The organism is Citrobacter sp. ANG330, assembly GCF_047467925.1.
In the GTDB taxonomy this organism is placed as follows: domain Bacteria; phylum Pseudomonadota; class Gammaproteobacteria; order Enterobacterales; family Enterobacteriaceae; genus Citrobacter_A; species Citrobacter_A amalonaticus_G.
Genome location: NZ_JASJUI010000015.1, coordinates 1 through 87,673, shown reverse-complemented (window position 1 = coordinate 87,673; position 87,673 = coordinate 1). Strand labels below are relative to the sequence as shown.

At 54.3% G+C, this 87,673-nt stretch carries 80 protein-coding genes and 5 tRNA genes; 62 read left to right on the top strand and 23 right to left on the bottom strand.

Annotated elements, in window-relative coordinates; genetic code table 11:
- Nucleotides 1-7 precede the first annotated feature (7 nt).
- Nucleotides 8-83 (top strand) — tRNA-Trp (locus tag QNN88_RS22050).
- Nucleotides 84-187: 104 nt separating this feature from the next.
- On the opposite strand, the gene hdfR is transcribed toward QNN88_RS22050, so the two are convergent.
- Entirely contained in the window at nucleotides 188-1,021 is an 834-nt protein-coding gene (hdfR, locus tag QNN88_RS22045) for an HTH-type transcriptional regulator HdfR (protein WP_414242053.1), read from the bottom strand.
- Between the two features lie 119 nt (nucleotides 1,022-1,140).
- Between hdfR and maoP the strand changes: the two genes are divergently transcribed.
- Nucleotides 1,141-1,479, top strand: coding sequence for a macrodomain Ori organization protein MaoP (maoP, locus tag QNN88_RS22040; RefSeq protein WP_012131115.1), 339 nt, complete (start codon nucleotides 1,141-1,143; stop codon nucleotides 1,477-1,479).
- 23 nt (nucleotides 1,480-1,502) lie between these two features.
- On the opposite strand, the gene QNN88_RS22035 is transcribed toward maoP, so the two are convergent.
- Nucleotides 1,503-3,023: a YifB family Mg chelatase-like AAA ATPase gene (locus QNN88_RS22035; protein WP_414242052.1), complete on the bottom strand. Its 1,521-nt coding sequence runs from the start codon at nucleotides 3,021-3,023 to the stop codon at nucleotides 1,503-1,505.
- Nucleotides 3,024-3,374: 351 nt separating this feature from the next.
- Between QNN88_RS22035 and ilvL the strand changes: the two genes are divergently transcribed.
- The 7 genes from ilvL (at nucleotide 3,375) to ilvA (ending at nucleotide 9,926) form a co-directional block, all read left to right on the top strand.
- On the top strand, nucleotides 3,375-3,473 hold the full coding sequence (gene ilvL / locus QNN88_RS22030; RefSeq protein ID WP_001311244.1) for an ilv operon leader peptide: 99 nt from the start codon (nucleotides 3,375-3,377) through the stop codon (nucleotides 3,471-3,473).
- An 86-nt stretch (nucleotides 3,474-3,559) separates the two neighbouring features.
- Nucleotides 3,560-3,610: a peptide IlvX gene (ilvX, locus tag QNN88_RS22025; protein ID WP_193762813.1), complete on the top strand. Its 51-nt coding sequence runs from the start codon at nucleotides 3,560-3,562 to the stop codon at nucleotides 3,608-3,610.
- A 2-nt stretch (nucleotides 3,611-3,612) separates the two neighbouring features.
- The gene (gene ilvG / locus QNN88_RS22020) at nucleotides 3,613-5,259 is read left to right on the top strand and encodes an acetolactate synthase 2 catalytic subunit (RefSeq protein WP_414242051.1); all 1,647 of its coding nucleotides are present in this window, start codon (nucleotides 3,613-3,615) and stop codon (nucleotides 5,257-5,259) included.
- On the top strand, nucleotides 5,256-5,519 hold the full coding sequence (ilvM, locus tag QNN88_RS22015; RefSeq protein ID WP_042326055.1) for an acetolactate synthase 2 small subunit: 264 nt from the start codon (nucleotides 5,256-5,258) through the stop codon (nucleotides 5,517-5,519). The genes ilvG and ilvM overlap by 4 nt, the downstream gene beginning before the upstream one ends.
- An 18-nt stretch (nucleotides 5,520-5,537) precedes the next feature.
- Nucleotides 5,538-6,467, top strand: a complete 930-nt coding sequence (ilvE, locus tag QNN88_RS22010) for a branched-chain-amino-acid transaminase (RefSeq protein ID WP_414242050.1) — start codon at nucleotides 5,538-5,540, stop codon at nucleotides 6,465-6,467.
- 61 nt (nucleotides 6,468-6,528) lie between these two features.
- Nucleotides 6,529-8,379 carry a dihydroxy-acid dehydratase gene (ilvD, locus tag QNN88_RS22005; protein WP_414242049.1) on the top strand — a complete coding sequence of 617 codons (1,851 nt, stop codon included), beginning with the start codon at nucleotides 6,529-6,531 and terminating at the stop codon, nucleotides 8,377-8,379.
- Between the two features lie 2 nt (nucleotides 8,380-8,381).
- Nucleotides 8,382-9,926 carry a threonine ammonia-lyase, biosynthetic gene (gene ilvA, locus QNN88_RS22000; protein WP_414242055.1) on the top strand — a complete coding sequence of 515 codons (1,545 nt, stop codon included), beginning with the start codon at nucleotides 8,382-8,384 and terminating at the stop codon, nucleotides 9,924-9,926.
- A 63-nt stretch (nucleotides 9,927-9,989) separates the two neighbouring features.
- Here ilvA and fabV read toward each other — a convergent pair whose 3' ends face one another.
- Together fabV and ilvY are read right to left on the bottom strand one after the other, a co-directional pair.
- Entirely contained in the window at nucleotides 9,990-11,183 is a 1,194-nt protein-coding gene (gene fabV / locus QNN88_RS21995) for an enoyl-ACP reductase FabV (RefSeq protein ID WP_414242048.1), read from the bottom strand.
- A gap of 132 nt (nucleotides 11,184-11,315) precedes the next feature.
- A complete protein-coding gene (gene ilvY, locus QNN88_RS21990) occupies nucleotides 11,316-12,218 on the bottom strand; it encodes an HTH-type transcriptional activator IlvY (protein ID WP_054177003.1) in 903 nt (300 codons plus the stop codon).
- Between the two features lie 152 nt (nucleotides 12,219-12,370).
- Between ilvY and ilvC the strand changes: the two genes are divergently transcribed.
- Nucleotides 12,371-13,846 (top strand): ketol-acid reductoisomerase, encoded by a 1,476-nt coding sequence (gene ilvC / locus QNN88_RS21985; RefSeq protein WP_044267332.1) that lies wholly within the window; start codon nucleotides 12,371-12,373, stop codon nucleotides 13,844-13,846.
- Between the two features lie 89 nt (nucleotides 13,847-13,935).
- Here the strand turns inward: ilvC and ppiC are convergent, their stop codons facing one another.
- The 4 genes from ppiC to QNN88_RS21965 all read right to left on the bottom strand — a co-directional run bounded on the left by ppiC (nucleotide 13,936) and on the right by QNN88_RS21965 (nucleotide 17,999).
- The gene (ppiC, locus tag QNN88_RS21980) at nucleotides 13,936-14,217 is read right to left on the bottom strand and encodes a peptidylprolyl isomerase PpiC (RefSeq protein ID WP_001140251.1); all 282 of its coding nucleotides are present in this window, start codon (nucleotides 14,215-14,217) and stop codon (nucleotides 13,936-13,938) included.
- Between the two features lie 101 nt (nucleotides 14,218-14,318).
- Entirely contained in the window at nucleotides 14,319-15,464 is a 1,146-nt protein-coding gene (locus QNN88_RS21975; RefSeq protein ID WP_414242047.1) for a glycerate kinase, read from the bottom strand.
- A 7-nt stretch (nucleotides 15,465-15,471) separates the two neighbouring features.
- Nucleotides 15,472-16,740, bottom strand: coding sequence for a GntP family permease (locus tag QNN88_RS21970; protein WP_042998783.1), 1,269 nt, complete (start codon nucleotides 16,738-16,740; stop codon nucleotides 15,472-15,474).
- A 119-nt stretch (nucleotides 16,741-16,859) separates the two neighbouring features.
- Nucleotides 16,860-17,999, bottom strand: a complete 1,140-nt coding sequence (locus QNN88_RS21965; RefSeq protein ID WP_414242046.1) for a sugar diacid recognition domain-containing protein — start codon at nucleotides 17,997-17,999, stop codon at nucleotides 16,860-16,862.
- A gap of 380 nt (nucleotides 18,000-18,379) precedes the next feature.
- Here QNN88_RS21965 and rep point away from each other — a divergent pair, with 380 nt between their 5' ends.
- The gene (rep, locus tag QNN88_RS21960) at nucleotides 18,380-20,404 is read left to right on the top strand and encodes a DNA helicase Rep (RefSeq protein WP_125370391.1); all 2,025 of its coding nucleotides are present in this window, start codon (nucleotides 18,380-18,382) and stop codon (nucleotides 20,402-20,404) included.
- A gap of 46 nt (nucleotides 20,405-20,450) precedes the next feature.
- Here rep and gppA read toward each other — a convergent pair whose 3' ends face one another.
- Both gppA and rhlB read right to left on the bottom strand, forming a co-directional pair.
- Nucleotides 20,451-21,932: a guanosine-5'-triphosphate,3'-diphosphate diphosphatase gene (gppA, locus tag QNN88_RS21955; protein WP_414242045.1), complete on the bottom strand. Its 1,482-nt coding sequence runs from the start codon at nucleotides 21,930-21,932 to the stop codon at nucleotides 20,451-20,453.
- Nucleotides 21,933-22,066: 134 nt separating this feature from the next.
- Entirely contained in the window at nucleotides 22,067-23,335 is a 1,269-nt protein-coding gene (gene rhlB, locus QNN88_RS21950) for an ATP-dependent RNA helicase RhlB (protein ID WP_042998787.1), read from the bottom strand.
- A gap of 118 nt (nucleotides 23,336-23,453) precedes the next feature.
- Between rhlB and trxA the strand changes: the two genes are divergently transcribed.
- The 20 genes from trxA (at nucleotide 23,454) to QNN88_RS21850 (ending at nucleotide 40,531) form a co-directional block, all read left to right on the top strand.
- Entirely contained in the window at nucleotides 23,454-23,783 is a 330-nt protein-coding gene (gene trxA, locus QNN88_RS21945; RefSeq protein ID WP_001280776.1) for a thioredoxin TrxA, read from the top strand.
- 133 nt (nucleotides 23,784-23,916) lie between these two features.
- Nucleotides 23,917-24,036 (top strand): rho operon leader peptide, encoded by a 120-nt coding sequence (locus tag QNN88_RS21940; protein ID WP_071887707.1) that lies wholly within the window; start codon nucleotides 23,917-23,919, stop codon nucleotides 24,034-24,036.
- An 87-nt stretch (nucleotides 24,037-24,123) separates the two neighbouring features.
- A complete protein-coding gene (rho, locus tag QNN88_RS21935; protein WP_002437993.1) occupies nucleotides 24,124-25,383 on the top strand; it encodes a transcription termination factor Rho in 1,260 nt (419 codons plus the stop codon).
- A 238-nt stretch (nucleotides 25,384-25,621) separates the two neighbouring features.
- Nucleotides 25,622-26,725, top strand: coding sequence for a UDP-N-acetylglucosamine--undecaprenyl-phosphate N-acetylglucosaminephosphotransferase (wecA, locus tag QNN88_RS21930; RefSeq protein ID WP_414242044.1), 1,104 nt, complete (start codon nucleotides 25,622-25,624; stop codon nucleotides 26,723-26,725).
- Nucleotides 26,726-26,736: 11 nt separating this feature from the next.
- Complete coding sequence (gene wzzE, locus QNN88_RS21925) at nucleotides 26,737-27,783, top strand: ECA polysaccharide chain length modulation protein (protein ID WP_414242043.1); 1,047 nt, start codon at nucleotides 26,737-26,739, stop codon at nucleotides 27,781-27,783.
- Nucleotides 27,784-27,838: 55 nt separating this feature from the next.
- A complete protein-coding gene (gene wecB / locus QNN88_RS21920) occupies nucleotides 27,839-28,969 on the top strand; it encodes a non-hydrolyzing UDP-N-acetylglucosamine 2-epimerase (protein WP_414242042.1) in 1,131 nt (376 codons plus the stop codon).
- Nucleotides 28,966-30,228, top strand: a complete 1,263-nt coding sequence (wecC, locus tag QNN88_RS21915) for a UDP-N-acetyl-D-mannosamine dehydrogenase (RefSeq protein WP_414242041.1) — start codon at nucleotides 28,966-28,968, stop codon at nucleotides 30,226-30,228. Before wecB ends, wecC begins: the two co-directional genes overlap by 4 nt.
- A complete protein-coding gene (gene rffG, locus QNN88_RS21910) occupies nucleotides 30,228-31,295 on the top strand; it encodes a dTDP-glucose 4,6-dehydratase (RefSeq protein ID WP_414242040.1) in 1,068 nt (355 codons plus the stop codon). Before wecC ends, rffG begins: the two co-directional genes overlap by 1 nt.
- A gap of 19 nt (nucleotides 31,296-31,314) precedes the next feature.
- The gene (rfbA, locus tag QNN88_RS21905; protein WP_414242039.1) at nucleotides 31,315-32,196 is read left to right on the top strand and encodes a glucose-1-phosphate thymidylyltransferase RfbA; all 882 of its coding nucleotides are present in this window, start codon (nucleotides 31,315-31,317) and stop codon (nucleotides 32,194-32,196) included.
- A complete protein-coding gene (gene rffC / locus QNN88_RS21900) occupies nucleotides 32,174-32,851 on the top strand; it encodes a dTDP-4-amino-4,6-dideoxy-D-galactose acyltransferase (RefSeq protein WP_414242038.1) in 678 nt (225 codons plus the stop codon). The genes rfbA and rffC overlap by 23 nt, the downstream gene beginning before the upstream one ends.
- A 4-nt stretch (nucleotides 32,852-32,855) precedes the next feature.
- Complete coding sequence (gene rffA / locus QNN88_RS21895) at nucleotides 32,856-33,986, top strand: dTDP-4-amino-4,6-dideoxygalactose transaminase (RefSeq protein WP_414242037.1); 1,131 nt, start codon at nucleotides 32,856-32,858, stop codon at nucleotides 33,984-33,986.
- Between the two features lies 1 nt (nucleotide 33,987).
- A complete protein-coding gene (wzxE, locus tag QNN88_RS21890) occupies nucleotides 33,988-35,238 on the top strand; it encodes a lipid III flippase WzxE (RefSeq protein ID WP_414242036.1) in 1,251 nt (416 codons plus the stop codon).
- Complete coding sequence (locus QNN88_RS21885; RefSeq protein ID WP_414242035.1) at nucleotides 35,235-36,314, top strand: TDP-N-acetylfucosamine:lipid II N-acetylfucosaminyltransferase; 1,080 nt, start codon at nucleotides 35,235-35,237, stop codon at nucleotides 36,312-36,314. Before wzxE ends, QNN88_RS21885 begins: the two co-directional genes overlap by 4 nt.
- Nucleotides 36,311-37,663, top strand: a complete 1,353-nt coding sequence (gene wzyE, locus QNN88_RS21880; RefSeq protein WP_414242034.1) for an ECA oligosaccharide polymerase — start codon at nucleotides 36,311-36,313, stop codon at nucleotides 37,661-37,663. The genes QNN88_RS21885 and wzyE overlap by 4 nt, the downstream gene beginning before the upstream one ends.
- 2 nt (nucleotides 37,664-37,665) lie before the next feature.
- Nucleotides 37,666-38,406 (top strand): lipopolysaccharide N-acetylmannosaminouronosyltransferase, encoded by a 741-nt coding sequence (gene wecG / locus QNN88_RS21875; protein WP_414242033.1) that lies wholly within the window; start codon nucleotides 37,666-37,668, stop codon nucleotides 38,404-38,406.
- A 204-nt stretch (nucleotides 38,407-38,610) separates the two neighbouring features.
- Nucleotides 38,611-39,996 carry a bifunctional threonine/serine APC transporter ThrP gene (gene thrP, locus QNN88_RS21870; RefSeq protein ID WP_414242032.1) on the top strand — a complete coding sequence of 462 codons (1,386 nt, stop codon included), beginning with the start codon at nucleotides 38,611-38,613 and terminating at the stop codon, nucleotides 39,994-39,996.
- Nucleotides 39,997-40,098: 102 nt separating this feature from the next.
- Nucleotides 40,099-40,175: transfer RNA gene (locus tag QNN88_RS21865), tRNA-Arg, on the top strand.
- A gap of 56 nt (nucleotides 40,176-40,231) precedes the next feature.
- A tRNA-His gene (locus tag QNN88_RS21860) sits at nucleotides 40,232-40,307 on the top strand.
- Between the two features lie 19 nt (nucleotides 40,308-40,326).
- Nucleotides 40,327-40,413, top strand: a tRNA-Leu gene (locus tag QNN88_RS21855).
- Nucleotides 40,414-40,454: 41 nt separating this feature from the next.
- Nucleotides 40,455-40,531: transfer RNA gene (locus tag QNN88_RS21850), tRNA-Pro, on the top strand.
- Between the two features lie 685 nt (nucleotides 40,532-41,216).
- Here the strand turns inward: QNN88_RS21850 and hemY are convergent.
- From hemY to hemC, 4 genes are read right to left on the bottom strand one after another with little or no spacing between them, the layout of a single operon-like run.
- Nucleotides 41,217-42,413, bottom strand: a complete 1,197-nt coding sequence (gene hemY, locus QNN88_RS21845) for a protoheme IX biogenesis protein HemY (protein ID WP_414242054.1) — start codon at nucleotides 42,411-42,413, stop codon at nucleotides 41,217-41,219.
- Between the two features lie 2 nt (nucleotides 42,414-42,415).
- Complete coding sequence (gene hemX / locus QNN88_RS21840; protein WP_414242031.1) at nucleotides 42,416-43,606, bottom strand: uroporphyrinogen-III C-methyltransferase; 1,191 nt, start codon at nucleotides 43,604-43,606, stop codon at nucleotides 42,416-42,418.
- 12 nt (nucleotides 43,607-43,618) lie between these two features.
- Nucleotides 43,619-44,368 (bottom strand): uroporphyrinogen-III synthase, encoded by a 750-nt coding sequence (gene hemD, locus QNN88_RS21835; RefSeq protein ID WP_414242030.1) that lies wholly within the window; start codon nucleotides 44,366-44,368, stop codon nucleotides 43,619-43,621.
- Nucleotides 44,365-45,306: a hydroxymethylbilane synthase gene (gene hemC / locus QNN88_RS21830; protein WP_414242029.1), complete on the bottom strand. Its 942-nt coding sequence runs from the start codon at nucleotides 45,304-45,306 to the stop codon at nucleotides 44,365-44,367. The genes hemD and hemC overlap by 4 nt, the downstream gene beginning before the upstream one ends.
- A 387-nt stretch (nucleotides 45,307-45,693) precedes the next feature.
- Here hemC and cyaA point away from each other — a divergent pair, with 387 nt between their 5' ends.
- Nucleotides 45,694-48,240, top strand: a complete 2,547-nt coding sequence (gene cyaA, locus QNN88_RS21825; protein WP_414242028.1) for a class I adenylate cyclase — start codon at nucleotides 45,694-45,696, stop codon at nucleotides 48,238-48,240.
- Nucleotides 48,241-48,271: 31 nt separating this feature from the next.
- Here cyaA and cyaY read toward each other — a convergent pair whose 3' ends face one another.
- Complete coding sequence (gene cyaY, locus QNN88_RS21820) at nucleotides 48,272-48,592, bottom strand: iron donor protein CyaY (RefSeq protein ID WP_414242027.1); 321 nt, start codon at nucleotides 48,590-48,592, stop codon at nucleotides 48,272-48,274.
- Nucleotides 48,593-48,730: 138 nt separating this feature from the next.
- Here cyaY and lptM point away from each other — a divergent pair, with 138 nt between their 5' ends.
- The 8 genes from lptM to corA all read left to right on the top strand — a co-directional run bounded on the left by lptM (nucleotide 48,731) and on the right by corA (nucleotide 55,667).
- The gene (gene lptM, locus QNN88_RS21815; protein WP_414242026.1) at nucleotides 48,731-48,934 is read left to right on the top strand and encodes an LPS translocon maturation chaperone LptM; all 204 of its coding nucleotides are present in this window, start codon (nucleotides 48,731-48,733) and stop codon (nucleotides 48,932-48,934) included.
- 36 nt (nucleotides 48,935-48,970) lie between these two features.
- A complete protein-coding gene (gene dapF, locus QNN88_RS21810; RefSeq protein WP_414242025.1) occupies nucleotides 48,971-49,795 on the top strand; it encodes a diaminopimelate epimerase in 825 nt (274 codons plus the stop codon).
- A complete protein-coding gene (locus tag QNN88_RS21805) occupies nucleotides 49,792-50,499 on the top strand; it encodes a DUF484 domain-containing protein (protein WP_061075765.1) in 708 nt (235 codons plus the stop codon). The genes dapF and QNN88_RS21805 overlap by 4 nt, the downstream gene beginning before the upstream one ends.
- The gene (gene xerC, locus QNN88_RS21800) at nucleotides 50,496-51,392 is read left to right on the top strand and encodes a tyrosine recombinase XerC (RefSeq protein ID WP_414242024.1); all 897 of its coding nucleotides are present in this window, start codon (nucleotides 50,496-50,498) and stop codon (nucleotides 51,390-51,392) included. Before QNN88_RS21805 ends, xerC begins: the two co-directional genes overlap by 4 nt.
- Nucleotides 51,392-52,108 (top strand): 5-amino-6-(5-phospho-D-ribitylamino)uracil phosphatase YigB, encoded by a 717-nt coding sequence (gene yigB, locus QNN88_RS21795; protein ID WP_414242023.1) that lies wholly within the window; start codon nucleotides 51,392-51,394, stop codon nucleotides 52,106-52,108. Before xerC ends, yigB begins: the two co-directional genes overlap by 1 nt.
- Nucleotides 52,109-52,194: 86 nt before the next feature.
- Complete coding sequence (gene uvrD, locus QNN88_RS21790; RefSeq protein ID WP_414242022.1) at nucleotides 52,195-54,357, top strand: DNA helicase II; 2,163 nt, start codon at nucleotides 52,195-52,197, stop codon at nucleotides 54,355-54,357.
- Between the two features lie 148 nt (nucleotides 54,358-54,505).
- Complete coding sequence (gene ysgD / locus QNN88_RS21785) at nucleotides 54,506-54,562, top strand: YsgD/CorL family protein (protein ID WP_212723238.1); 57 nt, start codon at nucleotides 54,506-54,508, stop codon at nucleotides 54,560-54,562.
- A gap of 154 nt (nucleotides 54,563-54,716) precedes the next feature.
- Entirely contained in the window at nucleotides 54,717-55,667 is a 951-nt protein-coding gene (gene corA, locus QNN88_RS21780; RefSeq protein WP_042326126.1) for a magnesium/cobalt transporter CorA, read from the top strand.
- A 90-nt stretch (nucleotides 55,668-55,757) separates the two neighbouring features.
- Here the strand turns inward: corA and rarD are convergent, their stop codons facing one another.
- Entirely contained in the window at nucleotides 55,758-56,651 is an 894-nt protein-coding gene (gene rarD, locus QNN88_RS21775) for an EamA family transporter RarD (protein ID WP_414242021.1), read from the bottom strand.
- Nucleotides 56,652-56,694: 43 nt separating this feature from the next.
- Complete coding sequence (gene yigI / locus QNN88_RS21770) at nucleotides 56,695-57,162, bottom strand: acyl-CoA thioesterase YigI (protein ID WP_195297365.1); 468 nt, start codon at nucleotides 57,160-57,162, stop codon at nucleotides 56,695-56,697.
- 164 nt (nucleotides 57,163-57,326) lie between these two features.
- Here yigI and pldA point away from each other — a divergent pair, with 164 nt between their 5' ends.
- From pldA to rhtC, 3 genes are all read left to right on the top strand, one after another.
- Nucleotides 57,327-58,196 carry a phospholipase A gene (pldA, locus tag QNN88_RS21765; protein ID WP_414242020.1) on the top strand — a complete coding sequence of 290 codons (870 nt, stop codon included), beginning with the start codon at nucleotides 57,327-57,329 and terminating at the stop codon, nucleotides 58,194-58,196.
- A gap of 84 nt (nucleotides 58,197-58,280) precedes the next feature.
- Nucleotides 58,281-60,110 carry an ATP-dependent DNA helicase RecQ gene (gene recQ / locus QNN88_RS21760; RefSeq protein WP_414242019.1) on the top strand — a complete coding sequence of 610 codons (1,830 nt, stop codon included), beginning with the start codon at nucleotides 58,281-58,283 and terminating at the stop codon, nucleotides 60,108-60,110.
- 66 nt (nucleotides 60,111-60,176) lie between these two features.
- Nucleotides 60,177-60,797, top strand: coding sequence for a threonine export protein RhtC (rhtC, locus tag QNN88_RS21755; protein ID WP_414242018.1), 621 nt, complete (start codon nucleotides 60,177-60,179; stop codon nucleotides 60,795-60,797).
- Between the two features lie 42 nt (nucleotides 60,798-60,839).
- Here rhtC and rhtB read toward each other — a convergent pair whose 3' ends face one another.
- Nucleotides 60,840-61,460 (bottom strand): homoserine/homoserine lactone efflux protein, encoded by a 621-nt coding sequence (gene rhtB / locus QNN88_RS21750; protein ID WP_414242017.1) that lies wholly within the window; start codon nucleotides 61,458-61,460, stop codon nucleotides 60,840-60,842.
- Nucleotides 61,461-61,697: 237 nt separating this feature from the next.
- Here rhtB and pldB point away from each other — a divergent pair, with 237 nt between their 5' ends.
- The 3 genes from pldB (at nucleotide 61,698) to bioP (ending at nucleotide 64,509) form a co-directional block, all read left to right on the top strand.
- A complete protein-coding gene (gene pldB / locus QNN88_RS21745) occupies nucleotides 61,698-62,720 on the top strand; it encodes a lysophospholipase L2 (RefSeq protein WP_414242016.1) in 1,023 nt (340 codons plus the stop codon).
- A gap of 8 nt (nucleotides 62,721-62,728) precedes the next feature.
- A complete protein-coding gene (yigL, locus tag QNN88_RS21740) occupies nucleotides 62,729-63,529 on the top strand; it encodes a sugar/pyridoxal phosphate phosphatase YigL (RefSeq protein WP_414242015.1) in 801 nt (266 codons plus the stop codon).
- 80 nt (nucleotides 63,530-63,609) lie between these two features.
- Nucleotides 63,610-64,509 (top strand): biotin transporter, encoded by a 900-nt coding sequence (gene bioP / locus QNN88_RS21735; RefSeq protein ID WP_414242014.1) that lies wholly within the window; start codon nucleotides 63,610-63,612, stop codon nucleotides 64,507-64,509.
- Here the strand turns inward: bioP and metR are convergent.
- Nucleotides 64,397-65,350: an HTH-type transcriptional regulator MetR gene (gene metR / locus QNN88_RS21730; RefSeq protein ID WP_414242013.1), complete on the bottom strand. Its 954-nt coding sequence runs from the start codon at nucleotides 65,348-65,350 to the stop codon at nucleotides 64,397-64,399. The genes bioP and metR overlap by 113 nt on opposite strands.
- Nucleotides 65,351-65,585: 235 nt before the next feature.
- Here metR and metE point away from each other — a divergent pair, with 235 nt between their 5' ends.
- A complete protein-coding gene (gene metE, locus QNN88_RS21725; protein WP_414242012.1) occupies nucleotides 65,586-67,847 on the top strand; it encodes a 5-methyltetrahydropteroyltriglutamate--homocysteine S-methyltransferase in 2,262 nt (753 codons plus the stop codon).
- A 47-nt stretch (nucleotides 67,848-67,894) separates the two neighbouring features.
- Here the strand turns inward: metE and QNN88_RS21720 are convergent, their stop codons facing one another.
- The gene (locus tag QNN88_RS21720; RefSeq protein WP_414242011.1) at nucleotides 67,895-68,707 is read right to left on the bottom strand and encodes a dienelactone hydrolase family protein; all 813 of its coding nucleotides are present in this window, start codon (nucleotides 68,705-68,707) and stop codon (nucleotides 67,895-67,897) included.
- Nucleotides 68,708-68,967: 260 nt separating this feature from the next.
- Here QNN88_RS21720 and udp point away from each other — a divergent pair, with 260 nt between their 5' ends.
- The 9 genes from udp to tatD all read left to right on the top strand — a co-directional run bounded on the left by udp (nucleotide 68,968) and on the right by tatD (nucleotide 76,918).
- Nucleotides 68,968-69,729 carry a uridine phosphorylase gene (gene udp / locus QNN88_RS21715; protein ID WP_042998824.1) on the top strand — a complete coding sequence of 254 codons (762 nt, stop codon included), beginning with the start codon at nucleotides 68,968-68,970 and terminating at the stop codon, nucleotides 69,727-69,729.
- A gap of 152 nt (nucleotides 69,730-69,881) precedes the next feature.
- Complete coding sequence (rmuC, locus tag QNN88_RS21710; RefSeq protein ID WP_414242010.1) at nucleotides 69,882-71,309, top strand: DNA recombination protein RmuC; 1,428 nt, start codon at nucleotides 69,882-69,884, stop codon at nucleotides 71,307-71,309.
- A 94-nt stretch (nucleotides 71,310-71,403) separates the two neighbouring features.
- Complete coding sequence (ubiE, locus tag QNN88_RS21705) at nucleotides 71,404-72,159, top strand: bifunctional demethylmenaquinone methyltransferase/2-methoxy-6-polyprenyl-1,4-benzoquinol methylase UbiE (protein WP_414242009.1); 756 nt, start codon at nucleotides 71,404-71,406, stop codon at nucleotides 72,157-72,159.
- 13 nt (nucleotides 72,160-72,172) lie between these two features.
- On the top strand, nucleotides 72,173-72,778 hold the full coding sequence (gene ubiJ, locus QNN88_RS21700; protein ID WP_414242008.1) for a ubiquinone biosynthesis protein UbiJ: 606 nt from the start codon (nucleotides 72,173-72,175) through the stop codon (nucleotides 72,776-72,778).
- The gene (ubiB, locus tag QNN88_RS21695) at nucleotides 72,775-74,415 is read left to right on the top strand and encodes a ubiquinone biosynthesis regulatory protein kinase UbiB (RefSeq protein WP_414242007.1); all 1,641 of its coding nucleotides are present in this window, start codon (nucleotides 72,775-72,777) and stop codon (nucleotides 74,413-74,415) included. Before ubiJ ends, ubiB begins: the two co-directional genes overlap by 4 nt.
- 81 nt (nucleotides 74,416-74,496) lie before the next feature.
- Nucleotides 74,497-74,766: a Sec-independent protein translocase subunit TatA gene (tatA, locus tag QNN88_RS21690; RefSeq protein ID WP_414242006.1), complete on the top strand. Its 270-nt coding sequence runs from the start codon at nucleotides 74,497-74,499 to the stop codon at nucleotides 74,764-74,766.
- A 3-nt stretch (nucleotides 74,767-74,769) separates the two neighbouring features.
- A complete protein-coding gene (gene tatB / locus QNN88_RS21685) occupies nucleotides 74,770-75,300 on the top strand; it encodes a Sec-independent protein translocase protein TatB (RefSeq protein WP_414242005.1) in 531 nt (176 codons plus the stop codon).
- Between the two features lie 2 nt (nucleotides 75,301-75,302).
- On the top strand, nucleotides 75,303-76,094 hold the full coding sequence (gene tatC, locus QNN88_RS21680) for a Sec-independent protein translocase subunit TatC (protein WP_414242004.1): 792 nt from the start codon (nucleotides 75,303-75,305) through the stop codon (nucleotides 76,092-76,094).
- A gap of 41 nt (nucleotides 76,095-76,135) precedes the next feature.
- A complete protein-coding gene (gene tatD, locus QNN88_RS21675) occupies nucleotides 76,136-76,918 on the top strand; it encodes a 3'-5' ssDNA/RNA exonuclease TatD (RefSeq protein ID WP_414242003.1) in 783 nt (260 codons plus the stop codon).
- Nucleotides 76,919-76,925: 7 nt separating this feature from the next.
- Here tatD and rfaH read toward each other — a convergent pair whose 3' ends face one another.
- On the bottom strand, nucleotides 76,926-77,414 hold the full coding sequence (rfaH, locus tag QNN88_RS21670; RefSeq protein ID WP_414242002.1) for a transcription/translation regulatory transformer protein RfaH: 489 nt from the start codon (nucleotides 77,412-77,414) through the stop codon (nucleotides 76,926-76,928).
- Between the two features lie 168 nt (nucleotides 77,415-77,582).
- Here rfaH and ubiD point away from each other — a divergent pair, with 168 nt between their 5' ends.
- Both ubiD and fre read left to right on the top strand, forming a co-directional pair.
- A complete protein-coding gene (ubiD, locus tag QNN88_RS21665) occupies nucleotides 77,583-79,076 on the top strand; it encodes a 4-hydroxy-3-polyprenylbenzoate decarboxylase (protein ID WP_414242001.1) in 1,494 nt (497 codons plus the stop codon).
- Nucleotides 79,077-79,114: 38 nt separating this feature from the next.
- On the top strand, nucleotides 79,115-79,819 hold the full coding sequence (gene fre, locus QNN88_RS21660) for an NAD(P)H-flavin reductase (protein ID WP_414242000.1): 705 nt from the start codon (nucleotides 79,115-79,117) through the stop codon (nucleotides 79,817-79,819).
- A 167-nt stretch (nucleotides 79,820-79,986) separates the two neighbouring features.
- On the opposite strand, the gene fadA is transcribed toward fre, so the two are convergent.
- On the bottom strand, nucleotides 79,987-81,150 hold the full coding sequence (gene fadA, locus QNN88_RS21655) for an acetyl-CoA C-acyltransferase FadA (protein WP_414241999.1): 1,164 nt from the start codon (nucleotides 81,148-81,150) through the stop codon (nucleotides 79,987-79,989).
- Between the two features lie 9 nt (nucleotides 81,151-81,159).
- Nucleotides 81,160-83,349: a fatty acid oxidation complex subunit alpha FadB gene (gene fadB / locus QNN88_RS21650; protein ID WP_414241998.1), complete on the bottom strand. Its 2,190-nt coding sequence runs from the start codon at nucleotides 83,347-83,349 to the stop codon at nucleotides 81,160-81,162.
- A gap of 188 nt (nucleotides 83,350-83,537) precedes the next feature.
- On the opposite strand from fadB, the gene pepQ reads away from it, so the two are divergent.
- From pepQ to hemG, 4 genes are read left to right on the top strand one after another with little or no spacing between them, the layout of a single operon-like run.
- Complete coding sequence (gene pepQ / locus QNN88_RS21645) at nucleotides 83,538-84,869, top strand: Xaa-Pro dipeptidase (RefSeq protein WP_414241997.1); 1,332 nt, start codon at nucleotides 83,538-83,540, stop codon at nucleotides 84,867-84,869.
- On the top strand, nucleotides 84,869-85,483 hold the full coding sequence (locus QNN88_RS21640; protein ID WP_414241996.1) for an IMPACT family protein: 615 nt from the start codon (nucleotides 84,869-84,871) through the stop codon (nucleotides 85,481-85,483). The genes pepQ and QNN88_RS21640 overlap by 1 nt, the downstream gene beginning before the upstream one ends.
- 38 nt (nucleotides 85,484-85,521) lie before the next feature.
- Entirely contained in the window at nucleotides 85,522-86,973 is a 1,452-nt protein-coding gene (trkH, locus tag QNN88_RS21635) for a Trk system potassium transporter TrkH (RefSeq protein ID WP_042326189.1), read from the top strand.
- An 11-nt stretch (nucleotides 86,974-86,984) separates the two neighbouring features.
- Nucleotides 86,985-87,530 carry a menaquinone-dependent protoporphyrinogen IX dehydrogenase gene (hemG, locus tag QNN88_RS21630; protein WP_414241995.1) on the top strand — a complete coding sequence of 182 codons (546 nt, stop codon included), beginning with the start codon at nucleotides 86,985-86,987 and terminating at the stop codon, nucleotides 87,528-87,530.
- The last annotated feature ends 143 nt before the right edge of the window (nucleotides 87,531-87,673 follow it).

Sequence of the window (87,673 nt, the reverse complement as noted above, 5' to 3'; positions counted from 1 at the left end):
CCTAATTAGGGGCGTAGTTCAATTGGTAGAGCACCGGTCTCCAAAACCGGGTGTTGGGAGTTCGAGTCTCTCCGCCCCTGCCAGAAAATAATCCTTAGCATCTGCTAAGGATTTTTTTTGTCTGTAAAACATACCTCCAGATACCGATCTCTTCCTTTTCTGGCATCCTTGCCAATCTCATTTTTGCTTACTCTTCCAGTACATCTATCTTTAGAAGATCTTTAATCAGCGCATGTTTATCACTATTTTGCAGCCAAATTGCATATAACGGTCGCGAAAGCGTAGCGCTGTCAGCCACGGTATGTAATCCGCCTTTTTCTTTAGCCCAGGCTGTAGGTAACCAGGTACACCCCTTTAGCGCATGAAGCTGCTGTCTGGCCAGCTCTGCGGAACTGGTGGTCAGTATAGGAACCTCATCAGTGGCAATTAAGCCAACTTCATTCTGTTGAAAATCTGGACCCCATTCCAGGCGCAAGTAATTAAGCGAGTCCTTCATGGTTGATGGGCTGACGCAATATAAAGCCAGAGTGAAATAGCCCAGTAACTGACTGCTGAATTCGTCCATTTTTGGGGCTTCTGTGGTGATCAGCAGATCCAGCTGCCGTTCATGCAATTGTTTTACCAGTGACTGGCGCTGCGCAATACGGGCTTCGAATTGCAGACCGTTCTGAGGCTCTTGTGACTGATACAAACGTCCCAACCAGCCGTTGAGCATGCACTCCCACAGAGAGGCGCTGGCACCGATTGAAAACTCATTATGTCTTGAGGTATGAGCGACCTCCTTACGGGCTGCCTGCCAGGTATTCATCAGCGTCTCTGCGTAGGGCAGAAGCTTCTCGCCAGCCGCCGTTAAGCGGATATTATTTCTGTGACGGGTAAAAAGATTCACACCCAGTTGGTTTTCCAGCTGTCTGATGCGAAAGCTGACCGCCGACTGAGTCAGGTAGAGCGCTTCCGCAGCCCGGCCAAAGTGGCGCGTTCGGCTAACTTCCAGGAAAGTTTTTAACAATTCCGTATCCACAGTGCTCTCCGCAAAATTATTTGTCGTTATGATTTAAATGTTTTGTTTTACACTCTGTCAAGCGTAACTAATACTCCGCGCCATAAATAGCCCGGCCAAAAGAATTAGGAGCGTGCAGGATGGCGGAAAGCTTTACGACGACTAATCGATATTTCGACAACAAATATTATCCACGCGGATTCTCTCGTCATGGTGATTTCACCATCAAAGAGGCGCAACTGCTTGAACGTCATGGTTATGCCTTTAACGAGCTGGATCTGGGCAAACGCGAACCCGTTACCGAAGAAGAGAGGCTCTTTGTCGCGGTATGCCGTGGCGAACGTGAGCCAGTGACCGAAGCGGAACGCGTCTGGTCTAAGTATATGACGCGTATCAAGCGTCCTAAACGTTTCCACACCCTGTCCGGCGGTAAACCGCAGATGGAAGGTGCTGAAGACTACACTGAGTCTGACGACTAATAAAAAGGGCGTAAGCCCTTTTTTTACGTCAGTTGGTTCTGCAGATGGACGAGCAGTCGATCAATAGCCCGATAACTGACAGCTTCCTGCAGGTGTCGTCGCGAGATGTGTTCCGCTTGCTCAAGATCGGCAATAGTCCTTGCTACTTTTAACAGCCTTTGCCATGCCCGTATAGACAACCCCAGATGGATAAGAGTCTCTTCAAGCCACTGAGCATCCTCATTTAACAACTGGCAATGCTTACGAATTTCCTTGTTTTGTAATAGTGCGTTTAGCTTGCCCTGTCGTTTGTGCTGTAGTTCCTGCGCGGCAAAAACCCTTTGTTTTACCGTCATGCTACTCTCCCCGCGGACGTTGGTTTGACTAAGTATGCCCGGTGGCGGAAGAGGGATCTCAAGCGACAGATCAAAGCGGTCCAGAAAGGGCCCTGATAGCCGGCTGAGATACCGCAACGTCTGTTCAGGCGTACTCCGGTTGTGGTTGCCCTGGTAGTGCCCTGTTGGGCTGGGATTCATCGCCGCAACTAACTGGAAGCGAGCAGGATAGGTGATTTTCGCTCGCGTGCGTGAAAGGTGGATTTGACCCGATTCTATTGGCTCGCGTAAGGCATCTAGCGTGCGGCGCTCAAACTCGGGTAACTCATCAAGAAATAATATGCCATTGTGTGCAAGCGAGATCTCTCCTGGTGCGGGAATGGAACCGCCCCCGACCATTGCTGTCAGCGATGCGCTGTGGTGTGGTGCGCGAAAGGGGCGTTGTTTCCATCGTTTTTGCACGTTGGTTGAGTTGACCAGACTGAGAATAGCCGCGCTCTCCAGAGCCTCTTCATTGCTCAATGCCGGTAACAGGCCGTTAAGGCGACTGGCAAGCATGGTTTTACCTGTACCTGGCGGACCAATCAAGAGCAGATTATGCCCACCCGCAGCGGTGATTTCGATGCCGCGTTTTCCTTGTTCCTGACCGATGATATCGCTAAGATCGTCAGCGGATGCGTTGATAGCCCAGTTCCCGACCTTCGGACGTTTAAGATCTTGCTTGCCTTCCAGAAACGCACAGACAGCTTGCAGGTGATCGGCAACCAGACATCCCTCGCTGTCGATCAGGCCTACCTCTTCTTCATTCTCCAGAGAAACGATAATCCCTCTTCCTGCCCGAATGGCTTCGGTTGCGCTGGAAATAGCGCCCGGAACGCTGCGTAACGCGCCTGTAAGCGCCAGTTCACCCACTAACTCATATTGACCGAGTTTATGAGTGTTAAGCTGCTCAGAGGCGACCAGAAGCGCCACAGCAATAGGTAAATCATATCGCCCCCCCTCTTTGGGCAGATCGGCAGGGGCGAGATTGATGGTGATTTTCTTCGCTGGAAATTCATACCCGCTATTGATGATCGCGCTGCGTACCCGGTCGCGCGCCTCTTTGACGGTCGTTTCCGGCAAACCTACCAGCGTTAAACCGGGTAAACCATTGCTGATATGGACTTCGATGGTAATCGCTGGTGCATTCACCCCCAGCGCTGCGCGTGTATGGACAATTGACAGTGACATAGCCCCTCCAGATGCCCCTATTATGTCTGAGTTGTTTTCTGCAAGATCATTACAAAATAATGTTTATTCGCAGAAGATTCCGCACTTTTAATGCAACGGGTTTACGTATTCTTTTTTCTGGAAGGGCGCTCGCAATCAGTTTTCCTCTCCTGCGGCATTATGAAAAAGGGGTTTACTTCCGCCCCGAAAGTGAAATTTTTTCAATACGTTTTTTTTGTATGAAAAACAATGATTTTTAGCTAATCCGTTAGCTGAGTCAGAAAAAGGAAAATAAAAAAATCTTGTGCTATTGGCGAAATCTATGGTAACTCTTTAGGCATTCCTTCGAACAAGATGCCAGAAAAGACAAAAATGACAGCCCTTCTACGAGTGATTAGCCTGGTCGTGATTAGCGTGGTGGTGATTATTATCCCACCGTGCGGGGCTGCACTTGGACGAGGAAAGGCTTAAAAATCAAGCCTTAACGAACTAAGACCCCCGCACCGAAAGGTCCGGGGGTTTTTTTTGACCTTAAAAACACAACAGAGGAGCAGAAAATGAATAACAGCATAAAATTCTGTTTCTTCAGATTTATGACGGGGAACTAACTATGAATGGAGCACAGTGGGTGGTACATGCGTTGCGTGCACAGGGGGTCGACACCGTATTCGGCTATCCCGGCGGCGCAATTATGCCGGTCTACGATGCGTTGTACGACGGTGGCGTGGAACACCTGCTGTGCCGACACGAACAGGGGGCCGCGATCGCAGCCATTGGTTATGCCCGTTCCACCGGTAAAACGGGAGTGTGTATCGCCACGTCTGGTCCGGGGGCAACCAACCTGATCACCGGACTTGCAGATGCGCTGTTAGATTCGGTCCCTGTTGTCGCGATCACCGGGCAGGTTGCTGCGCCACTCATCGGCACTGATGCGTTTCAGGAGGTGGACGTACTGGGACTGTCGCTGGCCTGTACTAAGCACAGTTTTCTGGTGCAATCGCTGGAAGAGCTGCCACGCATCATGGCCGAAGCGTTTGAAGTTGCTAACACTGGCCGTCCTGGTCCGGTGCTGGTCGATATTCCGAAAGATATCCAGTTAGCCAGCGGGGCGCTGGAACCCTATTTTACAACCGTTGAAAACGCCGAGCCGTTCCCGCAGGCAGGTGTTGAACAGGCCCGAAAAATGCTGGCTCAGGCGCAGAAACCCATGCTGTATGTGGGTGGTGGTGTAGGCATGGCGCAGGCGGTTCCGGCGCTGCGTGAGTTTATTGCGGTAACACAAATGCCGGTTACCTGCACGCTGAAAGGACTGGGTGCTGTCGAGGCGGATTATCCCTACTATCTGGGTATGCTTGGTATGCATGGTACCAAAGCCGCGAATTTTGCCGTGCAAGAGTGTGATTTGTTGATTGCAGTCGGTGCACGTTTTGATGACCGGGTGACCGGCAAGCTGGATACCTTCGCGCCGCATGCCAGTGTTATCCACATGGATATCGACCCGGCCGAACTGAACAAACTTCGCCGGGCGCATGTCACCTTGCAGGGCGATTTGAATGCGCTACTGCCTGCGCTGCAACAGCCGGTCGACATCGATGAATGGCGTCAGCGTAATGCGGAACTGCGTACTGACCATACCTGGCGTTACGATCATCCCGGAGAGGCCATCTACGCGCCGCTGCTGCTGAAACAGTTGTCGGAGCGTAAACCCGCCGACTGTGTGGTGACGACGGATGTCGGTCAGCATCAGATGTGGTCTGCACAACATATGACGTACAGTCGCCCGGAGAATTTCATCACCTCCAGTGGTTTAGGCACGATGGGCTTTGGTTTACCGGCTGCTGTTGGGGCGCAGGTTGCGCGACCGGACGACACCGTTATCTGTATCTCCGGTGACGGCTCCTTCATGATGAATGTTCAGGAGCTGGGCACCGTAAAACGTAAGCAGTTACCGTTGAAGATAGTCTTACTGGATAACCAACGGTTAGGTATGGTACGACAATGGCAGCAGCTGTTTTTCCAGGAACGATATAGCGAAACCACCTTAACCGATAACCCCGATTTCCTCACGTTAGCCAGCGCCTTCGGCATCCCTGGCCAACACATCACCCGAAAAGACCAGGTTGAAGCGGCACTCGATACCCTGCTGAACAGCGACGGGCCATACCTGCTTCATGTCTCAATCGACGAACTTGAGAATGTCTGGCCACTGGTGCCGCCTGGCGCCAGCAACTCTGAAATGCTGGAGAAATTATCATGATGCAACATCAGGTCGCCGTAGAGGCTCGCTTTAATCCGGAAACGTTAGAACGCGTACTGCGCGTGGTACGCCACCGTGGTTTTCAGGTCTGCGCCATGAATATGGAAGCCGCCCGTGACGCGCAAAATATAAATATCGAATTGACCGTTGCCAGCCCACGGTCGGTCGACTTACTGTTTAGTCAGTTATCAAAGCTGGTAGACGTTGCCCATGTAGCCATCTGCCAGAGCACAACCACATCACAACAAATCCGCGCGTAAGCGCGACAGGAAGAAGAAATGACGACGAAAAAAGCGGATTACATTTGGTTCAATGGCGAGATGGTACGTTGGGAAGACGCGAAAGTTCACGTGATGTCCCACGCACTGCATTACGGTACGTCTGTTTTTGAAGGTATCCGTTGCTATGACTCGCACAAAGGCCCGGTGGTGTTCCGTCATCGCGAACATATGCAGCGTCTGCATGATTCAGCCAAAATTTATCGTTTTCCGGTCTCTCAAAGCGTAGATGAGCTGATGGAGGCCTGCCGTGAAGTGATTCGTAAAAACAATCTGACCAGCGCCTACATTCGTCCGCTGGTGTTTGTTGGCGATGTTGGCATGGGCGTAAACCCGCCAGCCGGTTATACCACCGATGTGATCATTGCTGCGTTCCCGTGGGGGGCATATCTGGGCGCTGAAGCGCTGGAGCAAGGGATTGATGCAATGGTGTCTTCCTGGAATCGTGTCGCACCAAACACCATCCCGACCGCCGCAAAAGCGGGCGGTAACTATCTCTCCTCACTGCTGGTGGGTAGCGAAGCGCGTCGTCACGGTTATCAGGAAGGTATCGCGCTGGACGTGAATGGTTATATCTCTGAAGGCGCCGGTGAAAACCTGTTTGAAGTGAAAGACGGAGTGCTGTTTACCCCGCCGTTTACCTCTTCCGCGCTACCGGGCATCACCCGCGATGCCATTATCAAGCTGGCGAAAGATCTGGGTATCGAAGTGCGCGAGCAGGTACTGTCCCGTGAATCTCTGTATCTGGCGGATGAAGTATTCATGTCCGGTACCGCGGCGGAAATCACCCCGGTTCGCAGTGTTGACGGCATTCAGGTGGGCGAAGGCCGCTGTGGCCCGGTCACCAAACGCATCCAGCAAGCGTTCTTCGGCCTGTTTACCGGCGAAACCGAGGACAAACGGGGCTGGTTGGATCAGGTAAATTCATAATTAAAGATAAATGGGACGGCACGCACCGTCCCGTTTTACAGACACCAGGAGTAAATAACGCATGCCTAAGTATCGTTCCGCCACCACTACACATGGCCGCAATATGGCGGGAGCCCGGGCGTTGTGGCGCGCCACCGGGATGACCGACGCCGATTTTGGCAAACCGATTATCGCCGTCGTGAACTCATTCACCCAGTTTGTGCCAGGGCACGTTCACCTGCGCGATCTCGGTAAACTGGTTGCTGAGCAGATTGAAGCGTCTGGCGGCGTGGCGAAAGAGTTCAATACCATTGCAGTGGATGATGGTATCGCCATGGGCCACGGAGGCATGCTTTATTCACTGCCATCGCGTGAGCTGATCGCCGACTCGGTGGAATACATGGTGAATGCCCATTGCGCCGATGCGATGGTGTGTATCTCCAACTGTGACAAAATCACCCCAGGGATGCTGATGGCTTCTCTGCGTCTGAATATACCGGTGATCTTTGTTTCCGGCGGTCCGATGGAAGCCGGGAAAACCAAACTTTCCGATAAAATCATCAAACTTGATCTGGTCGATGCCATGATCCAGGGTGCGGACCCGAAAGTTTCTGACGATCAGAGTAATCAGGTTGAACGTTCTGCCTGCCCGACCTGCGGCTCCTGTTCCGGAATGTTTACCGCGAACTCAATGAACTGCCTGACCGAAGCGCTGGGTCTGTCGCAACCGGGTAACGGTTCTCTGCTGGCCACCCACGCCGATCGTAAGCAACTGTTCCTCAATGCCGGTAAACGCATTGTTGAGCTGACTAAACGTTACTACGAGCAGGATGACGCCTCCGCGCTGCCGCGTAACATTGCCAGCAAGGCGGCGTTTGAAAACGCCATGACGCTGGATATCGCGATGGGCGGTTCCACGAATACCGTACTGCATTTGCTGGCGGCGGCGCAGGAAGCGGAGATCGACTTCACGATGAGCGATATCGACAAGCTCTCCCGCAAAGTGCCGCAACTGTGCAAAGTGGCGCCAAGTACCCAGAAATACCATATGGAAGACGTTCACCGGGCGGGTGGCGTGCTGGGCATTCTGGGCGAACTGGATCGCGCGGGTCTGTTGAACCGTGACGTGAAAAACGTGCTGGGACTGACGCTGCCGCAAACCCTGGAGCAATATGACATCACGGTGACACAAGATGATGCCGTAAAACAGATGTTCCGTGCGGGTCCGGCGGGGGTTCGCACCACGCAGGCGTTCTCGCAGGATTGCCGCTGGGACTCACTGGATGACGATCGCGCCGAAGGTTGCATTCGCTCGCTGGAACACGCCTACAGCAAAGACGGCGGTCTGGCCGTGCTGTACGGTAACTTCGCGGAAAATGGCTGCATCGTGAAAACCGCCGGTGTGGACGACAGCATCCTGAAATTCACCGGTCCGGCCAAAGTGTATGAAAGCCAGGATGAAGCGGTAGACGCGATCCTCGGCGGCAAAGTGGTGGAAGGTGACGTGGTGGTGATCCGCTACGAAGGGCCGAAAGGCGGACCGGGGATGCAGGAGATGCTCTATCCAACCACCTTCCTCAAATCGATGGGCCTTGGTAAAGCTTGCGCGCTGGTGACAGATGGTCGTTTCTCTGGCGGCACTTCCGGCCTCTCCATTGGCCACGTCTCGCCGGAAGCGGCCAGCGGCGGCAATATCGCGATCATTGAAGACGGCGACATGATTGCTATTGATATTCCAAACCGTGGCATTCAACTGCAGTTGAGCGATGCGGAAATTGCAGCGCGTCGTGAAGCACAGGAAGCTCGCGGCGACAAAGCCTGGACACCGAAAGATCGCCAGCGTCAGGTGTCGTTTGCGCTGCGTGCTTATGCCAGCCTGGCGACCAGCGCCGATAAAGGCGCGGTGCGCGATAAATCGAAACTGGGAGGCTGATGATGGCCGAATCACAACCTCTGTCAGCAGCCCCGGAAGGGGCTGAATATCTGCGTGCGGTACTCCGGGCGCCGGTATATGAAGCGGCGCAGGTGACGCCGCTGCAAAAAATGGAAAAGCTCTCATCGCGCCTTGATAACGTGATCCTCGTGAAGCGAGAAGACAGGCAGCCGGTACACAGCTTCAAACTTCGTGGCGCTTACGCGATGATGGCAGGGCTGACCGAGGCGCAAAAAGCTCACGGGGTGATTACCGCTTCTGCAGGCAACCATGCTCAGGGTGTAGCGTTCTCCTCCGCTCGTCTGGGCGTGAAGGCGCTGATCGTAATGCCCGTGGCAACGGCGGATATCAAAGTTGACGCTGTTCGGGGCTTTGGCGGCGAAGTGCTGCTGCATGGCGCGAACTTTGATGAAGCGAAAGCGAAAGCGATTGAACTGTCGCAGCAGCAGGGTTTTACCTGGGTTCCGCCGTTCGATCACCCGATGGTGATTGCCGGTCAGGGAACGCTGGCGCTGGAATTACTGCAGCAGGATGCCCATCTCGATCGTGTATTTGTACCGGTCGGCGGTGGTGGTCTGGCGGCGGGCGTGGCGGTACTGATCAAACAACTGATGCCGCAAATCAAGGTCATTGCGGTGGAGGCGGAAGACTCCGCCTGTCTGAAAGCGGCTCTGGACGCGGGTCATCCGGTCGATCTCCCGCGCGTTGGGCTGTTCGCCGAAGGTGTGGCGGTTAAACGCATTGGCGATGAAACCTTCCGTCTGTGTCAGGAATATCTCGATGACATCATCACCGTGGATAGCGATGCGATATGTGCGGCGATGAAAGACCTGTTTGAAGATGTTCGCGCAGTGGCGGAGCCTTCCGGTGCGCTGGCGCTGGCGGGAATGAAAAAGTACGTTGCTCAGCACAACATCCGCGGCGAACGTCTGGCACATATCCTTTCCGGCGCTAACGTCAATTTCCACGGCCTGCGCTACGTTTCCGAGCGTTGCGAGCTGGGGGAACAGCGCGAAGCGCTGCTGGCGGTCACCATTCCGGAAGAGAAAGGCAGCTTCCTGAAATTTTGCCAGTTGCTGGGCGGTCGCTCGGTCACTGAGTTTAACTATCGTTTTGCCGATGATAAGAACGCCTGTATTTTCGTCGGTGTCCGGCTGAGCAGGGGGATGGAAGAACGTTCCGAAATCCTGAATTTGCTGCGTGACGGTGGTTACAGCGTGGTCGATCTCTCCGACGATGAAATGGCGAAACTGCACGTCCGCTATATGGTTGGCGGGCGTCCGTCGAAGCCGCTGCAGGAGCGTCTGTTCAGCTTCGAGTTTCCGGAATCGCCGGGCGCGCTGCTTAAGTTTTTGCATACGCTTGGGACGCACTGGAATATCTCGTTGTTTCACTACCGCAGTCATGGGACCGACTACGGGCGCGTGCTGGCGGCGTTTGAACTGGGCGATCATGAACCCGATTTCGAAACGCGTTTGCAGGAACTGGGCTATGAGTGTCACGATGAAACGAATAACCCGGCGTTCCGCTTCTTCCTCGCGGGTTAAACTCTGCCATTAAAAAAGGGTTCATGCTTACACATGAACCCTTTTTGCAACTGTATCAGCAGATTACAGCGTGATCACATCAAATTCGACTTCGGGGTTTACATCTGCCTCGTAATCGACTTCGTCGAGGCCAAAACCGAACAGATTGAGAAACTCAAGCTTGTAGCCTGCATAATCGGTTTCTTGCGCCAGGTTTTCGGTGGTGATCAGTGGCCACAGATCCCGGCATGCCTGCTGAATATCTTCACGCAGTTCCCAGTCATCCATACGGATACGCTGGTGGTCATCAAGCGCAGCCTTGTCACCGTACAAGCTGGTGGTCATCAGGCGGTTAATCTGCTCAATGCATCCTTCGTGAATCCCTTGTTCTTTCATCAGCTTGAAGACCATAGAGATATACAGCGGCATCACTGGAATGGCTGAAGAAGCCTGTGTGACTACCGATTTCAGGACCGCAACGTTGGCTGTGCCATTGATCGGAGACAGTTGATTACGCAGCGCGCCTGCCGCACGGTCAAGGTCTTCTTTCGCTTTACCCAGCGCGCCATGCCAATAGATTGGCCACGTCAGGTCGGTACCGATGTAAGAGTAAGCAACGGTTTTCACGCCGTCGGCCAGCACATTGGCCTGGCGCAGAGCATCTATCCACAGCTCCCAGTCCTCTCCGCCCATTACGGTCACGGTGTTCTGAACTTCTTCTTCCGTTGCGGGTTCAATGCTGGCCGTTGTGATCTGATCTTTGTTGGTATCAATCGCTTTTGAGGTGTAAACCTCGCCAATAGGTTTCAGCGCTGAACGGACAACTTCACCCGTTTTCGGCATTTTACGAACCGGGGAAGCGAGCGAATAAACGACTAAATCAATCTGGCCCAGATCTTCTTTGATGAGCCTGATGACTTCATCACGACATTCGTCGGAGAACGCATCACCGTTAATGCTTTTGGAATACAGACCTTCACGCTTTGCTGCTTCATCGAAAGCCGCGGCGTTATACCAGCCTGCTGAACCTGGTTTCGTTTCTGTACCCGGTTTTTCGAAAAATACGCCGATAGTGGCGGCTCCGCTGCCAAACGCTGCGGAGATTCTCGATGCCAGTCCATAACCGGTTGAAGCACCGATGACCAGCACGCGGGAAGGACCGTTTTCGATTTTCCCGTTTTGTTTAACGTACTCGATCTGCTTTTCCACATTGACTTTACAGCCAGTCGGATGGGTCGTTGTACAGATGAATCCACGGATTTTTGGCTTGATTATCATAATGATGGCTAATTTAGGTTGTGTTTCGCTGTCATAGGGGCAATGACACCGTCTGTGTATTATGGCTTGCCATTATACAGAAAAGATTCCGCAAAACTGAATCTACCTCTGCTTTTAGGCCTGACGCTAATATTACTCGGCAATTTTGCGCTCCAGTACAATTTTCCAGAACGCATCAATAAGCGGCTCATGCAGCCGCTTTTTCGGCGCGCAGACGCCCAGTTCGAACGGGGTTTTCTCGTCGCTACGCTCTAAAATCATCACGCGATTGCGCACCGGTTCGGGGCTGTTTTCCAGCACCACTTCGGGCAGCAGCGCTACGCCACAGCCGAGCGCAACCATCGACACCATCGCTTCATGACCGCCCACGGTAGCATAAATCTGCGGATTACTGATTTTATGGCGACGAAACCACAGCTCAATACGGCGGCGCACCGGGCCCTGATCGGCCATGATAAACGGCACTGTGGACCAGTCGGGTTTCTCTACCGAGACCTGATTGCGTACCGGGCAGGGCAGTGCCGGAGCAATCAACACTACCGCCAGATTTTCCAGCATCGAGAAAGCGACTGCTCCCGGCAGCGTTTCTGGCTTACCGGCAATCGCCAGATCCGCTTCGCCGGTCACCACCTTTTCCATGGCATCGGCGGCGTCGCCGGTGGTGAGTTTAATTTCAACTGAGGGATGCTCCGCGCGAAAACGATCGAGGATTGGCGGCAGATGACTGTAAGCCGCCGTGACCGAGCAAAAGATATGCAGTTCGCCGGACAGCGACGGGCCTTGCTGATCGAGGGTGTGGCGCAGTTGCTGATACTGTAACAGCGTCTGCTGGGCAAACGTTCGCAGCTCTTCACCCGCTTCGGTCAGGGTAACCGTGCGGTTATCGCGGACAAACAACGGCTGGCCGAGGTCTTCTTCCAGGCGCTGGATCTGCCGTGACAGCGTGGAAGGGCTGACGTGCATCGCTCGTGCGCTACGACCAAAGTGACGGCTTTCCGCCAGATGCAGGAACATTTTCAGATCGCGTATATCCACGAATTCTCCTTCCCTTTTTCATGTTGCAGATATTGCAACGTGGCGTTGTGAATATATCAATTTCCGCAATAAATTTCCTGTTGTAATGTGGGTGCATTCTCGCTGAAACGCGAACCGAACAAGAAGACACACAACATCACGAGGTATCACCCATGGCTAACTACTTTAATACACTGAACCTGCGCCAGCAGCTGGCACAACTGGGTAAATGTCGCTTTATGGGCCGCGATGAGTTCGCTGATGGCGCGAGCTACCTTCAGGGTAAAAAAGTGGTTATCGTCGGCTGTGGCGCTCAGGGTCTGAACCAGGGTTTGAACATGCGTGATTCCGGTCTGGATATCTCCTACGCATTGCGTAAAGAGGCGATTGCTGAGAAGCGCGCATCCTGGCGTAAAGCGACTGAAAACGGCTTCAAAGTCGGCACGTATGAAGAGCTGATCCCGCAGGCGGATTTGGTGGTTAACCTGACACCAGACAAACAGCACTCTGACGTGGTGCGTTCTGTACAACCGCTGATGAAAGACGGCGCGGCGCTGGGTTACTCTCACGGCTTCAACATCGTTGAAGTGGGCGAGCAGATCCGTAAAGACATCACCGTGGTGATGGTGGCGCCGAAGTGTCCGGGTACTGAAGTGCGTGAAGAATACAAACGTGGCTTCGGCGTGCCGACGCTGATCGCGGTTCACCCGGAAAACGATCCGAAAGGCGAAGGTATGGCGATTGCCAAAGCCTGGGCCGCGGCCACCGGTGGTCACCGTGCGGGCGTGCTGGAATCCTCTTTCGTTGCGGAAGTGAAATCTGACCTGATGGGCGAGCAGACCATTCTGTGCGGTATGCTGCAGGCGGGCTCTCTGCTGTGCTTCGATAAGCTGGTGGAAGAAGGGACTGACCCGGCATATGCCGAGAAACTGATTCAGTTCGGCTGGGAAACTATCACTGAAGCGCTGAAGCAGGGCGGTATCACGCTGATGATGGACCGTCTGTCCAACCCTGCGAAACTGCGCGCTTACGCGCTGTCCGAACAGCTGAAAGAAATTATGGCGCCGCTGTTCCAGAAACATATGGACGACATCATCTCCGGAGAGTTCTCTTCCGGCATGATGGCTGACTGGGCGAATGATGATAAGAAACTGCTGACCTGGCGTGAAGAGACCGGTAAAACTGCGTTCGAAACCGCGCCGCAGTATGAAGGTAAAATCGGCGAGCAGGAGTACTTCGATAAAGGCGTACTGATGATCGCGATGGTGAAAGCGGGCGTTGAGCTGGCGTTCGAAACGATGGTAGATTCCGGCATCATCGAAGAGTCCGCGTACTACGAATCACTGCACGAGCTGCCGCTGATCGCCAACACCATCGCCCGTAAGCGTCTGTACGAAATGAACGTGGTTATCTCTGATACCGCAGAATACGGTAACTACCTGTTCTCTTACGCCTGCGTACCGCTGCTGAAAGAGTTCATGACTACGCTGCAGACCGGCGACCTGGGTAAAGCGATTGCTGAAGGCGCAGTGGATAACGCTCAGTTGCGTGATGTCAACGACGCGATTCGCAGCCATGCTATTGAGAAAGTCGGCCAGAAACTGCGCGGCTATATGACGGATATGAAGCGCATTGCGGTAGCGGGTTAAGTAGATTGTCGGGTGGCGCTAGCGCTTACCCGACCTACAAAAGAACAACATCGTAGGCCCGGTAAGCGCTAGCGCCACCGGGCTTTTTATTAGTTGCGATACAACACTTTGATAATGTGATAACCGAACTGGGTGTGCAGCGGGCCGGTAGGCTCCAGCACCGGGCAGGAAAAGACTACTTTATCGAACGCCGGAACCATCTGGCCCTGGCGGAATTCACCTAAATCACCGCCTCGTTTGCCTGACGGGCAGATGGAGTGTTTCTTCGCCAGTTTGCCGAAGTCGGCGCCGTTTTTAATCTGCTCCAGAAGATCCAGTGCCAGTTTCTCTTCTTTAACAAGGATATGCAGTGCTGCTGCGGTTTTTGCCATGGTCGTGCCTTGAGTCGGGGAAATGAAGGAGGCGATTTTAGCACGTGGGGAGAGGGAAAGAATATCCAGGCCAGTCGTTGGTGACTGGCCTGGATACAGGATTAGTGTAACTGCTGCTGCGACAGCTTCCAGACGCTGGCAATATTACGTGCCGAAATGCGCAGATTGTATTCCGCGTCCTCTAAGGCTTCCGGTAGCGTGGCGATGCGCGTCAACACAGAGAAAACAGCATCCAGCCCATGCTCATGAACAATCTGATGATCCAGAGTTAAACCGCCGGCAAGCGCAATCACTGGTTTTTGATAGCGTTTGGCGCAGCGGGCGACGCCAATCGGCGTTTTGCCGCAGATGCTCTGGCTGTCGAGGCGGCCCTCCCCGGTGATCACCAGACTGGCATCGGCTACCAGACGCTCCAGCTGCAGCGCGTTAATCACAATCTCTACGCCGGGTTTTAAATCAGCGTCCAGTAGACCGAGTAATGCGGCTCCCATTCCGCCTGCTGCGCCAGCGCCTGGCGTATTCATTACATCCCGACCGGTAAACTCCTGTAGTCGCTTGCCATAAACCGCCAGCGCACCGTCTAACGCTGCAACCATTTCTTCCGTCGCCCCTTTTTGTGGGCCGAAAATGGCAGAGGCGCCCGTCGGACCGCACAGCGGATTGTTGACGTCGCAGGCCACGGTGACGGAGACCGTCTTCAGGCGCGGGTCGGCGCGGGAGGTGTCGATTTTTGCCAGTTTACTGAGCGCTCCGCCGCCTGGGGGAAGCGCATCTCCATGCGCATCAAGAAGGGCAATCCCCAGCGCCTGCAGCATGCCCGCGCCTCCGTCATTCGTCGCGCTGCCGCCAATGCCGAGAATAATGTGCTCAACGCCCCGATCGAGAGCGGCAAGGATGAGCTCGCCCGTTCCATAGCTGGTGGTTATCAGTGGGTTACGATGCTCTGGCGATACATGGTGGAGACCTGACGCCGCGGCCATTTCGATCACCGCCGTCTTCCCGTCACCCAACACTCCCCAGCGAGCCTGGACCTGTGTTCCCAGAGGTCCCGTGACATCGATAAATTGGTAATGGCCCTCAGTGGCCTCCACCATCGACTCAACGGTGCCTTCGCCGCCGTCCGCCATCGGTAATTTGACATACTGGGCATCGGGATATATTTCGCGAAACCCCTGTTCGATAGCCGACGCCACCTGCATGGCAGACAAACTTTCTTTAAATGAATCTGGTGCGATAACAATTTTCATCGTGTGCTTACCCGGCGAGTCCGAAGACACCAAACAGCAGTGTCGAAATCAATGCGATGACGAAACCGACAAGGGTTTCATAAGGCAGAAGTTTTAAGCGTTCATGGATTTGCATACTGACGCTACCGCCAGTGGCGTGGAAAAAACTGCCGTGAGGGAGATGATCCAGAACAGTCGCCCCGGCATGAATCATGACTGCACCGGCAAGCGCAGAGACGCCAAGCCCCAGTAGCGTCTGGCTGAACACGCCTGCCGCAACGGCGGTTCCGGCTGTTGTCGACGCGGTGGCCATCGACATAATTGCGCCAGAGATGGGGGCCAGGAGATAAGAAGGGAGACCGGAAGAGGTTAACCCATCGATCAGGACCTCTTTTAACGCCGAGTTGGCAATGATGCCGGCCAGCGTGCCGGTACCGAGCAGCATAATGGCGACAGGAGCCATGCGCGTCAGCCCGGACATCATAAAGGCGTTACTTTGTTTAAATCGGCCCATCAGGATCGCGCCGACTAATCCTCCCACTGGCAGAGCAATGAGCGGATCGATAGCAATGCCCGCAACAGGACGCAGCGCTAACAGAATAATGGCAACAAGGGGGGCGCTGATGGCGGCCAGGAATCCGGGTTGCGTACCGTGTGTGTCCTGAGAAATGATCTCTTCCGTCGTGACCATCGAGCCTTTTTGGCTAAGACGCTTCGCCAGAAAATAGGCGATTGCCAGGCCGAACAGGCCGGGAATAATCCCTCCCATCATGACGGATGTGAGCGGGACATGGAAGGAATCCGAAGCGGCAATGGCATTGGGATTTGGCGACATTACGTTACCCGCTTTGCCCCCGCCAATCATCGCCAGCAAAATGGCGAGTTTTGATAGCCCGGCGCGTCTGGCTATCGAAAGCGCAATCGGCGCGACGGTAATCACCGCGACATCGATAAAAACGCCAACGGCCGTCAGAATCATCGTGGCGATGGCTAATGCGAGCAGGGCGCGACTTTCGCCCACTTTTTTTACCACCGTTTCCGCGATAGTGTTCGCGGCGCCGGATTCGATCAGTACACCAGCCAGTACACCTGCAGCGAGAATACGCAGTACGGCATTGGTGATGCCCTGCGCACCCGTGACCATCAACGTGACGGTCTGAACCAGGTCTGCCCCGCCGACGAGGCCGCCAACCAGCGCACCCACCATCATGCCGTACGCGGGAGAGACTTTGCGTAATATTAAGACGATCGCCACCACGAGTGCGATGATGGCGCCTGTTGCGGATATTGAAACCATCTTCTGCTTTCTCCATTAAATTGACTGGGGCAGTATGGAGAAGCCGCCGGGAATAGCCTTGTGAGGATCCGCTAAAAAATACGCGTCTGACAGGATGTAAATTTGGAGGAAAATACAGACTACCGCTGCAGCTCCATGCCAATGTACAACCAAAGGAGTTGTTTCAAGTTGTTGATTTTTATTCCAGTTATCTCTTCAACGCGTTGCAGTCGATAGCGCAGGGTATTCACATGAACATGCAGACTGGTGGCAGTTTGCGAAAGATCACAATTATGTTCGAAATAGTGCTGCAATGTTTTTTGCATGACGCCTTTGCTGTCCTGAGCAACCAAATCGCGCCATATTTTTGATAACTCTTCCGCTTGCCAGGTGCCGGAAAGTCCCCCCAGCAATGAGGCCAGCGCATAGTCATCGTGAAAGATAAACTGATGCTTAAGCTTCAGCCTTTTCACCATCGCCTGGGTTGATTTCGCCGTCTGATAGGAGCGTCGCAGGCCATTTTCTCCCGCAAAATACCCGCCGACGATGAGACGTGAAAAGCCACAGGATTGCGCGTAATGTTTAAATTTCTGTAGCTCGTGCTGCTCCAGCGATTTATTGAGAGTCCCATTTTTCAGGGTGACGGGCTTGAGGATAATCAGCTCGTTAAAGTCGGAAAATGTCACCAGATGGTCGCGGGCGCTGTATTCAAAATAATCCATCAGCGTTCGTAGCGCATCGCGATCCGGCTGCTGCAACTCCATGATAAGCACCACGCGCGGCACCTGGAGATTAACGCCTAACCATGAGACCACGGCGCTTAACGATAACGGAGGCTGATCGCGTAAAATGAGCTGGTTGATCAGCTCTTCGCGGTAGCGTTTATCCCACTGTTTTTGTTCCAGCAGCGCCATTTGTTCAATGATGAGTTCCGACGCCATCTTGACGAGTTGCGCATAAGCCTTCACCTCACCCGGCTCTCCGGTGATACCCAGTACGCCGATAAGCTGATCGCGAAAATTTATCGGTAAATTAATACCGGGCTTCACGCCTTTGAGTTTGTCTGCTGTCGCCGAATCGATTTCAACAATCCGGTTTTCAGTTAACGCCAGCACCGCACCTTCGTGGCGCTGATGTAAACGGGACGCCTCACCGGAGGCAATGATCATACCGTGTTCATTCATAACGTTAACCGAATAGGGGATAATCCCCATCGTGCGTTGGACTATCTGGCGAGCGGTTGAGTCTTGTAGGTAGTAAGTGGCCTGGATCTTATTCATTGTATGCTCAGCATGAGAGGAGGTGCGGTACGTGGCAGCACCTGATTTATTAGCGTATTTGATTCAGAAATGTTTCGGTTGAATAAACAAAGAAAGTGGGATGAACGGTCTTCTTTTTGTTGGTTTATACAAGCCAAAGCAGCTTAGCCCGTCTATTGTTACTGTTTTCCTTTTATACTCAATATGTTAATTCAACCCCTTGTGCAGGCGTCGTGTAATTTTTTCCGTGTGATCGGCGTTCAGAATTGTTCATAATCTGGACAGCAGCACACGCTCACTTGCTCTCACAGGCAGCGTCACGCGCGGTTACGGAAAGCTCAATCTCTGCCTCGCTTTCTGCTACAATTCGTCCCCCGTTCGAAGATTGAGCACTTTTTCCTATGCGTTTAAATCCCGGCCAACAACAAGCTGTCGAATTCGTCACCGGACCTTGCCTGGTGCTGGCGGGGGCGGGTTCCGGTAAGACACGCGTGATCACCAACAAGATAGCTCACCTGATCCGTGGCTGCGGCTATCAGGCTCGGCACATTGCCGCCGTCACCTTTACCAATAAAGCGGCGCGTGAGATGAAAGAGCGTGTTGGACAAACGCTGGGACGCAAAGAAGCGCGCGGGTTGATGATCTCCACTTTCCATACGCTGGGGCTGGAGGTGATTAAACGCGAATACGCGGCATTGGGGATGAAATCGAATTTCTCTCTGTTTGACGATACGGATCAGGTTGCGCTGCTCAAAGACCTGACAGAAGGGCTGATTGAAGACGACAAAGTCGTGTTGCAACAGCTGATCTCGACGATCTCGAACTGGAAGAATGATCTGAAAACGCCCGCGCAGGCTGCCGCCAGTGCGAAAGGCGAGCGCGATCGCATCTTCGCCCACTGCTACGGGCTGTACGATGCGCATATGAAAGCCTGTAACGTCCTCGACTTTGACGATTTGATTCTGCTGCCGACGCTGCTGTTGCAGCGTAATGAAGAGGTGCGTGAGCGCTGGCAGAACAAGATTCGCTATCTGCTGGTGGATGAATACCAGGACACCAACACCAGTCAGTACGAACTGGTGAAATTGCTGGTGGGAAACCGGGCGCGATTCACGGTGGTAGGGGATGACGATCAGTCGATTTACTCCTGGCGCGGGGCGCGTCCGCAAAACCTGGTGTTGTTAAGTCAGGATTTCCCGGCGCTTCAGGTCATCAAACTGGAGCAGAACTATCGTTCTTCCGGGCGGATCCTGAAGGCGGCAAACATCCTCATTGCCAATAACCCGCACGTTTTTGAAAAACGGCTTTTTTCCGAGCTGGGATACGGCGCGGAACTCAAAGTCCTGAGTGCGAATAATGAGGAGCACGAAGCCGAGCGGGTGACCGGGGAGCTGATCGCTCATCACTTTGTGAATAAAACGGAATATAAGGATTACGCCATTCTGTATCGCGGCAACCACCAGGCGCGAGTGTTTGAAAAATTCCTCATGCAGAACCGGATCCCCTACAAAATCTCTGGCGGTACGTCGTTTTTCTCCCGCCCGGAGATTAAAGATTTGCTGGCCTATCTGCGCGTATTAACGAATCCGGATGATGACAGCGCGTTTCTGCGCATTGTGAATACGCCAAAGCGTGAAATCGGCCCCGCCACATTGCAAAAGCTGGGCGAATGGGCGATGACGCGCAACAAAAGCCTGTTTACCGCCAGCTTTGATCTGGGGTTGAGCCAGACGCTCACCGGACGCGGCTATGACTCGCTCACTCGTTTTACCCACTGGCTGGGCGAGGTTCAGCGGCTGGCTGAACGTGAGCCGATTGCCGCTGTGCGCGATCTCATCCACGGAATTGATTACGAATCATGGCTTTATGAAACGTCGCCCAGCCCAAAAGCTGCTGAAATGCGCATGAAAAACGTCAACCAGCTGTTTAGCTGGATGACTGAAATGCTGGAAGGGAGCGAACTGGATGAGCCGATGACGCTCACGCAGGTGGTTACGCGTTTCACGCTGCGCGACATGATGGAACGCGGCGAGAGTGAGGAAGAGCTGGATCAGGTGCAACTGATGACGCTACACGCCTCGAAAGGGCTGGAGTTCCCGTATGTGTTTATGGTGGGTATGGAAGAAGGCTTTCTGCCGCACCAGAGCAGCATCGATGAAGACAACATTGATGAAGAGCGCCGTCTGGCCTATGTCGGCATCACCCGCGCGCAGAAAGAGCTGATTTTTACGCTGTGTAAAGAGCGGCGTCAGTACGGTGAGCTGGTGCGCCCGGAGCCGAGCCGTTTCCTGCTGGAGTTACCGCAGGACGATCTGATCTGGGAGCAGGAGCGTAAAGTGGTGAGTGCCGAAGAACGGATGCAGAAAGGGCAAAGCCATCTGGCGAATCTGAAAGCGATGATGGCCGCGAAAAGAGAGAAATCGTAGGCTGGAAGCCGGATAAGGTGTTTACGCCGCTACCGGCAGTAAATGATTAACGCACGTCTAAAGGCCAGTGGACATAACTCTGCCACTGGCTTTCTTGTTCAATCAACTCTTTGCCCAGTGGATGCTGTTCCAGCCAGTTCGGCGGCAGCGTTAAGGTGAGAATTTCATTCGACGCCTGCAGTGTAATGACGGGCACCAGATCGTCACGACGACGGCTGGCAAAGATAATCGCCAGTCTGAGCAGACGACAAAGATGTTCCGCTACCCGCGGCGGCACGGCGTTTTGCTGATGTAGAGACGAAAGATCGACCGGGTTGGTCTGATTTAACAACAGCGTGGCGAGCAGTTTTTTCTGTGCGGGCGTGAAGCCCGGCAGATCCAGATTGCGGACCAGATAGGCAGCGTGCTGAGGCGCTTGCCTGAAATCAACGCTCAGGCCTATTTCGTGCAGCTGGCAGGCGCTGATCAGCAGTTCTCGGCTGATCGGCTCAAGATGCCACTCATTTTCTACCTGATCGAGAAAACTCACCGCCAGACTGGCAACGCGATGCGCCTGCTCGGTATCCACCATAAACCGGCGCTGAATGTTACGCAGTGTGCGGCTACGAATATCCTGATCCACCGCGAGATGGAGCATTCCGTAGACCAGACCTTCACGCAATGCCCCGCCAGCCAGGGTCATACACTGGATATTGAGTTCGGTGAAGATCGCAATCAGAATGGCCAGCCCGCTGGGGAAGACCAGTGCGCGTTCCAGAGTTAACCCTTCAATTTCCAGCTCTTCCAGACGACCACAGTGAATCGCCCGCTGTTTCAACTGCTGCAGTTTCGCCAGCGTGATGCGCTCATCCATCCCCTGCGCCATCATGATTTCCTGCAACGCCTGAACCGTACCGGAGGCACCGACACAGACTTTCCAGCCGTGATAGCGAAGTTCATCAGCAATCGGGCGCAGCACATCGCGTGCGGCTTTTTCCGCTTCGTCGAAATTCTCTTGCGCCAGATTGCGATCGGTAAAGTAGCGTTCAAGCCAGGTGACACAGCCCATAGACAGGCTGAACAGAGAGGTGGTTTGCGCACCCGTTCCGGTGACCAGTTCAGTGCTGGCGCCGCCGATATCGACGACCAGACGTTGATCCGCACCGCCAGTGGTGTGCGCCACGCCCTGATAAATCAGACGTGCTTCTTCTTCGCCGCTGATGACCTGAACCGGACAACCGAGGATTTCCTGCGCTTTAGCGATAAACTCGCTGGCATTCACCGCGATACGCAAGGTTGCGGTGGCGACGACGCGGATTTGCGGCTGCGGAATATCCTGTAGGCGTTCAGCGAACAGACGCAGGCATTGCCAGCCGCGCTCCATGGCTTCAGCAGAAAGGACATTGTTGTTGTTAAGTCCAGCGGCCAGACGCACCTTACGTTTAATGCGCGTGAGCGTCTGGATGCTACCCGCGACCTCGCGTACTACCAGCATATGAAAACTATTGGAACCGAGATCAATAGCTGCGTACAACGAGGTAGAATTCATACACTTCATCCCTAAACCAGTATCTGTGTTGGCTGCGTTTTCTCACCCGAATCACTGACTAAAGTCAGCGCATCGGGGTCTGTTTTCTTGCCGCCTTGATACAGGCTGAAAGAGGTTGTGTATGGCATAACTTTTTAACCTGAACGACGACGATTACGCGGGGCTCCACCAGAGCGGCGCGGGCCATTGCCAGGGCGCGTACGCGTCAGACGCAGCGGCTTCGGCAGATTGTTCATCAACGCTTCCGGGTTGTATTTACTCACCGGAATCGAGTGACCAATGTAGGTTTCAATCGCAGGCAGGTTCAGGGCGTACTCTTCGCAGGCCAGGCTGATCGAGTGACCGCTTGCGCCAGCACGGCCCGTACGACCGATACGGTGTACATAGTCTTCGCAATCGTCCGGCAGATCGTAGTTAAAAACGTGCGTCACGGCCGGAATATGCAGACCGCGTGCGGCAACGTCGGTGGCGACCAGGATATCCAGATCGCCACGGGTGAACTCGTCGAGAATACGCAGACGTTTTTTCTGTGCGACGTCGCCGGTCAGTAAGCCGACGCGGTGACCATCGGCGGCCAGGTGACCCCAGATATCTTCGCAACGGTGTTTGGTGTTCGCGAAGATGATGGCGCGATCCGGCCACTCTTCCTCGATGAGCGTTTGCAATAAGCGCATTTTCTCTTCGTTAGACGGATAGAAAAGCTCTTCTTTAATACGGTGACCCGTTTTCTGTTCTGGCTCAACTTCAACGTATTCGGCGTTGTTCATCTGTTCGAACGCCAGTTCACGCACACGGTAAGAAAGGGTGGCTGAGAACAACATGTTCAGGCGCTGGTTGGCCGGCGGCATGCGGCGGAACAACCAGCGGATATCTTTAATAAAGCCCAAATCGTACATGCGATCGGCTTCATCGAGGACCACCACCTGGATGGCGCCCAGATTGATGTGATTCTGTTTCGCGTAGTCGATCAGACGACCCGTAGTGCCGATGAGAATATCGACGCCACTTTCCAGCACTTTCAGCTGTTTGTCGTAACCGTCACCACCGTATGCAAGACCCAGCTTCAGACCGGTTGTCTGTGCCAGCGGCTCGGCATCGGCGTGGATCTGCACGGCTAACTCACGCGTCGGCGCCATAATCAAGGCGCGAGGCTGGTTCACCTTGCGATCGTCAATCGCGGGATGAGAGAGAAGATAATGAAACGTCGACGTCAGGAACGCCATCGTTTTTCCGGTACCGGTTTGCGCCTGCCCTGCAACATCGCGACCCGCCAGCGTTAGCGGCAGTGCGAGGGCCTGTATGGGCGTGCAGTTATGAAAGCCTTTGTTTTCAAGGGCTTCTATAACCTTTGGGTGCAGGGCGAAGTCGGAAAACTTCTGTTCTGTTAAATGTGTTTTGCTCATAGTGTGGTAGAATATCAGCTTACTATTGCTTTACGAAAGCGTATCCGGTGAAATAAAGTCAACCTTTAGTTGGTTAATGCTATACCAACACGCCAGGCATAATCCTGTGGAGTTATATATGAGCGATAAAATTATTCACCTGACTGACGACAGTTTTGACACGGATGTACTCAAAGCGGACGGGGCGATCCTCGTTGATTTCTGGGCAGAGTGGTGCGGACCGTGCAAAATGATCGCCCCGATTCTGGATGAAATCGCTGACGAATATCAGGGCAAATTGACGGTTGCTAAACTGAACATTGACCAAAACCCAGGCACTGCGCCGAAGTATGGTATCCGTGGCATCCCGACCCTGCTGCTGTTCAAGAACGGTGAAGTTGCAGCGACCAAAGTGGGCGCTCTGTCCAAAGGTCAGCTGAAAGAGTTCCTCGACGCTAACCTGGCGTAAGCAGGACGTCTCATGTTCGGGCGACCAGAATCCTAATTGATGCGGATGACTGGACGCCCGACTTGAGTCGTGCTAAGTTAGTGTTGACTTCGTATTAAACATACCTTATTAAGTTTGAATCTTGATAACTCCAATACTTCCCGTTTTTTCTCGCACGCGAAGTGGACAGATTCCTGGCTTATCATTCAATCCGTCTTGTCGTTTCAGTTCTGCGTACTTTCCTGTGACCAGACAGCGAACAGACATGAGTTGATGGCCGTAAACAGGCATGGATGACCCTGCCATACCATTCACAACATTAAGTTCGAGATTTACCCCAAGTTTAAGAACTCACACCATTATGAATCTTACCGAATTAAAGAATACGCCGGTTTCTGAGCTGATCACTCTCGGCGAAAATATGGGGCTGGAAAACCTGGCTCGTATGCGCAAGCAGGACATTATTTTTGCCATCCTGAAGCAGCACGCAAAGAGTGGCGAAGATATCTTTGGTGACGGTGTGCTGGAGATATTGCAGGATGGATTTGGTTTCCTCCGTTCTGCAGACAGCTCCTATCTCGCCGGTCCTGATGACATCTACGTTTCCCCCAGCCAAATCCGCCGTTTCAATCTCCGCACTGGTGATACCATCTCTGGTAAGATTCGCCCGCCAAAAGAAGGCGAACGTTACTTTGCGCTGCTGAAAGTTAACGAAGTTAACTACGACAAACCGGAAAACGCCCGTAACAAAATCCTCTTCGAAAACTTAACCCCGCTGCACGCAAACTCTCGTCTGCGTATGGAACGTGGTAACGGTTCTACCGAAGACTTAACGGCGCGCGTTCTGGATCTGGCTTCCCCTATTGGTCGTGGTCAGCGTGGTCTGATCGTCGCACCGCCGAAAGCCGGTAAAACCATGCTGCTGCAAAATATTGCCCAGAGCATCGCTTACAACCACCCAGACTGTGTGCTGATGGTGCTGCTGATCGATGAACGTCCGGAAGAAGTTACCGAGATGCAGCGTCTGGTTAAAGGTGAAGTGGTCGCGTCTACTTTTGACGAACCAGCATCCCGTCACGTTCAGGTTGCAGAAATGGTGATCGAGAAAGCGAAACGTCTGGTTGAGCATAAGAAAGACGTTATCATCCTCCTCGACTCCATCACCCGTCTGGCGCGTGCGTACAACACCGTGGTTCCTGCTTCCGGTAAAGTGTTGACCGGTGGTGTGGACGCGAACGCCCTGCATCGTCCGAAGCGTTTCTTTGGTGCGGCGCGTAACGTGGAAGAGGGCGGCAGCCTGACCATCATCGCAACGGCGCTGATCGATACCGGCTCTAAGATGGATGAAGTTATCTACGAAGAGTTTAAAGGCACCGGTAACATGGAACTGCACCTCTCTCGTAAGATTGCTGAAAAACGCGTCTTCCCGGCTATCGACTACAACCGTTCCGGTACCCGTAAAGAAGAGCTGCTCACTACTCAGGAAGAGCTGCAGAAAATGTGGATCCTGCGCAAGATTATTCACCCGATGGGCGAAATCGATGCGATGGAATTCCTCATTAATAAACTGGCGATGACCAAGACCAACGACGACTTCTTCGACATGATGAAGCGCTCGTAAACTTGCTTTCAGCCGAAAACGCCACGTTTTTACGTGGCGTTTTGCTTTTATGTCTGTAATCTTAACGCTAAATTAACAAACCTGGGATTATCGCTCACCGCTGCGCGCGCGTCAGCTATCAAGTGCGACCCGTGGTTAATAATTAAACAAAACAGACGGTTCGGACTGGAGTTTCACTTCTGAATACTGGCCTTCGTGGTTATACTTCTGCTAATAATTTTCTCTGAGAGCACGCATTGTGAATTTACTGACAGTCAGTACTGATCTCATCAGTATTTTTTTATTCACGACACTGTTCCTGTTTTTTGCGCGGAAGGTCGCAAAAAAGGTCGGTTTAGTGGATAAACCCAACTTCCGTAAACGCCACCAGGGATTGATACCGTTGGTTGGGGGCATCTCAGTCTATGCGGGGATCTGTTTCACCTTTGCCATTGTGAATGTTTATATTCCCCACGCTGCTCTCTATCTGGCTTGTGCCGGTGTCCTGGTTTTTATCGGCGCACTGGACGATCGCTTTGATATTAGTGTAAAAATCCGTGCCACTATTCAGGCTGCTATTGGCGTGATCATGATGGTGGTGGGCAAACTCTATCTCAGCAGCCTGGGTTACATCTTTGGGCCGTGGGAGATGGTGCTCGGGCCGTTTGGTTATTTCCTCACGCTCTTCGCTGTATGGGCTGCAATCAACGCATTCAACATGGTGGATGGTATTGACGGCTTATTAGGTGGGCTCTCAAGCGTCTCATTTGCCGCGATGGGGCTTATCCTGTGGTTTGATGGACAGACAAGTCTGGCTATCTGGTGCTTTGCCATGATCGCCGCCATCCTACCGTATATTCTGCTGAACCTCGGTGCGCTCGGTCGTCGCTTTAAAGTATTTATGGGAGATGCCGGTAGTACGCTAATTGGTTTTACCGTTATCTGGATCCTGCTTGAAACCACCCAAGGGCAGACGCACCCGATTAGCCCGGTTACCGCGCTGTGGATCATCGCCATTCCGCTGATGGATATGGTGGCCATTATGTATCGTCGACTGCGTAAAGGGATGAGCCCGTTCTCACCAGACCGTCAGCATATTCATCATTTGATCATGCGCGCAGGGTTTACTTCACGTCAGGCGTTTGTCCTGATCACGCTTGCCGCCGCGATACTGGCTTCGATTGGTGTGCTTGCGGAATACTCTCATTTTGTCCCGGAATGGGTCATGTTGGTGCTCTTTTTGCTAGCCTTCTTCCTCTACGGTTACTGTATTAAGCGTGCCTGGAAGGTGGCGAGGTTCATCAAGCGTCTGAAGCGCAGATTACGCAGAAACCGTGATAACAATCCGAAATTAACCAAGTAAATGAGGGTGCGATGACTCAACCATTACCGGGGGCACACGCTGTGAGCGCTGAAAATGAACTGGATATTCGTGGGTTGTTTCGTACCTTGTGGGCAGGAAAGGTGTGGATTGTCGGTATCGCGCTGTTATTCGCGCTGATCGCGCTGGCCTATACTTTTTTTGCTCGTCAGGAGTGGAGTGCGACCGCCATCTCCGATCGCCCTACGGTGAATATGTTGGGTGGTTACTATTCCCAACAGCAGTTTTTGCGGAATCTGGACACGAAAGCCGACAATGCGTCAGGCGATCAACCTTCGGTTATGGATGAAGCCTATAAAGAGTTCGTGATGCAACTGGCCTCCTGGGATACGCGTCGCGATTTCTGGCTGCAAACCGACTACTATAAGCAGCGGATGGTCGGTAACAGCAAAGCCGATGCCGCGATGCTTGATGAGATGATCAATAACATTCAGTTTACCCCCGGTGATTTCGCCCGCGCCATTAACGACAGCGTTAAACTCATTGCCGAAACGGCACCTGATGCGAACAATTTGCTCCGTCAGTATGTGGCGTTTTCCAGTCAGCGCGCGGCAAGCCATCTCAATGAAGAACTGAAAGGCGCGTGGAGTGCGCGGACTGTGCAAATGAAGGCGCAGGTTAAACGTCAGGAAGAAGTGGCGAAAGCGATTTTCTCCCGCCGCGTGAGCAGTATTGAACAGGCGCTTAAAATCGCTGAACAGCACAATATCTCCCGCAGCGCGACCGATGTGCCGGCGGATGAATTACCGGATTCGGAGCTGTTTCTGCTAGGACGCCCCATGCTTCAGGCACGCCTTGAAAATTTACAGGCGGTTGGCCCCTCCTTCGATCTGGACTACTTCCAGAATCGAGCCATGCTAAATACATTGAATGTGGGCCCAACCCTGGACCCACGTTTTCAGACCTATCGCTATTTGCGTACGCCGGAAGAGCCGGTAAAACGCGATAGCCCGCGCCGTGCCTTCCTGATGGTGATGTGGGGCATCGTGGGGGGGCTTATCGGCGCAGGTGTTGCGTTAACCCGCCGCCGCACGATTTAGCACGACTGCCGCAGTGAGGGGCTGGGCCCTCACTGACTATTCGAAGAGAATCGATGTGAAAGTACTGACTGTATTTGGCACGCGACCGGAAGCCATAAAAATGGCACCTCTGGTACATGCGCTGGCAAAGGATCCTGATTTCGACGCAAAAGTCTGCGTCACCGCGCAGCATCGGGAGATGCTCGATCAAGTATTGAACCTCTTTTCTATTGTCCCCGACTACGATCTCAACATCATGCAGCCGGGTCAGGGGTTAACGGAAATTACCTGTCGGATACTGGAAGGGCTGAAGCCTATCCTCGCTGACTTCAAGCCGGATGTGGTATTGGTTCATGGTGATACCACCACAACGATAGCAACCAGTCTGGCCGCTTTTTATCAACGCATACCAGTAGGCCATGTGGAAGCCGGGCTGCGTACTGGCGATCTCTATTCCCCATGGCCGGAAGAGGCAAACCGTACGCTGACCGGGCATCTGGCAATGTATCACTTTGCGCCGACGGAGAACTCGCGGCAAAACCTGTTGCGCGAGAATATCGCTGACAGCCGCATCTTTGTCACCGGCAATACGGTGATTGATGCGCTGATCTGGGTGCGCGATCGCGTGCTGGCGAGCGAAACGCTGCGTTCAGAGCTGGCCGAACAGTATCCGTTTCTCAGCTCGGATAAAAAGCTAATCCTGGTGACCGGTCATCGTCGCGAGAGTTTTGGCCGTGGGTTTGAGCAGATCTGCCACGCCCTGGCGGAAATTGCCGCCGCCAATCAGGATGTGCAGATTGTTTATCCGGTACACCTGAATCCGAACGTCAGCGAGCCGGTCAACCGCATCCTCGGCCATGTTGAAAACGTGACGCTGATTGAACCACAGGATTATTTGCCCTTTGTCTGGCTGATGAATCACGCCTGGCTGATTCTGACCGACTCCGGTGGAATTCAGGAAGAGGCGCCGTCTCTGGGCAAACCGGTGCTGGTGATGCGCGAAACGACCGAACGACCCGAGGCCATTACCGCCGGGACCGTACGTCTGGTGGGGACAGACCCACAGCGCATCGTCGAAGAAGTCACGCGTCTGCTGCATGACGAAAACGAATATCAGACCATGAGCCGCGCCCATAACCCTTACGGCGACGGGCAGGCCTGTGGTCGCATTTTACACGCGTTAAAAAACAATCGGGTATCGCTATGAGTTTTTCTACCATTTCTGTTATTGGGTTGGGATATATCGGTTTGCCGACGGCGGCTGCCTTTGCGTCGCGCCAAAAGCAGGTAATTGGGGTGGACGTTAATCCGCATGCGGTGGAAACCATCAATCGCGGTGAAATCCATATCGTTGAGCCGGATCTGGATAACGTGGTGAAAACAGCAGTGGAAGGCGGTTTCCTGCGCGCTACCACGACGCCTGTTGAGGCTGATGCGTATCTGATTGCGGTACCGACGCCGTTTAAAGGCGAACATGAGCCGGACATGGCCTATGTCGAAGCGGCGGCGAAATCTGTTGCGCCGGTACTGAAAAAGGGCGCGTTAGTGATCCTCGAGTCGACCTCTCCGGTCGGCGCAACCGAACAGATGGCAGCATGGCTGGCGGAAATGCGTCCGGATCTCACTTTCCCACAGCAGGCTGGCGAGCAGGCGGATGTGAATATCGCCTATTGCCCTGAGCGCGTGCTGCCGGGGCAGGTGATGGTTGAACTGATCAAGAATGACCGGGTGATCGGCGGCATGACGCCGGTGTGCTCGTCGCGCGCCAGCGAACTGTACAAAATATTTCTTGAAGGCGAGTGCGTGGTGACCAATGCCCGTACGGCCGAAATGTGCAAGCTGACGGAAAACAGCTTCCGCGATGTCAATATCGCCTTTGCCAACGAACTGTCGCTGATTTGCGCCGGGCAGGGGATTAACGTCTGGGAACTGATTCGCCTGGCGAACCGCCATCCACGCGTCAACATTCTCCAGCCGGGACCCGGCGTTGGTGGGCACTGTATTGCGGTCGATCCGTGGTTTATCGTAGCGCAAAATCCGCAGCAGTCGCGTCTGATTCGCACTGCGCGTGAAGTGAACGACGGTAAACCGCACTGGGTTGTCGATCAGGTCAAAGCCGCCGTTGCGGACTGCCTGGCGGCGACGAACAAGCGCGCCAGCGAAGTGAAAATCGCCTGCTTTGGCCTCGCCTTTAAGCCAGATATTGATGATTTACGCGAAAGCCCGGCAATGGGGATCGCGAAAAATATCGCCCAGTGGCACAGCGGTGAAACGCTGGTGGTGGAACCGAACATCCACCAGTTGCCGAAAAAGCTGGACGGTCTTTGCACCCTGGCAGAACTGAACGACGCGCTGGCGACGGCCGACGTGCTGGTCATGTTGGTCGATCACAAACAGTTTAAAGCCATTCAGGGCGATGCTGTGCAGCAACCGTTCGTCGTGGATACCAAAGGAGTGTGGCGTTAATGAAACGGATTCTGGTGACGGGTGGCGCAGGTTTCATCGGCTCAGCGGTGGTACGGCATATCATTAATGAGACGGCAGATGCGGTGGTGGTGGTGGATAAACTCACCTACGCCGGCAATCTGATGTCGCTGGCCCCGGTTGCGCAGAGCGAGCGCTTTGCTTTCGAGAAAGTGGATATTTGCGATCGCGCCTCGCTGGATCGGGTCTTTCAACAGTATCAGCCAGACTGCGTGATGCACCTGGCCGCCGAAAGCCATGTCGATCGCTCTATTGACGGTCCGGCGGCGTTTATCGAAACCAACATTGTTGGCACCTACACGCTGCTGGAAGCGGCGCGGGCGTACTGGAGTGAACAGGCTGATGAGAAAAAATCGGCGTTTCGCTTCCACCATATTTCGACGGACGAGGTGTATGGCGATCTGCACTCGACGGATGATTTCTTTACTGAGACGACGCCCTACGCCCCAAGCAGCCCCTATTCCGCGTCGAAAGCCAGCAGCGATCACCTGGTGCGCGCCTGGTTGCGTACTTACGGTCTTCCAACGCTTATCACCAACTGCTCCAACAACTATGGCCCATACCACTTCCCGGAAAAACTGATCCCGCTGATGATTCTTAATGCGCTGGCGGGCAAACCGCTGCCGGTGTATGGCAACGGGCAGCAGGTCCGCGACTGGCTGTATGTGGACGATCACGCCAGAGCGTTGTACTGCGTGGCGACCACCGGAAAAGTCGGTGAAACGTACAACATCGGCGGTCATAACGAGCGTAAGAACCTGGACGTGGTTGAGACGATTTGCGGGCTGCTGGAAGAACTGGCGCCGAATAAACCGCAGGGTATCTCGCAGTATCGCGATCTGATTACCTATGTCGATGATCGTCCTGGTCATGACTTACGTTACGCTATTGATGCGTCGAAAATCGCCCGTGAGCTTGGCTGGACGCCGCAGGAAACCTTTGAAAGCGGCATGCGTAAAACCGTGCAGTGGTATCTGGCGAATGAGGCCTGGTGGAAGCCCGTACAAGACGGCAGTTATCAGGGTCAACGTTTAGGTCTGAAGGGCTAATTTCCCGGAGGAGGAAGGCATGAAAGGTATCATTCTGGCGGGCGGCTCCGGCACCCGTTTGCATCCTATCACGCGCGGCGTGTCGAAACAGCTGCTCCCCATTTACGATAAACCGATGATTTATTATCCGTTATCGGTGCTCATGCTGGCCGGTATTCGTGAGATCCTGATTATCACCACGCCGGAAGATAAAGGATATTTTCAGCGTCTGTTAGGTGACGGCTCTGAATTTGGCATTCATTTACAGTATGCCGAACAACCGAGTCCGGATGGCCTGGCGCAAGCGTTTATCATCGGTGAGACGTTCCTTAACGGCGAACCTTCCTGCCTGGTGTTAGGCGACAATATTTTCTTCGGTCAGGGGTTCAGCCCTAAATTGCGCCATGTCGCCGCGCGTACCGAAGGGGCGACCGTGTTTGGTTATCAGGTGATGGACCCGGAAAGGTTTGGCGTGGTGGAGTTTGATGACAATTTCCGCGCCATCTCATTAGAAGAGAAGCCGAAAGAACCTAAATCTAACTGGGCGGTAACCGGGCTCTATTTCTACGACAGCAAAGTCGTGGAGTATGCCAAACGGGTAAAACCCTCCGAGCGTGGTGAACTGGAGATCACCTCTATCAATCAGATGTACCTCGAAGCGGGCAATCTGACGGTTGAGCTGCTCGGGCGTGGTTTTGCCTGGCTTGATACGGGCACGCATGACAGTCTGATTGAGGCGAGTACCTTTGTGCAGACGGTGGAAAAGCGTCAGGGATTCAAGATTGCCTGCCTGGAAGAGATTGCCTGGCGCAATGGCTGGCTGGATGATGATGGCGTGAAACGCGCCGCCAGCGCCTTAGCAAAAACAGGTTATGGCCAGTATTTACTGGAGCTGCTTCGTGCACGTCCACGCCAGTATTGAGCCGCTGGGCTGGGAAAACCGCTTCTTTGGCGTGAACAGCGCCATTATCCGGCTGGATCCGGCGGCGCCGTTATTGACCGCAGACGTCTTACGGTCGTGGTCGCGGGTGCAGGCCAAAATCCCGGCGGCCAATACCCGCGAGCTGGATGCTCTGCAACAGTTTGGCTTTGCGCTGGTGGAAGGCGAAGTCGATTTTGCGCTCCCCGTCGGGGAAAACAACGGTCCAACTGGCGCAGAAATTGCACGACTGACGGACATTCCGGCCTTGCGTGAACTCGCTGCGGCGGCCTTTGCGCAAAGCCGTTTTCGCACGCCGTGGTATGCGCCTGATGCCAGCGCTCGCTTTTATGCGCAGTGGATTGAAAACGCGGTGCGCGGCACCTTTGATCATCAGTGTCTGGTCCTTCGTACCGCAAGCGGAGATATTCGCGGTTACGTATCACTGCGCGAACTCAATGACCGCGAGGCGCGAATCGGCTTGCTCGCCGGGCGTGGCGCTGGGGCAGAGCTGATGCAGGCGGCGCTGGGCTGGGCGCAGGCGCGCGGCAAAACAACATTGCGGGTGGCGACCCAGATGGGCAACACCGCCGCGCTTAAACGTTATATACAAAGCGGTGCGAATGTAGAAAGCACCGCGTACTGGTTATACAGGTGACAACATGATTCCGTTTAATGCACCGCCGGTGGTGGGTACCGAACTTGAATATATGCAGTCTGCAATGGGCAGCGGCAAGCTGTGTGGCGACGGGGGGTTTACCCGTCGCTGTCAACAGTGGCTTGAGCAGCGTTTTGGCAGTGCGAAGGTGCTGCTCACGCCTTCCTGTACCGCCTCTCTGGAAATGGCGGCTCTGCTGCTGGATATCCAGCCGGGCGATGAAGTGATCATGCCGAGTTACACCTTTGTCTCGACCGCGAATGCCTTTGTGCTGCGCGGCGCCAAAATCATCTTTGTGGATATCCGTCCGGATACCATGAACATTGATGAAACGCGCATTGAAGCGGCGATCACCGAAAAAACGCGGGCGATTGTGCCTGTGCATTATGCGGGTGTGGCCTGTGAGATGGACACCATCATGGCGCTGGCGGATAAGTACAACCTGTTTGTGGTGGAAGATGCCGCGCAGGGCGTGATGTCGACGTACAAAGGACGTGCGCTGGGAACCATTGGTCATATCGGCTGCTTTAGTTTCCACGAAACCAAAAACTACACCGCCGGTGGCGAAGGCGGCGCAACGCTGATTAACGATCGCAGCCTTATTGAGCGCGCCGAAATCATTCGTGAAAAAGGGACTAACCGCAGCCAGTTCTTCCGTGGCCAGGTCGACAAATATACCTGGCGCGATATTGGTTCCAGCTATTTGATGTCCGATCTACAGGCCGCTTATCTCTGGGCGCAACTGGAAGCGGCGGACCGCATTAATCAGCAACGTCTGGCGCTGTGGCAGACTTACTACGATGCCCTCGCACCGCTGGCGCGTGCGGGCAGAATTGAACTGCCATCCATTCCGGATGACTGCAAACAGAACGCCCATATGTTTTATATCAAGCTGCGCGACATTGACGATCGTAGCGCGTTGATTAACTTCCTGAAAGAGGCCGAGATTATGGCGGTGTTCCACTATATTCCGCTGCATGACTGCCCGGCTGGCGACAAGTTTGGTGAATTCGCAGGTGAAGATCGCTATACCACCAAAGAGAGCGAACGCCTGCTGCGTCTGCCGTTGTTCTATAACCTGTCGGCAGTGAATCAGCGCACGGTGATTACGACATTGCTGAATTATTTCGCCTGATATGTCGCTTGCGAAGGCCTCCTTGTGGACGGCGGCCAGCACGCTGGTCAAAATTGGCGCCGGTTTACTGGTCGTGAAGCTGCTGGCGGTATCCTTTGGTCCGGCGGGTGTCGGGCAGGCGGGAAACTTCCGCCAGATGGTCACTGTGCTTGGTGTCCTGGCGGGAGCCGGGATTTTCAACGGCGTCACCAAATATGTTGCGCAATCTCATGATCAGCCGGAACAACTGCGGCGAGTGGTCGGGACGTCCTCTGCCATGGTACTGGGATTTTCGACGCTGCTGGCGCTGGTGTTTCTGCTCGCAGCGGCACCGATTAGCCAGGGACTGTTTGGTCATACTCAGTTTCAGGGGTTAGTGCGCTTAGTGGCGCTGGTGCAAATGGGGATTGCCTGGGCCAACCTGCTGCTGGCGTTAATGAAAGGATTTCGTGATGCGGCCGGGAATGCGCTGTCACTGATTGTCGGCAGTCTGGTTGGCGTTGTCGCCTACTATGGCTGTTACCGGCTGGGCGGCTATGAAGGCGCACTTCTCGGCCTGGCGTTGGTACCTGCGCTGGTGGTGATCCCGGCAGCCGTCATGCTAATGAAACGCGGGATGATCCCCCTGCGCTATCTCAAGCCGTCCTGGGACAACGGGCTGGCGGGCCATCTCAGCAAGTTCACGCTGATGGCGCTGATCACCTCCGTCACGCTGCCCGTGGCGTATGTGATGATGCGAAACCTGCTGGCGGCGCACTACAGTTGGGATGACGTTGGGATCTGGCAAGGGGTGAGCAGTATCTCGGATGCTTACCTACAATTTATTACCGCGTCGTTCAGCGTTTACCTGTTGCCGACGCTGTCGCGCCTTAGCGAAAAGCGGGACATCTCGCGGGAAGTGGTAAAGTCGCTGAAGTTTGTTCTGCCTGCGGTGGCCGCCGCGAGTTTCACCGTCTGGCTGCTGCGTGATTTTGCTATCTGGCTGCTGTTCTCTGAGAAATTCACCGCCATGCGCGATCTGTTCGCCTGGCAACTAGTGGGTGATGTGCTGAAAGTCGGGGCATATGTCTTCGGATATCTGGTGATCGCCAAAGCGTCACTGCGCTTTTATATTCTGGCGGAAATCAGTCAGTTCATTTTACTGACGGTGTTTGCGCACTGGCTGATCCCGGCGCATGGCGCGCTGGGTGCGGCACAGGCCTATATGGCGACCTATGTCGTCTATTTCTCTTTATGTTGTTGCGTATTTTTACTCTGGCGTAGGCGGGCATGACTGTACTGATTCACGTTCTGGGATCGGATATCCCTCACCATAATCAAACCGTGCTGCGGTTTTTTAACGATACGCTGGCATCGACCAGCGAGCACGCTCGCGTCTTTATGGTCGCCGGTCAGGATGCCGGGTTGACGGAAAGCTGCCCGGCGCTCTCCATTCGCTTCTACAGCGGTAAAAAATCGCTGGCGGAAGCGGTGATAGCGCAAGCTAAAGCGAACAGACAGCAGCGTTTCTTCTTCCACGGTCAGTTCAATATGGCGCTGTGGCTGGCGTTACTGAGCGGCGGAATTAAGCCCAGCCAGTTTTACTGGCACATCTGGGGCGCGGACCTGTATGAGGTCTCCAGTGGTCTGAAATTCAAACTGTTTTATCCGCTTCGCCGTCTGGCGCAAGGCCGTGTCGGGGGCGTTTTTGCCACCCGTGGCGATCTGAGTTATTTCGCCCAACAGCACCCGCGCGTGCCGGGAGAACTGCTCTATTTTCCGACGCGAATGGATCCCTCGCTCAACAATATGGTGAACGATCGCCAACGCAGCGGAAAAATGACCATTCTGGTGGGCAACTCAGGCGATCGCAGCAACGACCATATTGCCGCGCTGCGGGCGGTACATCAGCAGTTTGGCGACACCGTAAATGTGGTTGTCCCGATGGGCTATCCGGCGAATAACGAGGCGTATATCGCGGACGTCCGTCAGGCGGGGCTAAGACTGTTCAGTGCAGACAACCTGCAGGTCCTCAGCGACAAGCTGGCGTTTGACGACTATCTGGCGCTGCTGCGTCAGTGCGATCTCGGTTACTTTATTTTTGCCCGTCAGCAGGGAATTGGCACTTTGTGTTTGCTGATTCAGGCAGGCGTGCCCTGCGTGTTGAACCGCGAGAATCCGTTCTGGCAGGATATGGTGGAACAGCATCTTCCGGTACTTTTCACGACCGATGAACTCAACGAGCAGGTGGTGCACGAGGCACAACGCCAACTGGCGTCAGTGGATAAAAATACCATCACCTTCTTTAGCCCGAACTATTTGCAGCCCTGGCATCACGCGTTGCAGGTTGCCGCAGGGGAGGCGCTATGAGTCTGATGCAGTTCAGCGGCCTGTTTGCCGTCTGGCTCCTCTCTACGTTGTTTATCGCCACGCTAACCTGGTTTGAATTTCGCCGCGTGCGCTTCAACTTCAACGTGTTCTTCTCGCTGCTGTTTTTGCTGACCTTCTTTTTTGGCTTTCCACTCACCAGCGTGCTGGCGTTCCGCTTTGATGTCGCCGTCGCGCCGCCGGAAATCCTGCTACAGGCGCTGCTTTCCGCCGCCTGTTTCTACGCGATCTACTATGTGACCTATAAGACCCGTATACGCAAACGGATTGCGGACGCGCCGCACAAACCGCTGTTTACGATGAATCGGGTGGAAACCCATCTCACCTGGGTGATTCTGATGGGGATTGCGCTGATCAGCGTGGGTATCTTCTTTATGCATAACGGTTTCTTACTGTTCCGCCTGCAGTCGTATAGCCAGATTTTCTCCAGTGAAGTTTCCGGCGTGGCGTTAAAACGCTTCTTTTACTTTTTCATCCCGGCGATGCTGGTGGTTTATTTTCTGCGCCAGGACAGCAAAGCGTGGCTGTTCTTCCTGGTCAGCACCGTCGCATTTGGCCTGTTGACGTATATGATTGTCGGCGGTACGCGCGCCAATATCATCATTGCCTTCGCCATCTTCCTGTTTATCGGCATTATTCGCGGCTGGATCTCGTTGTGGATGCTAGCGGCGGCAGGCGTGCTGGGGATTGTCGGGATGTTCTGGCTGGCGCTAAAGCGCTACGGGCTGAACGTCAGCGGTGACGAGGCGTTCTATACGTTTCTCTATCTCACCCGCGACACGTTTTCTCCCTGGGAAAACCTGGCGCTGCTGCTGCAAAATTACGACAAAATCGATTTCCAGGGACTGGCGCCGATTGCCCGTGATTTCTACGTCTTTATCCCTTCCTGGCTGTGGCCAGGGCGACCGAGTGTGGTGCTGAATACGGCGAACTACTTTACATGGGAAGTATTGAACAACCATTCCGGTCTGGCGATTTCTCCGACGCTGATTGGTTCGCTGGTGGTGATGGGCGGCGCGCTGTTTATCCCGCTGGGCGCGGTTGTAGTGGGGCTTATCATCAAATGGTTCGACTGGCTGTATGCGCTGGGCAATCGTGAGACCAACCGCTACAAGGCCGCGATTTTGCATAGTTTCTGCTTTGGCGCGATTTTCAATATGATCGTACTGGCGCGAGAGGGACTGGACTCGTTTGTCTCGCGTGTTGTTTTTTTCCTGGTGGTTTTTGGTGCCTGTTTGCTGGTGGCAAAGCTTCTGTTCTGGCTGTTTGATAGCGCCGGACTGATCCATAAACGTTGGCGAGCCCTGCCGGACAAACAGGTTGAAGGATAGCAATGACTGATAATACAACAGCACCGATTTACGATCTGCGTGGGCTCCAGCTGATTGGCTGGCGTGATATGCGTCATGCGCTGGACTATCTCTATGCTGGCGGCCAGCTTAAGCAAGGGACGCTGGTGGCGATTAACGCAGAAAAGGTTTTGACGGCGGAAGATAACCCTGAAGTCAGGACGCTGATTGACGCGGCAGAATATAAATATGCCGATGGAATTAGCGTTGTACGCTCGGTTCGCAAAAAATTCCCCAATGCCCAGGTTTCCCGCGTAGCGGGTGCCGATCTCTGGGAAGCGTTGATGGCCCGGGCGGGTGAGGAAGGCACGCCGGTGTTCCTGGTCGGGGGTAAGCCGGAAGTGCTGGCGCAAACGCAAGCGAAACTGCGCGCCCAGTGGAAGGTGAACATCGTGGGCAGTCAGGACGGTTATTTTACGCCGGAACAGCGTCCAGCGCTGTTTGAGCAGATCCACGCCAGCGGCGCGAAAATTGTCACCGTGGCGATGGGATCGCCGAAGCAGGAAATCTTTATGCGCGATTGCCGGCAGGTGCATCCGCATGCGCTTTACATGGGTGTCGGCGGCACCTATGACGTCTTCACCGGCCATGTGAAACGCGCGCCGAAGGTGTGGCAAAATCTGGGGCTGGAGTGGCTGTATCGCTTGCTGTCGCAGCCGAGCCGCATTACGCGTCAGCTCCGTTTGCTGCGTTACCTGCGCTGGCACTATAGCGGAAATATCTAAAAAACCCTTCTTCTTGCAGGTAGCGCATTCTGCTCTATGCGCTACCTTGTTGCCTCATTTTTGCACCGTTTTTACAAAAAAATGCAATTTTTTAATGCTTCGTTTGCCATTTTGCCAAATTTGCGAAAACATGCGCCCCCAGCGATGTACCCATAACAATAACCGGCAATGCCGGAAAGCATGTAAACACGACAAAGAGGATTTATGGCAGAGAATAAACCTGAGCTACAGCGTGGGCTGGAGGCTCGTCATATCGAATTGATTGCTCTCGGGGGCACCATTGGCGTCGGTCTGTTTATGGGGGCGGCAAGCACCCTGAAATGGGCAGGACCATCGGTACTGCTGGCATATATTGTCGCCGGCCTGTTCGTCTTTTTCATTATGCGTTCAATGGGCGAGATGCTGTTCCTGGAGCCGGTTGCCGGTTCTTTCGCCGTTTACGCTCACCGCTACATGAGCCCCTTCTTCGGTTATCTCACCGCGTGGTCATACTGGTTTATGTGGATGGCGGTGGGGATTTCGGAAATCACCGCGATCGGCGTCTATGTCCAGTTCTGGTTCCCGGAGATGGCGCAATGGATACCGGCGCTGATTGCCGTTGGACTGGTTGCGCTGGCAAACCTGGCGGCCGTTCGTCTGTATGGCGAAATCGAGTTCTGGTTTGCGATGATCAAAGTCACCACCATCATCGTGATGATTGTCGTGGGGCTGGGCGTGATTTTCTTCGGCCTCGGCAACGGCGGGCAGCCGATTGGCTTTGGTAATCTGACCGGGCACGGCGGTTTCTTTGCCGGCGGCTGGAAAGGCTTCCTCACCGCGTTGTGTATTGTGGTCGCCTCTTATCAGGGCGTGGAACTGATCGGGATTACGGCGGGCGAAGCCAAAAACCCGCAGGTCACGCTGCGTAGCGCGGTAGGTAAAGTGCTGTGGCGTATTCTGATCTTCTACGTGGGAGCGATTTTCGTGATCGTCACTATCTTCCCGTGGAACGAAATTGGCAGCAACGGCAGTCCGTTCGTCCTGACCTTTGCCAAAATTGGTATTACCACCGCGGCGGCGATTATCAACTTTGTTGTGCTGACCGCCGCGCTGTCTGGCTGCAACAGCGGAATGTACAGCTGTGGGCGTATGCTGTATGCACTGGCGAAGAATCGTCAACTGCCGGCGGCGATGGCGAAAGTCTCCCGTCATGGCGTTCCGGTGGCGGGCGTGGCGTTGTCGATTGCGATTCTGCTGGTCGGTTCGTGCCTGAACTACATCATTCCTAATCCGCAGCGCGTCTTCGTCTATGTTTATAGTGCAAGCGTGCTGCCGGGGATGGTGCCGTGGTTTGTGATCCTGATTAGCCAGCTGCGTTTTCGTCGGGCGCATAAAGCGGCGATGGCCAGCCATCCGTTCCGTTCGATTCTGTTCCCGTGGGCAAACTATTTGACGATGGCTTTCCTGGTTTGCGTACTGATCGGCATGTACTTCAATGAAGATACCCGTATGTCGCTGTTTGTCGGCATCATCTTCCTGCTCGCCGTGACGGCTATTTACAAGGTTTTTGGCCTCAACCGTCAGGGTATCGCCCAGAAAACGGGGGAATAAGCGACAAAACGCGCAAAGCGTAACCAAACGCGCATTTTATTTAAAAAGGCACTAGACAGCGGGGTGTGAAGTCCGTATTATCCACCCCCGCAACGGCGCTAAGCGCCCGTAGCTCAGCTGGATAGAGCGCTGCCCTCCGGAGGCAGAGGTCTCAGGTTCGAATCCTGTCGGGCGCACCATTCACCCGGTGCTGGAGCTGCGGTGGTTTCGATACCGCGTAAATAGATTTGTAGTGGTGGCTATAGCTCAGTTGGTAGAGCCCTGGATTGTGATTCCAGTTGTCGTGGGTTCGAATCCCATTAGCCACCCCATTATTAAAAGTTGTGAAATGCGAAGGTGGCGGAATTGGTAGACGCGCTAGCTTCAGGTGTTAGTGTCCTTACGGACGTGGGGGTTCAAGTCCCCCCCCTCGCACCACGACTTAAAGAATTGAACTAAAAATTCAAAAAGCAGTACATCGGCGAGTAGCGCAGCTTGGTAGCGCAACTGGTTTGGGACCAGTGGGTCGGAGGTTCGAATCCTCTCTCGCCGACCAATTTTGAACCCCGCTTCGGCGGGGTTTTTCTTTTTCTACGCCACTATCTTTCTTCTTTTCCCCTGTTGCTTCCCGGAGACAACCCAGTTTGCCATTGTCGCCATTTGGTGACGATTAACGTGCTGATATTTAAATTCTTTCGTATATCGGATGAGATCTGTCTCTGCTGAGCGACAATTCATTGTATTTCCGGCAGGCAGAAAAAGGAAAATCGCCGATAACCCGCGCCAGCACTGGGATCGTGAATTGTCTTAATCCCTATTTTTAGCGGTGCAATCCTGGCATGCAATGTGCAATAATAGACGGGTAGATGCTCATTCCACCTCTTATGCTCGCCATAGTGCCTCATAAACTCAGGAATGATGCAGAGCCGTTTACGGTGCTTATCGTCCACAGACAGATGTCGCTTCGGCCTCATCAAACACCATGGACATAACGTTGAGTGAAGCACCCATTTATGTTGTCATACAGACCTGTTTAACGCCTGCTCCAAAAGAGCAGGCGTTTTTTTATGGATACATGTCATCCTTCAGGCTGCCTCTTTGTTGGCTGCGCCTGCTCACCCCGGTCACTTACTTAGGTAAGCTCCCGGGGAGCCTCAGACTTACTGCCTCGATGAATCCTGAATGATTTTGTGTATTCGATTGATGCCCGGTAAGCGAAGCGTCACCGGGCATTGAGGGCGTTACTGCGGGGGATTATTCTGCAACGTCAGCATCAGGCCGTCACGGCGCATGGTGGCCGCTTCTTCCGGTTGATGCAGGCGGTCGAGCGCGTCGGCAAGCCAGGCATAATCGTACGCGTCCGGGCGCTGCTTCAGGGCTGCGCGGAAAGCAACGGTCGCTTCCTGCCATTCACCGTGTTTCATCAGCGACTGACCCAGCGTGCTCCACAACAGGGGGCGATCGCCGACGGTCTTGATCTGCTGACGCAGGACTTTCTCCAGTTGTTCCGGATTATTGGTTTTCAGACGCGGAATTGGCAACACCAGGCGATCGTCATACTGACGCTTCAGGCCGTCGATGATGATCTGCTGCGCCATGTCGTGATCGTCACATTCAATCAGATGCTCGGCCATCGCCACCTGCAGGGCGACCTGATGGCGGGTTTTACGGCTCTGGTTTTTCCACCACTCGCGTAGACCATCGCTGCCCTGATCGGCGCGCGCCTGATCCATCAGACCAATCCATGCCTGCTGTTCCAGCATCGCACGATGCTCTTCATCACCGACGTTCGCTTTCGCCATTGACGGGATAATATCCAGCAACGAGCTCCAGGCACCGGTGCGAATGTAGGCTTGTTCCGCCAGGCGCAAGACTTCCGGATGACGCGGCGTCACTTCCAGCAGTTTGTCTACGCCGTGGCGCGCGGCATGGTTCTCATTGCGCGCCAGTTGCAGGCGGACTCGCGCAATCTCAACCGGGATCGTGTCGTTGCCCGCGAGTTCTGCCGCACGTTCCAGATGTTGATTTGCGCGCGCTTCGTCACCACGCTGTTGCGCTGCCTCAGCGGCGAGCAGGTAGTTCACCACCGGTTGCTCAGCATGATCGGCATTTTTCGCCATCAGCTTCTCAACCTGTTGATAGTCACCTTCCGCCAGTTTCAACAGCGCCTGTTCGGTCTGCTTGCGGGCGCGACGACGTTTACGGCCCACAAACCAGCCGCGCGTATGGGCGCCAGTACGGAAGATGCGGCGCAGCAGCCACTCAATGGCAAACAGTACCACCATCGCAAGGATCAGGATGATGACCAGCCCGGTTACGCTGGTTTCAATGTTGTAGGTGTCAGTCTGGATCAGCACATAACCCTGGTGACCGGCAATCATTGGGCCAATCACGATACCCGCAATCAACAGCACAAAGAGCAATAATACTTTTAGCATCATTATTCTCCTTGCGGCGCGGCTGCCGGGGTTTCGGCCTGCGGTGCTTCAGGCGTAGAGGCGGGAACGGCTTCAGACGGCGCGGCAGCCGGTTGCGCCAGCAGGTTACGCACGCGGGTTTGCATCAGTTTTTCAAGAATCGCCTGGCTTTGCAGCGTTTCCGGTACGTCCATCGTGATGCTCTGCTGGCTCAGTTTGTCCACTTCTTCAAGGAAGGCTTTCGTCGTGGCGTCGTCGGTATCGTAGTAAGCACGAACCCAGGTGGAGACGTTATCCAGCGCCTGACGGTAGGTTTCTTCCTGATGACGCGGCACGGCCTGCGCGGCAACCAGCAGACGAGAGCGGATGTTTTCCCGCAGATAGACATCCTGATTCGGTGCCAGCAGCGGAACGGCTGTGTCATCGCGGCGGCGGATGGTGATAAAGCTGTCCATAAAGTTCTGCCAGCTTTTTTGCAGATTGACGCGCCACTCACTGATCGAACTGGAAAGCTCAGGGCTGTCGTCGTCCATTGGTGAACCGTCGCTGTCGTTGTCTGCCAGACGCAGGTTATCGATCTGGTTCGAAAGCTGGTTAATTTTCAGGATGATGCCGTCGTAATCCACCTGAGCGACAGAGGAAAGACTGGCGATATCATCGGTGATTGCGCGGCGTGCGGTGATCAGACTGGGATCGTTCATGTCCGCGAGGCTGGCATCTGCGCTCTTTAGCAACGCGGCGGCTGTCGTCACATCCTGATCGCTCCACAGCTTACGTCCGGCCAGTTTGACAAGGAAATCAGCCTGCGCCAGCAGCCAGGTTTTGGCATCGCTACCGGAAATCGTGGCGACTTTCTGTTGGACTTCATCCAACTGTTTAGCTAACTCAGTCTGCTGGCGGTTCGCCTGCTCCAGCTGTGTCGCCTGCTGTTTAATGATGCCTTCCAGCTCTGCCTTTTGGCTTTCCTGCGCTTTTTGCAGCGCGGTGAGCTGATTAGCCAGCGCATCGCTGGTGGCGGTCTGTGTGGTCGCCTGCTGTTTTCCCCAGCCATAGAGCCCAACACCGGCGGCCAGCGCAATGGCGATTGCCACCGCACTCAGGATCAGCGCAGTGCCGTTTTTACTCTTTTTTTCAGCAGTAACTGGCTGTGGCTGAATCTCCACGGCCTCCCTGGTCTCTTCAACCACGGCGGAGGATTTTTCTTGTTCCGTCATTATGGCTTCCCATTATGAGAGTTGTTGTAATGCGCGCAGTAGCGCATCGTTGTCGGCGTTATCAGCGACCTTAATATCTTGCCAGCCCAGTTCCCGGGCGAGGTGCGCCAGACGCTCGCTGACGACAATAAGCCGACAGCGTAGTAACCAGTTTTCGCGATACCACTGCGGGATCAGCGCGTTAAGCTGTTGCAGCATTTCCCCGCTGGTGACAACAATCGTTGTCACGCCACGCGACTGCCAGCGCATCGCTTCTTGTGCGCCATCGTAATGTTTTGCACTACGTTGATAACATTCATAAAACGTAACGTCAGCCCCGCGTGCGTTCAGGGTTTCGCCTAACAGTTCACGGCCGCCGTTGCCGCGTAAAATCAGCGCTCGTTTGCCCGCAATATTTTGTAATTCAGGTAATTGTAGCAAGACTTCGCTGATTTCCCGATCCCGCGGATAGTGAATATCGTGCCCGCTGACGGTATGGAGCGCCAGCGCGGTGGTGCGGCCAATAGCAAAATAGTGCGGAGCGACGGGCCATTCCAGCCCTTGTCGTTCAAGTTGCGCATGGGCAAAAGCGACCGCATGTTGTGACAGCGCGAAGAGCAGGTCGTTATCAGTGAGTGACGAAAATGCATCCGCCAGCCGCGGCAGATCCCGACCTGGGGTAAATTCAATAAGTGGAAAACTCCAGGCCTCCTGCCCCAGTGTGCGCAGACGGCTCACTAACGCTTCCCCTGCGGGAGACGGGCGGGTGACCAGGATACTCATGCGGGTGACTCTCCGTTATAAACCGCGGTCAGAATGGCGCGAGCACCGTTATCCAGCAGCTCTTCCGCCAGCGAAATACCCATCTGCTCCGCCTGATCGGGCGAGCCACGGCGTTCACCACGAACCATTTGCGAACCGTCCGGCGCACCGACCAGCGCGCGTAGCCAAATTTCACCATCAATGATTTCAGCATAGCTGCCAATCGGCACCTGACAGCCTCCTTCCAGGCGGGTGTTCATGGCGCGTTCGGCTTTGACGCGAAGTGCGGTCATTTCATCATTCAGCGGTGCCAGCAGCGCCTGCGTCCGGCTGTCGTTGAGGCGACATTCGATGCCAACTGCGCCTTGCCCTACGGCGGGCAACGAGACTTCCGGTGCCAGCGCGGTGCGGATACGCGACTCCAGCCCTAAGCGTTTTAAACCGGCGACGGCCAGGATGATGGCGTCGTAGTCGCCGTTATCCAGTTTGCTCAGTCTTGTGCCCACGTTGCCGCGCAGGGATCGGATGACGAGATCCGGGCGGCGTTCCGCTAACTGACACTGTCGGCGCAAACTGGATGTTCCCACGATGCTGCCTGCGGGCAGCTCATCAAGAGAGTGGTATCTGTTTGAGACAAAGGCGTCACGCGGATCTTCACGTTCGCAGATAGTGACCAGCCCCAGACCTTCCGGGAATTCGACCGGAACATCTTTCATCGAGTGTACTGCGATGTCGGCACGTTTTTCGAGCAGTGCAACTTCCAGCTCTTTTACGAACAAACCTTTACCGCCTACTTTTGCCAGTGGGGTATCAAGAATTACGTCGCCACGCGTCACCATCGGCACCAGCTCTACGACCAGACCAGGATGGTTCGCCATCAGGGCGTCTTTGACATAATGTGCCTGCCAGAGCGCAAGGGGGCTTTGGCGTGTGGCAATTCTTAAAACATTGTCTAACATGCTTGTTACCGTCATTATCGTCCGTGGTTCATCCTAACATCCTTACAAGTGGGATGTCAGTGTTACGGTCAAAGGTAAGTAAAGGCCAGGCTGCAGTGTCGTAACTGGCCGTACAGGTTGACGAGGAACCGTCAGATCGTATCTCAGAATTTACGCACAGCGATTGGTGCTACACTTGTATGTAGTGCATCTTTCTTTACGGTCAATGAGCAAGGTGTTAAATTGATCACGTTTTAGACCATTTTTTCGTCGGTAAGCACAAAAAAGCAGACGAAAAGGGTAACGGTTATTTTTGACATACGGTTTATCCCGAATGGTGAAGGAAGCGTCAGCGCTTAGCGCGGCGGTAATCTCAGCATGACGGGTAGCAACATCAGGCGATACGTCTTGTACCTCTATATTGAGACTCTGAAACAGAGACTGGATGCCATTAATCAACTGCGCGTGGATCGCGCGCTTGCTGCCATGGGCCCTGCTTTCCAGCAGGTCTACAGTCTTCTGCCGACATTATTGCATTATCACCATCCGTTGATGCCGGGTTACCTTGATGGTAACGTTCCCAGAGGCATCTGCCTCTACACGCCTGATGAAACCCAACGCCACTACCTTAACGAGCTTGAACTGCATCGTGGTCTTGCTCCGCAGGATCCGCCGAAAGGCGAACTGCCGATCACCGGCGTTTACTCCATGGGGAGCACCTCCTCCGTCGGGCAAAGCTGTTCGTCGGATCTGGATATCTGGGTGTGTCACCAGTCCTGGCTCGACAGCGAAGAACGGCAATTGCTGCAGCGTAAATGTAGCCTGCTGGAAAGCTGGGCCGCTTCGCTGGGCGTGGAAGTCAGCTTTTTCCTGATTGATGAAAACCGTTTCCGCCATAACGAAAGCGGCAGTCTGGGGGGTGAAGACTGTGGCTCGACGCAGCATATCCTGCTGCTTGATGAATTCTATCGCACCGCGGTGCGTCTCGCCGGTAAGCGTATTCTGTGGAATATGGTGCCGGGCGATGAAGAAGAGCATTATGACGATTACGTCATGACGCTTTACGCTCAGGGCGTCCTCACGCCGAACGAATGGCTGGACCTGGGGGGCTTAAGTTCGCTCTCCGCCGAAGAGTACTTTGGCGCCAGCCTCTGGCAGCTGTATAAAAGTATTGATTCGCCGTACAAAGCGGTGCTGAAAACGTTGCTGCTGGAAGCCTACTCCTGGGAATACCCCAATCCGCGCCTGCTGGCGAAAGACATTAAACAGCGCCTGCATGATGGCGAGATCGTCTCGTTTGGCCTCGACCCGTACTGCATGATGCTGGAACGCGTGACCGAATACCTCACGGCGATTGAAGATCCGACGCGGCTGGATTTAGTGCGTCGATGTTTTTACTTAAAAGTGTGCGAGAAACTCAGTCGTGAACGCGCGTGCGTGGGCTGGCGTCGTGAAGTATTAAGTCAGCTAGTGAATGAGTGGGGATGGGACGAAGCCCGTCTGGCGATGCTCGATAACCGGGCAAACTGGAAGATCGATCAGGTGCGTGAAGCGCATAATGAATTGCTCGATGCGATGATGCAGAGCTACCGTAATCTGATCCGCTTTGCGCGACGTAATAACCTCAGCGTTAGCGCCAGTCCACAGGACATCGGCGTGCTGACCCGTAAGCTGTATGCCGCCTTTGAAGCGCTGCCAGGTAAAGTCACTCTGGTGAACCCGCAGATTTCGCCGGATCTCTCCGAGCCCAATTTAACCTTTATCCACGTTCCGCCGGGCCGTGCCAACCGTTCTGGCTGGTATCTGTACAACCGTGCGCCCAACATGGATTCGATCATCAGCCATCAGCCGCTGGAATATAACCGCTATCTGAACAAGCTGGTGGCATGGGCATGGTTTAACGGATTGCTGACGTCGCGCACGCACTTGTTTATTAAGGGCAACGGTATTGTTGACCTGCCGAAACTGCAGGAGATGGTGGCAGATGTGTCGCATCATTTCCCGTTGCGTCTGCCTGCACCGACGCCGAAAGCGCTTTACAGCCCGTGTGAAATTCGCCATCTGGCGATCATCGTCAACCTCGAATATGACCCGACGGCGGCGTTCCGCAATCAGGTGGTTCATTTCGACTTCCGTAAGCTGGATGTCTTCAGTTTTGGCGAAGAGCAGAATTGCCTGGTGGGCAGTGTAGACCTGCTGTACCGCAACTCGTGGAACGAAGTGCGAACGCTGCATTTCAATGGCGAACAGGCGATGATCGAAGCGCTGAAAACAATTCTGGGCAAAATGCACCAGGACGCCGCCCCGCCGGATAGTGTGGAAGTGTTCTGCTACAGCCAGCATCTGCGTGGTTTGATTCGTACCCGCGTGCAGCAACTGGTTTCAGAGTGTATCGAGTTGCGTCTGTCCAGCACCCGTCAGGAGACAGGGCGCTTTAAGGCACTGCGCGTTTCCGGCCAGACGTGGGGCCTGTTCTTTGAACGTCTGAATGTGTCGGTACAGAAACTGGAAAACGCCATTGAGTTCTACGGCGCAATCTCACATAACAAACTGCACGGCCTGTCTGTTCAGGTGGAAACCAATCAGGTGAAACTGCCGTCGGTCGTGGATGGTTTTGCCAGCGAAGGGATCATCCAGTTCTTCTTTGAAGAAACCGGCGATGAGAAGGGCTTTAATATCTACATTCTGGACGAGAGTAACCGTGCGGAAGTGTATCACCACTGCGAAGGCAGCAAAGAAGAGCTGGTGCGCGATGTCAGCCGTTTCTACTCATCATCGCATGACCGCTTTACCTACGGTTCCAGCTTTATTAACTTTAACCTGCCGCAGTTCTATCAGATAGTGAACACGGAAGGGCGCGCCCAGGTGATTCCGTTCCGCGCACAGTCGCTTGGCAACGTTCCACCCGCTAACCAGGATAGCGATACGCCGCTGTTGCAGCAGTATTTCTCCTAAAGATTTTGCCGGATAACATCCGGCAAAAAACTTAACGGAAGCTGACTTCCTCGCCCGCCTGGTGCGTTGCCGCCTGTTCCAGCAGATCCCAGAAGGTTTCTCCGCTCCGGTCGCAAACCCACTCTTCGCCTTTCAGGTCAAAATGGTAGCCGCCCTGTTTGGTCGCCAGCCACACCTGGTGTAGCGGTTCCTGACGGTTAATAATGATTTTGCTGCCGTTCTCGAAACTAATGGTCAGCACGCCGCCGTTGATTTCACAGTCGATATCGCTGTCGCCATCCCAGTCGTCAAGACGCTCTTCGATGGTCATCCACAGGGTATCGGCCAGGCGATGAAATTCACTGTCGTTCATTGTCGTTTCCCGTTTTTTCGTGATGGCGGCAGTATAACCTGAAACAAATCGCGTTGCAGATTACAGGCAAACTCTTGCTTTTACGCCTTCTCCTGCGATGATAGAAAACAGAAAGTATGAACTTACAGGCAATCCATAATGAAAAACGTGTTTCAGGCACTCGCTGTTCTTCTCACTCTGTTCAGCCTGACGGGTTGTGGTCTGAAGGGGCCGCTTTATTTCCCACCGGCTGATAAAAACGCACCGCCGCCGAATAAACCGGTTGATACACAAACGCAATCCACCATGCCCGATCAAAACGATCGCGCCACGGGAGATGGGCCTTCCCAGGTGAACTACTGACGGTGTGTTTCTGTACCCGCGTGAACGGAGTGAATAATGCAATTCTCTAAAATGCATGGCCTTGGCAACGATTTTATGGTCGTCGACGCGGTAACGCAGAATGTCTTTTTTTCGCCAGAATTGATCCGTCGGTTATCTGACAGGCATCTGGGGGTGGGGTTTGATCAACTGTTGGTGGTTGAACCTCCGTACGATCCTGAGCTGGATTTTCATTACCGCATTTTTAATGCCGACGGCAGTGAAGTGTCGCAGTGTGGTAACGGCGCACGCTGTTTTGCCCGCTTTGTGCGCCTCAAAGGGTTAACCAACAAACGCGATATTCGCGTCAGTACGGCGAATGGGCGGATGGTGTTGAGCGTGACGGACGATGAGCTGGTGTGCGTCAACATGGGCGAACCCAATTTTGAGCCATCGCAGGTGCCTTTTCGCGCTAACAAAGCGGAAAAGACCTATATTATGCGAGCCGCGGAACAGACAATATTGTGCGGTGTCGTTTCAATGGGTAATCCGCACTGCGTGATTCAGGTCGACGATGTTGATACGGCGACCGTGGAAACGCTGGGACCGGTTCTGGAAAGTCACGAACGTTTTCCTGAACGGGCCAACATCGGTTTTATGCAGGTCGTGAAACGCGAGCATATTCGCCTACGCGTTTATGAGCGCGGCGCGGGAGAGACACAAGCCTGTGGGAGCGGCGCATGCGCGGCCGTCGCCGTCGGCATTCAGCAAGGTTTGCTGGCGGAAGAGGTCCGCGTGGAATTACCGGGCGGTCGCCTTGATATCGCCTGGAAAGGTCCGGGTCATCCGTTATACATGACTGGCCCGGCGGCACATGTCTATGACGGGTTTATCCATCTATGAAGCAACCAGGGGAAGAACTACAGGAAACGCTTACGGAACTCGATGACCGGGCGGTCGTCGACTATCTGCAGAAAAACCCTGAGTTTTTTATCCGCAACGCACACGCCGTGGAAGCGATGCGGGTGCCGCATCCGGTGCGGGGCACCGTCTCGCTCGTTGAGTGGCACATGGCCCGAGCGCGCAATCACATCAACGTCCTTGAAGAAAATATGTCGCTGTTGATGGCGCAGGCAAATGCCAACGAAAGCCTGTTTTATCGCCTGCTGCATTTGCAGGGACGTCTGGTTGCAGCGACCAGCCTGGACGATATGCTGATGCGTTTTCATCGCTGGGCGCGTGAACTGGGCCTTGCCGGTGCGACGGTGCGTCTGTTTCCCGATCGCTGGCGTCTTGGTGCGCCGTCAAGCTATACCCATCTCGCATTAAGCCGTCAGGCCTTTGAACCGCTGCGTATTCAGCGGCTGGGACAGGAACAGCACTATCTGGGCACCTTAAACGGTCCGGAACTGCTGGTGGTATTGCCGGAGGCGAAGGCGATTGGTTCCGTGGCGATGTCGATGCTGGGACGCGACGGCGATTTGGGCGTCATTCTGTTCAGCAGTCGCGATATGCATCATTATCAGGCAGGACAGGGAACGCAGCTCCTGCATGAAATTGCGCTGATGATGCCAGATCTGCTGGAGCGCTGGATTGAACGCGTATGACGGATTTCACCACCGATGTTACCCGCTTTTTGCGCTATCTCGGCGTAGAACGCCAGCTTAGCCCCATCACGCTGAAGAACTATCAGCGTCAGCTTGATGCCATCATTGCCTTAGCCGGAGAAACCGGTCTGCAAAGCTGGCAACAATGTGACGCTGCAATGGTGCGCAGTTTCGCGGTGCGCAGTCGCCGTAAGGGACTTGGCCCTGCGAGCCTCGCGCTACGCCTTTCGGCACTGCGCAGCTTCTTCGACTGGATGATCCGCGAAGGCAAGCTGAACGCCAATCCGGCGAAGGGCGTACCGGCGCCCAAAACGCCGCGCCATCTGCCGAAAAATATCGACGTTGACGATGTGAACCGTCTGCTGGATATCGACCTCAACGATCCGCTCGCCGTGCGCGACCGCGCGATGCTGGAGGTGATGTACGGCGCAGGTCTGCGTTTATCGGAGCTGGTGGGGCTGGATATTAAACATCTCGATCTCGATACCGGCGAAGTGTGGGTGATGGGGAAAGGCAGCAAAGAACGTCGCCTGCCGATTGGCCGTAATGCGGTGACGTGGATTGAACACTGGCTGGATCTGCGCGGGCTATTTGGCAGCGATGAAGACGCGCTGTTTCTGTCGAAGCTCGGTAACCGCATTTCCGCGCGTAATGTGCAAAAGCGTTTTGCCGAGTGGGGCATTAAGCAGGGCTTAAATAGTCATGTGAATCCGCATAAGCTGCGCCACTCTTTTGCCACGCATATGCTGGAATCGAGCGGCGACCTGCGTGGCGTACAGGAACTGTTGGGGCACGCCAATCTTTCGACCACGCAAATCTATACTCATCTTGATTTTCAACACCTGGCCTCGGTGTACGATGCGGCGCATCCACGCGCCAAACGGGGGAAATAATGCGTTTTTACCGGTCTCCAGGACCCATCTCGGCGATCACGTTTGATCTCGACGACACCCTTTACGATAACCGTCCGGTTATCCTGCGTACCGAGCAGGAGTCGCTCGCGTTTGTGCAGAACTACCATCCAGCGCTGCGCACATTGCAAAATGCCGATCTGCAACGCTTGCGTCAGGCGGTACGGGAAGCGGAGCCGGAGATTTATCATGACGTAACGCGCTGGCGACACCGCGCCGTCGAGCGTGCCATGCTAAACGCCGGACTCTCCACGCAGGAGGCTATGGCGGGGGCGAATGCCGCAATGATGAATTTTGCGAAGTGGCGCAGTCAGGTCGATGTGCCGCAGGCAACGCATGATACGCTGAAGGCATTAGCGAAAAAGTGGCCACTGGTGGCGATCACCAATGGCAACGCGCAACCGGAGCTGTTTGGGCTGGGCGATTACTTCGAATTTGTTCTGCGAGCGGGCCCGGACGGGCGCTCAAAACCGTTCAGCGATATGTACTTCCTCGCGGCAGAAAAGCTGAATGTGCCGATCGGCGAGATCCTGCACGTTGGCGACGATCTGACAACCGACGTGGCCGGGGCGATCCGCTGTGGTATGCAGGCGTGCTGGATCAAACCGAAAAATGCCGACCTGATGCAAACCTATGACAGTCGCCTGTTGCCACATCTCGAAATTTCACAGTTGGCATCTCTGACCTCGCTGATATAATCATCAGCAGTTCTGTATAAATACACAGCTTTTTGGCGGATGACGCGACGCTTATCCGCCCTACATTTTTTAACGCGGCGGTGCCAATGGACGTTTCTTACCTGCTCGACAGCCTCAATGATAAACAGCGCGAAGCGGTGGCCGCGCCACGTAGCAACATGCTGGTTCTCGCGGGGGCAGGGAGCGGTAAAACGCGCGTACTGGTACACCGTATCGCCTGGTTACTGACGGTAGAAAACAATTCGCCGTATTCGATCATGGCAGTGACCTTCACCAACAAAGCGGCGGCGGAAATGCGTCACCGTATCGGCCAGATTATGGGCACCAGCCAGGGCGGCATGTGGGTGGGCACTTTCCACGGCCTGGCGCACCGACTGCTGCGCGCGCATCACATGGATGCAAATCTGCCGCAGGATTTCCAGATCCTCGACAGCGAAGACCAGCTGCGCCTGCTGAAACGGCTGATCAAGGCGATGAACCTCGACGAGAAGCAGTGGCCGCCGCGCCAGGCGATGTGGTACATCAATGGGCAGAAAGACGAAGGGCTGCGCCCGCACCATATTCAAAGTTTTGGAAACCCGATCGAGCAGACCTGGCAGAAGGTATATCAGGCCTATCAGGAAGCGTGCGATCGTGCGGGGCTGGTAGATTTTGCTGAGCTGCTGCTGCGCGCGCATGAATTATGGCTCAACAAGCCGCATATTCTTCAGCACTATCGTGAACGCTTCACCAACATCCTGGTCGACGAATTCCAGGATACCAACAATATCCAGTATGCCTGGATCCGCCTGCTGGCCGGCGATACCGGCAAAGTCATGATCGTGGGCGATGACGACCAGTCGATCTACGGCTGGCGTGGCGCGCAGGTCGAGAACATTCAGCGCTTCCTGAAGGATTTCCCCGGCGCGCAGACGATTCGTCTGGAGCAAAACTATCGCTCAACCAGCAATATCCTCAGTGCGGCGAACGCCCTGATCGAAAACAACAACGGGCGTCTGGGTAAAAAATTATGGACCGATGGCGTTGAAGGCGAGCCGATTTCGCTTTACTGCGCCTTTAACGAACTGGATGAAGCGCGCTTTGTCGTCAACCGTATTAAAACCTGGCAGGACAACGGTGGCGCGCTGGAGCAGTGCGCCATTCTTTACCGCAGTAACGCCCAGTCGCGTGTTCTGGAAGAGGCGTTGTTACAGGCCAGTATGCCGTACCGAATCTATGGCGGGATGCGCTTCTTCGAGCGTCAGGAAATCAAAGACGCGCTCTCTTATCTGCGCCTGATTGCGAACCGCAACGACGACGCCGCGTTTGAACGCGTGGTCAATACCCCGACGCGCGGGATTGGCGACAGGACGCTGGATGTGGTGCGCCAGACGTCGCGCGATCGCCAGCTCACGCTGTGGCAGGCGTGCCGCGAACTGTTGCAGGAAAAAGCGCTGGCCGGTCGTGCCGCCAGTGCGCTACAGCGCTTTATGGAGCTCATTGACGCACTGGCGCAGGAAACGGCAGATATGCCGCTGCACGTGCAGACTGACCGGGTGATTAAAGATTCCGGTTTGCGCATGATGTACGAGCAAGAGAAAGGCGAGAAAGGCCAGACCCGTATCGAAAACTTAGAGGAACTGGTGACGGCGACGCGCCAGTTCAGCTACAACGAAGAAGACGAAGACCTGATGCCGTTGCAGGCATTTCTCTCCCATGCGGCACTGGAAGCGGGTGAAGGGCAGGCGGATACCTGGCAGGATGCGGTACAGCTCATGACGCTGCACTCGGCGAAAGGGCTGGAGTTCCCGCAGGTGTTTATTGTCGGGATGGAAGAGGGGATGTTCCCCAGCCAGATGTCGCTGGATGAGGGCGGACGCCTTGAAGAAGAGCGTCGTCTGGCCTACGTTGGCGTGACCCGCGCCATGCAGAAACTGACCTTAACCTATGCCGAAACGCGTCGCCTGTATGGCAAAGAGGTGTATCACCGTCCATCGCGCTTCATCGGTGAGTTGCCGGAAGAGTGCGTTGAAGAAGTGCGCCTGCGGGCGACGATCAGCCGTCCGGTGAGCCATCAGCGGATGGGGACGCCGATGGCGGAGAACGACACCGGTTATAAGCTGGGTCAGCGTGTGCGTCATGCTAAGTTCGGCGAAGGCACCATTGTGAATCTGGAGGGCAGCGGCGAACACAGCCGGTTGCAGGTGGCCTTCCAGGGACAGGGAATCAAATGGCTTGTTGCTGCCTACGCGAAGCTGGAAACGGTCTAACTTATAGATAAATATCACTTAAATTTCCCGCTCTGCTAACCTTTCTGCATAAGGGGAAATTATTACTTTTTCGCGTTTCGTTGCGTGTTGACGGCAAATTTTTGCTGGCGTAACATGCGCGCACGATTACGCTAAGAGGACATTCGCCTTGGACACACCCAGTAGATACTGGCTCATTATCCTGTCATCCAGGATCAACTCCTAAGGCTATCCCTTTTTGCTGATAGCCTTCGCGGTTGTCAGCGACCTTCTCTTTTTTCCCGTCGCGCTGAGTCAGGCTGTTTAATGGTCTGAAACCCAATTTGTTTCTGTGTGCCCACCGAACTGTCCGATATTTTTAAGCATTGGGAGTCCCGGTCATGCTGAGCGCATTTCAACTGGAAAATAACCGACTCACCCGGCTGGAAGTCGAAGAGTCACAAACCCTGATTGATGCCGTCTGGGTCGACCTGGTCGAACCCGACGACGACGAGCGCTTGCGCGTACAATCTGAGCTGGGCCAAAGCCTGGCAACCCGTCCTGAACTGGAAGACATCGAAGCATCCGCCCGTTTCTTCGAAGACGAAGACGGCCTGCATATTCACTCCTTTTTCTTCTTCGAAGATGCGGAGGACCACGCGGGTAACTCCACCGTGGCATTCACCATTCGCGATGGTCGTCTGTTTACCCTGCGTGAACGTGAGCTGCCGGCATTTCGTTTGTATCGTATGCGTGCGCGTAGCCAGGCCATGGTGGACGGTAACGCCTACGAACTGCTGCTGGATCTGTTCGAGACCAAAATCGAACAGCTGGCGGACGAAATCGAAAACATCTACAGCGATCTGGAAGAACTGAGTCGGGTGATCATGGAAGGACACCAGGGCGATGAGTACGATGAAGCGCTCTCGACGCTGGCGGAACTGGAAGATATCGGCTGGAAAGTTCGCCTGTGTCTGATGGATACCCAGCGCGCGCTGAACTTCCTGGTCCGCAAGGCGCGTCTTCCGGGCGGGCAACTGGAACAGGCGCGCGAGATCCTGCGCGATATCGAATCCCTGCTGCCGCACAATGAATCCCTGTTTCAGAAAGTGAACTTCCTGATGCAGGCGGCGATGGGCTTTATCAACATCGAGCAGAACCGCATCATCAAGATCTTCTCGGTGGTTTCCGTGGTCTTTCTGCCGCCGACGCTGGTGGCATCCAGCTATGGGATGAACTTTGAGTTTATGCCTGAACTGAAGTGGAGCTTTGGTTATCCGGGCGCGATTATCTTTATGCTGCTCGCCGGTCTGGCGCCGTATCTGTACTTTAAACGGAAGAACTGGCTGTAATGGTCGTGCCGGATGGCGCTTCGCTTATCCGGCCTACAAACAGTACCTCATCGTAGGCCGGATAAGGCACAGCCGCTATCCGGCAATCCTCTAACGCTGACGTCCCCGTCTCTGCGTATAAATCGCATCTGCAACGAAGATCGCCAGCGCGACCCAGATAAAGGCGAACGTCACCATTTTATCCGCGCCCGGCACTTCGCCATAGAACGTGACGGCCAGCAGGAACATCAGCGTCGGGCCGATGTACTGGAAGAAACCCAGCGTGGAAAGACGCAGGCGCGTCGCCGCACCGGTAAAGCACAGCAGCGGAACTGTGGTCACCACCCCGGCGGCAATCAGCAGCAGGTTGAGCGACATCGGGTTCTGCCCCATATGGCTGGTTGAGCTATCGGCGATACCGAACAGGTAGATTGCGGCAACGGGCAACAGCCACAGAGTCTCCACCAGCATTCCGGTTTGCGCTTCAACGGCAATTTTCTTGCGTACCAGACCGTAAAAGGCAAAGCTGAACGCCAGTCCCAGCGCGATGATGGGTAAAGAGCCGAAGGTCCAGAGCTGCACCAGAACGCCACAGGTTGCCAGAATCACCGCCAGCCACTGCATTCGACGAAAGCGCTCACCGAGGAAAAGCATCCCCAACACAATGTTCACCAGCGGGTTGATAAAGTAACCCAGGCTGGCTTCCAGCATATGGTGGTTGTTAACCGCCCAGATAAACAGCAGCCAGTTGCCCCCCACGAGTACCGCCGAAAGCGCCAGCAGGAAGATCTTCTTCGGCGTTTGCAGTAGCGCTTTCACGCTCGACCATTGCCGGCTGATGCTGATCAGCGCCACCATAAAGAAAAATGACCAGATTACGCGGTGGGTCAGGATTTCATCTGCGGGGACGTAATAAATTAGTTTGAAGTACGCCGGAGCGATCCCCCAAATAAAATAAGCGGCAAGCGCGAGTAACACGCCCAGCCGCGTTTGTTTTGCATCCATCGGGAAAACTCATGTCTGATATGTAACAGCAGTTTACCTGTTTTTACCCCACCATATAAGTGGCGGTGGCGCTGGCAATATAAAGCTGGTCTTCGTTGTGCAATTCCACACGCGCCACGGCGACTTTATTCCCGGCACGCAGCAGACTGCTGGTGGCGGTAAAACGGTTGCCCCGGCCCGGACGCAGATAGTCCACGCGCAGATCGATAGTCCCCATGCGCGACAACCGCTGGCGCAGTTCATCTTCACTGATGGTTTCATGGCGCGTCAGGGTACTGCCGACACACACCAGTCCGGCTGCCACGTCCAGTGCAGAGGCGATCACCCCGCCATGCAGAATGCTCTGTGCCCAGTTCCCGACCATCATCGGCTGATTATTAAAGGCCAACTGGGCAAATTCTTTTTCGTAGCGTTCCAGTTCCAGCCCCAGCGCCCGGTTAAACGGCATGTGATAGACAAACATTTCACCCACGAGCTTCAGGGCTTGCTCAGCAGTCAGTACGGCAGACATACGATTCCAATACTCCATTGGTTAATGAAATGTTGATGTTATGCTTCTTAAATGTTGTTTTCCACTTTAAGAAGGGATAACTAACGAGGAAGTATGTAAATATGTAAAATGGTTGGCAGACTACCAGACAAATCAAAAATCTTTCGTTCAGGAGAACAACAAGAATGCGGGCGATTCCGGCTTGGTTGCTACCAGCAGCACTGCTGCCGCTGATGGCGTATGCGCAAGAGGCGACGGTGAAAGAGGTTCATGATGCGCCCACGGTACGGGGCAGTATTATCGCCAATATGCTGCAGGAGCATGATAATCCTTTTACGCTTTACCCTTACGATACGAACTACCTGATTTACACCAATACCAGCGACATGAACAAAGAAGCGATCGGTTCCTACAACTGGTCCGAAAACGCCCGCAAAGATGAAGTGAAGTTCCAGTTGAGCCTGGCGTTTCCGATCTGGCGTGGGATTATGGGGCCGAATTCGGTCCTTGGTGCCTCTTATACACAGAAGTCCTGGTGGCAGCTATCCAATACGGAAGAGTCATCGCCGTTTCGTGAAACCAACTACGAACCGCAGCTGTTTCTGGGTTTTGCGACGGATTACCGCGTTGCCGGATGGACGCTGCGCGACGTGGAAATGGGTTACAACCATGATTCGAACGGGCGTTCCGATCCGACATCGCGTAGCTGGAATCGTCTTTACACGCGTCTGATGGCGGAAAATGGCAACTGGCTGGTGGAGGTCAAGCCGTGGTACGTCATCGGCAGTACCGACGATAACCCGGATATCACCAAATATATGGGCTATTACCAGCTTAAGGTCGGTTATCATCTGGGCGATGCGGTGCTGAGCGCGAAGGGCCAGTACAACTGGAATACGGGATACGGCGGCGCGGAGCTGGGGCTGAGTTATCCGATGACGAAGCATATTCGTCTCTATACTCAAGTGTATAGCGGGTACGGCGAATCGCTGATCGACTATAACTTTAATCAGACGCGCGTCGGTGTGGGTGTGATGCTCAACGATATCTTCTGATCGATGATTGTGTTTTAAACATTGCAGTTTCTCCCTCAGGCGCTGAAAATAGCGCCTGTTTTGATTTAAGCGAACGGGGTTAATGTGGCGCAGGCGGAAGTGTTGAATCTGGAATCTGGAGCTAAGCAGGTTTTGCAAGAAACCTTTGGCTACCAACAGTTTCGCCCGGGTCAGGAAGCGATCATCGACACCGTCGTTTCGGGGCGCGACTGTCTCGTCGTGATGCCGACCGGGGGCGGAAAATCCCTCTGCTACCAAATCCCTGCCTTATTACTCAACGGCCTGACCGTGGTGGTTTCGCCGCTGATCTCCCTGATGAAAGATCAGGTCGACCAGCTGCTGGCGAACGGCGTGGCGGCGGCTTGTCTGAACTCGTCGCAAACCCGTGAGCAGCAGCTTGAGGTGATGGCAGGGTGTCGCACTGGTCAAATTCGTCTGCTCTATATCGCCCCTGAACGTCTGATGCTGGATAACTTCCTTGAGCATCTGGCGCACTGGAATCCGGTGTTACTGGCTGTCGACGAAGCGCACTGTATCTCGCAGTGGGGACATGACTTCCGCCCGGAATATGCCGCATTAGGCCAGCTCAGACAGCGTTTTCCTGCGCTGCCGTTTGTGGCGCTGACCGCAACCGCTGATGAAACCACGCGGCTGGATATTGTTCGTCTGCTGGGGCTGAACGATCCCTTAATCCAGATCAGCAGCTTTGACCGTCCGAATATTCGCTACATGCTGATGGAGAAGTTTAAACCGCTCGATCAGCTTATGCGTTACGTGCAGGAACAGCGTGGTAAATCAGGGATTATTTACTGTAACAGCCGTGCGAAGGTGGAAGACACCGCCGCACGTTTGCAAAGCCGGGGCATTAGCGCCGCGGCGTACCATGCGGGGCTTGAAAATCACATTCGTGCTGAAGTGCAGGAGAAATTCCAGCGCGATGACCTGCAAATCGTGGTCGCGACCGTCGCTTTCGGCATGGGTATCAACAAACCTAATGTGCGTTTTGTGGTGCATTTCGATATTCCTCGCAACATTGAATCCTATTATCAGGAAACCGGTCGCGCCGGACGTGACGGCCTGCCTGCGGAGGCAATGCTGTTTTACGATCCGGCGGACATGGCGTGGCTGCGCCGCTGCCTGGAAGAAAAGCCGCAGGGTCAGTTACAGGATATCGAGCGGCATAAGCTGAATGCGATGGGCGCGTTTGCTGAGGCGCAAACCTGTCGTCGTCTGGTGCTACTGAACTACTTTGGCGAGGGGCGTCAGGAGCCGTGCGGCAACTGCGATATCTGCCTTGATCCGCCAAAACAGTACGATGGCGCGAAGGACGCGCAGATTGCGCTCTCAACCATTGGTCGGGTAAACCAGCGTTTTGGGATGGGTTACGTGGTGGAAGTGATTCGCGGGGCTAACAGCCAGCGCATTCGCGAGCTTGGTCACGACAAACTCAAAGTATACGGCATGGGGCGCGAGCAGAGCCACGAGCACTGGGTGAGCGTAATCCGCCAGTTGATTCATCTGGGCTTCGTTACGCAAAACATCGCCCAGCATTCCGCGCTGCAGCTCACCGACGCTTCACGTCCGGTGCTCCGGGGCGAAGCGCCGCTGCAACTCGCGGTGCCGCGTATTGTCGCCCTGAAACCGCGCGTGATGCAAAAGTCCTTCGGTGGCAATTACGATCGCAAACTGTTCGCCAAACTGCGCAAGCTGCGTAAAGCCATTGCCGATGAAGAGAACATTCCGCCGTATGTCGTCTTTAACGATGCCACGCTGATTGAAATGGCGGAACAGATGCCGGTTTCCGCGAGCGAAATGCTCAGCGTCAACGGTGTCGGCATGCGCAAACTGGAGCGTTTTGGTAAAGCGTTTATGGCGCTGATCCGTGCGCACGTCGATGGTGACGACGAAGAGTAGTCAGCCAGGCAAAAAAGTGTCAGGATGGTCACTCACTGAACTGTTTCTCCCGCGAGTATTTTCATCATGCTAATGCTATTTCTTACCGTGGCGATGGTGCACATTGTGGCACTGATGAGCCCAGGACCGGATTTCTTTTTCGTCTCGCAGACGGCGGTTAGCCGTTCGCGCAAAGAAGCGATGATGGGTGTGCTGGGCATTACCTGTGGCGTCATGGTCTGGGCGGGCATCGCGCTGCTTGGCCTGCATCTGATCATCGAAAAAATGGCCTGGCTCCACACCATTATCATGGTCGGCGGCGGCCTGTATCTGTGCTGGATGGGTTATCAGATGCTGCGCGGCGCGCTGAAAAAACAGGATGTCGCCGCGCCCGCGCCGCAGGTTGAACTGGCGCAAAGCGGTCGCAGTTTCCTGAAAGGATTGCTGACGAATCTGGCGAACCCGAAAGCCATCATCTATTTCGGTTCGGTCTTCTCGCTGTTTGTTGGCGACAGCGTCGGTACTGCCGCCCGCTGGGGGATTTTCGTGCTGATTATCGTTGAAACCTTCGCGTGGTTTACCGTGGTCGCCAGCCTGTTTGCACTGCCGAAAATGCGTCGTGGCTATCAGCGTATGGCCAAATGGATCGACGGTTTTGCCGGAGCGTTGTTCGCTGGTTTTGGCATCCACCTGATCATTTCACGTTAATGTTTCGTGCCGGATACGCGCCAGCCGCTATCCGGCAATGCGTCAGGCATGTCTTGCCGACGCCAGCAATGCCCCAACCAGCATAAACAGCGAACCGAAAACTTTATTCAGCGCTTTCATCTGTTTCGGCCCTTTGATCCACAAGGCGATTCGTTGCGCCAGCGTGGCGTAACCGATCATCACCACGATATCGACCACAATCGTGGTCACGCCGAGCACAACGTACTGCATCAGCTGCGGCTCTTTCGGCATTACAAACTGCGGGAAGAGAGCGGCAAGAAAGACGATGCTTTTGGGGTTTGTCAGGTTCACAAATACGGCGCGCTTAAACAGGCGGCCACGCGACTGGGTCTGGGCCATGGCATTCAGGTCAATCGCACCGGCAGCGCGCCATTGCTGGATACCCAGCCAAATCAGATAGGCGGCCCCCGCCCATTTCAGGACTTCAAAAGCGATGACGGAGCGTGAAAACAGCGTACCCAGTCCGACGCCAACCAGAACGATATGAATGCCCAACCCGGCCTGTAACCCGGCAATCGACGCTACCGCGCCACGATAGCCGTGATTGATAGACGTTGTCATGGTGTTGATGGCGCCGGAGCCGGGTGAAAGGCTCAGAATTATGGATGTCAGCAGGTAGGCGAACCACCATTCGAAGGTCATGAGAAACTCCCGGATTGCACTAGTTGATACGCTAAATCATTCGAGCTGCAAAAAGGCGGCGACGCAGCGAATTCCCAGGTGCGTACAGGGAGTACGTAACGGGAATGAACGAGGAAAGCCAACGCATCTGCAGCTTGAAGTATGATGGGTATATGCCACAATACGCTACTGTCGCAGCAAAGTGTCACGCTCCGCTAAAAAAACGATTTTTACCTGGTAAACGAGGCTGGATACCCGATGTTTCAGCACCAAAAAGACTGGGAAACAAGAGAAAACGCGTTCGCGGCCTTTTCTATGGGTCCATTGACCGATTTCTGGCGTCAGCGAGAGGAAGCGGAATTTACCGGTGTGGGCAATGTGCCGGTGCACTTCGTCCGTTTTCACGCAGAGCAAAACGATCGCGTGATCGTCGTCTGTCCTGGGCGTATAGAAAGCTATGTAAAGTACGCCGAACTGGCGTATGACCTGTTTCATCAGGGCTTTGATGTTCTCATTATTGACCATCGTGGTCAGGGGCGTTCCGGGCGTATGCTATCGGATCCCCATCGTGGTCATGTCGAAAACTTCAATGATTATGTCGATGATTTAACGGCGTTCTGGGAACAGGAAGTTAAGCCGGGACCGTGGCGTAAACGCTATATTCTGGCGCACTCCATGGGAGGCGCAATTGCAACGCTGTTCCTGCAACGCCATCCGCATCAGTGCGATGCTATTGCGCTTTGTGCGCCCATGTTTGGTATTGTGATGCGTCTGCCGGACTGGATGGTACGCCACATTCTGGACTGGGCTGAAGAGTATCCGCGGATTCGGGAAGGGTATGCAATCGGGACTGGACGCTGGCGGGCATTGCCGTTTGGCATGAATTTATTAACCCATAGCCGGCAGCGCTATCGGCGTAATTTACGTTTTTATGCCGATGAACCGCAGTTGCGCGTTGGTGGCCCGACGTATCATTGGGTGCGGGAAGGCATACTGGCCGCTGAGCAGGTACTGGCGGGCGCTGGCGATGATGCTACGCCCACGCTGTTGATTCAGGCAGAAGAAGAGCGTGTAGTGGATAACCGCATGCACGATCGTTTTTGTGAACTCCGCGCCGCAGCGGGCCATCCTGTCGAAGGGGGTCATCCGCTGGTCATTGAAGGCGCTTACCATGAGATCCTTTTTGAAAAGGACGCTATGCGCTCAGTCGCGCTTCACGCAATTGTTGATTTTTTCAACAAGCATAACTCATCAGCGGAAACCGCTTTGCTTAGAGGTTGAATTTTTATATGTATCAGGTCGTTGCGTCTGATTTAGATGGCACTCTGCTTTCTCCCGACCATACCCTGTCCCCGTACGCGAAAGAGACGTTGAAACTGTTGACTGCTCGTGGCGTTAACTTCGTCTTTGCGACCGGCCGTCACCATATTGATGTGGGACAGATCCGCGATAACCTGGAGATCAAGTCTTACATGATCACCTCTAACGGGGCGCGGGTGCATGATATGGACGGAAATCTGGTGTTTACCCACAATCTGGATCGCGATATTGCCAGCGATCTGTTTGGCATGGTGAACGCCAACCCGGATATCGTGACCAACGTCTATCGTGATGACGAATGGTTTATGAACCGCCATCGCCCGGATGAAATGCGTTTCTTCAAAGAGGCGGTGTTTCACTACTCCTTGTTTGAACCGGGTCTGCTGGAGCCGGAAGGCGTCAGTAAAGTATTCTTTACCTGCGAATCTCACGAGGCGCTGCTGCCGCTGGAGCAGGCAATTAATGCACGCTGGGGCGATCGCGTGAATGTCAGTTTCTCCACGCTCACCTGCCTGGAAGTGATGGCGGGCGGCGTTTCAAAAGGCCATGCGCTGGAGGCGGTTGCGAAAGCCATGGGCTACAGCCTCAAAGACTGCATCGCCTTTGGTGACGGCATGAACGATGCTGAGATGCTGTCGATGGCGGGTAAAGGTTGCATTATGGGCAATGCGCACCAGCGTCTGAAGGATTTGCATCCGGAACTGGAAGTGATTGGCATCAACGCCGACAATGCGGTGCCACACTATCTTCGCGATCTCTTTTTACGCTAAGACGAGTGTTTGTTAATTAGTCAGTTGTCAACCTGACTCTCCGCTACAATGGATACTCCTTGTTCTAAGAGATATCCATTGTGGCGTTACTCATCATTACCACGATCCTGTGGGCCTTCTCCTTCAGTTTGTTTGGCGAATACCTCGCCGGGCACGTCGACAGCTATTTTGCGGTGCTGGTTCGGGTCGGCCTGGCGGCATTGGTATTCCTGCCTTTCCTGCGTACCCGTGGGCACAGCCTGAAAACGATTGGACTGTATATGCTGGTGGGCGCGATGCAGCTTGGCGTCATGTATATGCTGAGTTTCCACGCTTATCTCTACCTGACCGTCTCTGAGCTGCTGTTGTTTACCGTGCTGACACCGCTCTATATCACGTTAATTTACGATGTGATGAGTCAGCGGCGGCTGCGCTGGGGGTATGCGTTCAGCGCGTTGCTGGCGGTGATTGGCGCCGGCATCATTCGCTATGATCAGGTGACCGATCACTTCTGGACGGGCCTGCTGCTGGTGCAACTTTCCAACATCAGTTTTGCCATCGGGATGGTGGGGTATAAACGTTTGATGGAGACCCGCCCGATGCCGCAGCATAACGCGTTTGCATGGTTTTACCTCGGCGCGTTTCTGGTGGCAGTCGTTGCCTGGTTCATGCTGGGCAATGTGCAGAAAATGCCTGAAACCCCACTCCAGTGGAGCATTCTGGTGTTCCTTGGCGTTGCGGCTTCAGGGATCGGCTACTTTATGTGGAATTACGGCGCCACGCAGGTCGATGCGGGCACGCTGGGCATTATGAATAACATGCATGTACCGGCGGGACTGCTGGTTAATCTGGCGATCTGGCACCAACAACCCCACTGGCCGAGCTTTATCACAGGCGCGCTGGTGATACTGGCTTCACTGTGGGTACATCGAAAGTGGGTCGCTCCGCGCTCCGTACAAACGGCAGATGATCGCAGGCGTGATTGCGCGCCGATCGAATAAACGCTTCCGTCACCGGCTGGCGCTGCTCACCGTCACGCACGGCGGCATACAGGCGGCTCCACAGGCCATCACCCAGGGTTCTGGTGACCACCAGACCCTGGCGTTCAAAACTCTCTACAACCCAATGCGGCAGGGCGGCAATACCCATATTTGCAGCCACCATCTGAATCAACAGCAGCGTATTATCCACGCTTTTCAGAGACGGACTGATACCTGCTGGCTGAAGAAAATGCCGCCAGACATCCAGGCGACTGCGCTGTACCGGATAGATCAGCAGCGTTTCGCTGGCTAAATCTTCCGGCGTGATCTGCGTCTTGCTGCTCAGCGGATGTTCGGGGGCCAGCACCAGCCGGACTTCAAAATCAAACATCGGCGAATAGTGCAGCCCGCTGCGCGGCAGAATGTCAGACGTCATCACCAGATCCAGTTCGTCCTGCTGTAACGCAGGCTGAGGATCAAAGGTTACGCCGGATTTGAAATCCATCTCTACCTGCGGCCAGTTTGCCCGGAAATTTTCCAGCGCCGGGGTCAGCCACTGAATACAGCTGTGACATTCAATGGCGATGCGCAGGCGGGTCTGCTGCGGTTCATTACAGGCCTGCAGCGCGCGGCTGATCTGCGGCAGCACCTGGCTTGCCAGTTGTAACAGAATCTCGCCCTGCGGCGTAAAACGCAGCGGCTGACTTTTCCGGATAAACAGCCGAAAGCCAAGGCGCTGTTCCAGATCGCTGAACTGGTGAGACAGGGCGGATTGGGTCTGATGCAACGTCGCCGCGGCGGCGGCCAGTGACCCGGTATTCCGCAACGCCTGGAGAGTTTTCAGGTGTTTAATCTCGATCATGAAAGTCCTTCACTTCGGCATGAACAAATTGCGCTTGAGGAATATACAGTAACTGTCAAATATGGATGTGTAAACATCCAGACGTCCAAAATCCTTCGTATTTTAAATTTATGGTGCGTTGGCTGCGTTTCCCCACCCTGGTCACTTACTGATGTAAGCTCCCGGGGATGAGCAAATTTGCCGCCTTCCCTAAATTAAAAATCCATAGGATTTACATATAATTAGAGGAAGTAAAATGACAATACTGAATCACACCCTCGGTTTCCCTCGCGTTGGCCTGCGTCGCGAGCTGAAAAAAGCGCAAGAAAGCTACTGGGCAGGCAATGCGACCCGTGAAGAACTGCTGGCGGTGGGACGCGAACTGCGTGCGCGCCACTGGGATCAGCAAAAACAGGCGGGTATCGATCTTCTGCCGGTCGGCGATTTTGCCTGGTACGACCATGTTCTGACCACCAGCCTGCTGCTCGGAAACGTCCCGGCTCGTCATCAGAACAAAGACGGTTCCGTTGATATCGACACGCTGTTCCGTATTGGCCGCGGTCGTGCGCCGACCGGTGAACCTGCGGCGGCGGCGGAAATGACCAAGTGGTTTAACACCAACTATCACTACATGGTGCCGGAGTTCGTCAAAGGTCAGCAGTTCAAACTGACCTGGACCCAACTGCTGGATGAAGTGGACGAAGCGCTGGCGCTGGGTCACAAGGTAAAACCTGTGTTGTTGGGGCCGGTGACTTATCTGTGGCTGGGCAAAGTGAAGGGCGAGTCGTTCGATCGCCTGAGCCTGCTCAACGACATTCTGCCGGTTTACCAGCAGGTGCTGGCGGAGCTGGCAAAACGCGGCATCGAGTGGGTGCAGATCGACGAACCGGCACTGGTGCTGGAACTGCCGCAGGCGTGGCTGGACGCGTTCAAACCGGCCTATGATGCGCTTTCCGGGCAGGTGAAACTGCTGCTGACCACTTATTTCGAAGGTGTGACGCCTAACCTTGATACTATTGCCGCGCTGCCGGTACAGGGACTCCACGTTGACCTGGTCCACGGTAACGATGACGTGACAGCGCTGCACAAACGCCTGCCGGCCGACTGGTTGCTGTCTGCTGGGCTGGTCAATGGACGCAACGTCTGGCGTGCCGATCTGACAGAAAAATATGCCCAGATTAAAGATATCGTCGGCCTTCGCGATCTGTGGGTCGCCTCATCTTGCTCACTGCTGCACAGCCCAATCGACCTGAGCGTTGAAACGCGTCTGGATGCGGAAGTGAAGAGCTGGTTTGCCTTCGCCCTGCAAAAGTGTGGTGAACTGACCCTGCTGCGCGATGCGCTGAACAGCGGCGATACCGCCGCCATCGCCGAATGGAGCGCACCGATTCAGGCGCGTCGCCACTCAAGTCGTGTGCACAATGCAGCAGTGGAAAAACGTCTGGCAGCCATCACTGCACAGGACAGCCAGCGGGCGAACCCGTACGAGGTGCGGGCTGAAGCTCAGCGTGCGCGCTTCAACCTGCCTGCATGGCCGACAACCACTATCGGTTCTTTCCCACAGACCACTGAAATCCGCGGCCTGCGTCTGGACTTCAAAAAAGGTCAGCTTGATGCTAACAACTACCGCACTGGCATCGCGGAGCATATTAAGCAGGCGATTGTTGAGCAGGAACGTCTCGGTCTGGACGTGCTGGTCCACGGTGAAGCCGAACGCAACGACATGGTGGAATACTTTGGCGAACATCTGGATGGTTTCGTCTTCACCCAGAATGGTTGGGTGCAAAGTTACGGCTCTCGCTGCGTGAAACCGCCGGTGGTGATTGGCGATATCAGCCGTCCTGAGCCGATCACCGTTGAATGGGCAAAATATGCGCAGTCACTGACCGACAAACCGGTAAAAGGCATGCTGACCGGCCCGGTAACCATTCTCTGCTGGTCCTTCCCGCGTGAAGACGTGAGCCGCGAAACCATCGCAAAGCAGATCGCACTGGCGCTGCGTGATGAGGTGGCGGATCTGGAAGCGGCAGGGATCGGAATTATTCAGATTGATGAACCGGCACTGCGCGAAGGGCTGCCGCTGCGTCGTAGTGACTGGGAGGCCTATCTGGCCTGGGGCGTGGAAGCGTTCCGCATCAACGCGGCGGTGGCGAAAGATGATACCCAGATCCACACCCACATGTGTTATTGCGAATTTAACGACATCATGGATTCTATTGCTGCACTGGATGCCGACGTAATCACCATTGAGACCTCACGTTCCGACATGGAACTGCTGGAGTCGTTCGAAGAGTTCGATTACCCGAACGAAATCGGACCGGGCGTGTATGACATTCACTCGCCGAACGTCCCGAGCGTAGAGTGGATTGAGGCGCTGTTACAAAAAGCGGCGCAGCGTATTCCGGCTGAACGTCTGTGGGTGAACCCGGACTGTGGTCTGAAAACCCGCGGCTGGCCGGAGACCCGGGCAGCGCTGGCGAACATGGTGAAAGCCGCGCAGAATCTGCGTCAGGCTTGATGACACGCAGGCCCGGTAAGGCGTCGCCGCCCCCGGGCTTTTCGCTTTTACGCTTTTTTGCCACCGTACTGCGCAAACCAGGCCAGCATTCTTTCCCAGCCGTCTTTGGCAGATTCTTCGTGATAGCTCGAGCGATAGTCGGCATTGAAGGCATGACCCGCATCGGGATAGACGACGATTTCCGCGGTAGCGTTAGCGGCGCGTAGCGCCTGGCGCATAGTCTCAACGCTTTCCTGCGGAATACTGTTATCTTGCCCACCATACAGACCCAGTACCGGAGCGTTCAGGTCGGTGGCCACATCAACGGGATGCTTTGGTGAATTCAGCGTCTTATCGCCGATCAGTTTCCCATACCACGCGACAGCAGCTTTCAACTGCGGGTTATGCGCCGCATAGAGCCAGGTGATGCGACCGCCCCAACAAAAACCGGTCATCATCAGGCGATGCACATCGCCACCGTTACGGGACGCCCAACTGGCGACGTGATCCAGATCGGCTAACACCTGGGAATCCGGCACTTTTGCCACAAGGCCGCTGAGCAGCGTAGGAATATCCGCGAAATCATTCGGGTCGCCCTCACGGAAATAGAGTTCTGGTGCGATTGCCAGATACCCTTCCAGCGCCAGACGACGGCATATATCGCGGATATGTTCATGCACGCCAAAGATTTCCTGCACTACAATGACCACTGGCAGTGGGCCATCGCTCTGTTTCGGTCGCGCGTGATACGCCGGCATATCGTCGCCCTGGGAAGGGATCGACGTCACACCCGCGACAATGGCGTCGTCCGGAGTATGAACTGAGGTAGCGGCAACAGGGGATGCTGCAGGTGCAAAACCGGTTTGTTGTGTTGATGTCATGGTATTCTCCGTACCCTTAGAAAAATAGCGCACTGTTAACTATAGACAGCCTTTAACATTTCACACTGCCTCAAACGGCTCGCTTTTTGTGCGAAGAAAGCGAAAATTGGCTTGTTAGTGTGATTTGAATCACTATTTGCTGGTAAGTCCATGCAACTTATTTACGCCATGGTGATGATGGTCACGAAAATATCTTAAGTCCTTCGGTAAAGTGTCTTTTTGCTTCTTCTGACAAAAACCGAATCACAGAGGAGTTTTATATGTCCAGGTCTGACGTTTTTCATCTCGGCCTCACCAAGAACGATTTACAAGGGGCTACGCTGGCTATCGTCCCTGGCGATCCGGAACGTGTAGAAAAGATCGCCGCGCTGATGGAAAAGCCGGTAAAACTGGCCTCTCACCGTGAATTCACTACCTGGCGTGCTGAACTGGATGGCAAAGCCGTCATCGTCTGCTCGACCGGTATCGGCGGTCCGTCTACCTCTATTGCTGTGGAAGAACTGGCGCAGTTGGGCATTCGTACCTTCCTGCGTATTGGCACCACCGGCGCCATTCAGCCGCACATCAATGTCGGCGATGTTCTGGTCACCACGGCGTCCGTCCGTCTGGATGGCGCGAGCCTGCACTTTGCGCCAATGGAATATCCGGCAGTTGCTGACTTTGAATGTACCACCGCACTGGTTGAAGCGGCGAAATCCATTGGCGCCACTACTCACGTGGGTGTAACCGCCTCGTCTGATACTTTCTACCCAGGACAGGAACGTTACGACACCTTCTCCGGCCGTGTAGTACGTCGTTTCAAAGGCTCCATGGAAGAGTGGCAGTCAATGGGCGTAATGAACTACGAAATGGAGTCCGCTACGCTACTGACCATGTGTGCAAGCCAGGGCCTGCGCGCCGGGATGGTTGCGGGCGTGATCGTCAACCGTACTCAGCAAGAGATCCCGAATGCTGAGACGATGAAGCAAACCGAAAGCCATGCGGTGAAAATCGTGGTGGAAGCGGCACGTCGTCTGATCTAATCCTTTCTTCTTCAGTAAAAGGCCGACGCGTTCGGCCTTTTTCTTGTATGCGTTTATTTTGCGTAGTGCCTCGCAGGAAACTTCTTTAAAACTGGACGTTTATACAGCACAATTCTATTTTTGTGCGGGTGAGTATGGCGTCGGGAGGCATTTTGGATATCTCAATTATCATTTATGCGGTTATTGCGCTGGTGGGCATTGCGCTTGGCTGGCTGCTGGCCAGCTATCAGCATGTGCAGCAGAAAGCCGAGCAATTCGCTGAACGTGAAGAGATGGTTGCGGCATTAAGCGCTGCAAAACAACAGCTCGCCCAAAGCGACCACTGGCGCGATGAGTGTGAATTGCTCAATAACGAATTACGTAGCCTGCGCAGTATCAACACCTCACTAGAAGCAGATCTGCGTGAAGTCACCACGCGGATGGAAGCCACGCAGCAGCATGCGGAAGATAAAATCCGCCAGATGATCAACAGCGAGCAGCGTTTGAGTGAACAGTTTGAAAACCTGGCAAACCGAATCTTTGAACAGAGCAATCGCCGGGTAGATGAACAAAACCGCCAGAGTCTGAACGGCCTGCTGACGCCGCTGCGTGAACAACTGGATGGCTTTCGTCGCCAGGTCCAGGACAGCTTTGGTCAGGAAGCGCGCGAACGTCACACCCTTGCACATGAAATCCGTAATCTGCAACAGCTTAATGCGCAAATGGCCCAGGAAGCGGTCAACCTCACGCGTGCGTTAAAAGGCGACAATAAAACGCAGGGGAACTGGGGCGAAGTTGTACTCACCCGTGTGCTGGAGGCGTCCGGACTGCGTGAAGGGTACGAGTACGAAACCCAGGTCAGCATCGAGAATAACGATCGCTCGCGGATGCAACCCGATGTGATCGTGCGTTTGCCACAGGGCAAAGATGTGGTGATCGACGCCAAAATGACGCTGGTCGCCTATGAGCGCTATTTTAATGCGGAAGACGATTACGCCCGCGAAAGCGCGCTCCAGGAGCACATTGTCTCAGTACGGAACCATATTCGCATGCTGGGGCGTAAAGATTATCAACAGCTTCCGGGGCTGCGTACGCTCGACTATGTGCTGATGTTTATCCCTGTCGAGCCTGCGTTTCTGTTAGCGCTCGACAGACAGCCCGAACTGATTACCGAGGCGCTGAAAAATAATATTATGCTGGTCAGTCCCACGACGTTGCTGGTGGCATTGCGGACCATTGCGAATCTGTGGCGCTACGAGCATCAAAGTCGTAATGCACAACAGATTGCGGATCGTGCAAGCAAGCTCTATGACAAGATGCGTCTCTTTGTCGATGATATGTCCTCCATTGGGCAGAGTCTGGATAAAGCGCAGGATAACTATCGTCAGGCAATGAAAAAGCTCTCGTCGGGGCGTGGCAACGTATTGGCGCAGGCGGAAGCGTTTCGCGGCTTAGGGGTAGAAATTAAGCGTGAGATCAATCCTGAACTGGCAGAACAGGCCACGACGCAGGATGAAGAGTATCGATTGCGATCGGTCCCCGAAGAGCAGGAAGAGACGTCTTATTCGGGTGATGACGGGATAGCGCAACAATCGAATTAGTCCGTTTGGGGCAGCCGGGACGGGCAGAAGGGTAGGGCAATGCGCCCCAATCTGTTACACTTCTTGAACAATTTTCAGATGAGCAGGCACTGAGATGGTGGATAATTCACAAGAAACGACGCACTTTGGTTTTCAGACTGTCGCTAAAGAACATAAAGCGGACATGGTGGCCCACGTTTTTCATTCTGTGGCATCAAAATATGATGTCATGAATGATTTGATGTCTTTTGGCATTCATCGTTTGTGGAAGCGCTTCACCATCGACTGTAGCGGCGTCCGCCGTGGTCAGACAGTGCTGGATTTAGCCGGGGGAACCGGCGATCTGACGGCTAAATTCTCTCGCCTGGTCGGGGAGACTGGCAAGGTCATTCTGGCAGACATCAATGACTCAATGCTCAAAATGGGTCGCGAGAAACTGCGCAATATCGGCGTGGTTGGCAATGTGGAATACGTTCAGGCCAATGCGGAAGCGCTGCCGTTCCCGGACAATACCTTTGACTGCATTACCATTTCCTTCGGTTTGCGTAACGTCACCGACAAAGACAAAGCCCTGCGCTCTATGTTTCGAGTCCTGAAACCAGGTGGTCGTCTGCTGGTGCTGGAATTTTCTAAACCGATTATCGAGCCGCTAAGCAAAGCGTACGATGCCTACTCTTTCCATATTCTGCCGCGTATTGGTTCGATGGTCGCCAATGATGCCGACAGCTACCGCTATCTGGCGGAATCCATCCGGATGCACCCCGATCAGGACACATTGAAAGCGATGATGCAGGACGCCGGGTTTGAAAGCGTCGACTATTACAACCTGACGGCGGGTGTGGTTGCGCTGCATCGCGGCTATAAGTTCTGACAGGAGAACGGGGATGCCTTTTAAACCCTTAGTGACGGCAGGAATGGAAAGTCTGCTTAATTCCTTCCTGTATCGTTCACCAGCGTTGAAAACGGCGCGAGCGCGTTTGCTGGGAAAAGTGCTGCGAGTGGAGCTAAAAGGCTTTTCGACATCATTAATTCTGCTGTTCAGTGAGCGGCAGGTTGATGTACTGGGTGAGTGGGCTGGCGAGGCCGACTGTACGGTCATCACCCATGCCAGCGTATTGCCAAAATTACGTGACCGCCAGCAACTGGCTGCGCTGATCCGCAGTGGCGAGCTGGAAGTGCAGGGCGATATTCAGGTTGTGCAGAATTTCGTTGCGCTTGCCGACCTGGCGGAATTCGATCCTGCTGAACTGCTGGCACCCTATACCAGCGATATCGCGGCAGAAGGGATCAGCAAAGCCCTGCGCGGCGGCGCCAAATTTCTTCGTCACGGGATCCTGCGGCAACAACGCTATGTGGCCGAAGCCCTTACGGAAGAGTGGCGAATGGCGCCCGGACCGCTTGAGGTCGCCTGGTTCGCGGAAGAGACAGCGGCTGTGGAACGCGCAGTCGATGCGCTGACCCGGCGGCTGGATAAACTGGAGGTTAAATGACGCCAGGTGAAGTACGGCGCCTATATTTCATCATTCGCACTTTCTTAAGTTACGGACTTGATGAGCTCATCCCTAAAATGCGGATCACGCTGCCGCTGCGGTTATGGCGTTATTGTCTGTTCTGGATGCCAAACCGCCATAAAGAAAAGTTACTGGGAGAGCGACTGAGACTGGCTCTGCAGGAGTTAGGGCCGGTGTGGATCAAGTTTGGCCAAATGCTCTCGACCCGACGCGATCTTTTCCCTCCGCATATTGCCGATCAACTGGCGCTATTACAGGACAAAGTCGCCCCCTTCGATGGCAAGCTGGCGAAAGCGCAAATCGAAGAAGCGATGGGCGGATTGCCCGTTGAAGCCTGGTTTGATGAATTTGATATTCAGCCGCTGGCGTCGGCGTCAATTGCGCAGGTGCATACGGCGAGACTGAAATCGAACGGCAAAGAGGTCGTCATTAAAGTCATTCGTCCTGACATCCTGCCGGTTATCAAAGCGGATCTACGACTGATTTATCGTCTTGCCCGTTGGGTGCCTCGCTTACTGCCGGATGGCCGCCGTCTGCGGCCGACAGAAGTGGTGCGGGAATATGAAAAAACCCTGATTGATGAGCTGAACCTGCTGCGCGAATCGGCCAACGCCATTCAGCTACGGCGAAACTTTGAAAACAGCCCAATGCTCTACATCCCGGAAGTTTATTCTGACTACTGTAGTGAGAATATGATGGTGATGGAACGCATCTACGGCATTCCGGTTTCCGATGTGGTGACGCTGGAGAAAAACGGCACCAACATGAAGTTGTTGGCGGAGCGCGGTGTACAGGTTTTCTTCACACAGGTCTTTCGCGACAGCTTTTTTCATGCGGATATGCATCCGGGAAACATCTTTGTCAGTTATGAACACCCGGAAAACCCGCAATATATTGGCATTGATTGCGGAATTGTCGGCTCCTTAAACAAGGAAGATAAGCGTTATCTGGCGGAGAACTTCATCGCGTTCTTTAATCGTGACTACCGTAAAGTCGCGGAGCTGCACGTCGATTCTGGCTGGGTTCCGCCAGATACCAACGTTGAAGAGTTTGAATTTGCGATTCGCACCGTGTGTGAGCCGATCTTCGAGAAACCGTTGGCGGAAATCTCGTTTGGTCACGTTTTGTTAAACCTCTTCAATACAGCGCGCCGGTTTAACATGGAAGTGCAGCCGCAGCTGGTATTGTTGCAGAAGACATTACTGTATGTTGAAGGTGTCGGTCGTCAGCTCTATCCGCAGTTGGATCTCTGGAAAACGGCGAAGCCATTTCTGGAGTCGTGGATCAAAGATCAGGTCGGTATTCCGGCGCTGGTCCGGGCATTTAAGGAAAAAGCCCCGTTCTGGGTCGAAAAAATGCCAGAACTCCCTGAACTGGTGTACGACAGTTTGCGCCAGGGCAAATATTTACAGCACAGTGTTGATAAGATTGCGCGCGAGCTTCAGACGAATCATGTGCGTCAGGGTCAATCCCGTTATTTATTAGGAATTGGCGCAACGTTACTGTTGAGCGGAACATTCCTGCTGATTAATCGTCCTGAATGGGGTTTTATGCCCGGTTGGTTAATGGCGGGCGGCCTGGTTGCCTGGATTGTTGGCTGGCGCAAAACACGCTGATTTTTTCATCGCTCAAGGCGGGTCGCGTAACGTATAATGCGGCCTAATTAATTCATCATCATCTATCACAGAGGAACATGTATGGGTGGTATCAGTATTTGGCAGTTGGTGATCATTGCCGTCATCGTTGTCCTGTTGTTTGGCACCAAAAAACTCGGCTCCATCGGTTCCGATCTCGGCGCATCCATCAAAGGCTTCAAAAAAGCCATGAGTGATGATGAGACTAAACAGGATAAAGCCAGTCAGGACGCTGACTTTACCGCGAAGTCTATTACTGACAAACCGGTAGACGCTGAAAAAGAAACGGTGAAAAAAGAAGACGCGAAAAGCCACGATAAAGAGCAGGTATAATTCGTGTTTGATATCGGTTTTAGCGAACTGTTACTGGTGTTTATTATCGGCCTCGTTGTTCTGGGGCCGCAGCGACTGCCGGTAGCCGTCAAAACGATAGCTGGCTGGGTGCGCGCATTGCGATCGCTTGCGACAACCGTTCAGAATGAACTGACCCAGGAGCTTAAGCTTCAGGAGTTTCAGGACAGCCTGAAAAAGGTTGAAAAAGCGAGCCTGGAAAACCTGACTCCTGAGCTGAAAGCCTCGATGGATGAACTGCGTCAGGCGGCAGAGTCAATGAAGCGTTCCTATAGCGCGAACGAGCCCGAAAAAGCGAGCGACGAAGCGCACACCATCCATAACCCGGTGGTGAAAGGGAGCGAAGAACAGCATGAAGGGGTCACGCCCGCGACTGCTGAAGCCCAGGCCAGCGCACCAGAGCAGGCTCCTGAGATTGCCGTGGAGACGCCTCCTGTCGTCGATGTGAAGGTCGCTGAACCGAAAACCGCGGCCCCTGTTGCTGGCTCCTCCCCTACGTCGAGTGATAAACCGTAAACATGGCTGTAGAAGATACTCAACCGCTTATCACGCACCTGATTGAGCTGCGAAAACGTCTGCTTAACTGCATTATTGCGGTTATCGTGATTTTTCTGGCATTGGTCTATTTTGCCAATGACATCTATCACCTGGTGTCCTCGCCGCTTATTAAACAGTTGCCGCAGGGTGCGACCATGATCGCGACAGATGTCGCATCACCGTTCTTCACCCCGATCAAATTAACCTTCATGGTGTCGTTGATTCTGTCAGCGCCGGTGATCCTTTATCAGGTCTGGGCATTTATTGCGCCAGCGCTGTATAAACATGAACGCCGCATGGTGGTGCCTCTGCTGGTCTCCAGCTCGTTACTGTTCTATATCGGTATGGCGTTTGCCTACTTTGTCGTGTTCCCGCTGGCGTTTGGCTTCCTTGCCAATACTGCGCCGGAAGGGGTGCAGGTCTCGACGGATATTGCCAGCTATCTGAGCTTTGTCATGGCCCTGTTCATGGCGTTCGGCGTCTCGTTTGAGGTGCCCGTTGCCATCGTGCTGCTCTGCTGGATGGGAGTGACCACACCGGAGGATTTGCGTAAAAAACGGCCTTATGTGTTGGTTGGCGCGTTTGTGGTAGGGATGTTGTTGACGCCGCCGGATGTTTTTTCACAGACGTTACTGGCGATTCCGATGTACTTCCTGTTTGAGGTCGGTGTTTTCTTCTCACGTTTCTATGTCGGTAAGCGACAGACGCGGGATGAAGATAATGAGGCGGAATCAGCCTCGGATGCTGAGAAAGCCGAGAAGACAGAAGAGTAAATTCAACCGCCCGCCAGGGCGGTTGTCATATGGAGCGAAGCATGTTTGATATCGGTGTGAATCTCACCAGTTCGCAGTTTTTGAAAGACCGTGATGAGGTTGTGGCACGCGCTTTCGCCGCTGGCGTGAACGGCCTGCTTCTCACCGGAACCAACCTGCATGAAAGCCAACAGGCGCAGCGACTGGCACAGATCTATCCTCACTGCTGGTCTACAGCTGGTGTTCACCCGCACGACAGCAGCCAGTGGCAGTCTGCCACTGAGGAGGCGATTGTGGCGCTGGCGTCAATGCCTGAGGTTGTGGCGATTGGCGAATGTGGCCTTGATTTCAATCGTAATTTTTCCACCCCGCAGGAACAAGAGCGGTCGTTTGACGCACAGTTGCGAATCGCGGCGGAATTACAGATGCCAGTCTTTATGCATTGTCGTGATGCGCACGCGCGATTCCTGGCGCTGCTGGACCCATGGCTGGACAAACTCCCGGGCGCAGTGTTGCACTGCTTTACCGGTACGCGTGAGGAGATGCAGGCGTGTATCGACAGAGGAATGTACATTGGTATTACGGGCTGGGTATGTGATGAGCGCCGTGGGCTTGAGCTGCGCGAACTGCTGCCGTTTATTCCGGCCGAACGATTGCTGATTGAAACCGATGCGCCATACCTGTTGCCGCGTGACTTATCACCGAAACCTGCATCGCGACGCAACGAACCGGCACATCTGCCGCATATTCTTGAACGCATCGCACACTGGCGTGGCGACGATCCGCAGTGGCTTTCCTCGACCACGGATGCGAATGTCAAAAAGCTGTTTGGAATTTCGTTCTGAGTAGCGGCTAAAGCTTACGGAAACCGGTATTTTTCACACTCTGCTTCACCTCTTTATTCAACAGGTTGAGCAGCAGCATGGAACGCGCTTCACCGTCCGGTTCAGTGAAAATCGCCTGCAGGCCTTCAAAAGCGCCTTCGGTAATGATCACGCTATCGCCGGGATAGGGCGTTTCCGGGTCGACAATACCTTCTGGTTTATAGACGGAGAGCTGGTGAATCACCGTGGAAGGGACAATCGCGGGTGATGCGCCAAAACGGACAAAATGGCTGACGCCGCGTGTGGCATTGATCGTCGTGGTATGAATCACTTCCGGATCAAATTCCACAAACAGATAGTTAGGGAACAGCGGTTCGCTGACTGCAGTACGTTTTCCTCGCACCATTTTTTCCAGGGTGATCATCGGCGTCAGGCAGCTCACGGCCTGTCTTTCGAGGTGTTCCTGGGCACGCTGAAGTTGCCCGCGCTTGCAGTACAATAAATACCAGGATTGCATAATAACTCTTATCCGCTTGTCCGGGGCGCAAGCATAGCAAATGCAAGACGTGAAGTTAATTATAATCCCGGTGAAGCCGGTGAGCTGCCAGAGTTCACGCTAATTTAACAAAAATACAGCATCACGATGATGAACGCCGTATAATGAGGCGCTTACGAAGAGGCCACAATGGACGCCATGAAATATCACGATTTACGCGACTTCCTGACGCTGCTTGAACAACAGGGTGAACTCAAACGCATCACGCTTGAAGTGGATCCGCACCTGGAAATCACCGAGATTGCCGACCGCACGCTACGTGCCGGTGGCCCTGCTTTGTTGTTTGAAAACCCCAAAGGCTATTCGATGCCGGTGTTGTGCAATCTGTTTGGTACACCAAAGCGCGTCGCGATGGGCATGGGGCAGGATGATGTCTCAGCGCTGCGGGAAGTAGGTAAATTACTGGCGTTTCTGAAAGAGCCGGAGCCACCGAAAGGCTTTCGCGATCTGTTTGATAAACTGCCGCAGTTCAAGCAGGTGTTGAATATGCCGACGAAGCGACTACGCGGCGCGCCTTGCCAGCAAAAAATTATCTCAGGCGATGACGTCGACTTAAACCGCATCCCCATTATGACCTGCTGGCCAGAAGATGCTGCACCGCTCATCACCTGGGGGCTGACCGTCACGCGTGGCCCGCATAAAGAGCGGCAGAACTTAGGTATTTATCGTCAGCAGCTCATTGGTAAGAATAAATTAATCATGCGCTGGCTGTCCCATCGCGGCGGCGCGCTTGATTACCAGGAATGGTGTGCGGCCCATCCGGGTGAACGGTTCCCGGTCTCCGTTGCGCTGGGTGCCGATCCGGCCACCATTCTTGGTGCGGTGACGCCGGTGCCGGATACGCTTTCTGAATATGCGTTTGCAGGTCTGCTGCGCGGTACGAAAACCGAAGTGGTTAAATGTCTGTCTAACGATCTTGAAGTGCCTGCCAGTGCGGAGATCGTGCTGGAAGGGTATATCGACCCGGGAGAAATGGCGCCGGAAGGCCCGTATGGCGACCATACCGGGTATTATAATGAAGTGGATAGCTTCCCGGTGTTTACCGTCACGCATATTACCCGGCGTGAGGATGCGATTTACCACTCTACCTATACCGGTCGTCCGCCAGATGAACCTGCCGTACTTGGCGTTGCGCTAAACGAAGTGTTCGTGCCGATTCTGCAAAAACAGTTCCCGGAAATCGTCGATTTTTACCTGCCGCCGGAAGGGTGTTCTTATCGTCTGGCTGTCGTCACGATCAAAAAACAGTACGCGGGACATGCTAAACGCGTCATGATGGGCGTCTGGTCATTTTTACGCCAGTTTATGTACACCAAATTTGTTATCGTCTGTGATGATGACGTCAATGCACGCGACTGGAACGATGTGATTTGGGCGATTACCACCCGTATGGACCCTGCACGGGACACGGTGCTGGTCGAAAATACGCCAATTGATTATCTGGATTTTGCCTCGCCGGTTTCCGGTCTGGGTTCAAAAATGGGGCTGGATGCCACGAACAAATGGCCGGGTGAAACCCAACGCGAGTGGGGACGTCCAATTAAAAAAGATCCTGACGTGATCGCCCGTATCGACGCGATTTGGGATGAACTGGCCATCTTTAATGACGGTAAAGGCGCCTGAGGCGCTCGTTTTGCCCTACAGACCCATAGAGGGAGCGCATGACAACCTTAAGCTGTAAAGTGACCTCGGTAGAAGCTATTACTGATACCGTATATCGCGTTCGTTTAGTGCCCGATGCGGCATTTTCCTTTCGGGCCGGTCAATATTTAATGGTCGTGATGGACGAACGGGATAAACGCCCGTTCTCGATGGCCTCTACGCCGAATGAGCAGGGTTTTATTGAGCTCCACATTGGTGCGTCAGAAATTAACCTGTATGCCAAAGCGGTGATGGATCGCATTCTTAAAGATCATGAAATTGTAGTTGATATTCCGCACGGCGAAGCGTGGTTGCGCGATGATGATGAAGAACGTCCGCTGATTCTGATTGCCGGTGGCACTGGTTTTTCCTATGCCCGTTCGATACTGCTGACGGCACTGGCGCGCAATCCGAATCGTGACGTCACGATTTACTGGGGCGGTCGTGAAGAGAAGCACCTCTACGATCTCTCTGAACTCGAGGCGCTCTCTGTCAACCATCCTAACCTGCATGTAGAAGCAGTGGTGGAACAACCTGAAGCCGGCTGGCGTGGGCGGACGGGAACGGTCTTAACGGCGGTGATGCAGGATCACGGAACGCTTGCTGAGCATGATATCTACATTGCGGGTCGCTTTGAGATGGCGAAAATCGCGCGTGACCTGTTCTGTAATGAACGCAGTGCGCGGGAAGATCGTCTGTTTGGCGATGCATTCGCGTTTATTTAAGAAGAGCAACGAAGAAGAAAAAACCCGCCCCTGACAGGCGGGAAGAACGGCAACTAAACTGTCTCTCTTCGCCAGTGGCGGTGAGATACCTCTCGTAGGCCGGGAAAGCGCAGCGCCTCCCGGCAAAAGCCCGATGGCGCGATGCTTATCGGGCCTACGTTATAGCCTTACACTCTCTCAAACACCGTCGCGATACCCTGGCCCAGCCCGATACACATCGTTGCCAGACCGAACTGGACGTCTTTACGCTCCATTAGGTTCAGCAGCGTGGTGCTGATGCGTGCCCCGGAACAGCCCAGCGGGTGGCCGAGCGCGATCGCCCCGCCGTTCAGGTTGATCTTCTCGTCAATCTGATCCATTAACCCCAGATCTTTAATACACGGCAGGATCTGTGCAGCAAACGCTTCGTTCATCTCAAACAAACCGATATCACTGGTCGAAAGCCCCGCTTTTTTCAGCGCCAGTTTCGACGCCGGAACCGGACCGTATCCCATGATGGAAGGATCGCAACCCACCACCGCCATTGAGCGCACGCGGGCGCGTGGTTTCAGGCCTAACTCGCGTGCACGACTTTCGCTCATCACCAGCATGGCGGCGGCACCATCGGAGAGTGCAGAAGAGGTGCCGGCGGTGACCGTACCGCTGACCGGGTCAAACGCCGGACGCAGGGTGGATAGCGCTTCGACCGTGGTTTCCGGGCGGATCACTTCGTCGTAGTTAAACTGTTTGAGCACGCCATCGGCGTCATGCCCACCGGTTGGGATAATTTCATTCTTAAACGCGCCGGACTGCGTTGCGGACCAGGCGCGGGCGTGTGAACGTGCGGCAAAGGCATCCTGCATTTCACGGCTGATGCCGTGCATGCGGGAGAGCATCTCCGCCGTTAGTCCCATCATGCCCGCCGCTTTTGCCACGTTACGGCTCAGACCCGGGTGGAAATCAACGCCGTGGCTCATCGGCACATGGCCCATGTGTTCCACGCCGCCAACCAGGCACGCCTGCGCATCGCCGGTCATGATCATGCGTGCGGCATCATGCAATGCCTGCATGGATGAACCACACAGACGGTTGACGGTCACCGCCGGAACGGAGTGCGGAACTTCCGCCAGCAGGGCGGCGTTGCGGGCGATGTTAAAACCCTGCTCCAGCGTCTGTTGCACGCAACCCCAGTAGATATCGTCAAGCGCAGCGGCTTCCAGCGCCGGATTACGTGCCAGCAGGCTACGCATCAAATGTGCGGAAAGATCTTCTGCACGCACATTGCGAAAAGCGCCCCCTTTCGAACGGCCCATCGGGGTACGGATCGCATCAACAATTACAACCTGTTCCATTGTGACTCCTTAAGCCGTTTTCAGGTCGCCAACCGGACGGGCAGGCTCAACCGGGGGATAATAGGGTTCGTTATGACGCGCTTTGTTACGCAGACCTTCCGGCACGTCATACAGCGGACCGAGGTGCTGATACTGTTGCGCCATATCGAGATATTTCGCGCTGCCGAGCGTATCCAGCCAGCGGAATGCGCCGCCGTGGAACGGCGGGAAGCCCAGACCGTAAACCAGCGCCATATCGGCCTCAGCCGGGCTGGCGATAATGCCTTCCTCCAGACAGCGCACCACTTCGTTGACCATCGGGATCATCATGCGGGCGATAATCTCGTCTTCGCTGAAATCACGCTTCGCGTGGCTGACGTCAGCCAGCAGGTCATCAACGGTGGCATCCTCTTCTTTCTTCGGCTTACCTTTGTTGTCTTCTTTATAGCGCCAGAAGCCCAGACCGTTCTTCTGACCAAAGCGACTGGCGTCAAACAGCGCATCAATCGCGTCGCGATAATCTTTTTGCATCCGCTGTGGGAAGCCTGCGGACATCACGGCCTGCGCGTGATGTGCGGTATCAATGCCCACAACGTCAAGCAGGTACGCCGGGCCCATCGGCCAGCCGAACTGTTTTTCCATCACCTTGTCGACCTTGCGGAAGTCCGCACCGTCGCGCAGTAACTGGCTGAATCCCGCGAAGTAAGGGAACAGCACGCGGTTAACAAAGAAGCCAGGACAGTCGTTCACCACAATCGGTGTTTTGCCCATTTTGCTTGCCCAGGCGACCACTTTCGCGATGGTTTCATCGGAGCTTTTCTCGCCACGAATGATCTCAACCAGCGGCATCCGGTGAACCGGGTTAAAGAAATGCATCCCGCAGAAATTTTCCGGGCGTTTCAGCACGCTTGCCAGTTCACTAATGGGAATGGTGGAGGTGTTCGATGCCAGCACGGTATCCGGGCGAACCTTATCTTCGGTTTCCGCCAGTACGGCTTTTTTTACTTTCGGGTTTTCGACGACGGCTTCCACTACCACGTCGACGCGATCAAAACCGGCATAGTCCAGCGTAGGGTGAATGGTCGAAATCACGCCAGCCATCTTCAGACCGTCAATTTTGCCTCGCTCAAGCTGCTTGTTAAGCAATTTGGCGGCTTCGGTCATCCCAAGCGTCAGCGATTTGTCGTTGATATCTTTCATGATAACCGGCACGCCTTTCCATGCCGACTGATAGGCGATACCGCCGCCCATAATGCCTGCACCCAGTACAGCGGCCTGTTTCGGCGTCTCAACGTCTTTGGTCAGCTTCTTCGCTTTGCCTTTCACATACTGGTCGTTAAGGAAGATACCGACCAGGGCGCGGGCTTCATTGGTATGTGCCAGCGGGACAAAGCTTTTGTTTTCCAGATTCAGCGCTTCTTCACGGCCAAAGCGCGCGGCGGCTTCAATGGTTTTCACCGCGGTCATCGGGGCCGGGTAATGTTTGCCTGCCGTTTGTGCGACCATACCTTTGGCAATGGTAAAGCTCATGGCGGCTTCAATTTTGCTGAGCTTCAGCGGTTCCAGCTTCGGCTGACGCTTTGCTTTCCAGTCGAGATCGCCGTTGATGGCCTGACGTAGAACCGCTTTTGCGCCCTCAATCAGTTTTTCCGCTTTCACCACGCCGTCGACCAGGCCGATTTTCAGCGCCTGCTCGGCACCCACATCTTTGCCAGCAGCAATAATCTCCAGTGCGCTGTCCGCGCCTAACATACGCGGCATACGTACGGAACCACCAAAGCCGGGCATGATGCCCAGCTTTGTTTCTGGCAGACCGATCCGCAGATCCGGCGTTGCCAGGCGGTAATCGGTCGCCAGTACGCATTCGCAGCCGCCGCCCAGCGCATAACCGTTAACCGCAGAGAGGGTTGGGACCGGCAGATCTTCCAGGCGGTTAAAGACGCTGTTAGCAAAATGCAGCCACTGGCTGAGTTGTTCTTCAGGAACGAGAAACAGCGAAAGAAATTCGGTGATATCGGCACCGACGATAAAAGCCGCTTTATTCGAACGTAGCAGCAGCCCTTTTAAATCTGTTTGTTTTTCCAGCACGTCAAGTGCCTGGCCGAGACTGGCGACGGTCGCCGTGTCGAGTTTGTTCACTGAGCCTGGGGCATCGAACACCAGTTCGGCGATGCCATCTTCCAGCCAGTCGAGGTACAGGTTGTCGCCTTTGTAAAGCATGTCAGTCTCCTGAATCCGCAAGGTGATCTGGTCATACCAGATGAAGCGAAGTGTGTATTTTATGTTAAAAAAATGCAAATGACTGATTAAAAAAATGCCGATCCGATCACACCTGGCAGAAATCACGCTCTCGTGAATCGATGTGCTAAGATGCGGAGACTTGAGGTCGAAAAACAGAAGGATAGAAAATGGAATCACTGGCCGCACTCTATAAAAATCATATCGTTACCCTGCAAGAACGGACGCGTGATGCGCTGGAGCGCTTTAAACTTGATGCGCTACTTATCCACTCCGGCGAGTTGGTTAACGTCTTCCTCGACGATCATCCTTACCCGTTTAAGGTCAATCCGCAGTTCAAAGCCTGGGTGCCAGTGACTCAGGTGCCAAACTGCTGGTTGCTGGTTGACGGGGTGAACAAGCCTAAACTGTGGTTCTATTTGCCTGTTGACTACTGGCACAACGTTGAACCGCTGCCGACCTCCTTCTGGACAGAAGAAGTTGAGGTGATTGCCCTGCCGAAAGCGGATGGCATAGGCAGTCAGCTACCCGCCGCGCGCGGTAATATTGGCTATATCGGCCCGGTTCCAGAGCGTGCGTTGCAACTGGATATTGCTGCCAGCAATATCAACCCGAAAGGGGTAATCGACTATCTGCACTATTACCGTGCCTACAAAACGGATTATGAACTGGCCTGCATGCGCGAAGCGCAGAAAATGGCGGTGAATGGGCACCGTGCGGCGGAAGAGGCCTTCCGTTCAGGCATGAGCGAGTTCGATATCAACCTGGCCTATCTGACTGCGACCGGTCATCGCGACACCGATGTGCCGTACAGCAATATTGTGGCGCTGAACGAGCATGCGTCGGTTCTGCATTATACGAAGCTGGATCATCAGGCGCCGTCTGACATTCGTAGTTTCCTGCTGGATGCCGGAGCGGAGTACAACGGCTATGCAGCAGATCTGACCCGGACCTGGTCGGCGAAAAGCGACAACGAGTATGCGCAGTTAGTAAAAGATGTGAATGACGAACAGCTGGCGCTAATTGCGACGATGAAAGCGGGCGTCAGCTATGTGGATTATCATATTCAGTTCCATCAGCGGATTGCGAAGCTGCTGCGTAAGCACCAAATCGTTACTGACATGAGCGAAGAGGCGATGGTCGAAAACGATCTCACCGGACCGTTTATGCCGCACGGTATTGGCCACCCGCTGGGTCTTCAGGTACATGATGTGGCAGGCTTTATGCAGGATGACAGCGGTACACATCTCGCCGCGCCGTCCAAATATCCTTACCTGCGCTGCACCCGCGTGCTTGAGCCTGGCATGGTGCTGACCATTGAGCCGGGTTTTTACTTTATCGAATCCCTTCTCGCGCCGTGGCGTGAAGGGCAGTTCAGCAAACACTTCAACTGGCAGAAAATTGAAGCGTTGAAACCGTTTGGTGGCATTCGTATTGAAGACAACGTCGTGATCCACGAAAACAACGTTGAGAACATGACTCGGGATCTGAAACTGGCCTGATGGACAGTTGGTTAATCCCTGCGGCGCCGGTTACGGTTGTCGAAGAGATCAAAAAAAGCCGCTTCATCACGCTGTTGGCGCATACCGATGGCGTTGAGGCGGCGAAAGCGTTTGTGGAGTCCGTGAGAGCGGAGCATCCGGATGCCCGTCACCATTGCGTTGCGTGGGTGGCGGGAGCGCCGGATGACTCGCAGCAGTTGGGCTTTTCAGATGACGGCGAACCGGCGGGTACGGCAGGCAAGCCGATGCTCGCGCAGTTGATGGGCAGCGGTGTGGGTGAGATTACTGCCGTTGTGGTGCGTTACTACGGTGGGATCTTGCTCGGTACCGGCGGACTGGTGAAAGCCTACGGCGGTGGCGTAAATCAGGCATTGCGCCAGTTAACGACACAGCGCAAGACGCCATTAACCGAATATACTTTGCATTGTGAGTACGCACAGTTGGCTGGCGTTGAAACACTTCTGGGTCAACATGATGGCAAAATTGTCACCAGTGACTTCCAGGCATTCGTTCGGTTACGGGTGGCGCTTCCTTATGCGAAAGTGGATGAATTTTCAGCAAAGCTGGCGGATTTTAGCCGTGGTTCATTGCAATTGTTAGCGATTGAAGAATAATCCCCACCTCATTTTGAAGAACTAAGGAAGCGGCAGAGATGCATTTTCGCGCCATTACCCGAATCGTTGGACTACTGGTCATCTTATTTTCGGGCACGATGATCCTTCCGGGGCTGGTAGCGCTTATCTATCGTGATGGGGCGGGGCGTGCATTTACGCAAACCTTTTTTGTCGCGCTGGTGATTGGCTCCATGCTGTGGTGGCCAAACCGCCGTGAGAAAGGCGAACTGAAATCCCGTGAAGGGTTTCTGATCGTGGTGCTGTTCTGGACCGTGCTGGGTAGCGTGGGTGCGTTGCCCTTCATTTTTTCTGAAAGCCCGAACCTCACGATTACCGATGCGTTCTTCGAATCATTCTCCGGACTGACCACGACCGGCGCTACTACGCTGGTGGGGCTGGATTCGCTACCGCATGCGATCCTCTTTTATCGCCAGATGCTGCAATGGTTTGGCGGGATGGGGATCATTGTGCTGGCCGTGGCGATTCTCCCTATTCTCGGCGTCGGGGGAATGCAGCTCTATCGCGCTGAAATGCCTGGACCGCTGAAAGATAACAAAATGCGCCCGCGTATCGCCGAAACGGCAAAAACGCTGTGGCTGATCTACGTCCTGCTGACCGTGGCCTGCGCGTTGGCATTGTGGTTTGCCGGGATGCCTGCATTTGATGCCATCGGGCACAGCTTTGCCACCATCGCGATCGGCGGGTTTTCTACTCATGATGCCAGCGTGGGCTATTTTGATAGTCCAACCATTAACACTATTATCGCTATCTTCTTATTAATCTCCGGTTGTAACTATGGCCTGCACTTCTCTTTGCTGAGTGGCCGCAGCCTGAAGGTTTACTGGCGTGATCCGGAGTTTCGTATGTTCATCGGCGTGCAATTGACGCTGGTAGTCATCTGCACGCTGGTGTTGTGGTTCCATAACATCTATAGCTCCGCGCTGACCACACTCAATCAGGCCTTCTTCCAGGTTGTATCAATGGCCACCACAGCCGGATTTACCACCGACAGTATTGCGCGCTGGCCGCTTTTCCTGCCGGTACTGCTGCTCTGCTCCGCGTTTATCGGCGGCTGTGCGGGGTCAACCGGCGGGGGACTGAAGGTGATTCGTATCCTCTTGCTGTTTAAACAAGGGAACCGTGAGCTGAAGCGTCTGGTGCATCCCAATGCGGTCTATAGCATCAAGCTGGGGAATCGTGCGCTACCGGAACGTATTCTTGAAGCGGTCTGGGGATTTTTCTCGGCGTATGCGCTGGTCTTTATTGTCAGTATGCTGGCGATTATCGCGACCGGCGTGGACGATTTCTCCGCCTTTGCTTCCGTGGTGGCGACACTTAACAACCTTGGGCCTGGGCTGGGCGTGGTGGCAGACAACTTTGCCAGTATGAATCCTGTGGCAAAATGGATCCTGATTGCCAATATGCTGTTCGGTCGTCTGGAAGTCTTCACTTTGCTGGTACTTTTTACCCCGACCTTCTGGCGTGAATAATGGAGTAACACGTGAAAACATTGATTCTTTTTTCATCCCGTGATGGGCAAACCCGGGAAATCGCCGCTTTTCTGGCGTCGGAACTCAAAGAACTTGGTATCTGGGCGGATGTACTCAATTTGCATCGTACAGAAGAACCCGACTGGGAATGCTATGACCGCGTTGTCATTGGCGCATCCATTCGTTATGGACACTATCATTCTGCGTTCCTTGAGTTTGTGAAGAAACATGCGACACGACTGAATCACATGCCAAGCGCTTTTTACTCCGTCAACCTGGTGGCGCGTAAACCTGAAAAACGGACACCGCAGACCAACAGCTACGCGCGCAAATTCTTGATGAATTCACAATGGCGGCCGGATCGCACTGCCGTTATCGCCGGCGCGTTGCTCTACCCACGCTATCGCTGGTATGACCGCATCATGATTAAACTTATTATGAAAATGTCGGGCGGCGAAACGGATACGCGTAAAGAAGTTATCTATACCGACTGGGAACAGGCCGCGAGTTTTGCCCGCGAAATCGCTCAGTTAACTCCCGATTCGGTGGTTAAATAAACGCAAAGAGTAAAAAATGCGCGGTTGAGAAATTATTTTAAATTTCCCCTTGTCAGCCCGAAATAACTCCCTATAATGCGCCTCCACTGACACGGAACAACGGCACGCAAGCCGCCGGGTCAGCGGGATTCAGCGATGAATGC

What these genes read in the sequence shown, in the direction of transcription:
- gppA (WP_414242045.1), bottom strand. Translation starts at nt 21,932, where the DNA reads ATGAATTCTACCTCGTTGTACGCAGCTATTGATCTCGGTTCCAATAGT.
- ppiC (WP_001140251.1), bottom strand. Translation starts at nt 14,217, where the DNA reads ATGGCAAAAACCGCAGCAGCACTGCATATCCTTGTTAAAGAAGAGAAA.
- QNN88_RS21640 (WP_414241996.1), top strand. Translation starts at nt 84,869, where the DNA reads ATGGACAGTTGGTTAATCCCTGCGGCGCCGGTTACGGTTGTCGAAGAG.
- rffA (WP_414242037.1), top strand. Translation starts at nt 32,856, where the DNA reads ATGATTCCGTTTAATGCACCGCCGGTGGTGGGTACCGAACTTGAATAT.
- tatA (WP_414242006.1), top strand. Translation starts at nt 74,497, where the DNA reads ATGGGTGGTATCAGTATTTGGCAGTTGGTGATCATTGCCGTCATCGTT.
- udp (WP_042998824.1), top strand. Translation starts at nt 68,968, where the DNA reads ATGTCCAGGTCTGACGTTTTTCATCTCGGCCTCACCAAGAACGATTTA.
- rho (WP_002437993.1), top strand. Translation starts at nt 24,124, where the DNA reads ATGAATCTTACCGAATTAAAGAATACGCCGGTTTCTGAGCTGATCACT.
- fre (WP_414242000.1), top strand. Translation starts at nt 79,115, where the DNA reads ATGACAACCTTAAGCTGTAAAGTGACCTCGGTAGAAGCTATTACTGAT.
- cyaY (WP_414242027.1), bottom strand. Translation starts at nt 48,592, where the DNA reads ATGAACGACAGTGAATTTCATCGCCTGGCCGATACCCTGTGGATGACC.
- wzxE (WP_414242036.1), top strand. Translation starts at nt 33,988, where the DNA reads ATGTCGCTTGCGAAGGCCTCCTTGTGGACGGCGGCCAGCACGCTGGTC.
- rhtC (WP_414242018.1), top strand. Translation starts at nt 60,177, where the DNA reads ATGCTAATGCTATTTCTTACCGTGGCGATGGTGCACATTGTGGCACTG.
- ilvA (WP_414242055.1), top strand. Translation starts at nt 8,382, where the DNA reads ATGGCCGAATCACAACCTCTGTCAGCAGCCCCGGAAGGGGCTGAATAT.
- pldA (WP_414242020.1), top strand. Translation starts at nt 57,327, where the DNA reads ATGCGGGCGATTCCGGCTTGGTTGCTACCAGCAGCACTGCTGCCGCTG.
- pldB (WP_414242016.1), top strand. Translation starts at nt 61,698, where the DNA reads ATGTTTCAGCACCAAAAAGACTGGGAAACAAGAGAAAACGCGTTCGCG.
- hemC (WP_414242029.1), bottom strand. Translation starts at nt 45,306, where the DNA reads ATGTTAGACAATGTTTTAAGAATTGCCACACGCCAAAGCCCCCTTGCG.
- trkH (WP_042326189.1), top strand. Translation starts at nt 85,522, where the DNA reads ATGCATTTTCGCGCCATTACCCGAATCGTTGGACTACTGGTCATCTTA.
- yigI (WP_195297365.1), bottom strand. Translation starts at nt 57,162, where the DNA reads ATGTCTGCCGTACTGACTGCTGAGCAAGCCCTGAAGCTCGTGGGTGAA.
- fadA (WP_414241999.1), bottom strand. Translation starts at nt 81,150, where the DNA reads ATGGAACAGGTTGTAATTGTTGATGCGATCCGTACCCCGATGGGCCGT.
- ubiE (WP_414242009.1), top strand. Translation starts at nt 71,404, where the DNA reads ATGGTGGATAATTCACAAGAAACGACGCACTTTGGTTTTCAGACTGTC.
- rhtB (WP_414242017.1), bottom strand. Translation starts at nt 61,460, where the DNA reads ATGACCTTCGAATGGTGGTTCGCCTACCTGCTGACATCCATAATTCTG.
- yigL (WP_414242015.1), top strand. Translation starts at nt 62,729, where the DNA reads ATGTATCAGGTCGTTGCGTCTGATTTAGATGGCACTCTGCTTTCTCCC.
- rep (WP_125370391.1), top strand. Translation starts at nt 18,380, where the DNA reads ATGCGTTTAAATCCCGGCCAACAACAAGCTGTCGAATTCGTCACCGGA.
- ubiJ (WP_414242008.1), top strand. Translation starts at nt 72,173, where the DNA reads ATGCCTTTTAAACCCTTAGTGACGGCAGGAATGGAAAGTCTGCTTAAT.
- fabV (WP_414242048.1), bottom strand. Translation starts at nt 11,183, where the DNA reads ATGATAATCAAGCCAAAAATCCGTGGATTCATCTGTACAACGACCCAT.
- ilvM (WP_042326055.1), top strand. Translation starts at nt 5,256, where the DNA reads ATGATGCAACATCAGGTCGCCGTAGAGGCTCGCTTTAATCCGGAAACG.
- yigB (WP_414242023.1), top strand. Translation starts at nt 51,392, where the DNA reads ATGCGTTTTTACCGGTCTCCAGGACCCATCTCGGCGATCACGTTTGAT.
- ilvC (WP_044267332.1), top strand. Translation starts at nt 12,371, where the DNA reads ATGGCTAACTACTTTAATACACTGAACCTGCGCCAGCAGCTGGCACAA.
- lptM (WP_414242026.1), top strand. Translation starts at nt 48,731, where the DNA reads ATGAAAAACGTGTTTCAGGCACTCGCTGTTCTTCTCACTCTGTTCAGC.
- ilvE (WP_414242050.1), top strand. Translation starts at nt 5,538, where the DNA reads ATGACGACGAAAAAAGCGGATTACATTTGGTTCAATGGCGAGATGGTA.
- QNN88_RS22035 (WP_414242052.1), bottom strand. Translation starts at nt 3,023, where the DNA reads ATGTCACTGTCAATTGTCCATACACGCGCAGCGCTGGGGGTGAATGCA.
- wzyE (WP_414242034.1), top strand. Translation starts at nt 36,311, where the DNA reads ATGAGTCTGATGCAGTTCAGCGGCCTGTTTGCCGTCTGGCTCCTCTCT.
- tatC (WP_414242004.1), top strand. Translation starts at nt 75,303, where the DNA reads ATGGCTGTAGAAGATACTCAACCGCTTATCACGCACCTGATTGAGCTG.
- uvrD (WP_414242022.1), top strand. Translation starts at nt 52,195, where the DNA reads ATGGACGTTTCTTACCTGCTCGACAGCCTCAATGATAAACAGCGCGAA.
- trxA (WP_001280776.1), top strand. Translation starts at nt 23,454, where the DNA reads ATGAGCGATAAAATTATTCACCTGACTGACGACAGTTTTGACACGGAT.
- ubiD (WP_414242001.1), top strand. Translation starts at nt 77,583, where the DNA reads ATGGACGCCATGAAATATCACGATTTACGCGACTTCCTGACGCTGCTT.
- QNN88_RS21965 (WP_414242046.1), bottom strand. Translation starts at nt 17,999, where the DNA reads ATGAATAAGATCCAGGCCACTTACTACCTACAAGACTCAACCGCTCGC.
- thrP (WP_414242032.1), top strand. Translation starts at nt 38,611, where the DNA reads ATGGCAGAGAATAAACCTGAGCTACAGCGTGGGCTGGAGGCTCGTCAT.
- hemX (WP_414242031.1), bottom strand. Translation starts at nt 43,606, where the DNA reads ATGACGGAACAAGAAAAATCCTCCGCCGTGGTTGAAGAGACCAGGGAG.
- rfaH (WP_414242002.1), bottom strand. Translation starts at nt 77,414, where the DNA reads ATGCAATCCTGGTATTTATTGTACTGCAAGCGCGGGCAACTTCAGCGT.
- hemD (WP_414242030.1), bottom strand. Translation starts at nt 44,368, where the DNA reads ATGAGTATCCTGGTCACCCGCCCGTCTCCCGCAGGGGAAGCGTTAGTG.
- corA (WP_042326126.1), top strand. Translation starts at nt 54,717, where the DNA reads ATGCTGAGCGCATTTCAACTGGAAAATAACCGACTCACCCGGCTGGAA.
- rfbA (WP_414242039.1), top strand. Translation starts at nt 31,315, where the DNA reads ATGAAAGGTATCATTCTGGCGGGCGGCTCCGGCACCCGTTTGCATCCT.
- ilvG (WP_414242051.1), top strand. Translation starts at nt 3,613, where the DNA reads ATGAATGGAGCACAGTGGGTGGTACATGCGTTGCGTGCACAGGGGGTC.
- dapF (WP_414242025.1), top strand. Translation starts at nt 48,971, where the DNA reads ATGCAATTCTCTAAAATGCATGGCCTTGGCAACGATTTTATGGTCGTC.
- xerC (WP_414242024.1), top strand. Translation starts at nt 50,496, where the DNA reads ATGACGGATTTCACCACCGATGTTACCCGCTTTTTGCGCTATCTCGGC.
- QNN88_RS21975 (WP_414242047.1), bottom strand. Translation starts at nt 15,464, where the DNA reads ATGAAAATTGTTATCGCACCAGATTCATTTAAAGAAAGTTTGTCTGCC.
- QNN88_RS21885 (WP_414242035.1), top strand. Translation starts at nt 35,235, where the DNA reads ATGACTGTACTGATTCACGTTCTGGGATCGGATATCCCTCACCATAAT.
- QNN88_RS21970 (WP_042998783.1), bottom strand. Translation starts at nt 16,740, where the DNA reads ATGGTTTCAATATCCGCAACAGGCGCCATCATCGCACTCGTGGTGGCG.
- rarD (WP_414242021.1), bottom strand. Translation starts at nt 56,651, where the DNA reads ATGGATGCAAAACAAACGCGGCTGGGCGTGTTACTCGCGCTTGCCGCT.
- wecG (WP_414242033.1), top strand. Translation starts at nt 37,666, where the DNA reads ATGACTGATAATACAACAGCACCGATTTACGATCTGCGTGGGCTCCAG.
- hemY (WP_414242054.1), bottom strand. Translation starts at nt 42,413, where the DNA reads ATGCTAAAAGTATTATTGCTCTTTGTGCTGTTGATTGCGGGTATCGTG.
- metR (WP_414242013.1), bottom strand. Translation starts at nt 65,350, where the DNA reads ATGATCGAGATTAAACACCTGAAAACTCTCCAGGCGTTGCGGAATACC.
- maoP (WP_012131115.1), top strand. Translation starts at nt 1,141, where the DNA reads ATGGCGGAAAGCTTTACGACGACTAATCGATATTTCGACAACAAATAT.
- ilvL (WP_001311244.1), top strand. Translation starts at nt 3,375, where the DNA reads ATGACAGCCCTTCTACGAGTGATTAGCCTGGTCGTGATTAGCGTGGTG.
- tatD (WP_414242003.1), top strand. Translation starts at nt 76,136, where the DNA reads ATGTTTGATATCGGTGTGAATCTCACCAGTTCGCAGTTTTTGAAAGAC.
- fadB (WP_414241998.1), bottom strand. Translation starts at nt 83,349, where the DNA reads ATGCTTTACAAAGGCGACAACCTGTACCTCGACTGGCTGGAAGATGGC.
- ubiB (WP_414242007.1), top strand. Translation starts at nt 72,775, where the DNA reads ATGACGCCAGGTGAAGTACGGCGCCTATATTTCATCATTCGCACTTTC.
- QNN88_RS21720 (WP_414242011.1), bottom strand. Translation starts at nt 68,707, where the DNA reads ATGACATCAACACAACAAACCGGTTTTGCACCTGCAGCATCCCCTGTT.
- wecC (WP_414242041.1), top strand. Translation starts at nt 28,966, where the DNA reads ATGAGTTTTTCTACCATTTCTGTTATTGGGTTGGGATATATCGGTTTG.
- wzzE (WP_414242043.1), top strand. Translation starts at nt 26,737, where the DNA reads ATGACTCAACCATTACCGGGGGCACACGCTGTGAGCGCTGAAAATGAA.
- QNN88_RS21805 (WP_061075765.1), top strand. Translation starts at nt 49,792, where the DNA reads ATGAAGCAACCAGGGGAAGAACTACAGGAAACGCTTACGGAACTCGAT.
- ilvD (WP_414242049.1), top strand. Translation starts at nt 6,529, where the DNA reads ATGCCTAAGTATCGTTCCGCCACCACTACACATGGCCGCAATATGGCG.
- rffG (WP_414242040.1), top strand. Translation starts at nt 30,228, where the DNA reads ATGAAACGGATTCTGGTGACGGGTGGCGCAGGTTTCATCGGCTCAGCG.
- pepQ (WP_414241997.1), top strand. Translation starts at nt 83,538, where the DNA reads ATGGAATCACTGGCCGCACTCTATAAAAATCATATCGTTACCCTGCAA.
- rhlB (WP_042998787.1), bottom strand. Translation starts at nt 23,335, where the DNA reads ATGAGCAAAACACATTTAACAGAACAGAAGTTTTCCGACTTCGCCCTG.
- metE (WP_414242012.1), top strand. Translation starts at nt 65,586, where the DNA reads ATGACAATACTGAATCACACCCTCGGTTTCCCTCGCGTTGGCCTGCGT.